Source organism: Rhizobium favelukesii, from assembly GCF_000577275.2.
Taxonomy (GTDB): Bacteria; Pseudomonadota; Alphaproteobacteria; order Rhizobiales; family Rhizobiaceae; genus Rhizobium; species Rhizobium favelukesii.
Window position 1 is genome coordinate 113,176 of record NZ_HG916854.1, and the last position, 113,506, is coordinate 226,681.

Here is a 113,506-nt window from a genome sequence, read left to right on the forward strand (position 1 = left end):
CATTGGCGAATGGGTTCTTGAAACAGCTTGTCTGCAGGCGCTCGAGTGGCCCCAGCTCCGGGTCGCCGTCAACCTCTCGCCCGTCCAATTTCGAGGCCGTGAACTTGTCGAAACCGTCGACGGTGTTCTTGTGCGAACGGGTCTTGATCCAGCGCGGCTGGAACTGGAAATTACCGAGAGTGTCCTTATCAACGATGCCACAGCCGCGCTCGAGATATTGAACGGTCTGAAAAGCCTCGGTGTCAGGATTGCGATGGACGACTTCGGGACGGGATATTCCTCTTTGGGTTATCTCAACTCGTTCCCGTTCGACAAAATCAAAATCGACAGATCCTTCATCGGAGATATGAGCAGCAAGGACAAGTCTGGCGCGATTGTGAAATCGGTCATCAGTCTCGGCCAGAGCTTAAACATGGTAACGACCGCCGAGGGCGTGGAGACGATCGAGCAGGCTACCTTCCTCACCAACGAAGGCTGCGACCAGCTCCAGGGATTTTATTTCAGCAAACCCGTCACAGCATCGGAACTCACCGCGTTTATCGATCGCTGGGAAGGGTCGGACATAATGTCCATTGTAGCAGCCTAGCCCAAATCGAAATCAGACAGGAAAATTGAAATGACCGCGCAAACCGCGTCTGCCGTCCTGGATGGGTCGGATTTGTCCCCGCGCCAGCTCCAGGCACGGATACAAAGTTCAATTCCATCGCTGGAGAAGGCTCGCCACACAGGGACTCCGCTAGCGAGTTATCCTGACGTCAATACTATTATTGCCGAGTTGCAGCCCACGGAACCGGTTTTTTGCATCTCGCCCTCGAGGTTGCGGGAGTCTGCGCAGAGCTTTCAGTCGTTTCCCGGTCGGGCGCTCTATGCGGTTAAGTGCAATCCACATCCCTTCGTGCTCGAGACCCTCTATCGTTCCGGTATCACGGATTTTGACGTCGCGTCGCTGGATGAGATACGTCTGATCAACGGCATGTTTGGGAAGGCGGCCGGCCAGTTTTTCAACAACCCGGCGAAAACACGCCCCGCCATACGTGCTGCAAGCGAACATCATGGTATTCGCTTCTACACCGCCGACTGTATGGAAGAGATTGAAAAGATCGTCGAGGAAGCCGGCTCTAGGGACGACCTGGTTATTGCCGTCCGCCTTGCTACACGACCGGCCGATGCAAGGTATGTTCTGGCCACCAAGTTTGGTGCCCAGCCCAACGACGCGGCCGAAATGTTGAAGGCCATTCATGCGAGAGGCATCAGGGCCGGGATTTCGTTCCACGTCGGCTCGCAGTGTCTGGCACCCGGCGCATTTGCGGCAGCCGTGGAACTCACTGGAAAGGTCGCTAACAAGGCGGGCGTTCCCCTGAGTGTGCTGAACGTCGGTGGTGGTTTTCCAGCACCCTATCCCGGCGACAAGATCGAGGGGCGGGAGCACTATTTCGGCAATATTGTCCGAGCGGTGCGGATGATCGAGCTGCCCCGCAGCTGCATCGTCCTTTGCGAGCCAGGCCGGAGCCTCGTGGCAACGGCGGGGACGATGATCGTTCAAGTCGTAATGCGCCGAGGATCGAACATTTTCATTAACGATGGCGTTTTTGGCACGTTGCAGGAGCTTGGGCACCCCAAGGAGCATCGCCCGACGCGGCTTGTCAGGAGCCGCGTGCGTTCGGCGGCCCCTCATGTCGATTTCAAGATTTATGGGCCCACCTGCGATTCGAACGATGTTCTGGGAGCACCGTTCAATCTGCCTGAAGACGTTCGCGAGGGCGACTGGATCGAAATCGGGATGATGGGTGCGTACAGTCTGTCGATGCGCACACAGTTCAACGGTTTCTACACCGACAACGTCGTGGCACTGGGTGAATAAAGGCAAATCGCAATGTCTTTAGTCTGCTCGAGCCGTTTGGTCGCCTCGCTGGTCGGAGCTGTGGGGATCGTCCTCTGGGCCACCGAGACGACACTTGTCACCTTCACCACGGCCATCCCGCCTCTTCAGACAGTGGCGACTGCATTTCTCTTCGCCGCCGCCATGTCGCCTTTCGTGTGGCTTGTCACACGCAGCCACCCGCTCGTCGCTTTTCGTCAACCGCCCCGCGTCTGGCTGCTGACGGTGATTTCGCTCGTTGGCTACCATGCCTGTATTTACTATGCCACGCAAAAGGCTCCCGCGGCAGCCGCAGCCCTTCTTCAGGGAACGACACCGCTTATGATCGTGCTCGGCTCTGCTTTCCTCCCTGGAGAGAAGCTCCGATGGTGGCACGTTGTCGGCGCGATGATGGGGTTGGCGGGCGTCATCAGCCTCGTTGATGCTGGCAGCGAAGCGTCCTTTTCGGCGGGAGCGACATTCTATCTCTCGCTGATCGGCGTTGCGGCGGCTCTCTGGGGGATTTATTCCGTTCTGACCAGAGCACTGCCGGAGGTTCCTTCATCGGCCCTCGGAGTGTTCTACGCTGCCTCCGCCATCGTCTCATACATCGCGCACCTGTCCTTTGAGGAGTGGGTTAGGCCCACGACCGGGGAATGGCTGGCAATGGCTGCGCTTGGCTGCTTGCCTATGGGGCTCGCTATCTATTTCTGGGACCATGGGCTGAAGAAAGGGGACATTCAGGCGCTCGGGGCCTTCTCCTATGTTGAGCCGTTTGTCGGGGCTCTTCTCGTCGCTTCATTCACTGCGGCCGCATTCGACCCCTCCCTCTTGTGGGCCGGAGTGCTGATCGTCGGTGGCGCCGTCATCGCCAGCGCGAGCCTCTGGACGCGACAGGAGATCAACACGGCCGGACGCGACGGCGGGAGCAGGATCAAAGGCACAGCGATCCCAGAATCGCTCAACGAAGCCTCGACGCCACAAGAGCCAAGTGCCATGAAAAACCGTTTCCTACAGCGACTTGCCGAGATAGACGACAAGGATAGTGCGGAACCTCTTGCGAGGACGCTGTCAGGTTAACTGACGCAGAGGTCTTTGGATATGATTGCGTCGGGCCATGACCTCCGTTAGCGACAAACGCCACCATCGAAAACCTGCTGTTCTTCCAACACAACACGCACATGTTCTACGGCGATGCAAAGAAGTCGATTTTCGATCTTCTGCTGCAATTGGGATAGGTAACCAGAGCTGAGGACGTTGGTCCGACGGCGCCCGCCCGCCGCCATCTTCGAAGAAGGCAAGTTTATATACGTCGGGGAAAATCCTTGACGTGTCTGACGCCGTTGACGCTGAAATTGAGCGGCAAGTCGCCTCGTGTGGTGGCGCCGGATCTTCCAATTCGCGCTGGCCGAACAGATCGCCTGGGCAAAGATGCTCAACGCCGGGCAGATCTGTACCAACGTCGGTTACCTGCTCCAGCCCGAGACCGCGGGGATGCCTTCGCCAAAGCCGCGCGCAATGATCGTCGAGTTGGCTTGACGAGCCTCGTCCTGCGCACCTATGCGAACGGTCCCTCTTGATTTGAGTTTTAGCTGAAGCGGCTGAAAGCTGACTGAAAGCTTGGCCTGCTACTGTCGTCGTCGCATCGTGGAGGAGACACGAGCCCGTGTGTTAATGGCGATGCTGACAACTACTAGGAGGATACAGTCTATGCGTTGTACGCGCGCACTTCTTCATTCTGCTGCCGTTTTCGCCTTCCTTGCCAGCGCCGCCATGGCAACCGCAACGTCAGCCAATGCTTCTGATAAGATCACGATCATGGTCGGCGGTTACGAAAAGCAGATCTATTTGCCGGCAAAGCTCGCCGAGACGCTTGGCTATTTCAAGGAGGAGGGCCTCGATGTCGAACTTCTGAACGAGGCGGCTGGCGTCGATGCAGAAAATCAGCTGCTTGCCGGCGCCGTGCAAGGGGTCGTCGGCTTTTATGATCACTGCGTTGATCTGCAGGCGAAAGGCAAATTCGTCGAATCGATCGTCCAGTTCAGCCAGGCGCCGGGTGAGGTTGTGCTTGTTTCGAGCAAGCATCCAGAAATCAATGCCCCCAGCGACTTTAAAGGCAAGACGATCGGAGTGACAGGGCTTGGCTCCTCGACCAATTTCCTGACGCTGTACATGGCATCGAAGGCTGGATTGCAATCCGGAGACGTCGTCACCGTCCCAGTGGGTGCTGGAGGAACGTTCATCGCCGCTATGCAGCAGGATCAGATCCAGGCAGGTATGACGACGGAGCCAACAATTTCGCGCATGGTCAAGACCGGCGAGGCATCGGTTCTCGTCGATATGCGCACCGTCGAGTCTACGCGCAAGGCGCTCGGCGGCACCTATCCGGCTGCCTCTGTCTACATGGAGAGCGCCTGGGTCGACGCACATAAGGAGGAGGCTCAGAAGCTTGCCAATGCGTTCGTAAAGACCCTGAAATTCATCAATACGCATTCTGCCGCCGAGATCGCCGAAAAAATGCCTAAGGATTTCTATGTCGGTGACAAGGACGGCTATATCAACGCACTCGAGGCGGGCAAGGGCATGTTCACGCCGGACGGTGTCATGCCCGAAGACGGCCCGAAGACCATTCTAGCCGTACTCTCGGAATTCTCCAAAAACGTCAAGGGCAAGCAAATCGATCTTTCGAAGACCTACACGACCGAATTCGTAAAGAACGTCAAATAAGCGCCCCTTCGCAGCACGTCCGGTCAAGCCGGAACCAGTTCCCTTGAACAAAAAGCACCTGTACGCGCGCCTACAGGCATGCGCGAGGATATCTCATGACAGAACTTATAACCCATGATCCAGCGATCGAATTGATCAATGTGAGTCGCCGCTTCGTTTCTCCGACCGGCAAGTCTCTGACTGCGCTTCGCGATTTCAACATGACCGTCGAACGCGGTGAGTTCGTTGCCGTGGTCGGCCCCACGGGGTGCGGCAAGTCGACGACGCTCAATCTCGTCACCGGCCTGGCGCGGCCGAGTGCTGGCGAAGTCCGCCTTATGGGCGGGCCTGTGTCTGGCATCGATCCGCGCGTTGGCTTCGCCTTTCAGACGGATGCCCTCTTCCCCTGGAGGAACGTGATCGACAATGTAATGGCTGGTCCCCTGTTTCGCGGCAAGCCACGCGACGTTGCGGAAACGTCGGCCAAGGGCTGGCTGGCACGCGTCGGACTTTCAAAATTCATGAACCACTATCCGCATCAGCTGTCCGGCGGCATGCGCAAGCGCGCTGCGCTCGCGCAGACCTTCGTCAATGAGCCGGAAATCCTACTCATGGATGAGCCCTTTTCCGCGCTCGACGTGCAGACACGCACCGTCATGCACGAGGAACTGCTGAGACTATGGGCGGAGCGCAAGGCATCTGTGGTTTTCGTCACGCACGACCTCGAGGAAGCCGTCGCACTTGCCGACAAGGTCTATGTCCTGACCGCCGGACCCGCAACTGTTAAGTCGGTCTACAAGATCGACCTGCCACGGCCGCGCGTTGTGTCGGAAATCCGTTACGAACAGCAATTCATCGACTACTGCAAGACCATCTGGGATGATCTGCGACAGGAGGTGGAAACCAGTTATCGCCGTGCGAGCGAAGCGGCATAGGGAGGCCTTAGCAATGGCAAACGTACCCATGGAGACGGCGCGTGTAGTTTTTCGCCCGGGCACCTCTGATGCCGAAATCGAAGCTGTCGCATTGAAGTCCATCAAGCGCCGCAAGCAAACGGTTTTGTTCTGGCAGATCGCCATTCTCGTCGCGACACTCGGGCTTTGGGAGTTGTCGTCCGCAATGGTCTGGATCGACCCGTTCTTCTATGCAAGCCCAAGCGCCATCGCCGCACGGCTCTACGACTGGGCCCTCAACGGCACAACGGAAGGTTCGCTTTGGTATAACCTGTGGGTTACCATGCAAGAAGCGTTGATCGGCTTTTTCGCCGGCTCGATCGCGGGTGTATTCGTTGGCGTCGGTCTTGGCCGCAACCGCTTCCTCTCGGATATCTTCTCCGTTTATATCAAAGCGATCAACTCGATCCCGCGCGTTGTGCTTGCACCAATCTTCATCATGATCATGGGTCTTGGGTTGCCATCGAAGGTAGCGCTCGCCTTCATCATGGTGTTCTTCGTGGTTTTCGCAAACGCTTTTCAGGGTGTGCGGGAAGCAGACCGCAACATGATCGCCAATGCGCGCATTCTCGGCGCCTCCAATTGGCAGGTAACCCGTAGTGTTATCGTTCCATCGGCGATGAGCTGGATCTTCGCGAGCCTGCATGTTTCGTTCGGCTTTGCTATCATCGGCGCGATCGTTGGCGAGTTTGTCGGCGCCCGCTTTGGCATTGGCCAGCTGATTTCGATCGCCAAGGGGACTTTCGATGCAGCGGGCATGTTCGCGGCGATTATCCTCGTCATGATCTTTACACTGGTTGCAGAGGCAATCATGACCGTGATCGAGAACCGCCTAGCCAAGTGGCGGCCACAACAGATGGACGTTCAGTAATCCTCTCAAGCCTTGCTGGAACGCTGAAAGGGCCGGGTGAGATGCTCGGCCCTTTTGGTTTTCACGGCCCAAGCGGCAATGTTACAAGGACAAGAAGTCCTCCGTCTTTTCCATCACCAAGTTCGATCGTGCCTCCGGCGCTATCGACCACTTCCCGCACGATTGCCAACCCGAGACCGCTACCCTCGGTCTGTGTGCCGATCACTCGATAGAAGCGTTCGAATACCTGCGTGCGCTCGCCTTCTGGAATTCCCGGGCCGGTGTCTTCGACCGTGAGGATTGCCATATCTCGCAGTGACTTGACCGTAGCGGTTACCGCGCCGCCAGCTGGCGTATAGCGCAGAGCGTTGTCGACCAGGTTGACTACCAACTCGCCGAGCATGGTCGCATCACCAGTCACATTCACTGGACCGTTATTGTCGAAACCGAGATCAATGCTGCGTTTCAATGCCTCTTCGGCGACATCTTCGAGTACGGAACGTGTGAGAGCCGCCAAGTCGATATTGTCCCTGCGTGGGCGGAAGTTGCCGGGCTCGGCCCGGGAAAGAGCAAGTAGCTGCCCAGCCAGCCTTGTAACTTGACGCGTGCTTTTCTGCAGAGCTTGAAGTGCTTCATCGCGCTGACGAATGTCAACTTCCCTGGCAGCCACCGCGGCCTGGGTCGCGATCAGCGCCAGTGGGGTTCGCAATTGGTGGGCGGCATTGGCAACAAAGCGCCGCTGAGCCGCCATCTGATTTTGCACGCTCTCCATATGCTCGTTCAAGGCGTGAACGAGCGGCTGCAGTTCTGTCTGTACCATTGATGGCGGGAATGGGTCGAGGCGGTCACGACCACGTTGGCGCACAGCGTCGCGCAGACGCAATATGGGGGAAAGTCCGCGTTGGAGACCGATGATAGTGACAAGGCCTGCCAGTAGAACAAGCGCAAGCTCGTTTGCGAAATCGGAAAGCCAGAGCTGGCGTCGAATTGCATATTGGCTGCCATGCGTGACACCGACCGTCACAGCAATCGTTCCATCTCCCGCAAGGCCCACGACTGGATGCTCAAGCATGAGCGCTCGAATACTTTGATCGTGAAATATCAAATCCTGGCCCTTCAGCGCGACCGGCGGCGACGGCAGATCGGGATATCCTGACAGTAGGTTACCCCAGGGCGTGGTCACGCGATAGAAGACCTGATCGCCAAAGCCGGTGTCAAACATCTCCAATGCGGCGGGGGGAATTTCGACCTGAACGGAGCCACTGTCGTCGACGTGCACGGCCTCGGCAATGACACGAGCCGATGCCAGCAAAGTGCGATCGGTGACGAGCTGGGCGGCGGCAGCGGCAGAGCGGAAGCTCAAATAGAGGTTGACGCAGATTGCTCCAGCTAGCGTCAAAACGACCAGTGAGACCAGTTGGACACGCAGACTGCGCTTTAGCCGAGCAATTCCGCCTGGCAGCCTTCGGATCAGCGATTTTGGTCCTTTAAACATGGCGCAGCAGATAGCCAAGGCCGCGCAGCGTTACGATCTGAATGGAGCTGCCTTCGAGCTTCTTTCGGAGTCGATGGACGTAGATTTCGATTGCGCTCGCATCCGCAACATCATCGAATCCAAAGACCCCTTCGGAAAGGGATGCTTTCGTCACAGTCGCTCCCGCTTTCATTATCAGGTGCTCGAGCACGGCGTGTTCGCGAGGCGTGAGCTGTAGTGGCTGCCCGCGCAGCGAAAACTGTCGTGTTTTGCCATCAAGGACTAGGTCTCCAACGACAATTTGCGGCGCTGCGACGTCATGACCGCGCCTGATCACCGCGCGGATTCTCGCTTCAAGTTCCGCAATTTCAAACGGCTTGGCGAGATAGTCGTCCGCACCGCTATCAAGACCGGCAACACGACCCTCCAAGCTGGCGTTTGCAGTGAGAATGATGACGGGCACCTTATTGCCGGCGCGGCGCAGCTGCTTCAAGACGGTCATGCCGTCTAACTTGGGTAGGGACAGATCGAGGATAACGGCCGAATAGGCTGCAAGATGTAGCATATGCTCAGCGTCAAGGCCGTCGGCCGCAATATCCACAGTGTACTGCGTTTGCCTTAGAGCCTTCGCGAGCCAGGCAGCAAGGTCGGCGTTGTCTTCCACAATAAGCAGGCGCATTTTCCGTGCTCACGTCAATAGGCGACCACCAACCTATCATTGGTCAATGCCGATCAGAACTCTGGAATGACAATCTTCCGTCCTGTTTTTTCCCACGTGGTGACGAGTTGTCACAGCGATAGCGGCAGCGTGGCACGCACAAATGGCCTGCGGATCGAACTTGAAAGACCGGAACACACGTTATGAACGAGCCGCATTTATGAAAGCATCAAGGATCGCGCGATGTCCGGCATCGCTCGGATGGACTAGATCGGCTGAGGCCAAGGCGCCGTCGCCGTGAGCTTTCATGCTTTCGTAAACAGGTGCATAGAAGAGTGAGAAGTGTCGTGCCAGCTTGCGCACGACCTCGACATAGCCTTCGAAACCCATCCGCGTCTGGCTTGTGAAGCCGGTGCTGCCGACGCAGAGCCCGGCTTCCGGGATGTAGGGTGGGCTGCCGATCGCCAGCCGTTCCGCGTGCCCCGCCTCGATCAGTTTTTTCAGCATCTTCGCGTAGTCGTGGGCGAAGCTTCGGACGTTCATCGTGTCCGGGGCGGCTGTATAGCGGGCGTCGTTATAGCCGTAGAGAATCAGGATCGCATCGCGGTGGGGCGCATCCAGAAGCGCATTTTCGAAACGGCCGATACCGTTGTCGGGCCGCGGTTTACCATCCGCAAGGCGTGATCCCTGCAATATCGTGCCGGGGATCGCGTGGTTACGGACTGGGAAGCCGTTGACCTCGGCTGCAAACAATGCCGGCCAGGTGAGATGCGGCTGGCTGGCATTGAAGCCCGCAGTAATGCTGTCTCCGAACACACGCACGCCAGAAATTCCGAGTGATTTCAAATGCACCCCGAACCGCATCAATTTTTCCTTCATTTCCCGCTTGACAGAAACCGGCTCAATCTTGTTTATACGTATTAACTGCTAATACGTATTAGCAGTCAAGGGGGGGTTGGAGGAGCTCGCGTGGCAGGCCCTAAGCGATTGACTCAGCACGATATTGCAAAGCTTGCCGGCGTTAGCCAGGCAACCGTATCACTTGTGTTGAACGGCACCCCGACAGCCCTGGCGCGCATTCCTCAAGAAACTCGCGAGCGCGTCCAGCACGTCATCCGCGCGACTGGTTACGTTGCGGATCCGATTGCCCGACGCATGGCCAAGGGCCTCAACCGTATCCTCGGCGTCTTCACCTATGAACCAGCTTTCCCGAGCGAGCAGGCGGACTTCTTCACACCTTTCCTGCTCGGCATCGAGGAGGAGGCGCAGGCCCAGAACTACGACCTGCTGCTTCTGACCGGCGCCGGCGTCGGCCGGGAGCGCAAGATTTTTGCCGACGGCAACCGGTTGAGGATCGCCGACGGCTGCCTCGTGCTCGGCCGCGAATTCGACCGCGCGGAACTCAAGCGGCTGGTTTCCGGCGATTATCCCTTCGTGGCGATCGGCCGACGTGAGGACGCTGGCGGACCCGTTCCCTACGTTGGCGGCGACTACACGACCGGCACCCGCGCGCTGGTCGAAAAGGCGAGGGCGCTTGGACACGAGAAGTTGGCTTATGTCGGCCCCAGCGGATCGGCCGAATCCGTCGTCGACCGCTGGCACGGCTTTGCCGAGGCGATCAGCGAGGGCGCCGAGCTGGTCTTGCATGTCGACGATGTCCGCAGGTCGGCCGGCGAAATTCTCGATGCCATTATTACGTGCGGTGCGACCGCCGTCTTCTTCGTGGAACTGGCGGACGCGGTGCGCGTCGAGGCGGTGGCTCGCGAGCGAGGCTTGTCCTTGCCGGGTGATTTTTCCGCTGTCGTGCTCGGCAGCCACGTGCGGGCCGAACGCAGCCATGTGCAGTTCACCTCCTTCAGTATTCCACGCGAGGAAATGGGCCGGAAGGCGACCACCATGCTGGTGCGTCGCATCGAGGGTGCGGTCCCGATCGAGCAAATTCTTCTGACCTGTGAACCGGTCGAGGGCGAAACCCTCGGGCCCGCAAAGAAACGGAATTGAGAACGTGAAAGAAATGCGAGCAGATATTCTGATAGTCGGCGGCGGTCTCGGTGGCGTGGCAGCCGCGCTTGGCGCCTGCCGGGCGGGACGCAGCGTCATCATGACCGAGGAATTCGACTGGATCGGTGGTCAATCGACCAGCCAGGCAGTGCCGTCCGACGAGCATACATGGGTCGAGCAGTTCGGGATTACCCGCTCCTATCGCAAGCTGCGCAACGGCATCCGCCAGTATTACCGTGACAACTATCCGTTGACCGAGGGTGCTCGTGCTTGGGGCGACCTCAATCCCGGCGCCGGCTGGGTGAGCCGGATCTGCGCCGAACCACGCGTCAGCCTCGCAGTCATGGAAGCCATGCTGATGTCCTATCGCGGTGCCGGTCGCCTCAAGGTGCTGCAGCCTTACCGGCCGGTCGCGGCGGATGTCGAGGGCGACACCGTCCGCTCCGTCACACTTCGCCATCGCGATACGGGCAACGAGATCGTCGTTTGCGCCGACTACGTTCTCGACGCGACCGAACTCGGCGACCTCCTGCCTATGACTGGTACGGAATATGTGAAAGGCTTCGAGGCACAGTCTGACACCGGCGAGCCGAGCGCGCCTTGCGAAGCGCAGCCGGACAATGTTCAGGCGGTGTCTGTATGCTTTGCCGTCGACCATGTGGACGGCGACTGGACAATCGACAAACCGGAAAACTACGACTACTGGCGCAAATACCAGCCGCATTTCTGGGGCGGGCCGCTGCTTGGCTTCACCGCGCCGCATCCGCGCACGCTGGAATTCACCACTCGCTCCTTCACCCCGAATGTCGATGACGATCCGCTAGCGGTCGACGCCGACCAGCGCAAGGGTGGGGGTGACGAGAATCTTTGGCTGTTCAGGCGCATTGCCGCACGCCGCAATTTTCGGCCTGGCTTCTATCAATCCGACATCTGCTTCGTGAACTGGCCGATGATCGACTACATGGACGGCACGATCATCGACGTGTCGGAGGAGGAAAAGGCCAAGCACCTGAAGTCCGCCGCCGATCTTTCCTACTCGGTCTTCTATTGGCTGCAGACGGAAGCGCCGCGCGTCGATGGCGGGCAGGGTTATCGCGGCCTTCGCCTGCGCGGCGATATCACCGGGACGGAACATGGGCTTGCCATGGCGCCCTATATCCGCGAGAGCCGTCGCATAAAGCCGGTCACCCGCGTCGTCGAGCAGGACATGTCCTATGCCGTGCGCGCCGAAAAGGGCGCGGTGAACTACCGTGACAGCATCGGCATCGGCATGTACCGCATCGACCTGCATCCCTCGACAGGGGGTGACAACTATATCGACGTGCGATCCTGCCCATTTGAGATTCCGCTTGGTGCATTGTTGCCCCAGCGGGTGAAGAACCTCATTCCAGCAGGCAAGAACATCGGCACCACCCACATCACCAATGGCTGCTACCGGCTGCATCCGGTCGAATGGAACGTCGGCGAAGTGGCAGGCATGCTCGCGGCCTATTGCTTGGAGAAACGGCTGAACCCTCATCAGGTCCAGGAAGACCATGGACATCTCCACGATTTCCAGCGCGAGCTCACCCGCGAAGGCATTGAAATCCGCTGGCCCGACATCGCGGCCTATTGAACAAACCCATCTTTGGAGGAGGAACGGGAATGGACTATTACAAGAGACTCAAATCGGCCGTGGCGGCGCTTGCCATCGCCGTGCCGCTTGCCGGGAGCGGCATCGCAAAGGCGCAGGAAGCGGTCAACCTGCGCATGACCATCTGGAGCGCCAACGAGGCGCATCTCAAACTCTTCAACGAAATCGCCGCGGGCTTCAAGAAAGACCATCCGAATGTCACGATGACCTACGAGTCGCTGCCGTTCGACACCTATACGACGGCGCTCACCACTCAGATTGCCGGCGGCAATGCGCCGGACATGGCCTGGATATTCGAAACCGCGGCCTATGACTTCGTCAATTCTGGCGCGCTTTATCCGCTGACCGACACGCTGAAGGCAGCCAAGGGTTATAACCTCGACGAACTAAGCGGCACGGCCGCCGAGCGGTGGTCGAAGGACGGCAAGCTTTATGCCTATCCTTTCTCGACCTCGCCATTCGCGATGTTCGTCAACAACGACGTCATTAAGGCGGCCGGCGCCAAGACGCCCGCCGAATTGATCGCCGCCGGGCAGTGGACCTGGGATAACGCGATCGCCACTGCCTCGGCCGTCGGCCAGACGGGCAAGGGCGGCCTGATCGTGCGCGACTTCAACTACCAGATCTGGCAGAATCTCGCCTCCGTCTGGAACGGATGGGGCGCCTCGCCCTGGAGCGCAGACGGCAAGACATGCACGATGACCGAAAAGCCGATGGTCGACGCGCTGACCACCATCCACGAGGCGATCTTCAAGAAGAAGGCGATGCCAGGGCCTGGTGAGAACGTCGATTTCTTTGCCGGCGATGCGGCCATGACCATCACCCAGATCAGCCGCGCCTCGCTGCTGCCGAAGGATAAGCCCTTCTCCTGGGATCTCGTGCCACTTCCGAAGGGACCGGCCGGTGATTACGCCCTGATCGGCCAGGCAGGTATCGGCGTGATGCAGGCCGGCAAGAACGCCAAGACGGCAGCCGAATACATCGCTTACATGACGAACCCGGAAAACTCGGCCAAGCTCAGCCAGTTCTTCCCGTCGGCCCGCAAGTCTCTGCTCAATGCCGAAGTGCTGAAGAAGAGCAATCCGTTGCTCAGCCAGGAACAGCTCGACAAGGTCGTCATCTCGGGCATCGCGACGGGCAAGGTCATCCCCGGCCATACAGGCTTCGCGCAGATCCAGCAGGCGGTTCGCGCCGGCCTCGATGCCGTCTGGCGTCCGGATGTGGATATTCCGGGCACGCTCCAGCAGATTTGCGGCCAGATCGGCCCGCTCTTGAAGCGCTGAGAGGATAAACTGATGGCTGTCGCGCAGGATAACGCAATTCCGGAGCGCCGCTCCTCGTCGCCGTTCTGGACGATCGCGCGGCGTGACAGCCTCGCCGGTTTCCTCTTCATCGCCCCGCAGCTGATCGGCGTCATCGTCTTCGTGCTGATCCCGCTGGGGCTTGTCTTCTGGTATTCGCTGCACGAGTGGAACGTGCTTGCCAATACCTTCACCTATACGGGTGCGCAGAACTACCAGATGCTGATCGAGGATACCAACCTCCTCGCAGTGCTGGGCGCGACCGGCATCTTTTCCGCCGGACTCGTCGTTTTCAACCTGTCGCTGGCGCTGCTGCTAGCGGTTCTTCTGAACCAGAAGCTCGCCGGCATTACCATCTTCCGCACTCTGTTCTTTTCGCCGGTCGTCGTGTCGCTGGTCGCCTGGACGATCGTATGGGGCTTCCTGCTGCAGAAGAATGGCGGCATCAACGGCATGTTGCAGGTCCTCGGCATCGAGGGACCGAACTGGCTGCGCGAGGAAACCACCGCAATGATCTCGGTCATCGTCGTACAAGTCTTCAAGAATGTCGGCCTCAACATGATCCTGTTCCTCGCGGCGCTGCAGGGCGTGCCGAACGAACTCTATGAGGCCGCCCGCATCGATGGTGCGCCGCGCTTCAAGCAGTTCCGTCGCATCACCCTACCGCTGATCAGCCCGACCATCCTGCTTACCTCGATCATCACCATCGTCGGGTCGCTGCAGGTCTTCGCGCAGATCGCGGTGCTGACCCAGGGTGGGCCGGGCATATCGACGACGGTGCTCGTCTACTACCTCTATCAACAGGCCTTCCAGTTCCATCTCTTCGGCTACGGCTCGACTCTGTCGATCGTGCTCTTCGTGATCGTCGCCGTCCTGACCTTCGCCCAATGGCAGATGCGCAAGAGGATTGTCTTCTATGAAAGCTGAACTCTCTCCGCGTCTGAAAACGCTTCTCTACGGGCTGATGTGCGTGCTGCTCATCCCCTTCGTCTTCCCGACCTGGTGGATGGTGACATCCTCCGTGAAGCCGATCAGCGACATCTTCGCCTTTCCGCCGCGGCTCATCCCGCAGAGTTACGACTGGACGACCTACAGCAAGGTGTTCGAACTGCAGCCCTTCGTGAAGCAATACTGGAATTCGGCCTATATCGCCGCGGTTGTGACGGTTGGTACCATGGTCGTCTCCTCGATGGCGGGCTACGCTTTTGCGCGGATCAAGTTTCCCTTCGCCAACGCGATTTTCATGATCGTGTTGCTCGGCCTTCTCATTCCGTCAGAAGTGACCATCGTGCCGCTCTTCCAGATGTTCCTGAAGGCGGGCATGGTGAACACCCACTGGCCGTTGATCCTTGTGCCGATCTTCGGAGCGCCGAGCGTTTTTGCCACCTTCGTGATGCGGCAGTTTTTCGTGACACTGCCGGCGGAGCTGGAGGAGGCGGCGCGCGTCGATGGCCTCGGCCGCTTCAAGATTTTTCAAAAGATCGCACTGCCGCTGGCCAGGCCAGCGCTTGCATCGGTCGCGATCTTCACCTTCCTGCATTCCTGGAACCTGTTCCTCGAACCGATCGTGTTTCTCTCAAGTGCCGACAAGTTCACCCTGCCGCAGGCTCTCACCCAATACACCGACGCCTATGGTGGTCCCATGTGGAACATCCAGCTCGCTGCCGCAACGCTGACGGCGCTCCCCGTTCTCATCGTCTTCATCATCGCGCAGAAGCAATTCGTCGAAGGGCTCGCGCATACCGGCCTCAAGGGCTGACGAACCGGAAACCTAATTGATGGCTGAAGTTACCCTTTCCCGCGTCCGCAAGAGCTACGGCGCCATCGACATCATCCACGGCGTCGACCTCGGAATCAACGACGGCGAGTTCGTCGTACTTGTCGGTCCGTCCGGCTGCGGCAAGTCCACGCTGCTCCGGATGATCGCCGGGCTTGAGACGATCACCGGCGGCGACATCCGAATTGGCGGACGCGTGGTCAACGACCTCGATCCCAAGGATCGCGATATCGCCATGGTTTTCCAGAATTATGCGCTCTACCCGCATATGACGGTCGCGACGAATATGGGGTTTTCGCTGGAGCATCGCGGCACCGGCAAGGTCGCGATCGCGGAGCGGGTGAAGTGGGCGGCGGATATCCTTGGACTGTCGCATCTGCTCGACCGTTATCCGCGCCAGCTTTCGGGCGGCCAACGGCAGCGCGTCGCCATGGGCCGGGCGATCGTCCGCGACCCGCAAGTGTTTCTGTTCGACGAGCCGCTCTCGAACCTCGATGCCAAGTTGCGCGTCGTGATGCGCGGTGAAATCAAGAGCCTGCACCAGAAGCTTAAGACCACGACCATCTACGTTACCCATGACCAGGTGGAGGCGATGACCATGGCCGACACGATCGTGGTGCTGAACGGCGGCTGCGTGGAGCAGATCGGAGCTCCGCTCGATCTCTACGACCGGCCCGCCAACCAGTTCGTGGCGGGTTTCATCGGGTCGCCGGCCATGAATTTTCTGACCGGTACGATCACCTCAAGCGGTTTTGCCGCACCAGGTATCCTGCTGCCACTGCCAGAGGCGGCGCATGAGTTCAGGGACCGCAAGGTGGTCTACGGCATTCGTCCCGAGCATTTCGCCCTCGACGACAACGGCGTGCCCGCGCAAGTCATCCTCGTCGAGCCAATGGGTTCGGAAACTCAGGTGACGATGAAGCTCGGCGATACGACGGTCAGCGGCGTTTTCCGCGAGCGCGTGTCGCTGTCGCCTGGCGCGACGATCCGCCTGCGACCGGAACTCGCCAACATCCATCTCTTCGCAGCCGATGGTGGCCAGCGGATGAATTGAGGCCCCGAAATGCCTGCGTATCCTGAAACGAAACTCACCAAAGCGCTGCGCGGTGGCGACTTTCCGGTCATCGTCTCGCTTGCGCGTCATGACCTCGATCTTGCCAGGGCCGCGTTGGGGGCAGGGGCCTTTGCGCTGAAAGTGCATCTCAACGCCTATCACCGCGCGACTGGCACCACCTTCGGCAGCTATGCGCAAGAGCGACCCTTTTTCGAGAAGCTCGCCACATTGGACGTGCCGCTACTTGTCATGGCCGGGCAGGAGAATGTGCCGAGCGCGCAAGAGATGGATGAACTCGCCGATCTAGGCTTCGAGGGCTTCAACGTCTATATCAGCGACATGCAGCCGCATCTCTTGCAATCGAAGCTCCGGCCCATGCCGGCGCTCGGCGAAAAGAACACCGACGAGGAACTTCGGAAGATCCGCGCGATTCCGGGCGCGATGATGGAAGCCTCCGTTGCCGCCTTCGCGGACTACGGCAAGCCGCTCAACGAGACCGATCTCGCCCGCTACAGCGAGATCACCACCAAGGCCGGCATTCCGGTCATTGCGCCGAGCCAGAAGAACTTCACGCCCGAGGACATGCCGAAGCTGAAGGCGGCAGGCATCGCCGCACCGCTGCTCGGCGTCATCGTCACCGGCACGACGCCGGAAAGCATGGAAGCCGCCGTTCGGCTGATCGTGGAGAGCGCAAGGCGTTCGGCCCGCTAACCCGGTCTTGCCGGCCAGCAGTGACTTGTGGCGCACCAGATTGACCTTAATGTCGATCAAGCTCGAGCGTGCTTACGATCGTCAGGCAGGAAAGCGAGGTCCGATGAACCTCGCCCCATGCCCGAGTCAGGGAAGGCGATTTCTTCCGAGGAGATGCCGTCGCAGAATGACGCTGTCCATCCAACCTTCGGGAGTAGCGGGCAAGGCATGGGTGCGGCTCGCTGGCGATCAAGGCTGATCCGCAGTTCATGTCCTCTCAAGAGCGGGGGGTTAACGTGACCTTGTGGCCAATTCGGCGGCTTCTACCGGTTCGGTCGATTGGAGGCGAGCCGTTTTGATCGGGAGCGTTCCACTCCCGGTGCTGATGAACAGTCGTCAGGCTTAGTCTAGAAGGGTCTACCAGCGGAGCAGCCGAGGACCGGTGAAGATGCCGAGCGCGCCGGTCAGCAGGATGCCAAGTGAGTACCAGATCAGCACGAAGGGCATGCCGTTCTCGGTGCAGAACCAGGAATAGACCCAGGCGCCGGCTGCCCCTGCGGCTATACCGGCAACGAGCCCGGTTAGCCGCAGATCGATGGGTGCGCCGCCGCGCAGTGCCCAGATCGTCCCTGCATAAACGGGCATCGCGAAGCCGAATATGAGAAGCGGGCAATGGAGTGCCGAAGAACCGAGGATCAGCGCGTGGTAAGTCTCGATGGGGGCCATCATGAGCTGGATGGCTGCGACCGCGGCCATGGCGGCGAAGATCGTGGTAAGCAAACCGAAAAAGCGACCTTCAGAACCGTCGGGGCGGTAAAGCTGATAGAGAGTGAGGAAGGACGCCACGGCAATCAATGCATTATAGATCGATTTGATCCAGAAGACTGGCAGCATCAGCACTTCGGGCATATCGACCCGCAGACCGAGGATGGTCAGCATCAGCAGCAGGGAGAGCCCGAGGGCCGGAGCTATGCCAACCGCGAAGCGGCGCCATGGCGCATTGCGCGGCACCGGCTTCAGGTCGCTGACCAGGCTTTCGATGATGTCGTCCATCTTTGTCACGATGCGCCTCGCAATCTCTCCCCGAGCGCCTTGAGTGCCCGATGGATGCTGACTTTTACCGCTGATTCAGACTGCCCGGTGCGGTTTGCCGTGTCGGCGACCGACTGGCCCTCCAGTTTCACCTGCCGGATCAGCTCCCGCTGTTTCGGTGACAACCCGTCGAGCAATCGCTCGACATCCATGCGGGCGGTCAGCGTATCCTCGCTGAAGTCACTTTCGATCTCCTCGCCAAGCTCGGTTTCGGTCAGCCGACGTCCACCGCGGCCGCGATGATGGTCTATCAGCTTGTAGCGGGCGATCGAGAAGAACCAGGCCGTGAAGGGTCTTTTTCGGTCGTAAGTGGACCGGCGAGAATGCAGTGCCAGCAATGTCTCCTGGACCAGGTCTTCCATATCCGCTTTCGTCGCCGCAGCCATCCTGCGGCTGTAGTAACCGACAAGCAGCACGCGCAAAGCGGTCAGCAAACGCCGATAGGCGGCCTCGTCCCCGTCAAGGGCCAGAAGCATCAATGCTTTCAGCGCTTCTTCCGAATAAGCAGTCGTCATGTTGTCAGCGTGTTCATTCGCAGAAGCAGCCAATCGGTTACAAGGCAGATCAAAAAATGTTTGGCATCACGGATCTATCACATGCGTGTGAGGCTGTAACGCATTTCGAGGATCTCTCGAATGGGTGGATGTGAGCCATTGGTACGCAGCCGGTGGACACGACAATCCCATTCTAGGAGAATTCCATGACCAAGCTTCTTTCCAGCCTTGCAGCCTACATGTTCGTCGTCGGGCTTTCGCTCGCCGGTGCCGCGTCGGCTGAGGACGCCATGAAGTCCGACGCGATGAAGACGGACAATATGCAGAGCAGTGCAATGTCGAAGGACGCCATGAAGTCGAGCACAAAGACGGACTGCATGCACAAGGCCGGTATGGAAAAGGACGCGATGAAAAAGGCCGACATGATGAAGGCCTGCGACGCGATGAAGTAAGCGTTTTCGTATCTCGCGGCCGCTGAAACTTTATCCGCGGCGGTCGCGTCTTCTGCTGCGAACTTTTATTCGTCCGGAGAAAAATCATGGCGACGATCGATTCCGGTAGGGAAGCTGGCCACACGCTCATCTACCGCCACAGCCTTGCTGTCCGCCTCTCGCATTGGGTAAACGTGCTTTGCCTGACCGTGCTGCTGTTCAGCGGTCTGCAGATATTCAATGCTCATCCGGCGCTCTATTGGGGCCAGTATGGAGCCGACAACGACCCTTCCTTCATTGCCATGGGGGCCGTCGAAGACGGCAACCAGGCCAAGGGGCTGACGCATGTCGGTTCTCTCACCTTCAACACGACCGGCTTCCTTGGTCTCTCGACTGTTGATGGCGAGGCGACAGCGAGGGGCTTTCCAAGCTGGCTCACCCTTCCAAGCTACCAAGACCTGTCGACCGGCCGGCGCTGGCATTTCTTTTTTGCCTGGCTGTTCGTCCTCAACGGCCTTGTCTATCTCGCCCATGGGCTGATCAGCCGGCATTTCCGCCGTGATCTCGTTCCAGCCGGCAATGAACTGACGCTCGCTCATTTGGGCGATGAGGTCGTCAACCATGCCCGGCTGCGCTTTCCGAAGGGAGCGCAGGCACGGCACTACAACACGCTGCAGAAGCTGACCTATCTCATAGTGATCTTCGTGTTGCTGCCGTTGATGATCGCCACGGGGCTCACTATGTCGCCGGGCTTCAATGCTGTGGCCCCTTGGCTGCTCGATGTCTTCGGCTGACGTCAATCGGCACGCACCATCCATTTCCTGACTGCCTTCTCGCTCGTCGCCTTCGTCGTCGTGCATGTCGCCATGGTGATCCTGTCGGGTGTCTTCAACAATCTCCGTTCGATGATCACTGGCTATTACGCCATTGAACGGGGAGGCAGACGATGAGCCGCCTTATTACCCGCCGCCGCTTCCTGATCGGTTCGACCCTGACCGCTTCTGCACTGGGCTTGAGCGGTTGCGACGCATTGGTTCAAAGCGACCGGACGAAGTCGGTCCTGAAGATCGCCGAGGGTCTCAGCATGAAGACACAGCGCTTCCTGCTCGGCGACAATGCGCTCGCCCGTGAATTCAGCGAGGCGGATCTCTCGCCTGTCTTTCGCTCGAACGGCACCAGCATGCCGGATAACCCGCGATATCTCGACTGGATGGGTCGCCAGTTCGTGAACTGGAGGCTGGAAGTCGGTGGACTGGTCGAAAAACCATCGCAGTTCTCGCTTGCGCAGCTGAAGGCGATGCCATCGCGCACACAGATCACCCGGCACGACTGCGTGGAAGGCTGGAGCGCGATCGGCAAATGGATGGGCCTCCCGCTTGGCGTCCTGCTGCAAACAGTCGGGCTGAAGCCTGAGGCGCGCTACATCGTATTCCACTGCGCGGATGAATACGAAAAGACGTTGGACGGCAACGGCTGGTACTATGAGAGTGTCGATCTGGTCGATGCCTTCCATCCGCAGACGATCCTCGCCTACTCGATGAACGGCCGCGATCTTGAAGTGGCGCATGGAGCCCCGTTGAGGCTAAGGGTCGAGCGGCAACTCGGTTACAAGCAGGCGAAATATCTGACCCGCATCGAGGCGGTCGCGGACCTCGGCCAACTTTACGGCGGCAATGGTGGTTTCTGGGAGGATCGCGGCTATGAATGGTATGCCGGGATATGAGTTCCGCGACGGGCTTTGAATCCGCATTTGCAAATGTGAGCGTAGGGAAAGCGCGTCCAGGATGATGCGGTTTCCTCACGCAGGCAAAGCAGGCGACGGCCCCACGAGCCGTCGCATTTTTATGTCGAAGGTCGCCCGCATTTATAAAAAGCGATCAAAGATCGCGCGATGTCCGGCATCGCTCGGATGGACTAACCTAGAACTCGTGGACGTCGATGAAATCACGAGCAGGTGATGAGGGCCGTGTCGTGTTGCGTTCTGAGCTTGTTGTCAAGTTTCTATGTCGCGTGCACCGGGCCGCCGCGGGAGGATATCTTGGCCTGCTGCAGGTGGTTGGCGACGCCATATTGAGCCGCCAGCCCAGCCGCGAGCGTCGCCGCGTCGAGTAGCAGCGGAACCGTATATGCCTCGCGAATGACCTGTAGAACTATGCAGATCAACGACCCCCATGCAAAGACTGCCAGTCCCTGCTTTCCAAGAAGCGTAACAGCGCCAAGGCGTGTGTCAGCGGCAATCCGCCAAAAGACCCCAAACTGTGAGATGACGTAGGTCAGGGCCAGCACGTGGAGAAGGCGGGGCAGAGGCAGGATACCCTTGTCAAAGCCAACGAGGATTGCAGGATGATCTCCCCAGTTCGTCAGATCGTAGCGTTGCCCCTGGATAACGAACAACGAGAAAGCAAGATAGGCCAGTGACGCGAACATGAGCGCCGAATTGTATCCGACGAACGTCTCTCGTCTCTTCGATGCCATACCGGCGCAAAGGCCGATGCAGAAGATCAACTGCCAGGAGAATGGATTGAGAAACCACATCCCTTCGGTCGGAAAGTTGGGAAGGTTGATGTTGTAGAGGCCCGCGACTACCCAGACGCCCACCGACACAGTCAATAGGGCGGATCGGCTGGACGAGGCGATTGCCAGAAAGACTGGTGTAGCGGCGAGCAGCAGAATGTATAGAGGCAGAATATTGAAGTAGCCGAGCTGGTGCGTCATCGCCACGACGCCAAGGGTCGTCATCCACGGAGCGCTCAGATAAGCTTCTAGGTTGACACGATCTGACAGCGCAGCGGTTCCCACGAAGTGGTGACCGCTCATGAGAATGATAACCGCCAAGCCCGTCGTCAGTAGGTGGACGCCATAGAGGTGCCGTGCGCGGCGAAGGACACGGGCAATTGCTTGCACGCGGTCCCGCGCGTAGGCACTCGAATAGGCCAGCCCGGCGGACATCCCTGACATTAACACGAAGGCTTCGGCTGCATCGGAAAAACCGAAATTCTTCGAGGTGATGCCTTCAAGGAAATTGCCCGGCACGTGATTGATGAAAATCATGACCAAGGCAACGCCACGAAAGAAATCAAGACGCGGATCACGGCCGGCCGATACAGTGGCAGGATAAGGCATTGCTAAATTGTCCCGAAGATTCATGGCGATTAGTGACGATGAACCAACGGTAGCTGCGGCTACCTGAAGGCCATATGAACGAGTGGTTCATAGTGGTTCGAGTACTGGGAGATGATCCGGGGCTCGCGCCTCACTCGTCGCGATTTGCTACACCGTGCGGCGAGCTGGTTCATTGGATATTCAGCATGCCTGCACGAGGGTTGGGCGCGGTCTTGTCGCTGGCTGTAAGCCGGTAGCCGAGTGAGTCTTCAAATCAACTATCGGTCGTGAACACATGAACGCACCTTTTGATGAAACCGCGTTGGGAAGGGAATTTGACCTTTTCGCTATTGAATTGAGCCGGTTGCCAAGATCGCCGGAGACCACGGCGTTGGAACTGCGCTTTGCTCTGTTGCGAGAAGCAGTTGCAATCCGTCTTGCCGGAGCGAGCCGATTCACTGTCGAGTTGCCGTCGTCGCTATTTGACGCCTAGACCGTTATCGGGTTGCTTTGCTTGACGGTGTGGGACCTTGTTTCCAATCCGTCATAGCTGTCCCACTTTGTGGGCGGCAATGTCCGGCGCCTACCCATACCTCGCAGAGGGAACGAAACTATGGAAGATCTGCACCCCAAGTCGGCCGGTCTGGCCACTGACTTAGAATTCTTCAAACTGTTGACCGGTAGCTTTCAGCGGCTCGTCGGCAAGCCGCTTGTTCCGTCGGAGCAAGGCCCGGACTGGCTCTATCGTGCAGCGCCTTTTGTCGTTCTGGCCCACAATACTGATCCTGATCCGCTCTTCGTTTATGCCAACATCGCCGCCCAGACGCGCTTCGGATATACGTGGGACGAGTTCACGAAGCTGCCGTCGCGATTGTCCGCTGAGGCGCCTGACCGACAGGAGCGGCAGCGGCTCCTCGATGCGGTGGCACGGCAGGGCTACATTGCCGACTACCGAGGGCTGCGCGTCACCAAATCTGGAAAGCACTTCTGGGTGGAGAATGGAATTGTTTGGCAGCTTGTCGATGAGCACGGCAGGACAAGCGGCCAGGCCGCAACTTTTTCCAGCTGGACCGACGTCTAAGTGACAGTATGGAGTTGCCCGTCTCCATTCTGACGCATCGCATGACTTAGGTCTTAAGGAGTGATCGCCGGCCTTGATCTGCGAGTTCGTCCGCCCGTTCGTTGCCATCAATTCCCGAATGACCCTTGCACCAAGCTACGGTGATGAGCGGATTTCGTGAGAGCTCACGATCAACGTTCTGCCAAAGCTCTGCATCGGCTATTTTTCGGTTTCTCGCCTTGGCATTCGCACGCACCTTCCGCCAGCCGTTGTTCTTCCAGATCGGCCTCCAGATATTGCAGCCCTTCACTGCGTAAATGGAGTCCAACCACACGGTAACCCTTTCATTGGTCCTCTCGCGATTAATCCAGCCTGCGGCGTTGAACAGGCTCAGCAACTCCATTGTGTTATTTGTGCTGTTTAACGAGCCGCCGAAGCTGAACGCGAGTTCCACGCCATTGCGGTAGACCACAAAGGCCCATCCGCCCTGACTGGAGCGGGGTTCCCAGCAACCATCCGCAAAAACATGAAGGCCGTGGCGGGGTACCCCTATCCATGTTTCAGAACTCCTTGCCGCTTCCATGCAATTGCCCGTCGTCCCAGCAGAAATCATAGGTGGAGCATTCCCTTCCCAGCCAGTTCCGCATTTCGCCGCCATTGGTGGAATCGCGCAGTATCGTTCATGAGCCGTTAATCGTGAGCGTGCGATTCGTTCGCTCGGGGTTTGCCCTCAATTAGACGGAGCAATAATGAAGAAGCTAGTCTTGTTCGCGGTCATCGTAGCAATTGTCGCCACCAGTGGCTTTGCCGTCGTCGACACGGCGTCCGCCCAGGAATGGCGAAGACCCTACTACGATAATCCGCCACCACCGCGGCGCCATCATCATCACGACAACGGCGCAGCGATTGCGGGCGGTCTGGCCGCTGGAGTGATCGGCGGATTGATTGGTGGCGCAATCGTCAACAACAGCGGTCCGCGCTACATCGATCCACCACCGCCACCGCCACGTTGCTGGTTTGAAGATCGCCGCGTGCCGAATGCCTATGACGGTGGCTGGCATATGGAGAGCCTTCGGGTCTGCAGGTAGTCGCCAGCAGCGACGACGGGTTGCCATTCCTCTCGAAACCTATCGCGGGACACACTGCGTAGGCGATGATTTGGGCGGGAACGCGGTGGGCTTGTACCGGTGCATCCATAGGGTTGCTCGAATGTTTGGCGGATGCCTCCAGAACACCATTCCGATCAGCATCAACCCTTCAGGCGACGCTCCCGTCGCGCGGAGCCCGCCCGTTTGCAAGTTGCTGAAAGGCGCGCTCCTCCGCTTCGCTCTTCCATTTTCTTACAACTTCCGCCGTGAAATTCTTCAGGATGACGAGGCGTGCTCCGATGGCAGCGCTAGCAGCGCCCTCTATCCCATTGTTCCAGCGCCAACAGGCAAAGAAGCTGCAACCGACGTCCATGGCGGCTCCCCCGGACCCTTCAAAGATTCAAGTTGGTCATGCAATTTTCACTTGTAGTTTGACGACGGCACCGAGCGTATAAAATGTATGAATTCTTTGGAAGCGTAGTCAAATCTGATATGAGACGGACATGGCTATCACCCGATGCCCCTCACGTCTGCCCACTTTTGCTTGATCGATCAGCTTGCCGGCCCAGGTCTCATTTGTCTGTTCTGCCCGGTCATCCACGCCTTTGTTTGCACGACCCTGGGATCCTGAAGACATCATAAATCGCCGGCAAGCCATATTCCTGAGGACATAATACGATGACTAGCTTCACGACACGACCGGAAATCCTCGGCACCTTCGGCGTCGTCACGTCGACCCACTGGATCGCGTCTTCGGTTGGCATGGCGATCCTGGAAAAGGGGGGCAACGCCTTCGATGCGGCTGTCGCCACTGGCTTCGTGCTGCAGATCGTCGAGCCGCATCTATGCGGCCCAGGCGGCGACATGCCCGCCATTTTCTATTCGAAGAAAAAGGACAAGGTCGAGGTCATCTGCGCCCAGGGACCGGCACCGGCCGGCGCGACGATCGAGCACTACACCTCCGAAGGCCTGAACCTGATCCCCGGCGACGGCTTGCTGGCGACGGTTATCCCCGGCGCCTTCGACGGCTGGATGCTGATGTTGCGCGATTACGGAACGATGAGCATCCGGGATATTCTCGAGCCAGCGATCTACTACGCCGAAGAGGGCCATCCCGTGCTTGCCGCGGTTTCTGCGACAATCACGAGACTGGGCGGCTTCTTCGAAAAGGAATGGCCGACTTCCCACGCAACCTGGCTGCCGGGTGGTAGCGCGCCGGAGCCGAACCGCAACTTCAAGAACCCTGTTCTGGCGGAAACTTGGAAGCGGGTGATTGCCGTGGCCGAAGCGAAGAGCGGTCGGGAAAATCAGATCGAGGCCGCCCGCGACGCCTTCTACCGGGGCTTCGTGGCCGAGGCGATCGAAAGGTTCGTCAGCACCACCGCCGTCATGGATGCGAGCGGAGCCAGGCACAAGGGCGTGCTGAACGCTAATGACATGGCAAGCTGGCGCGCCACGGTCGAGGCGCCGCAGACCTATGACTACCACGACTGGACGATTGCTAAAACGCCGGCCTGGGGCCAAGGACCTGTATTGCTGCAATCCCTGGCGCTGTTGAGAAGCCTTGATCTCGCTGCGATGGACCCGTCAGGGCCGGACTTCGTACACACCGTCATTGAAGCCATGAAGCTCGCCTTCGCCGATCGCGAAGTCTATTACGGAGATCCGAGTTTCGCGCAGATCCCCATCGAGTATCTGCTGTCGGAAAGCTATAATAGCGAACGCCGGAAACTGATCGGCGAGGGAGCTTCGCTCGAGCTGCGCCCCGGCCGCGTGCCAGGCTACAACCGCCAATTCGACGTGACCATGGCCATGCTTGCCGAAATGAGCGGCAAGGGCACGGTCTACGAGCCAACCATGTCGCATCTTCGCGAAAGACGTGGCGACACGGTGCATATCGATGTGATCGACCGCTGGGGCAACATGGTTTCAACCACGCCTTCTGGAGGCTGGCTGCAGTCTTCGCCGATCATCCCGGGCCTCGGCTTCGCACTGAACTCTCGCGCCCAGATGTTCTGGCTGAAGCCCGGACTGCCGACTTCTCTTGAGCCGGGCAAGCGACCCCGGACGACGCTCACTCCCTCGCTGGCGCTGTATCAGGGCCGGCCGACGATGGTCTTCGGCACGCCTGGCGGCGATCAGCAGGATCAGTGGCAGCTGCCTTTCTTCCTGCGCTACGTCCATCACGGAAAAAACCTACAGGCATGTATCGACATGCCGCTCTTCCACACTTCGCATTTCCCGGGTTCCTTCTACCCGCGCACCAGTTCTCCCGGCGAGATCATGGTCGAAAGCAGCGTCGGCACTTCGACGCTCGACGAGCTGCGCCGGCGTGGCCACAAGGTACAGGTTGCCGATCCTTGGACCGTGGGCCGTCTGACCGCAGCGCGCCGGGACATGGACGGTCTTCTAAGGGCCGCCGCGACCCCCCGCCTTATGCAGGCCTACGCGGTTGGCAGATAAACAATGGCTAACTAATTGGTCGCGGACTTGAGTGTTCATCGGTGAGGCAAGCAAAATCTCAATGAAAAGCGGTATTTTGACGATAGATGGCGGGACCACTACTCTCTGGGATGGCATCCAGCTTTCGGGCGGCCAACGCGCGTCTCTATGGGCAGGGCGATCATCCGCGACCTGCCAGTGTTTCTGTTCGGCGAGCCGCTCTCGAACCTCGATGCCAAGTTGTTCGTGGACGGGTCGATCGACAGGCTGAATCAGGTGCGCTTCGTGCGCTCCCAAAGGGCTTCAGCTACAGGCCAATCGTCACCTTGATTTGTTGCATCATGTTGACCGTCGCGTCGTTTCAACGTTTGTTTGTCGGCAGCGCCAGACTGGCCACGAAGTTGCCGATCACACACAGGATACACCGGCTAACGACTTCATGCCGTTGAGGGGGGTGCAGCTTGGTGTCGAGAGCGAAGGGTTCCTGCAACTTCAGCAAGTAGGAGCCTGCCGCCGCGCTCGCGATGAAACACGAGGTTCCAGCTATGGCTGGACACTGCACTCGGGATACCCACGAAACGGTGCTTCTGAAGTAGCTCGTCACCAAACGCCTGCTGTCCGGCGCTCGGAATGCCGGGGTGCAGCCAGTTGGGATTGGGCACAGTCGTGGGATCAACGACATGCATCGACGACGTGTCGGTTATGTCCGCTGCCGTCAGTACATGCGCAACTGTGTCGAGCGTACGAAAGCTCTTGTAGACGGCGACCTCTAGGATTGCCGTCGAGGGATCAACGGAACAATAGACAGCGCGCACGCCTTTGCTGTTCCAGCGTCCCCCGACCCGGTATGCGCCTTCGCCGTTATCCCATGTCGCGGCGCAACCTGCCTGATCAAACCGCACGCGGGCAGTCCGCTAAGCTCGACTTTGTACATTATGCAGCGAAGCAAAGTGCTTGTGTCATCCGCTTGAGGCGGCTTGGTTGAGTTTCAGGAATGTCCGGGTCTGGCGGGTGCTGTCGATAAATATCCTGATCCCACAGGATCATGCGAACCGCACCGATGGCATCGGAGAAGGTGAACTCTGTTTTCTTGTACCAGGCGGCGGCATAGGGAAGGACGCCATGACCGAGCAGATCGCATGCCCAGAGTGTGACGAGGCTGTAGAGCGCCAGCAGCGACGGGGTCGTGCGCATGATGGCTTTGTCGTTCCACTGCCGTTGGGTTTCCACGCCAAGATGCGCTCGCGTTTCGGCGAAGGTGACCTCGATCTGCCAGCGCCGAACGAAATAGGCAATGATCTGAGCGGGCTCAAGGTTGACGTTGGTGCTCATGAACGCCTGGGGTTCACGACGGCCTGATGGATCGCGAACGAGAACCCAGCGAATTGGTCTTGGGGGCGTTCCACGCCGATACCAGAGGCCGGTTCCTGATGTGACATCAAGGGTTTTGTCGGTTTGCTTGCCGTACCAGGACGATGCGACGATGCGCTGCCACTCGGTCTTTGCGTCTTTGAGGAGCGTTTTCAGTTTCGGCAATGGCCTGCCTTTTTGCGCCGGTCGCCCGAGCGTATGTTCGTGCCGTTGATCTGGTGGAGCAAAGAGACTGGCATCCAGACGCAACCGCGTGATGAGAGTGGCCGTGTCGGGAAGAGCCGCAGCCAGTGTATGAACGGCAAAGCTGCTATCGCCGACAAAGATGATTTCGCGGCCCGGCAGCCAGCGGCAAAGCTGCAAGACGCCTTGCCTTGCCCAATCAGTCAGCAGCTTGTGCTTTCGGCCCTTCTTCTGATCATGGCGCTCAGAGGGACACAGGATCGTCAGCACCGGCAGGGCTTTAATACATTTTGCCCATGGGACAGGTGAAAGAACCATGAAGCTCAACCATCTCAAGCCGCTGGCTTTGACAAAGTGGCCATGGCTGGAGCGCACCGGGTCACGATAAATTCCACGCGCGGCGATGCGTTGGCCCCAACGCCGTTCGATTGTATCATCCATGCCAATCACGACAGGGCCCTCGGGCACGAGCCGGGCAACAATGATGGACAGCAGACGGGCCGCCAACGTGCGAGGGTTCCAGCGGGCTCGGTTGAGGAGTTGATGATAGGCGGCAAAATTACTTACCTCCGCGCGTCCGGTGATGCGCAGGCAGGCCGTCACCGTTCGCTTGCCAGGCGAAAGGAGCGCACCCATCACCAGGACCAGCAGATGCTCCCAGCTTGGCGCGGTAAACCAGAAACGAAACGGCGACAGCCATTTGCGAAGGATGTGGGGGACCGCGTCTCCCGGCTCACGGCTACAATCATGTTGTTCGCTCATCCATTCGTTCGAATCCGATCAAACGAATGGCGCAAGGCCGGGACCCTGCGGCGAATTGATTCACCCAGGGCTGCTCAGATGCCCCCGAAATCACCACCGATTTTGTACAAAGTCGAGCTAAGAAGCAGTTCGTGGGCGTTGAGAGCGTTCGTTAAGCGACGAGAAAGCGTGCGGGCTCCACCGAGCAGTTCCACGACTTTCTGCAGTTCCCCGCCTTGTTTTTCGGAAGAGACCTTTATCGTTGCGACCGCCATGATAAGCTCCTATGTCATCTGTCGTAATACACGTGACAGTTGTCATGGGTTTTTTCAAGGGACGCAGAGACGGCCCTTCGATTTCCCAGTCTTCCCCGCCGATCAGAGCGAAATCGCGCCCTGCTCGACCTGCCTTAGCGCTTCCTCAATTTTGATCGGCTTCCGGACCATATAATCGCAACCTGATCGCAGCGCAGGGGACGCGACCAAATGAACAGAGTGTGGGTTTGAGCGTGCCGAGATCTTGACCATCGAGGTGCGTGGGACTCAAACCTCTAAACCGCGAGGCGCGTCGGCTCAGATCCAAGATTGCGGTAGACCGCGCCGGGATGCGGGACCGCGAGGCGCGGGCCTTTTCCACCAAGCTTTTCGCGCAGGGTGCCCTGGCGATATTCGGTCTTGTAGACGCCGCGCCTCTGCAATTCCGGCACGAGAAGGTCGACCGCGTCCTCAAAGCTTTCCGGCGTTATCGCATAGGCGAGATTGAAGCCGTCGACATCGGTATCGTCGACCCATTCCTGCATCAGATCGGCGACCGTAGAGGGCGAGCCGACAAAGACAGGGCCGAAGCCGCCGACGCCCACCCAGTCCGCCATCTCCCGAACCGTCCATTCCCTGTCGGGATCGATGGTCGTGAAGGTTTCGACGGCCGATTGCACGGCATTTGTATAGCGGTGGCGCAGCACCTCATCGGGGCCAAACTGGCCGAAGTCGATGCCTGTCCAGCCGGAGATCAGCGTCAACGCCCCCTCGAATGAAGCGTATTTGCGGTATTCGTTGAACTTTCGCTGTGCCTCGGCATCCGTTTCGCCGACCACGACGGTCTGCAGATTGAAGGCAAGGATCTCCCGGGGATTGCGGCCGACACGTTCGGCCGCTTGCCGCACATTGGCGACATAGCGTTTGAGTACGGCCTTGGACGGGGCTGCGACGAAAATGCATTCGGCATGGGCGCCGGCGAAATCCTTGCCGCGGCTGGAGGCGCCGGCCTGGTAGAGCACGGGCGTGCGCTGCGGCGACGGCTCGCTGAGATGAATGCCAGGAACGGTGAAATGCTTCCCGGCGTGACGGATAGGGTGGACCTTCTGCGGATGGGTGAAGATGCCCTTTTCCCGATCACGCACCACGGCACCGTCTTCCCAGCTTCCCTCCCACAGCTTGTAGCAGACCTCAAGATACTCTTCGGCAAGCTCGTAGCGGTCGTCGTGGTTCGTCTGGGCGGGCTGGCCGACGTTGAGCGCACCGCTGTTGAGATAGGACGTGACGATGTTCCAGCCGACCCGGCCTTTGGTGAGATGGTCGAGCGTTGAGATGCGCCGGGCGAACGTATAGGGATGCTCGAAGGAGAGCGACGCCGTGAGGCCAAAGCCTAGATGTTCGGTCTCATAAGACATTGTCGGGATAAGCTGCAGCGGATCGTTGACCGGCACCTGGGCAGAATGGCGCAGTGCCGCATCGACATTGCCGTTCAGCACGTCGTAGACGCCGAGCACATCGGCTATGAAGAGCCCGTCGAACTTGCCGCGCTCCAGCGTCTTTGCCAGATGCACCCAATAATCGAGATCTTTGTAGGTCCATGACTTGTCGCGTGGATGGCGCCAGAGTCCTGGAGACTGGTGTCCGACGCAGTTCATGTCAAAGGCGTTCAGCCTGATTTCTCGGCTCATGTCATTGTTCCTGCATGTTTTCGATTGGACCTCGCTCAGGCGTCGGCCGCTTTCCTGTTGATGAAGCTGAAGGCCAGCACCGCGAATATGAGGGTGCCGGTGGCAACCTGCTGCCAGTAAAAATTGAGGCCTGTCAGAAGCAGTCCGTTGGCAACGATGCTGAGGAGCAGGACGCCGAGGACGGTGCCGGCGACATTCGGGCGCCCGAGCGGCGAGAATGTCGTGCCGATGAAGGTGGCGCCGATCGCACTCAGCAGAAAGGCATTGCCGGAAGAGGGGATATAGACCGTGACGGTTGCCGTCAGGATGATGCCCGCGACCGCCGCGATGATCCCGGCGAGGATGAAGGTCGCGGCAACATGAGGGCCACGGCCGACCCCTGAATAGCGTACGACGCTTGGCTGAATGCCGATCGAAAGCACGACACGGCCGAACCGCGTCCGGGAAAGGAGCACCGAGACGCCGGCAATGATGAGAGCGGCGATCAAGAGTGGCACCGGCACGCCCGCGATAACCCCGTGCCCCAGAAAACGGAAGGCCTCCGGCACGCCCGCGGGCGGCAGGTAGACCGGATTGCCGCCGTTCGTCAGAAGCTGCTGGATGCTGCGCCCGATGAACAAGGTGCCGAGCGTTGCCAGAAACGGCGACACGCCGATCGCCGAGATCAGGATGGCATTGAAGGCACCGACGACGGCACCTGCCGCGAGCCCGCCCAGAAGTGCAACGGCGATCGGCTCGCCGGTAAGTACGAGGGAAACGAAGGCGAAGCTTGCGAAGTCCACCGCGGTGCCGACCGAAAGATCGATGCCGCCGGCCGAAACCGTCAGGGTCATGGCGATCGAGACGATCGCGAGCAAGGTGAAATTGTTGACCAGAATGCCCTGCAGGTTGCCCAAAGTGGGGAAGGTCGGTGCGGCTGCTGAGAAGATCGAGAAGACGACGACGAGGGCCAGTATGAGGCCGTATCTAGCCAAGCCTGCGGCGTATCGCCCGGCAAATGTCGAGGCGGACATGGTCAGATCTCCCGTTTACGCAACAGCGTCGTGGCCGAGACGACGATCAGGATCAGGAGACCCTGGACGCCGCTGACGAGCGTGCTCGGCAGGTTCAGAAGCTGGAAGCCATTGATGAGGAAGCCGACGAAGAGAGCGGAAACCAGTGTTCCGGTGATCGTCGGAACGAGGCGGCGCGAGAAGACCGAGCCAAGCAGCGCAATGACGACGACCGGCAGCAACATCTCGCCCGAACCGGTGGTGCTGCCACTGAGATAGGAGACGGAGAGAATGCCGGCGAAGCCGCCGCACAGACCGCTGACGACGAAGGCTCCCGCAAGCAACCGCTTGAGCGGCAGGCCTGCGGCACGGGCTGCATCCGGGAACTCGCCGGCGGCATAAAGTCTCAGTCCCAGCGGGGTGTATTGGACGATCGCCGCTGCAAGCGCGGTGAAGCCCATCAGGACATAGGCAAGGACTGGAATGCCGAAGCCGTCGGACGCCGACATCGCGGTCAGGAAATCCGTCGAGGCGGGGACGACGGTGTTCTGGGTCAGGACCAGCTCGAGGCCGGCGACAACGTTCATGACGGCAAGCGTTGCCAGGAGAGGCACGATGCCGGCAAAGACCACGGCTGCCGCATTGACCGCGCCGATTGCAAGTCCCGTGAAAAGCGCGCCGCCTGCTGCGGTGAGATCGCCGTATCCGAGCTGGATCAGCGTCGCATAGGTCGCAGCGCTGAGCCCCATATTGGCGGCAAGCGACAGATCGATGCCGCCGGTGACGACGTTCGATCCACCGGCGATGAGCACGATTGTGAGGCCGATCGCCAGGACGCCTGCGATGGCCGATTGGCCAAGGACATTGCCGATATTGCCAATCGTCAGGAAATAGGGGGCGGTAAGCGAGAACACGACGAGAATCGACGCAAAGGCGAGCAGCGAACCGACGCGGAGCGCCGAAGCTGCGACCCTGCCCTTACCAGCCCTTACCCGGGGCAAATGCCTGGTCGAAGCAGCGGGGAGGGAGGCAAACTGGACGTCAGCCGACATGGCGCAATCCTTCCGAAGCGCCGGTCGAGGCCGCCAGCACTTCATCCGTTGTGGTCTTCGAGGAGACGAGCTCGCGGATCACGTGGCCGCGGAAAAACACGAGAATGCGGTCGGTCATGCCTACAAGCTCGGGTAGATCCGACGAGAGCACGATGACGCCGGCACCACGAGCAGCTAGCTCGCCGATCAGCGAGTAGATCTCGACCTTGGAGCCGATGTCGACCCCAACGGTCGGTTCGTCGAGAAGGTAGATCTCCGATTGGCGGCTAAGCCACTTGGCTATCGCCACCTTCTGCTGATTGCCGCCGGACAGCGTGCGAACCAGCGTGTCGCGGCCCGCGGTCTTGATCTGCAGGCGCTTGATGAGGTCGTCGGTATCGGCGCGCTCACGTCTTCCCTCCAGGAATCCGAAGCGCGTATATCGGGCAAGGCTCGATAGGGTGATGTTTTCGCTTAGGCTGAGATCAAGGCCGACGCCATGGCCGCGCCGGTCCTCAGGCACCAGCCCAAGCTGCCGGTCGACCGCCTGCACGGGATTGCGCGGTTGCGCCGTCTTGCCCGCGATCTCGATCACACCGGATGCCGCCTGCTGAAGTCCGAAGAGCGTGCGCACAATGTCCTTGGCCCCCGAACCCAGCAGCCCGGTGATGCCGAGGACCTCTCCGCGGCGCAGCGAAAAGCTGATGTTGTTGAAGCGGTTCGGTGCCGAAAGGGCTTGGACTTTAAGAACTTCCTCGCCGAGCTCTACCTGGCGTTTCGGGAACATCTCGGTGATGTCGCGCTCGATCATCAGGCTGGCGATCGCCTTTGCAGACGTCTGGCTGATCTCCAGGCAGGCAACATCGACGCCGTTGCGCAACACCGTCACATGGTCGCACAGTTCCTCGATCTCGTTCAGATAATGGGAGATGTAGATGATGGTCACGCCCTCGCTGCAAAGGCGGCGGATCAGGCGGAAGAGAATTTCGGCCTCACGACGGACAAGTGCCGCAGTTGGCTCATCGAAGACCAGCACTTTGGGCTGATGAAGCAGTGCGCGGGTGATCTGGACGATCTGGCGCTCGGCGGTGGAAAGCTCGCCGATCAAGGCATCCTTGGGCAGCTCCACGCCAAAATAGTTGGCGAGAATTTCTTCCGCGCGCCGCTGCATGGCGCGGCGATTGAGAAACGGTGTACCGGCTACGCGGGCCTCCCGTCCGAGAAACAGGGCTTCTCCGATCGTGAAGGTGGGTACCAGCAGCCGATCCTGATGGATGAAATGAATGCCGAGTGCCTCGCACAGATGCGGCGTCAGCCGATCGTATGGCTTGCTTTCGATCTCGATCAGCCCCTCGTCCGGCGTGTGCAGGCCGGCAAGAATCTTGATGAGCGTCGACTTACCGGCTCCGTTCTGTCCGACAAGCCCGTGCACGGTGCCGCGGCGAACGGCAAGCGCGGCGCCGGCAAGCGCCTGCGCGCCTCCGAAGTGCTTCACGACATGGTCGAGGCGAATGATGTACTCGTCATTCTCGATTGTTTGCGCGATGGCGGATGCGGTCATGTTGCAGGCTGCTCACAAGAGAAATGGGAGCGATGCGGCGGGTGCCGCATCGCCAGGACCGGTGTCAGCCGATACCGAGCTTCTTGATGATCTCGCCAACATTGTCCTTGTTCGCGAGGAGTGCCGGTACATAGGTTTCGCGCGGCAGGCTCTGGCCGGCGAGAAGCCTGGCAACGTTGCGAACCGCGACCCGGCCGATCTCGGCCGGCTGCTGGGCTGCATCTGCGCCTGCAGGGGAGTTCGGATCGGCAACGAGCTGGAGAACTTCCGGGCTGCCATCGACGCCATAGGTGCGGATTTCGTTGCGGCCGGCTGCGGCGATCGCCTGGGTGGCGCCGAGCTGCGGGATATCCCAGGCCGACCAGACGGCCTTGATCGAGCCCTTGTCCGGATACTTGTTGAGGATCGCGGTGATCTGCGTGAACGCGTCCTGAACCGTATTGGGGATGACGTCGCGCAGCTCCGGCTGAAGGATTTTCGCCTTCGGGAAGTATTTGATGACGTTGACGAGCTGGTCATAGCGGATTGCGCAGGGTGTTACGCCATAAAAGCCGTTGAAGACGACGATGTTGCCTTCGCCTCCGATGTCGGAGACGAGCTGCAGGGCGAGGTCTTTGCCGATGTCCCAGTTGTCGGAGGTCGTATTGTTGATCGAGTTGGTCGAACCGACGTCGACGGTCAGGACGGGAATGCCTGCGTCGCGAGCTTTCTTAAGCCAGGGATCGATGACGCTGAGTGTGCCGAGGATCTGTACGAGGGCGTCCGGCTTCTGGGCGACGAGCGTCTGGAGCTGGGCGATCAGCTTGCCGTCATTGCGGCCGGCATCGACCGCAATCGGCTCGCCGCCCAGCCGCTTCACCTCTTCGATCTGGGCGTTATAAACCTGAAGGTCGAAATAGTGGTCGGTGCCCGTGGCGCTGATCGCGACGCGCTTGCCCTTCAGTGAAAGACCGTCGTCTGCGGCACTTGCCTGTCCGCCGGCGGAGACGCCTGTCCCTGCAAATGTCGCCCCGGCGACCGCCGCGAGCTTCAAGATCTCCCGGCGCCCGAAGCCCGGTCCACGTCCCTCATTCATGAATAACCCTCTCGTTTCGTGTAGTCCACAAATTATATAGATTTATGTTGCAAAGGAGGAACGTTATTCCAAAAGCGATGCCTGCCAGGAAAATTTCGCAAGCCCGGTGTCAAGTTCAGCGATCGACGTTGCGGCCGAGCCCGTAGGTGAGGGCAAGCGCTCCGACTAAAACGGCACCCTTGACGAAGTCCTGCGTGTAGTAGGGAGCATTCAGCATGGTGAGACCGTTGAGAAGGACGCCGATGAAGACGGCGCCGACGACGGTGCCGAGCACGTTCGGGCGGCGCAGATTGAGAACGGCAAAGCCGATCAGCGCGGCCGCAACCGAATCCATCAGCAAAGAGCCGCCCGACGAGACGTCGCCACGTCCAACCCGGGCTGCGATGACGATGCCACCGAGGGAGGCAAGCGCTCCGGATATGACGTAAGCAAGGGTCTTCAAGCGCGGCGTGGATGCTCCAGCAAGCCGCGTAGCGACCTCGTTACCACCCGTTGCAAACAGCAGCCGGCCGATACGCGTGCGCTCGGTCAGGACGAAAAGGACGATGGCAACGACGATCATCAGCATGACGGAAACCGGGAGCGTGCCGAAGAGGCTGTAGCGGCCGATGAGGAGGAAGGCCGCATCATAGGCGCCTGTCGCCTTGGAGCCATTCGGCAGGACGAAGCCCGCGGAAATCGAACGCCCTCCCGTTGGAATGAGCTGGAGTCCCGAAAGCAGGAACATAACGGCGAGTGTCGCCAGCAGATCAGGCACGCGCAGACGTACGATCAGGAAAGCATTGAGAAGCCCGATCGCGGCGCCGAAGGCCAGAACCAGCGGCACTGTCGCAAAGGAATCAAGATGCCAGACGATCATCGCATAGCTTGCGGCCATGACGCTGGAGGCGGCGACGGCGCCAATCGAGAGATCGAAACCGCCGACGGCGAGTGTCACCGTAACGCCCGCACCAAGAATGGCAACGACGGACACGGCCTGCAGGATGCTCATCAGATTGCCGAGAGTGATGAAGGCCGGCTCGGCAATGGCAAAGCCAACGAGCATCAGGCAGAGCAGGATGAAGACGGCCCCTGAACGAAGGATTGCGCTCGCGGTTCCTTTCTGGCGGTCAATGCTCGGGGTCTCCGGCGTTTCGGCCTGTTGCGCGAGAGCCCCATCCTCGATCGTGGTCATGCATATGTTCCCTGAATGGCGGAAGAGACCGCATCGGTCGCAACCGGTCGCAGCGTGTGGCGATCGATGGTGAGGATGCGGTCGGCGACCTCGTGGGCCTCCTCCGGATCGGACGTGGCGATCAATGTGGCGCGGTCGGTGCGGGCGCGGATCGCCTCGATGATGTCGCGGCGTGCACCGACATCGACGCCCTGGAACGGTTCGTCGAGGAGGAGCAGTCGGCTCGGTTCCGCTTCCCACCGCGCAATCACCGCCTTCTGCTGGTTGCCGCCCGAGAGCGTCCAGATGGAGGCAAGTGGCCCCGCGGTCTTGATCCCAAGGCGGGCGATCGCGTCGCTCGCCTCACGTCTTTCGCGGCCGCCGAAAAGGAAACCGTTGCGATACCATTTGGCAAGATGCGGCAGGCTTATGGTCGCAGCCAGCGAATTGCCCGGCCAGGCGGGCGGCATCAGTGAGGAGCGATGGCGATCCTCCGCTGCCATGGCGACGCCGGCGGCAATCGCGTCGGCAGGAGATTTCGGTCTGTGCGGTCGACCGCCGAGCAACATCTCGCCGCCGGCGAGGCGTGCGACGCCGAAGATCGCGGAAAGCAGCCTGCTCTTTCCGGCGCCGAGCACCCCGGTCACGGCGACGACTTCGCCTTCACGCAGTAGCAGATCGAAAGGGTCGCTCGCGGGCACCAGTTGTGCGTTTCGCATCTCGAAGACTGCTGGCCCCGTCGCCAGTCGTGCGTCCGGTCGTGCGGCATCCAGCCTGCGGCCGATCATCGTTTCGATCGCGCTCGGGAAATCGATTGGCCTTTTGAAGCTGCCGACGACGCGCCCGCCACGCATGACGACGGCGCGATCGGCGATGGCCTCGAGGTCCGCCGTCCGGTGCGATATGTAAAGGATAGCAAGCCCCTCGGCGCGCAGGCGCAGCAAAATATCGAAGAGCCGACGGGTTTCGTCGCCTGAAAGGCTCGCCGTCGGCTCGTCGAGGATTAAGAGATCGGCTCTGTTGGCCAGCGCGCGGGCGATCGCGACCAGTTGCCGGTCGGCGGCGGATAGATCGCCGAAATCTCGATCGAGCGCGAGCGAAAAACCAATGGCGTCGAGCATGGCCTTTGCCTCGCGGCGGATGCTCCTGCGCGAGACGAAGAAAGGCGTGCTGCGCTCGGCAAAGCGGTGGAGGAGCAGGGCGTCCGCCACCGTCAGACCGGCAGCACCGACGATATCGGTCGATTGATGCACTGTCGCGATGCCGGCCTTTGCCGCCTCGGAGGGTGTCCTTGGGGTGAAGGGGCGATCATCCAGCCTCATCGTGCCGCCATCGGCTTCCAGCACGCCCGAAAGGATCTTGACCAGCGTCGATTTGCCGGCGCCGTTTGCGCCCATGAGGGCAACGATTTCTCCGGGTTTAATCAACAGATGTGCGCCGGCAAGTGCGCGGGTCGAGCCGAAGCTGCGGGTGAGATTTTCAACATGAAGAAGCGGCATCTGGCGGCGTCCCGGGGTCTGCTTTCCGGGCGACATATTGGCTTGCATGGCTGCTCAACTTCCAGGCAAGCCATTGCCGCCGAGACGTTTCAAACAGAACAAAGAATCTCTCAAAGGCCGCAAAATCGGATCATTTAATCTACTAAAATTATAGAGTTTATATCTAATAATTTCATGTGTCGCGGGGATTTATCGTCCGTCAGACGACGCTTGCTATGACCAGAGGAACGCGACGATGAAATCTCTTGCACGGCTTGCTTTGAGCGCCGCCATCTCATTGATGTTTGCCCAGGCCTCCTTCGCCGACGGCCTTGCCGGTGCACCCGCTCCCTTCGACAAGGGGGGCGTCAAGATAGCGCTGATCAGCTATATTTCCGCCGGCGACTTCTTCCAGGCCTACCAGGCCGGCGCTGAAGCACAGGCCAAAGCGCTCGACATCGACCTGCGGGTCTTCCCCGGCCGTCAGGATGCGGCAGAGCAGCGCGAGCAGGTGCTGCAGGCGATCAATCTTGGCGTATCCGCTCTCGTGATCGACCACGGTCTGCCGGAATCGCTCGCCGATGTGGCGCAGCAGGCGCTGGACAAGGGCATCAAGGTTGTTGCGTTCGACGTGAACCTCAACAATCCGAGAATTCCCCAGGTGGAACAGAGCGACCACGAGCTCGCCCAGCTTGCGCTCGATCAAGCGGTGAAGGACAACGGTGCGAGCTTCAATGCCGCCTATGTCTATGTTGCAGGCTTTGCGCCTCTCGATCGGCGCAACGAGGTCTGGGACAAGTTCAAGTCACAGAATTCGGGCGTCGTGGAGAAGACGCGCTTCGGCGTCGTCAACGACACGACGGCAACCTCGACGGCCGATCAGGCGAAGGCGGCCCTGAGCGCCAATCCGGACGCCACCGTCGTCTTTGCGCCCTATGACGAGTTCGCCCGCGGCGTGAAGCTTGCCGCAAACGATCTCGGCATCGCCGGGAAGCTGAAGATCTATTCGGCCGACGTTTCGACAGCCGACATTCAGGAAATCACCGAGGAAGGAAGCCCGTGGGTGGCGACGGTTGCAACGAACCCGGCCGTTGTCGGCGCAGTGTCCGTGCGTGCGGCAGCGCTCCAGGTGGCTGGTGAGGAGGTGCCCCCACAGATCGTCGTCAAGCCGACGCTCCTGACCCAGGAAAGCCTGCGGGCGGCAGGCGTCAAGACGATCGAGGAATTGGCGCAGAAGATCCCGGCCTTCAGCACGAGCGACGCGGCGACCGCACACTGGATCCCGGACAAGCTTTTTTGATCCGCCTGCCTCGATCCCTCGCGGGGGCTTTGCGGCCTCCGCCGATCCCATTTCAATGAGTCGGAGTTCAGAACCATGAGCCAATCCAACGTCGTCTTCGCAACCAGCCGCAATATAACCCGAGAAGACCTCTTTGCCCGCGCCGTGGAAATCTCGGCGGCGATTTCCGGACGCGCCGCAGACCTTGACCGCGAAGGTCGTCCGCCGCTTGCCGAGATCATCAAGCTGAAAAATGCCGGTCTGTTGAATGCATTGCACCCGCCTGAGATCGGTGGCGGTGGTCTTGACTGGGTCGATGGCCTGAGGCTGGTGCGCATTCTCGCGCGGGGCGAGAGCTCCATAGGTCAGCTCCTCGGCTATCACTACGTCAACAGCCAGTATATCTACTGGGCGCTGGAGGAAGCGCGCGCCCGGGCTCTCGCGAACGAAACAGTTGCAAAAAATCTCTACTGGGGCGCTGCGGTCAATCCGCGTGATCCCGGCCTCGTGCTGACACGGCGAGGCAACGGCTATGTGCTCAACGGGCGCAAGTCCTTTTCCACCGCCGCGCATGTCTCCGATTACATCAATGCCAATGCGAGTCTCAACGACAAGGTCGTCGGCTTTGCCGTTCCGACAAGCCGTCCGGGCTATTTCGCCAATGACGACTGGGACAATTTCGGCCAGCGCCTGTCCGACAGCGGCAGCGTCGAGTTCCGCGACTTCGCAGTCTACGAAGAAGACTTTGTCGGTGCGCCTGCTGCGCCGGACGCCGCACCGGCGGTGCTTTCGACCTTTAACACGCCGCTTATCCAGCTGGTTTTCGTGAATTTCTACCTCGGCACGGCTGAGGGTGCGCTTGCGGCCGCGGTCGACTACGTCCGCACGACAACGCGGCCGTGGGTAACATCGGGCGTCCAGCGTGCAGCTGAGGATCCATATATCCTCCAGCGCGTCGGTGAGTTCACGGCCTCGTTGAAGGCATCCGCAGCCCTTGCCGACAGTGCGGCCGCAGTCGTTCAAGCTGGTCTCGCCAAGGGCCATCACGTGACGGCTCGCGAACGCGGCGAAGCGGCGGCGGAGGCCTATGCGGCCAAGATAAACGCCACGAATGTCTCGCTGGACATCACGTCGGGGATCTTCGAACTGACCGGTGCGCGCTCTACGGCCGAAAGATACCGCTTCGATCGGTTCTGGCGAAACGTTCGCACCCACACCCTCCATGATCCCGTCTTCTACAAGGCAAAGGAGGTCGGCGAATTCGTGCTGAACGACAAGATACCAGAGGTCAGCCTCTACAGCTGAAATCCTGTCGATCTGAATGAGCAAGAACCCCATTCCCGAAATCGGGAACGGGGTTCGTCATTTTGGGAGGATGTGATCACAGTGCGCCATTCTTCGGTGGAATGACGCCGTTTAGATGATAGTTGCCGACGACATGGTATTTCCAGCGCACTGGGTCGTGCAGCGTGTGTGTTCGGGCATTGCGCCAATGGCGATCGAGGTTCAGGCCGAGCTTTACCGAGGAGGTGCCGGCGAGCTCGAAGAGCGTATTGGTTGCCTCGATCGCAATCTCGGTCGTGAGCACTTTGGCGGCGGCAACGGCGAGCGTCGCCGCCACAACCTCCTCCTCGGTCGTTGCGATTTGCGCCCGATCAACCTTTCGGCCGGCATGTTTGACGGTTGCACTAGCTGCTTCCAGCCGGACGGCAATCTGGCCAATCCTCGCAATCGTTAGCGGATCGTCGCATGCGCGCTCGACGCCGCTGTCCATCCAGGGGCGCGACTTGGTGCGCACGAATTCCAGCATCTCGGCAAACGCTGCACGGGCAATGCCGAGATCGATCCCGGCGTGGATGATCTGGCCAACGGAGCCGATCGTCGAAGGGCGCTCAAAACCCTTATGATGGGATACAATAGAATCCGCACCGACGTAGACATTGTTTAAAATCGTTGTGCCGCTGCCGGTCGTGCGTTGACCGAAGCCATCCCAATCGTCGATGACCTCCACGCCGTCCGTTTCCTTTGGAACGATGGCCATGACCAGTCGGTCGGTTTCACTCAGCGCGAAGATCGCAATCCAATCGGCAAACAGCACCCCTGTCGAATAGTATTTTCTGCCATTGATGCGGTAGCCGAAGCCGTCGCGGGTGATACGGGTTTCATAGTGGCCGACGGTTTTCGTGCCTCGCTCGGAAAGTGCGTTGCCGAACCGGTCGCCTGCAAGCGCACGGGCAAAGAAATGGCGCTTCTGTTCCTCCGTCCCGTTGGTGCGAAGCGCTTCTAGAATATAGAAGTGGTTCTGCGGGATCTGGCCGATCGAGCCGTCGGCCTCGGAGAGAATGGCGGTGATCTCCGCGAGAACTGCGTTCGACACATCCAGGCCACCGTATTCTTCCGGCACCGTGATGGCCAGCAGCCCGGATTGCGACAGCGCGTTGAGCTCCGCGAAGGGCAGCAGCCTCTCGTGATCTCGCCTTGACGCTGTTGCACCAAATCGTTCGGCGAGCTCGCGCGCGACAACGATGGCTTGCTGCTCATTTTCGAGCCGCGTCGCAGCGGGACGATCCAAGGTGAGATGGTGCAATTGCGCGTTCATGGGCTGCCTCCGATTTATTCGGCGCCACGATGCAGCATTCGCTGGTGTGCTTCGAGGAAAGACTTTTCCTTTTTGGCAGACGCTTCAGGTCGGTGTTTCTTTGTCCATAGAATTGGTAGATAATTACTGCGATAGAATTGATCTTCTGCGTAAGTGCTGCGAGAAGGTCTTGAGTTGGTCTCCTGTACTTCCTCATCGAGCATCCATTGAAGCAACGAGGCGTTGCTTTCGCTTGCAGGGCGGTCAGCGACTGATCAACGAAAAAATCTCCGCTCGCGCCGCCTAACTGCCTAACTATCTAAATCTGGGCGGCTTCGGCGAAGCGTTGGCCTGTATCTCATGAAGCGGAGCGTGCTTGCCCAGCAGTCGCCGCAAGGTGCGCTCTTCCGCGGGTGATAAACCAAGTTTTTTACAGAGTTCCGCGACATCATGCTCATTCGGTCGAGGCATTCGAACCTTATTCATTGCGTGTGACATGACTGTTTTCCTCCTGCTGGGGAAACGCTAAACGCGCCGACGGTTTCATGGCGGCGCCTAGAATGTGCCACTGCAGCCGCAGACACGACCGCTTTTTTGAACGGCTATGGGGCGGACGCACGCGTCATCGACAAACGTTTCCCAGCACTATTCGTTGAGATTGATCAGCTTGCATAAAAGTGCCCGGCGCTGGGGGCAGCACCGGGCCTAAAAACACTGGCACTTTGGGCGATACCAGTCGGCAACGACTTTGGGCGTGCGTTGCTAAGAATAAAACGCTGCGCGGGATCGAAGGTTCCTAGTGCCAATAGCTGCGATTTTCGGCCGACGATCGTCCGAGGAGGTATCCGATCCCGAATGCCAGAGTTCCTATGGCGAGCACGAGTGTCGTCGCCGTATGCGGATGCCGTGCCGCGCCAACTGCAAGCGCGTTGGTTTCGCGTTTCACCGCGTCGGTCGCCGTCCTCGCGGCTTTACGTACGCCTTCTGGCTGGTCCGTAGGCGATCCGGTGAAGCCCGCGTTCAATTCCTCTGCCATTTTGTCTTCTCCTTCGTTGTGGGAGGAGAACGGACCGGAGAAGTAGGAGTTCCTCGAAAATCGGAAGGCCGAAGCGGTCTGCGCGAATGTCAGCGAATTTTCTATCCAATGCCAAAGTGCTTGAGAATCGGATGCACAGTGCACCAGATGGTGGAGAGTGAACTCGTTGCTTTCGCTGTGGTATCCCAAGGCGCCAAGTGCGGCCGCGATCATTCTTGGCCTTCTGGCGTCTGCGCCGTTCACGGCCTGCTCGCTCACAAACCGATCGCTTCGGTGAGTTGCGCGAGCGCCATGCTCACTTCATTTCCGCCTGCATGCTCCAGATGCGAAATGTTAACGTCGATCGATGCGACATTCCAGGATTAACGGAGCCAACCACGCTATCGTCGACTTGGTGTCATTCAAGATTGTGGGGGATGGTCCGCCGTACGGCGCAATATGCCTTGCGGGAAAACCAGCGGAAAACCCAATTCTGGGGTTTCCGCCGGCGACGCATGAAGCCGCTATTCAGCGCTCCCATATTATGCAACGGCTTAGTTATTGTTGTCAGCACAGGTGTCTTCTGTGTTCTCCGTGCCGCTGTTGCCGCCTTGGGTCTGCAGCGATCCCTTGCCGTTCACGCTCTTGCAGTTTTGCTTATTGAGCGTGCGCGCGGTGCTGTTGGTTACTGTTTTGTCGACCTTCTTCATTTTCATGGTGTCGCTTGCGGCGCCGTTAGTTGTATGATTCTTGTCCATCGTTGATCCGGCGGGAGCCGGGTTGGATTGAGCGAGGGCCGAGCCAGCTAGGGCGACGGAAAGCAGCGAAGCTGCCAGTAGCTTAAATCGCATGTTATCCTCCTTAGAGGTTGCATCATTGCAACGAGATGGAAACAGCGTCCGCGGGTCATTGTTCCGGATCAACGCTGAATGCAGCCCCATGGAGGTCTTCTAGGCCGCAGACACCCAAATGCTTGCGCGGGGCTCCGCCTCGACGCGCGCTACTGCCACTCTTCGAAACCATTTTGTTCAACAGCCGCTCATAGTCTTCGCGATACGCAACTCTTCCCAACCTCTCGGTGTGACGGCAGCGGTCGATCTCTCACCTCCGACCATGGCCACTCCACTACCATTGCTTGCGCTTGGGCCGGAATCCTCCAGCAGTAGCCGACCGACCGACACGTTCGAGTTCATTTTCTTGTAAGATTTGCTTGATCGCGACCATGATCTCAGTCGTACTGTCGTCCTAGATTGGGAACCTGCTCAAGGTCGACCTGACGCTGGCCCCGACCGCTCAGGAGCAAATGCGCGCTCCACCGAACATCATCAATCACACGAGACGTTGATGTTTTAATGGGAGGATCGAGGCAGAGGTAGCGAGGCAGCAGCGACGGGTCCTTTGACGTCGAACGAAGAGATTAGCGGCAGCAATACTCGCTTCAAGATTAGTTCAACTCCTCTGACATTGCGCATTCATGGCCAAGCCTCCTCGTTCTCAGCCTCTTCAGGCCGACTCCCAGCCACGCCTTCCATTTGATCCAATGCCTGATCGCGGCGAGCGCGCCTGGCATGATCAAAGAATATTTCAAAGTTGAGCGCGCTTTTCCCCGCGCGCAACGAATCGGGTGACCAACGGCAAAGAAAAAAGGTCGGCACCTCCCTCCGCGCCGACCTTTCTCAATCTGCCTCAACAACAACTGCCAGTACATCCGTGGTCGGTCGCTGGAGACATGATGAGTTGAATTTAGCTCAAGTTGGCGTTGCGTCAAGTACGGCTTACGAAGCAAGTCGCCGCCACTGAACGATGCGCTCGGCCTTTGCCTAACTCCGCCGTGAGCGAGTATCCTGTCTCTCCGTCACTGTGCGGCCGCTTGCACGATCCGCGCCTCTATCAACCAACCGCTCGATCGATCTCGACCCAGCTTGCGCTCTCTCATCGATAGTCTCGCATTCCGGATCCTCGGAACATGGACAGGAGGATAGACTCGAGCTTTGCGTCGCGGCCGATATCGCTCTCGCTTGCTCTTCGCCCTTTAGATTTTCGCGTAGCTCCTCGAAACACGGAATGCCGAAGGCTGGGTTGTCCGGTGGCGACGGATCGCAGGCGGATTGGTGGCCGCGCTCGAAACTCAGGCGAGTCGAGTGACGGCGGTCAAGCTCTGGATCAACTGCGCCTCTTGTTCGACGGACGGACCGCCCCTCCTTCGTTCTCCCATGTGGCGAGAGCATTCGGATCGGCGTTCCGCCTACGTCGTTTCGACGCAGGGTAGTTCTTGGACGGAATAGTGCCGGCTTGAATCCTACGGATGACAATGGCCTCGTCATGAGACGCATCGCCTTCTGCGGTTTCCATATCGGCGGTTGCATAGTTTGCGCGCTTGAGAACGCGTTGCAACGTCGAGGGCTCATTGTCCCGGCGTTGATTGTACACGGGAGACATCACGCCGCCCTCCTTTGGTTGGGGCGAAGGTCTTGCCCTCTGGCGGCAGGGCCCGGTTCATATGCTGCTGGTAACAAACACTCTGCGCTCAGAATAAGTCACAGGAGAGGCGCAGCCGTTTTATTGCGTTGACTTTCACGCCGATAGGGAGCGCTGTGTGTGCAAGGTCTTGCGACCAAACGTCGAGCCTCGCCAAGCAAAGACATCACGGCCGACACGAAGGAGGCCAACATGCCGTCCACTTACACAGCCCGATATCAGTGGGAGAAAATCGTTCGCGCCGTCCGTACCTACGACTACCAAGATATAGCGACCAACTTGGCGGTCCTAATAGCCATGTTTATTTTAGTCGCGATAGCGTCGTATCTGTTCTTGCGCGCTTAAGGGCAGCAGACGCCGAAGTCACCTTCCAAAGCCCTAAGGCAGTAGTTCCTAAGCCCCTGGACGGCGCTGGAAAGTGGCTGTTGTCGACAATAAGTACGCCGCTGACTTCGCAGCGGAATGCTCCGTCCGCTTCGCTACAACTACGCCAGTTCCGGAGTCTGTTGCCGATTCCATGCCACAAATCTCCCCTGTTCTTAACATCCTTCTCGCGGTTGCGTTTTGGACGCGCTGCGGATTCAAAAAGCTGAAATTAAAGGGGGCCCGGGCCTTTAAGTTAGGATAGTCGTGACAAGCATGCCTGTCTGGCGCGCAGATGCTATTCAAGCCAGTATTGTCATTGGACCGGAACTTTGTTCCCAAAAAACAAGAGCCCGGCGCTAGCGGAGCACCGAGCCCCTTGACTGGCGTTTTAGGGCGATGCCAGTCACCGCGCAACGTTGAATTGGGCTGCGTTGCATAGGTAGAACCTTTGTGCGCGGGAATGGTTCCCTAACGCTCGTCGGATTCGCGACGAGCTAGTCAGCCCGATAGGTCGTCTTGTTTGGCGGCTCTTCCTCAAAAAGAGCATCATGCACTGGACAGTTACTCCTGGTCGATGACGCCGACAATTGCATGAATTCCACCTTGCGCTTCCAGATCCTTTTGCCCGCTCTCGAGGCCAATTGATCATTCTGTCATACGCACGAGAGTCACCCTTCTCGGAAAGTTGCTTTCCAAACCGCGAATCTCCGCTGCCCTAGCCTTTCGAGGTGAGCATCCGCTCGCACGCATAAACTGTCCGCTACGCGATTATCGAAAAGCTGTATCGGCAAACCTCCAGCCCATTCAGAACTTGAAGGATGCTATTACACCCGCCATTACACCCATGTCGGCTGATCCTGCTGCCTCCCGCAAACGCGGTCTTCTCGCGGTCCCTGCTCAGGCTGCATCGGGACGGTGGAGCGTCTTGACCTCTAAGAAATCCTCAAGTCCAAACATCCCGCCTTCGCGCCCATTGCCCGATTGTTTATAGCCGCCGAAGGGACTCCCGTAGCGATAGGGCGCGCCATTAATATGGACCATTCCTGCCCGCAGCTTTGCCGCCACGCGCTCGGCGCGCGCGAGATCGCTGGTCTGAACGTACGCCGCGAGGCCGTAGCTGGTATCATTGGCGATCGCGATCGCTTCGTCTTCCGTCTCAAACGGCATGATGGTCAGCACCGGCCCGAACACCTCCTCGCGGGCAATTCGCATCGAGTTGTCGACATCGACGAAGATCGTCGGCTTGACGAAATACCCCACCTCGTAACCGTCAGGCCTGCCGGCACCACCTGTCAGGAGTCGAGCTCCTTCGGCAATACCCGCTTCGATCAGCGCCTGCACCCGCGCGAACTGTATGTCGCTGACCAAGGGGCCGATATGGGTTCCTTCCTGCGCCGGCTGGCCGACGCTGACCTCACGACCGACGCGCTCAGCGATTTCGAGCGTCCTCGCATAGACCGGCTTCTGCACCAGCAGACGGGTCGGCGCATCGCAGGATTGCCCAGAATTGTTGAAGCATTCAAGGATGCTGCCGGTGACGCGATCTTCAAGGTCGGCATCGTCGAAGACGATGTTAGGAGACTTGCCCCCGAGCTCCAGCGTCACACGCTTGACTGTATCGGCCGCATCCTTGCTAACGGCGATACCAGCACGCGTCGAACCGGTAAACGATACCATGTCAACGTCGGCGTGTTTCGATAGCGCTGCACCCGCGTTGAGACCGTCACCATTGACGAGGTTGAACGCGCCGGCCGGAAAACCGGCCTCGTGGATCATCTCGGCATAGAGCATCGCGTTGAGTGGCGTGAACTCGCTCGGTTTCAGCACGCATGTCGAGCCGGTAGCAAGGGCAGGCACCACTTTCAGCGCAATCTGGTTGATCGGCCAGTTCCAGGGCGTAATAAGGCCGCAGACGCCAATTGGCTCGCGTAAAAGAATGTCGCCATTTTGCAATTCCTCGCGCATGGAAAGGCGCTTCAAGGCATCGATAAAGCCTTGAAGATGACCAACACCCACATCCGCCTGCTGTTCCCGGCTCATGGTGATCGGCGCCCCGAGCTCGAGCGTGATCGTCTGGGCCATCTCCTCGTAGCGACGCTTGTAGATGTCGAGAAGCTTTTCCAGAAGTGCGAGGCGCTCGTCGACGCTCGAGCGGCCGTAGGTTGCAAATGCGGTCTTGGCGGCGGCCACGGCGCGATCGATATCGACGGCAGTGCCCATCGAGATGACCGCAACGGGCTTTTCCGAGGCGGGATTGAGAACCTCGAGATCATTTGCCGCAAGGGGAACAACCCATTCGCCGTTGATATAGAATTTACGCTTGTCGAGCATGTCCTGTCCTCCCGTCACATCTTTTTCTGTTTGTTTTTCAGCCAATCGGTGATCAGCGCGCGGTATCGCTCACCGCTGAAGCTCGGAAAATGCCCGCCGTGCACGACGCGGGCCGGAATTGTCAAAAGTCGCTCCATCGAGGCGACATAATCCGTCGCGTCGGAATGATAGGTGTCCTCGATCAACGGCCCGTCATAGAGGAAATCGCCGGAAAAAAGCGTCTCGGTCTTTGCTTCCCACAGGGCGATTCCGCCGGGAGAGTGACCGGGAGTGTGGATAACGTCGAACGTTCGATCACCGAGATCAATCACGTCGCCATCCTCCAAAATGCGCGTCGCCGCGGCCTTCTTCACGCCGTAGCATTTCGAGCAATAGGGTTGCGGCGGCAGCGCATCGAAAATTCCGTCGGTGACGTAAGGGTCGGCAAGCGTATTTGCCCTGGTGGGGTTCGCAATCAGGTCGGCCTCCGCGCTATGCACCGCGCGGCACTCGAATTCGTGGTGGCAACCGATATGGTCGAAATGCGTGTGACTGGCGACGGCGATCACCTCGCGCTCCGTCACCAGCGGCACCCATTCGCGCAGCGAGACGACCCCCATGCCGCTATCGACGAGCAAGTCTCGGTCGCGGCCGCGCACGTGCCAGATATTGCAGCGATAGAACTCCTGAATAAACGGCTCCGAGATCGCCGTAACGCCGTCGTCCAGGCGCCGGGTCTGATACCACTTGTCCGGGCTGATGCGTTCCATTGGATCAATTCCTGGCGTGGTCTGGCAAAGCTACGATATCGGCCGGATTGACGGCAAGCGCAACGCGCGTGCCTTCCACAAGCTCCGCCGATTGCGGCATGTGTGCGACAATCGAGAGACCCGGCGCGTCTGTTGCTTTGAGATGGCAGCGGTAATGCGTTCCAAAAAATGCGATGCCTGTCACGACGGCTTCGCCAAGAGCCGTCCCCAGTTCAGCCGCTTCGGTTGCGCGCCGGAAGTGCTCCGGTCGTATGCACAACGTTACAGTCCGGCCTTCGACTGGTGCCCCGCCTGTGAAATTGCTTCGCGCGATGACTATGCTGCCGATTGGCGTCTCGAGTTTGGCGCCGCCAACGTCGACACTCTTGACCTTCGCTGGAACAAAGTTCGCCTCGCCCATGAAACCGGCCGAAAAGCGCGAGCGGGGCCGCATGTAGATGTCGGACGGCGGTCCACAATCCTCGATTTTGCCCTGGTTCATCACCACGATCCTGTCTGCGATCGCCATGGCCTCTTCCTGGTCATGGGTGACGTGGACGAAAGTCGTTCCGACGCGTTTCTGGATCGATTTCAACTCGTCCTGCATCTGCCTGCGAAGCTTGAGGTCGAGGGCGCCGAGCGGCTCATCGAGCAGCAACACGTCGGGGTCGACGGCCAGAGCCCGGGCCAGAGCGACACGCTGGCGCTGACCGCCCGAAAGCTCATGCGGCTTCTTGTCGGCAGAAGCCTTGAGGCCGACAAGGTCGAGGAAGCCCTTGGCGCGCTCCTCGCGCTCGGCCTTGCCGACGCCGCGCATTCTGAGGCCAAAGCCGACATTGTCCTTGAGCTTCATATGCGGGAACAGCGCGTAGTCCTGAAACATCGTTGTCGTCGGACGTCTCGCCGGCGGGACGTTGGTCATGTCCCTGCCGCCGATCGCGATCCGCCCCTTCGTCGGCGACAGGAAGCCTCCAAGGATGGACAGAAGTGTGGTCTTGCCGCAGCCGGACGGCCCGAGAAGGACGATGAATTCGCCCGCAGCGATGTCGAGGGAAACGTCATCGAGCGCCGTGAAGCTGCCGAAGGTTTTCGTCGCGTTCTCGATTGAAACCGGAGCGGTCATGATTTTTTTGTCCTTCCGAACAGGAACACTTCCAGCATGATCAGCACGGTGACGGAAACGAGGAACACCAGTGAGCCGATGGCATTGGTCTTGGGGTTGAGGCCCGAACGAAGCAGGCTCCAGATTTCGACGGGCAGCGTCACGTCGAAGCGCGACAGCAGGAAGGCGATGATGAACTCATCCCAGCTGAAGGTCATCGACAGGAAGAAGGAGGCAAGCAGCGACGGCAGTAGCATCGGTGCCGTCACCAAGGCCATGACCTTGACATCACTCGCGCCGAGATCGCGCGCCGCGCGCTCGATGTTGATGTGATGATCCCCCATCGACGAATAGATGATCGCAAAGCAAAGCGGCAGATTGATCACCACGTGACCGATGCCGACCGTCCAGAGCGAAAGGCTGATGCCCAACACGTTGAGGACGGTCAAAAGCCCAAGCGCAATGATGAGGTAGCTGACTGTCATCGGCGCGATGAGCAATCCGCGTTGCCAGGCAGAGCCCGGCAGCTTGAAGCGCGCGAGCGCATAGGCGGACAGAAATCCGAGAAGGCAAGCGACGAAAGACGATATCGTCGCCACCAGGAAGGAGTGCAGCAACGCAGACATCAGCTTGCGATCGGCAAAGACCGCTTCATACCACTGCAGGGAAAATCCGTTGAACGGCGGCACCGGCAGGCGTCCATCCTGGAAAGAAAACAGCACAAGCACGATCACCGGCAGGAAAATGAAGCCGAAGATCAGAGCTGCGTAGACGCTCGAGACGATGCCGGTGATCGTGTTGCGTGTCATTACGTCCTCTCGATCTTTAGCCACCGCGCACAGGCGACATATGCCGCGGTAACGGCGAGCATCAGAATGATCGAGAGTGCGGCGGCCATCGGGAAATCGGCACGACGACCGAGCTGCAGCATGATGATTTGCGGCAGCACAAGCTCATTGTTGCCGCCAAGAATCTGCGGCGTGACGTAATCGCCAATGCAGAGCACGAAGGTCAGGAAAGCCCCGGTCATGATACCCGGCATGGTCAGCGGCAAGATGACGTGCCGGAACGTCTGATATGCATTTGCCCCGAGATCGGCGGCCGCGCGGCGATAATTTGGCGAAAGCTGCACCAGATTGGCATAGATCGTCAGAGTGAGAAGCATCACGAAGAAATGGACAAAACCGATCACCGTCGCCGTGCGGTTGCTGGCAAGTTCCAGTGGTTCACTGATGACGCCCAAGTTCATCAGTGTCTGATTGATGACGCCGTTGCGCGACAGCACGAGCAGCCAGGAATAAGAGCGCACGACGTAGGATGTCCAGAACGGCAGGACCGCAAGGATCAGCGCCGTTCGCTGGAATTTCTGCGGCACCCGCTCGGCGATGATCCAGGCCAGAGGATAGGCAAGCAGGATCGAGAGAACCGTCACGATGGCGGTGATTTCCAGGGAATTCGTCAGTCCCCGGAAAAGCGCGCCCTTCTCGAAAAAGGCGATGTAATTGCCAAAGTTCCAGACGCGGACGATCGAGCCTCCCTGCTGCGCCCGGAGGCTCATGGCGGCCATGAACAGAAACGGTGCCACGAAGAAGACGACCGTCCAGGCAAGCGCCGGGGCAACGAAACCCCAGGCCTTGCGGCGCTCTGTATCCTCAAGCGAAATAACAGCCATGGGCAAGCCTCCGACTTCCTCTCCCGTTGGCGGGGAGAGGGCAAGGTGATCGCACTCGCGAAAGGACAAAGCCGTCAGTTCTGCAGCATCTCGGTCCAGACGTCCTGCATCTTTGCGTCCAGTTCCGCGCTTGGTATCGGATAAAGCTGCGTGCGCTTCAGATAGTCGGCCTGCTCGTTCCAGCGCAAAGCGGTCTTCTGTTCGGCACTCAGATGTTCGTCGGCCTTTGCGTTTGCCGGCATCGCCCAGTAGCAGGAAGAGGTCGCAAGCCGCGCCTGCCCTTCCGGGCTAACGATGTATTGCACGAACTTTAGGGCGAGATCCTTTTTCGTGGAGTCCTTCATGACGCCGATCGACTGCGCCCAGCGTACCGCGCCCTGCTCGGGAATGACCCAATCGAGATTGGGCTTGTCTTTCACCAGTCCCGCCGTCAGCCATTCGCCGCCACCAAAGACAATGTCGACCTCGCCTGTCGCAAGTGCCGTTTGCGACGAGACGACATCGCTGACCTGCTTGGCGTTCGCCTTGAGTGCAAACAGCTTGTCCTTGATTGCCGGCAGGTCGGCATCCGTCAGGCTTGCCGTCGTCTTGCCAAGATCGATGCCGGTCAGTCCGATCATCGGTAGATAATAGTCGTAGACGGCGATCCGGCCCTTGTATTTCTCCGACCAGAGCTTGGACATGTCCTTCATGTCGGCCGGATCGACTTTCGTTTTGTCGTAGGAAACCGTGTTATAGCCGAATTTCTCGGTGACGGCGTAGGTCTTGCCGTCGCGGGTATTGTTGGCTTCCATCCGGACTTCGGAGAAGATATCCGCATTCGGAAGCGCATCGGCCGGGATCTCCGCAAGGATGTCCTTGTCGACGGCGCGTTGCACGTCGACCCCATCGATAACGAGCACATCCCAATCTCCTGGACGTGACTGGTCGATGATGGAAAGACCGGCACCGGTTCCTTCGTATTCCTTCAGATTGACCTTGACGTCGTTGGCCTTCTCGAAAGGCTCGATCAAGGCGGGATCCGTGTGGTCACACCAGACGAGCGCATTCAATTCCTCCTGCGCCAGGACTGGCGACGGGTTGATCGCAGTTGTTGATACGGCGAGCGCCAGGGTGGCGGCCGAGGCCAGAAATCGATGCGCAAAAGCGCTTTCAGTAATATCAAACATGACGTTGCCCTCTGTCGGTGACGCTCATTCCGGCGCCTTCACGAAAAAGATTGAATGAGTTCATTTTTTAAGTCAATATCATTTTTGAGGGGATTCATTATTTGAGAGAGTCGACCATGACGGGACTGCGCGCCAAGCAGAAAGCCGATCGCAATCGCCGCATACTGGAAGCGGCGACGAGCCTTTTTCGGGATGTCGGATATGACTGTGCCCGCATCGAAGACATAGCCGAGCGTGCAGAGGTATCGGTCGGCACCTTCTACAACTACTATGAAAACAAGGGAGACATCCTGGTCGCCACTGTTTCCATGGAAGTCGAGGAAGTGTTGGCGTCCGGCAAGGGCATCGTTGAAAATCCACCGGCCACGACGCTGGAAGCGCTTCAAGTCCTGATCGACCAATATTTCGATCATTCGCTCGTCTATCTCAGCAAGGAGATGTGGCGCACGGCCATGGCGATCTCCATCCAGCAGCCCGAGAGCCCGTTCAGCCGCCGATATACCGAACTCGATGGCCGCCTGTGCGAACAGGTTTCAATGCTGGTGCAGAAACTGCAGCTTCGCGGCGCTGTGATGCCGGGGATCGACGCGGTCGCGGTGGGTCAGATGGCCTTCAACAACCTCAACATGATGTTCCTTGAATTCGTCAAAGATGAAGCGATGACACTTGAGACACTCAAGGAACGCGTCGCACGGCAGAACAGGCCGCTTGCCGTTTTGATCAGCCCCAAAATTCAATAGCAGGAACGTCACAAATGGAACACCAGGAACACGCTGTGCTTGCGGCCGCAGATCGTCTCGTCGAGGCCTTCGGCAGACACGATCGTGACGGCTACTTCTCGGCCTTTGCGCCCCAGGCCACCTTCATATTTCATAATCTCGACCGTTGCCTTCGCACGCGCGCGGAGTATGAGTCCGAATGGACATTGTGGGAGACACGCGACGGATTTCGTGTCCGCGCCTGCCGTTCCAGCGACAGGGATGTTCAGATCGCCGGCTCCGTTGCCATATTCACCCACTCCGTCGAGACGGACCTTGCCTTCAACGGCGAGCCTTCGACGAGCACCGAGCGCGAAACGATCGTTTTCGAGAAGCAAGCAACGGGCGAGTGGCTGGCGATCCACGAGCATCTTTCGCCGCGGCCGTAAGGGCGGCAAATCGCCCGGGCTTGCGCGCTGGTCACTCATATTGCCGTGCAATGTTATAGGAAGGACAGGATGATGGTTGAATTGAAGAAGCACCTTGAGGATCTGCGCAAGAAATTTGCCGATAGCGCCGAATTTTTCGATCCCCGCTTCCGCCGCGTCGCAGAAAAGATTTTCAAGGGGGGCACACGCGCTGCTCCCTATTCCGGCATTTCGACCTTCGCAGGTCTGCCTTACAGGGAGGTCGATTTCGCCGCCCCCGATTTCGGCGACCTACAGGTCGCGGCTGTCGGCGTCCCCATGGATCTCGGCGTCAGCAATCGGCCGGGCTCGCGATTTGGACCAAGGGCCGTGCGCGGTATTGAACGCATTGGTCCATATAATCACGTGCTCGACTGCGCTCCTGCCTACGATCTGCGTGTAGCCGATATCGGTGACATCCCATTCGGGAGCCGCTACCGGCTGGAGCAATGCCATGAGAATATCGAGGCCGCGATCCGCAAGATCGTCGAAGCAGGCGTCATTCCGCTTTCCGTCGGGGGTGACCATTCCATAACCCATCCGATTCTCAAGGCAGTCGGCGCCAAGGAGCCCGTCGGCCTCATCCATATCGACGCCCATTGCGACACGAGTGGCCCGTTCGACCAGACGAAATTCCATCACGGTGGTCCCATGCGCAATGCCGTTCTGGATGGCGTTCTCGATCCGACCCGTACCATCCAGATCGGCATCAGGGGACCTGCTGAATATCTCTGGGAGTTCTCCTATGAATCCGGCATGACAGTGATCCATGCGGAGGACATCGACGGCATGGGCATCCCCGCGATTATTGAGAAAGCCCGGCAAATCGTCGGCGATGGTCCCACCTATCTGTCATTCGATGTCGACAGCCTCGACCCGGCCTTTGCGCCCGGTACTGGAACGCCTGAGATCGGCGGCCTGACCAGCCGTGAGGCGCTGGAACTGCTGCGGGGCCTGAAAGGTCTCAATTTCGTCGGGGGCGATGTCGTGGAGGTGGCCCCTCAGTATGACAGCACCACCAACACCGCACAGGCCGGTGCACAGGTGCTGTTCGAGATCCTGAGCCTCTTGGTGTTCAGCCCGGCGGTGAGGGGTCTAAAATAGGTGCTATTGGATCATGGGTGGCGGCGAGGCGTCATTAGCGCCTGCGCCGTCTCGGGTCTGGATCCGTGGCCGCGCTGCAAACTCCCGCTTGTAAAGGCCGCTACCGCCATCGCGGTATGGCGCAGGCTACTTCCGAGGGCAGGTTCACGGAAGGCATCCTTTCAACAAAGAAATCTCATTGCGATTTAAATCTATGTATTGCAGACGTTTTTGAGTCACTTTCCGGAGTTGTCCGATGCCCCTTGCCAGCCTCGCCATGTACGTCAGCCCGCCACCGATCATGGAGGCGACGCGGCAGTTCTGGGTGGCGTTGGGCAAGCGCATTCGCGCCCATGGGCTCGACGCGCCGGAGGCGCTCGACGACGAAGTCCGCTACGACGAGGCGTGGCTTCGCCCTGACCTGCTGTTCGGCCAGGCATGCGGATACCCCTATGTCCAGCATCTTCGCGGCAAGGTTCAGTTGGTGGCGTCGCCCGTCTATGGACTGCCGGGCTGCGATGGACCGCTCAAATGCAGCTTCATTATCGTCAATGCGAAGTCGCCGGCACAGTCGATTGAGGACATGAGGGGCACGCGCGCTGCGATCAATGAGCCCCGCAGCAATTCGGGCTACAACCTCTTTCGCGCTTTCGTGGCGCCTCATGCCATCGATGGCCGGTTTTTCTCCTCGGTCTTGGAGACCGGCGGTCATCGGGCAAGCATCGATGCTGTCTTGAGCGGGGAGGCGGATGTCGCGGCGATCGACTGCGTGACCTTCGGCAACACCCTGCGCTTCGATCCCGACTGTGTCGCGGGCGTGCGCATCCTCGCGCAAACGGCGAAGGGGCCGGGCCTGCCCTTCATCACCGCCGCCGCGACGTCCGCAAACGACCTGGGGATCCTTCGCCGGGTGTTGGCGCAGACCATCGCCGATCCCGCGCTTGCCGAGATATGTGGCATACTTTCGCTGCGCGGCATCAGTCTGCTCGGCGATGCGGACTACGAAGTGCTGGCGCAGCTTGATCGGGGTGCTACGCGTTATGGCTATCCCGTTATCGCCTGAGGCGTGACAACCGGTTCGGCTGCGAGCGGGAAGTGGCATGCGACGCTGCGTCCATCCGCCCCGGCGAGGAAGCGACCGGGACGATAGTCTTAATCAACCGTCTTCTTGATAGCCAGTAACAGGTCTGGGGCACGCTGCACCTCATCGATGAGGGCCTTGTCCAAGCCACGGATGAACCCGGCGGGATCGGATTTGGCAGTCGCGAGCACTGTCTGATCATCGAGTGTGATGTAGGTGCGGTTGGAAGTCCCCATTTTTCGGACGAGCGTCGTCTTGCCAAGCCGGCGTGGTCCCACCATCAACACCACCGGCGTGTCCGCAAGGGCTTCTTCTGCCCGATGCTCAACAAACCACTCAATGGTGGAATTTCACCGCGCGCCATTCAGGCGTAGGCGTCTATACCAAATTTCCTCGGGAATCACAGCAGCACGTTGGCGCCGGGACCGCTGATCGCGCCCCAACTCAGGGTTTCGTCCTGGGCGCATTGCTCAGTTGTTTCGCTGTAGAAGCGTGGAAGGTCCTGATGGAAGACGTCGCCTTTCAGCGGCGTGTTTTTCAGGGAACGCCGGTCATTGGGGCTGTCGAGCGACACACCGCTGCGAGTTTGCGCATGGCTGGCCGGGCAGTTCTGGTTCCCTGACAAAGAGAGTTAGCCCGTCCGAATTCACAGACCGGGCTAAAACCATTCGGTCATTCGGTCAGATGACGGAGACGTTTTCGGCCTTCGACTTCCCGGTCTTGCGATCCTGGCCCACTTCATAGCTGACCTTGTCGCCTTCGCGGAGCGAGGCGCCACGCTGCAAAGCAGAGAGATGAACGAAGACATCCGGTCCGCCATTGTCTGGCGTAATGAACCCGAATCCCTTGTCATTGTTGAAGAATTTAACCGTACCTTCCGGCATGAAAGTTCCTTTTCATTGTCTTGGCCGTTTGAATTGCGAGGCGAACCTACAGCGCCAATGCATTTCGATCAACCGCAATGATTGCATGGGTGGAAGGTTGCATTTGGTAGCGGACCTGCGATCTCGGAGGACCTTGTTGATGCAGGAGGTTTTCTATGAGGTGGCGTAGATGCTCCAATGCTACATCACCACGCTTTTCCACCCTACCTCCAGCGATCACTGGCAAATTAGACACAGTTGTGTAGCAAGAGCCGCCGTTCATACTTTGGAAAGTGAGACATGCCATTGCCCACTCCGATCGACCTTGACTGCCAGGCCTGCGGCGCTTGCTGCTCGTTTTCGCCCACTTGGCCAAGATTTTCCACTGAGACAGAAGCTGATCTCGACTCCCTACCGCCGCGGTTCGTCTCGGAGGATCAGGGGGGAATGCGGTGTTACGGCGCGCGCTGCTCTGCCTTGGCCGGTTGCGTCGGTTCGAGCACATCATGCTTGGTTTACGAGCTTCGGCCTGATGTTTGTCGCGCCTGTGTCCCGGGAGACGGCGCCTGTCTGGAGGCCCGCTCATCTTTTGGGCTCGTCTAGCCGATGGCGCTTCTGTTTGATCAGGCTCGGGCGGGTGCCGATGATAGCGGGCGTTCAGCCGTTTACGCCTATCGCGGGTAAATGATTATCGGCGAGTCGATGCTGCGGTTATTATCCTTTCAAGGCGTTCGACCGGGCCATGCTTATTTAAGAGCAATTATCTTGGCTTAGCTCCTTCCCTATTTAAATGAAGGCCCGCTTGCTTAAATAGCGACTGAACGCCAGGTAGAATAGGCAGCCAAAATTCAATGATAGGTGCCGCATCGCTTCGAGACTTCGCGCGTTACTGCGGTTAGCGATGGCCTGCGTCGCCAGACGTGCTTTCGCGCGGGACAAGGGCAAATCCCATGTTGATTTGCTCGTTGCTCTGCCTTGTAGATGCATCGAGCGCCAAGAGAACCTTTTCGGCCGCAAGCTTGCCGGTTTCATAGCGACGGGTGGCGATTGAGGAGAGGGAAGGAGCCGCACATGCCGAGAATTCGAGGTCGTGAAAGCCCATGATCGCGATGTCATCCGGCACGCGGATGCGACGTTTTCTGCACTCCTGCATAGCGCCGAGCGCCAAGTTGTCGTCAGTACAGAAGATCGCCTCGGGAAGATCGCCCCGGTCGTGCATCTCACCAAAGAGCTCGGATCCGAGCGCCACCGAACTGTGGCGAGGTCTATGGGCAATCATTCCCATGCTTCTCAATCCCACCTCCTGCATCGCCGTATGATAGCCGTCGAACCGCGACTGGGCACGGTGGTCGAGATTGCCGGTCAGGAAGGTAATCCGCTGAAACCCGCGGTCAATGAGATGGCGGGTTGCAGCATGGCCGGCGCGCTCCTGTGACATGCCAATGTTGAGGTTGATGGGATCGTCGGACAACTCGAACGTCTGGACAACCGGAAGGTTCGCCTTCATCAGAAGCTGACGCGACAGAGGGGTGTGGTGAATACCGGCAATGATGATGGCTTCCACCCGCTGGCCGAGCAATGCCTTGATCGCATTCTCCTCCTCGACTTCCGAATATCGGCTGTTCACGACTATGACCTGGAAGCCTGCGGCAATCAGAACGTCATGCAGGGCAAACAGATATTCGGCAAAGATGACGTTATAAAGCGTCGGCACAATCACGCCAATTGTATGGGTGCGGGAGGACGCCAACCTGCTTGCCGCAACATTCGGCACATAGCCCAGGTTTTCAATGGCGCTGTTGACGCGCAGCCGCAATGCTTCCGAGACAGATCCCGGCTTGCGCAATACCCGCGAAACTGTAATCGGGCTGACGCCAGCAAGGCTGGCAACGTCGTCGAGAGTTATTCGGCGCATCGAAGATTATCCAAACACGAGATCAAGCAAAACAGATAATCAATAGATATTCCACAATTGACAGCGCTATTAAATAAAATTGACAGCGCTATCATCTGTGTTAATTTTTTGTCCTGTTCCGCAAAGGATGGGATGGAGCCCTTTCGGACCAAGCATACCAATTAGAAAATTGGAGGGGCGGCTTGGTCTGCCCGAGGAGGAGAACATCCATGCTTAGAGACGTGACATCGAAATCTGCGCGCATTGCGGCAGTTTCCGCATCCGTGCTTGCGCTGCTTTGCAGTGCCGCATATGCCGAACCGAAAGTCGTATCCGGGCCAGCAGCAGATCCAGGCTGCATGACGCCGTGGGCTTCCGATACGCAGTTTCTACAATATCCGAAGAAGGAAGGCCCGTATCGCATCGCGCTGGCCAATGGCTATATCGCCAATACCTGGCGCATCCAGATGGTAAAGACCGCAAAGGCCTATGCGGCACAACCGGAAGTGAAGGCGAAGCTGAAGGAATTTAAGGTCGTCTCCACGGGCGAGGACGTGCCAGCGCAGATTTCGGCGATCAACAACTTCATCGATGCCGGCTATGATGCGATCGTCGTCAATGCCCAGAACCCCACGGCCTTCGGTCCTGTGATCAAACGCGCCAAGGAAGCCGGCGTCGTGCTCGTCGCGTTCGATAACACGCTGGACACGAAGGATGCGATCAACGTCAACGTCGACCAGAAGGGCCTCGGCGTCACCTGGGCCGAGTGGCTTGTCAAGCATCTGCCGAATGGTGGCAAAATTCTCGAAGTGAGAGGCGTTGCCGGCACATCTGTCGATACCGACCGTCACAATGGAATCACTGAAACGTTGGCTGCCTCGGGCAAGAAGTTCGACGTGACGGAAGTCGTCGGCAAATGGGACGATAGCGTTGCCCAGAAGGCGACGGCAGATGCCATCGCGACAAACGGCCCGTTTGACGGCATCACCGCACAAGGCGGCGACACGGGCGTCGTCCAGGCGATGATGGACGCAAAGCATCCCTTCGTGCCTTTCGGCGGCGAGACGGAAAATGGCTTCCGCAAGCTCTGCGCCGCTCACGCTGGAGACGGTCTGATGTGCTCGTCCGCAGGAACCGGTCCAGCACAGGTCGCGGTCGCCATCAAGACGGCGATCGCCGCGCTCGAGGGGCAGGTAATTCCGCAGGCCGTCAAGCTACCGACGGCATTGGTGTCGCACCCCGACTTCAAGAAAGACCAGGACTACTACCCTGATCAGTCCGACAATTTCTTCGTCGGCAACTCCTTCCCCACCTGCGGCATCAATTTCACGGCCCAGGAAATCATGGGGCAAACCAAGGAAAACCAATAGTAGCCAAGGCTGGTAGGATTGACTGCGGACGTGGGCGCCCGCAGTCAGAGGCTTAATGCACCCGATGGGAGGTTGGGCGCGTGCTTTTGTCAGAACCGCTGTTGCGGATGGAAGGTATATCGAAGCGCTATGGCGGCGTCATCGCACTCAAGGAAGCCGATATTGCCATTCGATCCGGCGCAATTCATGCCGTACTCGGCGAAAACGGCGCCGGCAAATCGACCCTGATCAAAATCATGGCCGGGGTCACCGCACCCGATGAAGGTCGAATGCTCCTCGGCGGCAAGGACGTGGCCTTCTCATCGCCAGCGGCGGCAAATGCAGCGGGGATAGTATCGGTCTTCCAGGAACTGTCGCTGATTCCCGACCTCTCCGTCGCCGACAATATCGTCATCAGCAATCCACCGCGCCGCTTCGGCATGATCGACAGGCGCGCCCAGAGGCAAATCGCCGAAGAAGCGCTCAATCGCGCGGGAGCCTCCGACATTCATCCATCATCGCTGGTCAAGGACCTCCCGCTCTCGCGTCGACAGATGGTCGAGATTGCAAAGGCGCTCGCCCGCAAGCCCCGGCTGATGATCCTGGACGAGGCGACATCTGCCCTGACAAGGTCTGATGTCGAGAAGGTCTTCAGTGTCCTGAAGAGGCTGCGCTCGGAGGGATTGGCGCTGGTCTACATCTCGCATCGCATGCATGAGATCGCCGAACTTGCCGACGATTGCACGGTATTCCGCAACGGCCGCAGCATAGAATCCTACCCAGCCGGTACAAAGACTGACCACCAGGTCGTTGAATTGATGATCGGGCGGGAATACAAAAGCGTGTTTCCTGCCAAGCCGGGCGTTGAAGCCAATAAAGCCCCGGTGCTGTCCTGCCATGACCTTTCCTGGGGCGGCCGTCTGGCTGACATCACCTTCGATGCCCGTCCCGGCGAAATCGTCGGCGTCGGCGGCTTGGACGGCCAGGGTCAGCGGGAACTCTTGCTCGCCCTCTTTGGCGTGCTTCGCGACATCAAGGGCGATGTGCAGATCAACGGCCGCGGCGTGCGTTTGAGCAGTCCCAAAGAGGCGAAATCCACCGCGAACTCCATTGCGCTTATTCCGGAGGATCGAAAGACAGAAGGGTTGATGCTGTCGATGACGGTTCGTGAGAACCTGTCGATCGCCGCACTCGGCAGCGTTTCGCGCAACGGCATCATCGATCGAGGGGCAGAGGCGGCCCGCATCGACGAACTCCTGAAGCTCCTCGCCATCAAGGCGGCAACCATCGACATGCCGGTCAGCAGCCTGTCGGGCGGAAACCAGCAGAAGGTGGTGATTGCAAAATGGCTGATGAACCGACCGAGGATCGTCCTGCTGAACGACCCGACACGCGGCATCGATGTCGGCACCAAGCAGGAAATCTATCAACTGCTGAGAAAGCTCGCCGACGGCGGCGCCGCGATCATCTTCTATTCGACGGACTACGACGAGCTGATCGGCTGCTGCGATCGCGTCCTTGTCATGTACGACGGTACCGTTGTTCGCACGCTTGAAGGTGACGACATTAACGAACGCGAGCTGATCGGGAGTGCATTGAACATCGCCGCCCGTCCTGCGGAACGGAGGGCAACACCGTGACAATAGGCACGTCCGGCAAATGGCGCTTCTGGTACGAACTCAACAAGGGAACGCTGCTTGCCGCCGCCCTCTTTGTCGTGATGTTCGTGATCTATGTCTCCAACCATCCGGCGGGCTTCACGCCGAATGTCGTGCAGACTGCGTCCAACAAGGCGATTTTGCTCGCCTTTGTCGCGATGGCGCAATGTCTTGTCGTCATCACCGCCGGCATCGACCTTTCGGCAGGCATGGTTCTGGTACTATGCAATTGCCTTGCATCGTGGGTGGTGGTCGGCACACCGCTGCAGACCGGCTTTGGGATCGTGGCCGTACTTGTCGCAGGGCTTGCATGCGGCACATTGAACGGCCTCATCATCATCTTCGGCAGGCTGCAGCCGATCGTGACGACTATCGCCACAAGTGCAATTTTCTTCGGGCTGGCGTTGCTCCTGCGGCCAACGCCGGGGGGCTCTGTCAACGAAGCCCTTGCAGACGTGTTTACCTCGAAGCTCTTCGGGATATTCCCCACCAGCCTGGTGGTGCTTGTAGCCACGATCCTCCTGGTCTGGGTCCCCTTCAGCAGATCGGTCTACGGCCGCGCGGCCTATGCGGCTGGTTCCGCGGAGAATGCGGCCTATATGTCCGGCATGCCGCTGAAGCGGGCGAAACTGGCCGCCTATGCACTTGCCGGGCTCTTGTCGGCCATGGGCGGGCTCTACCTGACGTTCTATTCCTATACTGGCGAAGCGGCCTTCGCTAGCGGCAACGCCTACACCCTTTACTCGATTGCTGCGGTCGTTCTCGGGGGCGTCTCGCTGGCGGGCGGGAAGGGTAGCGCTGTCGGAGCCGTGTTCGGAGCACTTGCCTTCCGCACCATCGGCGATCTCCTTTTCGTCTTCGATCTCGATCCTCTCTGGCAGCCGCTGTTCCAGGGCATCGTGCTAATGTTGGCGATCGGTGTCGGCTCGATCGGGCTGGCGCGGGTACGCAACCGACTGGAATGGTTCCAATGAGCGAGGATGCGTCCGGCATGCGGCAATCAATCGTTCCCCTCCGGCTGCGCGGGCGAGATCCCGCCGTGGCGATCGCCTTCGCCTGCATCCTCCTTCTGCTGCTTGGTGGATCGATCTATTCCTCCAACTTCCTGTCGCCCGATTACCTGTTGCAACAGTTGAAGGTCGCCTCGTTCCTCGGCGTCATTGCGACGGGCATGATGATGGTCATCTTGCTTGGACAGATCGATCTTTCGGTTCCATGGACAGTGACCGCCGGCGCGATGATGGCATGCGCCGCGACAGCCTATGGAACCAGCGGCTCGTTCCTTGCCATTCCCTTCGGAATTGCTTGCGGCGCAGCGATCGGTTTCGTCAACGGGCTTGCCGTGGCGTACCTGCGCATTCCCTCGATGATCATCACGCTTGCGACGAATGCCGTCGTGCAAGGGTTGATGGTCGTCTACACCGGCGGCTTCTCACCGCAGGATTCGGCTACCCCGGCGATGCGCTTCCTTGCGACCGGCCATACGATCCCGTCCGTCCCGAACGGCGTCCTTGTCTGGCTTGCCGTCGGCATCCTCGCCGTCTTCCTGCTGACCAGAACCACGTTCGGCCGCTCGCTTTACGCGATCGGAAACCGGGAACGGGCCGCCTATATGTCGGGCATCGACACCCGGCGCATTGCCTTGCTCGCCTTCGTGATTTCGGGGTCGCTCAGCGCGCTTGGCGGCGTGTTGCTTGCCGGTTACGCGTCCAAGGCATCGCAGTCGATGGGGGACGCCTATCTGCTGCCGTCGATCGCAGCCGTAGTCCTCGGCGGAACCCATGTTCTCGGCGGCAAGGGGTCCTACCTTGGAACGGTCGCGGGCGTCATCCTGATCACGCTGCTGCAGTCAATCCTCTCAGTAATGCAGATTGAAGAGGCCGGCCGACAGCTGATCTACGGAGTGGTCATCATCGGCATGCTACTGCTCTACGGCCGGCAGAAGCCGAACTGAAGGCTGCTCGTTCGGCTTTGTCTTCCAGCAGCGCGTGGACGATTTGGCTGGCGGGAAGCTGCCCTTCAATCGTCAATGGCACCGCCCAATCAAACCCATGACGTCCCAGGGAGTGGTGGAAGAAACGGTGAGGCCGTGCTCCCCGGCAAGAGCCGGAGGAAGGATCTCGGCGTGCGACTGCAGGCAAGCTGATTTGCGGCCTCGGATTGCGCGCAGGCCGCTTCGGCGGTGGTGCCGGAACCTAACACCCCCAGCGCAACGCGGCGGTTGCAACCGGCGAATCCCATAGGGCAAACTCCTCGTCGCTGAGGAAGGCGAGCGTGACGGAAAGGCCCTGCATGTCGAGCGACGTGGCGTAAGTGCCGACAAGCGAGCGCTCGATCCGCAGGCCGTGGTCGACCATGAAGCGGTGAGCAGCGTTGTAGGCGAGATAGAGTTCGGCCGGTGGCGTGCCGCCAAGCCCGTTGACGAAAAGCAATGCTTTATCGGCGGTTCGGGCGATATCGTTGAGGATCGTGTTGCTCAGATGCCTGACGATGTTGTCGGCGTTGGAGAAGGGCTCTCTCGAATGGCCCGGCTCCCCATGAATGCCGACGCCCACTTCCATTTCGCTCGGTCCGAGCGCGAAAGTTGTGCGCTGCGTGTGCGGGACCGTCACGCCGGTCAGGGCGACGCCCATCGATCGGATGCGTGGAGCGAGGCCGTCGCCGAGGCCTTTCAGTTCGGAGAGGGTCATGCCTCGTTCGGCCGCTGCGCCGAGAAGCCTCTCTATGATCAGTGTACCGGCGACGCCACGGCGGCCGCGCCCGTCGCCTGTCCTTGCCGTTTCGATGTCGTCGCTGATGATCACCGTTTCAATTTTGTGGCGGCTGGATGACATCTCTACCGCCATTTCGAAATTCATGACGTCGCCGTCATAGTTCTTCACTACCAGCAGGCATCCGGCCCCGGTGTCCGCTTCCTCGATGGCGCTCACGATCTGGCTCGGCGTGGGAGACGTGAAAATGTGCCCGACGCAAGCCGCATCGAGCATGCCGCGGCCGACGAAGCCGATGTGCATTGGCTCATGACCCGCGCCGCCGCCGGATATGATCGCCACCTTGCCCGGAACCATGTGGCGACGGCGGATAAACTTGCGGTCGACGCCGAACACAACGAACTCCTCATGGGCACGCACAAAGCCTTCGAGGCTTTCGGCGACCATGGTTTCTGCTGTGTTGATGAACTTCTTCATCAAGCCCCTCCCAAGGCGATAATCGTCTCAGTCTTGTCGCACCAAGCGCAACGCCATTCACTCCGGCGGTCCGGAAATTGCGGCAATCTTCTGCACCAGATCGGCGATTGCTTCCTCCAGCAGTCGGTTGCGTCGCTCGTCGCCGAAATCAGGGACCATGAGTGAAAGATGCCGCAGTTTTTCCGAGGCGCCAAGCTCCGGCAGTTTGCCGGGATGCGCATTCTGGTAGGCCTCCAGAAAACGCTCCTGTTCGGCGGTGCTGACATGACAGACCCGGAAGATCGTCGCGAGATGCCGCGCAGGAAGAGGCGTCGCGTAGGTCGGGCTTGTTATCTGCGTAACGAAGCTGCGGTGCTTACCCAATTCCGTGGCCAGTCGCTGACGGGTTCCAGAAGGTCGGTTGTCGATGATCTGCGCCAGAATTGACTTATAGGTGATAATGGCGTCTTCGGTGTCTTCGCGCGCCATCTTATTCTCCGGCTGCCTTTGTCCCACCGGCATTCAAACCGACGATTGCCGATCTTATCGCGGGAAGTTGAGCGGGCGCCATGGAAAAATGCCGGATGCCGGCGGCCAGCAGTTCGGCTGTCCAGCGCGGATCGCCGGCCATGTCGCCGCAGATGCTGAGCGGTTTGCTACCGGCAAGTTTTACGGCATAAGCGAGCAGGCGCAGTACAGCCGGAGCGGTCTTCTCTCGGTGTGCGGCGAAATCGGCATCTTCGCGGGTCGAGGCGGCGAGATACTGCGCGAGGTCGTTGGTGCCGAATGAAAAGAAGTCCGCGCCTTCGAACTGCTCGAGCATGAACGCGGCGGCCGGCACTTCCACCATCATGCCAATCGAAGGCAGGCGGTGCGGCACGCCCCGGCGCGCAAGCTCGGCGGCCTCTTCTCGAAAGATCTGCCGCATATCATCGACTTCCGACGGAAAGGTCACCATCGGCAGCATGACGCGCAGATGACCGAAGATGGCGGCCCGCAACAACGCACGCACTTGAACGCGCGTGATCTCTGGCCGGGCAAGAAGAAGACGGATGCCGCGCAATGCGGGCGAAGCTGCGAGGCCGGGGAGCGGCTTGTCGCCGCCGACATCCAGCATGCGGATCGTCACCGATCTGCCGTCGGCCCAGTCAAGGACGCGCCGGTAGATGGCGAGTTGCTTCTCCTCGTTTGCCGCATCAGCGAGTGACGCGACTGCGAATTCGGAGCGCATCAATCCGATGCCGGCCGCCGTCGTTGGGGCGATCCCGTCGATTTCCTCGAGGGCGTTGAGATTGATAGACAACAGAATCTGCGCGCCATCCGACGTCTGCAGCATCCCGTTGTCAGTCGGTACTGTGCTTGATACTGGAAGCTCGGGCCGGATTGGCGCTGCGCCCTCCTTGCCCTTCTGAAGGACGATCACGCCTGCATCTCCATCAACGCGTATATGTTGGCCGCCAGCGGTGACGAAACGTCCCGCGCCGATAACCATCGGGACCGACCGTGATCTGGCAAGAAGGGCGACGTGGCCCGCGGCACTGCCGGCGTAGAGCGCAATGCCGCCGCCTGCAGACCAGTCATGTGCGAGAAAGCGGCTGGGCTCCATGTCCTTGCCGACATAGATAGATCCGGCCGGAAAGTCCTTTACCGGCGTTCCCGTCAGCGCCGCCAGTACGCGATTTTTGATGTCCAGAATATCGACGGCGCGTGCCCGCAGCTGGTCTTCTTCAGCGCTTTCCAGTTCACGGATGTATCCGTCGAGTGTCCCGACCCACGCGAATACGACATTCTCGCCCGCATCGATACGCACACCTGCCATTTCGGCGATCGTCGGATCGCGAAGCACTTCGAGCTGAAAATCGATGATGTCGCCGCCTTCTGCGTCCGTGCCTGTGGCAAGGTTTTGAAGCTCCTCGGTAGCGGTTTCGATGGCCGCTGCCAGCTCCGCGTGCCCCGAAACGGCCGATTGTGACAGGGCAGCGGCAGCCGGCTGTTCCGCGATATAGGCCGGCCCGGATGCGACGCCCGGAGAGGCGCTCGTTGCTTGCAATCTAAGCGGTGCGGCCATGTTTCTTTTCTTCATCAAAGTTACGCTCGATGAGGTCCTTCAATGCCCGGATTGCCTCTTCTGCGAGGATTCCGTCGGCGCGGATCTTCAGCATGGATCCCTTGCGGATCCTGGCGCCCATGATCTTGATGATGCTCTTGCCGTTCAGCCAGACGTCGCTGCCATTGACGGCGACTTCGATCGAGCAGGGAAACGACTTTGCCAGCCGCGTGAACGTCACCGAGGGGCGGGCGTGCAAGCCTACCCCGTGCTTCACTTCGACCTCCGTCTGGCAACTGGCATGCACTTGTTCGGCCTCCCGATTTTCTTTGCGCAATCCGCCGCTCATCACGGTGACAGTTCCTCTGCTGTCGCTACAACCTTTGCCAGCGATGCCCCGCCGGAGGCCTCGGCAGCGGCGATGACGGCGCCTTCCACCACCGGAGCATTGCAGATCGAGATGAGCTTTGCGCGCGGCAAACCGAGCATTTCGATGGCCATCTCGCTGTTGGTTTCGGCCCCGCCAAGGTCGACGAAAACGGCGACACCCGCCTCTGACCAGGCCTCCTCTATGGCTGTCAGGATACCGCCGGCATCCGTGCCGAGCTCTCCGCGACTATTGCCGCCCGACCAGGCGAGCGGCACGCTGTCGCCCACCATCTGCCGCACCATGTCGGCCGTGCCTTGCGCGACCAGCGGCGAGTGGGAGACGATCACAATCCCGACGTTTGGGGTCTTCACACTCATGCCGGGCGGTGCTCCTCAAGGTAGCGGCAGATAGCAATTGTCAAGAGAGCGCAGCTCGAGGCGCCCGGATCAACGTGGCCGATCGAACGCTCTCCAAGGTAGGCTGCTCGGCCGCGCATGGCCTTCATGGCGGCGGTGAAGCCTGCGGAAAGCTCCGCCCGACGCACGATATCGGTCAATGGCGAGCGGTGCGCAAGCGCATCTTGCACAGGGTACAGCACGTCGAGCAGGGTCTTATCTCCGGCGTGCGAACGTCCGCGACGGGCAACAGCATCAATGGCCTGCTTCAACGCCGAGGAAAAATCCTGTCCCTGATCCGATTTGCGAAGCTCGCGTCCCATCTCCATTAGCAGCGTTCCGTAGAGTGGGCCGGCCGCACCGCCTATGCTCATCACCAGTGTCAGGCCAATCCTTTCCAGCGCGTCAGGCAAGGGGAGGCTTGAGACCGTTGCCTCTTCGGCGCTAACCGCTTCACAGCCTCGCTGCATGTTGGTTCCATGATCGCCGTCACCGATTGCGCGATCCAGTGCGCAGAGATGATCGCTGTTTGCCGCAATCGTCGCACGGCAAACTTCAATCAATCCCGCAAGAAGAACTGGTTCTGCCTGCACGTGTTACCCTCCCAGCAGCAGCGCCGGCTATGTCAGCGTCGCTGCAACTTCGAATGCGTTTGCCACAGCGACGGCGCCCGGATCCGGCACTCCCTCCAGATCCTTCTCGCCGACATAAGAGGCGCGGCCGGCTTTTGCCTTCCGCATTGCCTTGGTCGACTCGGCACCGGCTGCCGCAGCCTTTGCCGCGGCCGCGACATTACCGGATGCCAAAGCCGCAAGTGCCGGAGCCAGCGCATCGACCATCGTGCGGTCGCCGACGCCGGCCCCTCCATAGAACGTCATCCGCTCGAGCCCGGCAAGCAGGGCAGCAGCGAAATCAGCCTTTTCCGCCATGGCCTTGGATGCGGCCGTAAAGAAGATCGAGAGCAGCACGCCGCTCGAGCCGCCCATGCTCGTGCTCAGGACCTCGCCGACCGAGGCCATGGTGGCGGCAGGATCCTTCAACGGCAGCGTGTCGATGCGGGAAAGAATACTGCGCGCTCCTGTTGCCACGGTGGAACCCGTATCGCCATCGCCGACGCGGCTATCCAAGCGATTCAGCTCGATTTCGAGGGAAATCAGATGCGCGCAAAGCGCCGTCAATAAGCGACGATTGCGACTGTCGGCGCTGGGCGGCGTCGCTGCATCCCGCACGGATACTCGCGGTGCAGCAACAATGGCGATCGCGTGCCGTTCGGTGGCAGGTACCCAGGCATGCGGCTCGACGGCAGCCTTCAGCGCGGCTTCGCGAACCGCATCCAGCCGGATCAGTGAAAGTGAGAAGCCGTTCATGTTGAGTGCGGTCATCATCGGTCCCGGGCCGATGATCAGCCGAACACGGCCGGAGAGAGGTGAAGACAACACCGCGTTGGCGATAACGCCCATCTCGAGCGGCGGCACCGCGCCAAGGTTGTTGATCAGCAGCCCAAAGTCTCCTGCCTCGTCAATCTTGGCGGCCAACCGGTTGGTCATGGTGGCCACCAGATCGGCAACCGGCTGTAGGGAAATGCGCTCGACCCCTGGCTCGCCGTGGATGCCGAGACCGAGCTCTCCCTCGTCGGCGCCAAGCCGATCCTCATGCGCCTGACCGGGTACGCTGCAGGTCGAAAGCGACATGCCGAGCGAAACGATGTCGTGTGCTGCGGCCGCCGCCTGGGCTGCGACCGTCTTCAGCTCGGCCCCGGCTTCCGCGTGATAGCCGGCGATCTTGTGCACGAACAGCGTACCGGCAACGCCGCGCGGCTGGTTGATGCCAGGAATTGCGATGTCGTCGGCGACAATCACCATCTCGACGGCGAATCCCTCGGCGCGCGCCTTCTCGGCGGCAAGGCCGAAGTTCAGACGGTCGCCTGTATAGTTCTTGACGACCAGCAGGGCGCCCCTTGGGCCTGTTACGGCACGGATGGCTGTGAGCACGGCATCGACACTGGGCGAGGCAAAGATCTCGCCGGATACGGCCGCCGTGAGCATGCCCTTGCCGACGAAGCCGGCGTGTGAGGGCTCATGGCCGGCTCCGCCGCCGGAGATGATTGCAACCTTCGATTTATCCCAGTCCGCGCGCAGGATCACCTTGATCTCGGGGAAGGTATCCAGGCGGGCAAGACGACCGGCGCTGCTTGTCAGGAGCAGACCGTCGAGTGCTTCAGTAACGATGGTTTCCCGGCGATTGAAGAAATGCTTCATGGAATGAGACCCGTCTTTTGATGCCAGTGTATTCGTTTCGTTCAATATTTATCCGAGGCGCTGGCCGCTGGCGTCGAAATAGAGCGGATCGCGCAACGTCAGGCCGATTCGATCACCCGGCCGGATCGCGAGATATGGATCGGCAAGCGTGACGAGCTTGTGGTCACGCACCCGGATGTGCAGGTGGTTCTGGTCTCCCAGGTGTTCGATCCAGTCGATTTTGGCATTGGCGTTCTGATCGACGATGATATCGAGATGCTCTGTTCGCGCGCCGATCGTCTTGGTCCCGGGAGGCGGATTGGCGCCAGGAAGAAGATCGGGGGGCAGTAGGTTGATGTGCGGTTGGCCAAGACGGGCAGCGACATGAAGACTGGCAGGATTGCCGTAGATTTCGCGGGGCGTTCCCACCTGCAACAGCCTTCCTCCCGCAACAATGCCGATCCGATCCGCCATCGTCATGGCTTCGACCTGGTCGTGGGTTACATAGAGCAGCGTCGAGCCGAGCTCCTTCTGGATCCGCTTGAGTTCCAAGCGAAGTTCCGCCCGTAGCTTTGCATCGAGCGACGACAGTGGCTCGTCCATCAGATAGATGGCCGGGCGGCGCACCAGCGCCCGCCCAATCGCAACGCGCTGCATTTCGCCACCCGACAATCGTGTCGAACGGTTCTCGAGCTTATGGTCGATCCTGACCATGCGCGCAATTTCCCGCACGCGCCGGTCGATTTCTTCGCCGCTGAGCTTGCGCACTGGCGCTCGTAGCGGGAAGGCGAGGTTGTCGTAGACCGTCATATGCGGATAGAGCGAATATTGTTGGAAGACGAATGCGACGTCCCGGTCGGCCGGAGCTTCGCCTGCGACGTTGCGCCCGCCTATCTCGATGCGGCCGCTGTCGGGGCGTTCCAGGCCGGCAATCAGCCGCAGCGTCGTCGTCTTGCCGGCGCCCGTTGGCCCAAGCAGGACGACGAACTCACCGTCATGGATCGATAGGTCCAAATCAGCCAGAGCCTGTGTATCGCCAAAACGCTTGCTGAGGCCTTTGAGAGCGACGTCAGCCATGTCGTGCCTCCGAATAGAGTGCCGAAGCAATGGCGCGGCCCGACTTGCAATCGAACAGCGCGAGCTTGGCCGGGTTGAACGCAAGACCAACCGTCTCGCCGATACGAAAGTTGCGATTTGCCGGAACGCGAGCCTTGATGACGCCGCTCGACGTCTCGATTGCCACAACCTGATTGGTCCCGAGATATTCGCTGCCGTAGACCGCTCCGCGCAATGGAGAGGTATCGCTGAAGCGAATATGTTCAGGCCTGACACCAAGCGCTAGTTCGGCTTCGGCCACGTCCTGGTGCACCTCAGGAATGCTGACATCGACGCCATGAAGCGATATCGACCGTGCTCCCGTCTGAAGGCCTGAGGTGAAGCGCATGAAATTCATCGGCGGCGAGCCGATGAAATCCGCGACATACATGGTGGCTGGCTTGCTGTAGATTTCCTGCGGTGTGCCGAATTGCTCGATGACACCATGGTTCATGACCGCGATCTTGTCGGCCATAGCCATGGCCTCGTGCTGATCATGCGTGACGTAAACCGTCGTCGCATGGATGCGGTTGTGCAGTTCGCGCAGTTCGTGGACCATGACTTCGCGGAATTCCGCGTCGAGCGTGCCGAGGGGTTCGTCCATCAGGAAACACTTCGGACGGCGCACGATCGCCCGGCCAAGAGCCACGCGCTGGCGGTCGCCGCCGGCAAGTCCGGAAACGGATCGGTCAAGGATATGATTAATCTGCAGCAGCCGCGCAGTTTCCTCGACGCGCTGGCGGATTTCCATCTTCGGCATGCCTTGCGAGAGCAGGGGAAAGCCGATGTTCTTGCGCACGTTCATATGCGGATAGAGCGCAAACAGCTGGAACACGAAGGCTATGTCCCGGGCACTGGCGCGATTGAAGGTGACGTCTTCGCCATCAAGATGGATCTTGCCGCTGGTCGGCAGTTCAAGTCCGGCAATCATACGAAGTGTCGTCGTCTTGCCGCACCCAGACGGTCCGAGCAGTGCCAGGAACTCGCCGTCATGAATGCGCAAGGTCGAGTCCTGCACCGCGACGAAGCTGCCGAATTGCTTGCGGAGATTTTCGATTCTGATGTCCGCCATGGCTCACTCCGGGAACTTCGAGACGATGATGAACATGGCCGTGCCTGCAAGCAGCGTTACCAGCGAATAGGTATAGAGAACCAGCAGGAACGGCTGGAAGAGCGTGAGAAAGCCGATCGCAATCAGTGTGGTTGCGATATTTTCCATCGGACCGCGGCGCAGGAAGAAGGGGCGCTTAGGGCGGGAAGGGGGCGGTGTTTCGATCAGATGCGTCATTTGCGGACCGCTCCGAAGGTTATGCCACGCAAGAGCTGCTTGCGCAGGAGGATGGTGAAGACGAGGATCGGGATGAGGAAGATCGTCGTTCCCGCCGCGACTGCCGGCCAGTCCTGACCGCCCTCGCCGATGATGGTCGGAATGAAGGGTGGCGCGGTTTGAGCTTCGCCCGATGTCAGCAGGGCCGCGAAGGCGTATTCGTTCCAGGCGAAAATCAGGCAGAAGATCGCGGTGGCGGCGATGCCTGTGGTTGCCTGCGGCAGGACAACCTTCCAGAAAGCCTGCAGCCGGGTATAGCCGTCGATCATTGCGGCTTCCTCGTATTCGCGCGGGATCTCGTCGATGAAGCCCTTGAGCAGCCAGACTGCGAGCGAGACGTTGACCGCCGTGTAGAGCAGGATCATGCCGAGCGCCGTATCCGATAGGCCAAGCTCGCGGTACATGAGATAGATCGGGATGGCGACGGCAATGGGCGGCATCATGCGCGTCGACAGGATGAAGAACAGCAAGTCGTCGGCAAGCGGCACCCTGAAGCGGGAGAAGCCGTAGGCGGCGAGCGTTCCCAGAAAGACCGCCAGGAACGTCGAGCCAAAGGCGATCACCAGCGAGTTTGCGAAACGCGGCAGGAAGTTCGAGGGGCCGGCGATCACCATGTTTCGCTTGCGTGTCACCTCGTCGCAGGTGCCGGTCGGCATGGGCAGGGAGGCGATGTATTCCGGCGTCTGGCGCGTCCTCGTCGTCAGAAGGTTGCAATAGCCTTCCAGCGTCGGTGTAAAAACGATCTTGGGAGGGTAGCTGATGGAATCGGGCGGTGACTTGATGCTGGTCAGGAAAATCCAGACAAGCGGGATTAAGGTGATCAGGGCGTAGAGGATCACGATAGCGCCGGCGATGCGTTTGCTGGTCAAGCTCGGCTCTACGACCGAATGGGCTGAGGTGACGGAGCTCATCGTTGCTTCACCCTGTTGAGTGCCTTGACGTAGATGTTGGCGAGGCCGAACACGGCCACGAAGAGGACAATGGCGAAGGCAGAGGCCCGACCTGTTGCCCAGCTCTCGAAGGCCGTACGCTTCAGCGTGATGGAGGCGACTTCGGTGGTCGAGCCCGGGCCACCGCCGGTCAAGAGCGTGACCATGTCAAACATCTTGAAGTTCTCGATGCCGCGGAAAAGCACAGCGAGCATGATGAAGGGGAGGGCCATTGGCACGGTGATCGACCAGAACTGGCGCCATGCGGAGGCGCGATCGACCTCGGCGGCCTCGTAAATGTAGTCCGGAATGGAGCGCAGACCTGCAAGGCATATCAGCATCACGTAGGGGGTCCACATCCAGGTATCGACGATGATGATCGCCCAGGGTGCCAATGAGACACTGCCGAGCATCTGGATCTCGGCTGTCGGTATGCCGGTGACGAGAGAGACGGCGTAGGCGAAGAGGCCGATCTGTGGCTCGTAGAGGAAGCGCCAGAAGTTGCCGACGACGGCCGGCGACAGCATCATCGGGATCAGGATCAGCGTCGTCCAGAACGCGTGGCCGCGAAACTTGCGGTCGATGAGATAGGCGAGCGTAAAGCCAATCACCGTCTGCAACAGGATCGTCCAGGACACGAAGTGCGCCGTCGTCTGCATCGCCTGCCAGATGTCGGGGTCGGTCAGGACGCGCTCGTAATTGCTCAATCCGACGTTCAGGACCGGCGCGTTTGGACGGTTGGCGCGATAGTTCGTGAACGAGAGATAGATGGCCCAGATGAGCGGGAAGATGTTGATGGCGAGAAGAAGGATGATGGTGGGGGCGATGAACACCCAGGCAATCGCTCGATCGGACAGGCCGCGGACGCGGTGAGCGACCGATGTTGGCGTCGCCCTTGCAGTCGCTTCTGCTGCCTTCTCGACCATGGATGAAGAGGAAATGTTCAAGATGTCACCTGGTCTTTGCGTATGTGAGACATCAGGCGGCCCGGCAGTCTTGGCGATCCGGGCCGCCATTCTGGCAAGAATGTTGCGCGTCCAGGTGGACACTAGATCTTGCCGTCGTCCTTGAAGACTTCCGTCCAGTCCTTCACCAGGCCATCAAGCGCTTCCTGAGCGGTGCCGTTGCCGGCCACCACATAGTTATGAACGCGCTTTTGCATATCCTGGAGGAGGGTTGCATAGCTCGGTTCGGCCCAGAAGTCCTTGACGATCGCCATCGAGTCCAAAAACGCTTGGGCGTAGGGTTGGCTGGAGGCAAAGTCAGGCGCATTGACAACCGATTTCAGGCAGGAATAGCCACCGAGCTGCCACCATTTGGCCTGGACTTCCGGCTGGGCAAACCACTTGATGTACTGCAGAGCGGCATCCTTCTTGTCGGAATAGGAGACGACTGAGATGCCCTGTCCGCCAAGCTGAGCGAAATGCTTCTTTTCGGCAGGATTGGGGAAGAAACCTATCCGGTCGCCGCCGACCTTCTCGTCCTTGTAGAGGCCGGGCCACGTGAAGGCGAAGTTCATCTGCATCGCGACCTGGCCGGATTTGAAGGCATCGGCGGATTCGACCATGTAGACGTTCGAACTGCCAGGTGGGGTGCAGCAATCATAGAGAGCCTTGTAGAATTCCAGGCCCTTGACTGCATCCGGCGAGTTGACGAAGCCCTCCATTTCATAGGGCTTGTCCGGGTTGCCATACTGGAAGCCCCAGTCGTAGAGCACGTTCGTCACGCCCATGGTGATGCCTTCGGAGCCGCGCTCGGTATAGATCGAAGCGCCGTAGACGGTCTTGCCGTCGATCTCGCGCTTCTGGAAGAACTCGGCAATCTGCTTCAGCTCGTCGTAGGTCTTCGGGGCCGCGAGATCCCGGCCGTACTTTTCCTTGAATTCCTTTTTCAGTTCCGGCTTTTCGAACCAGTCCTTGCGGTAGGTCCAGCCGACCACGTCGCCCATGGCAGGCAGCGCCCAGTAGTTCGGCGTGTTCTTCGGCCATTCCGAATAGCCAACGACCGTCGCCGGCACGAAGTCATCCATCTTGATGCCTTCCTTGTCGAAGAAGTCGTTGAGCTTGACGTAGTGGCCGTTTTCCGCCGATCCGCCGATCCACTGGCTGTCGCCGATGATCAGGTCGCAGAGTTTTCCGTGGGAGTTCAGTTCATTGAGGAAGCGATCCGCGTAGCTCGTCCAGGGCACGAACTCGAACTTCATTTCCGTACCGGTCTTGGCGGTGAAATCCTTGGAAAGTTCGACAAGTGCGTTCGCCGGGTCCCAGGCCGCCCAGCAGAGTGTCAGTTGGTCAGCTTTTGCGAGATTGGGCAGCGCCGACGATATGATGAATGCCGATGCCAGCCCGAGAAGGGCTTTCGATTTCGTTTGCATACGTTCCTCCCAGAACCAAAGGCCGACGCCTGCCGACCGCGCAAGTTCACCCGTTTCAGAGAATGCCTACATGAACTCCTCAACCCCTCATGTTTAGCAATATGTTTAGTGATAGACGTTTTTATAAACATTGCAAGTGACAATCGTTGCTGCGCTGCACACGGGGTATATGGCGTGCGCTCTTCGTCTGCTGGTCACACCGATGCCATGGCTATTCCGCCAGGTAAACATCATGTGCGGCATACGTCTGATTGGCGATTCCAAATGCTAAGGGGGAGACCCGCAGGAGGATGAGAGCCTTCGCGCTTTCGCTGCGCACAGCAGTGTTTGCGGCCATCCCTGGTTTCTCGGTGGCGCAGTCGGTGTTGACGAAGGTCGAGCTCACAAGTAAAGGCATGGCGCCTGCCTTGGTCCCTGCGAACGACCAAACACGGCCCTGGACGAGTTGACGACCTGCACGGCCAGGAGGCCGCACATCGTCTGGATTGTCGTCGATGACCTTGGCTCCGGCGATCCCGGCGCGCTTGGTGTGGCGCTACGCGGCCACACCCTGTTCAGCTTAAGGGCACGTAATCGCGCCCGCTATCGATCCGCGCGGGCCGGCCGTCGAGGGAGAGCTCGGCGATGCACGGCATGGAGCGGGCGATGACCTTGCCGCGGCGGATGACGCCAAGCCGCGTCGGCTTCAGCCGCAGCGCCTCAAGCGGGTCGGCAGCCTGCAGGATGGCAAAGTCGGCATTGCACCCCTTCTCAAGACCGTAGCCTTCGAGGCCCATTGTCTTAGCCGAATTGACGGTGATGGCGTCGAAGATCTTCTTCTTGTCTTCGAGCCCGGCCATCTGCGCCACATGGATCGCCATGTGGCCGACTTCCAGCATGTCACCCGAGCCCATCGAATACCAGGGGTCCATGACGCAGTCGTGGCCGAAAGAGACGTTGAGGCCTGCATCCATCAGCTCGCGCACGCGGGTGAGGCCGCGCCGCTTGGGATAGCTGTCATGTCGGCCCTGCAGCATGATGTTGATCAGCGGGTTGGGGATGACGTTGATCTTCGCCTCGGCCATCAGCGGGATTAGCTTGGAGACGTAATAGTTGTCCATTGAATGCATCGAGGTGAGGTGGGAGCCGGCGACGCGGCCCTGCAGGCCAAAACGCACCGTCTGGGCGGCCAGCGTCTCAATGTGCCGCGACATGGGGTCGTCGGTCTCGTCGCAATGCATGTCGACCGGCAGGCCGCGATCGGCGGCGATCCTGCAGAGCGCTTCCACCGAGGCACGTCCGTCGTCCATCGTCCGTTCGAAATGCGGGATCCCGCCGACGATGTCGATTCCCATGTCGAGGGCGCGGTTGAGCGACCCAACGCCGTTTTCGGCGCGGTAATAGCCATCCTGCGGGAAGGCGACGAGCTGCAGATCGATATAGGGCTTCACCTTCTCGCGGACCTCGATCATCGCCTCGACTGTCACCAGGCGCGGATCAGATGTGTCGACATGACTGCGGATGAACAGCAGGCCTTGGCTGACGGCAAGGTCGCAATAGCGCAGGGCTCGCTCGACCAACGCCTCCTTCGTCAAAAGCGGCCGAAGCTCGCCCCAGAGCGAGATGCCCTCCAGGAGCGTACCGGAGACGTTCATTCGCGGCAGGCCGAGCGACAGTGTCGCGTCCATATGGAAATGAGGATCGACGAAGGGCGGCGTTACCAGCCGGCCGGTCGCATCTATTTCCGCTCTCGCAGGGCTGTCGATCTGGGGTTCGACGGCGGCAATCTTTGCTCCCTTTACGGCGATGTCGACGCCGGTGCGGCCATCGGGAAGGTTGGCCTTTCGGATGATCAGGTCGAACATGGGATCTCCTCGTTATCGTTCGCCGCGGCGATAGGATTGCATCAGCGCCTGTGGCACGCGGGCGCGCCGCGCCATGGCGGCGAGTGCGGCGATCGACAGCACATAGGGGGTCATCAAAAAAATCTGGTACGGTATGCCCTGCACCACGGTCTGCAAGCGTAGCTGGAAGGCGTCGAAGAAGGCGAAGAGCAAAGCCCCGAACAGGGCACGCCCCGGCCTCCACGATGAAAAGACGACAAGCGCGATGCAGATCCAGCCGCGGCCCTGTACCATGGTCGGGAAGAAGCTGTTGAAGGCTGAAAGCGTGAGGAAGGCACCGCCCATGCCCATCAGCGCGCTGCCGACGATCACCGCGCCATAGCGTATCCGCATCGGATCGACGCCCTGCGCTTCTGCCGCATGCGGGTTCTCGCCGGTCATGCGGATCGCAAGGCCAAGCGGCGTGTGGAAGACGACATAGGCAAGCAGCAGCGCCATGACGATGGCGAGATAGGTTGGCGCCGTCTGCGTGAAGAAGGCAGGGCCAACGAAGGGAAGAGTGGACAGAACGGGTATGCTGATCGGCTGAAAGGGCACAATCGTCGGCGGCGTGCCCGCGACCGGCACGATCAGGCGGAAGAGATAGTAGCTGAAGCTCGATGCAAACAGCGTCACGCCCAGACCCGAGACATGCTGGGAAAGGCCGAGCGTGACCGTCAGGGCGGAATGCAACAAGCCAAATATCATGCCTGCGATGGCCGCCACCAGAAGACCGGTCCAGAGATCGGCCCCGTGATAGACTGTTAGCCATCCGATCATTGCGCCAAAGGTCATGATGCCCTCGATGCCGAGGTTGAGCACCCCGGCGCGTTCGCAAAGCAGCGCGCCCAGGGTGCCGAATACCAAGGGCGTCGCGATGCGTAGGATCGCCGCCCAGAGGCCCGCCGATGTGAGGATGTCGACGATCTCGTTCATCGGCGGATCCTGTATTGGGTGAAAAACAGCGCTACCAGCATGGTGAGCAGCGACAGCGCCACCGTTACATCGGCGATATAGGTCGGGATGCCGAGGCTGCGGCTCATGCCGTCCGCGCCGACGAACATGGTGGCGGTGAAAAGTGCCGCGAGCACGACGCCGAGCGGGTTGAGATTGGCGAGCATGGCGACGACGATGCCGGAGTAACCGAACCCGGGGGACAGATCAGTGGTGACGTAGCCTTTGACGCCCATGACCTCGATCGCGCCGGCAAGGCCGGCAAGCCCGCCCGAAAGGCAGGCCACTTTGACCAGCGTGAGCGCCAGGGGCACGCCTGCGAACACGGCACCTTGGGGATTGAGCCCGGCAGCGCGCGACTGCATGCCGAAGACTGTCCTGGCCTGCAGGAAATGAACGATGACAGCAAGCGCGATCGCGATCACGAAGCCGATATGCAGTCGCGAGCGGGCGATCAGCTTGGGCAGCATGGCGTGGTCGACGACGGATTGCGACTGAGGCCAGCCGAAGGCCATCGGGTCCTTCAGCACGCCGTTAATCAGCATCGAGACGAAAAGCAGCGCGATGAAGTTCATGAGCAGGCTGGTCACCACTTCATCGACCGAGAAACGGAGCCTGAGCCAGAGCGGGATCAGGATCATTACCATGCCGGCGACCGCGCCAATCAGGACCGGAATGAGGATGGGGCCGGGAAGGCCCGCCAGCAGTTTCGAGCCGCACGCGGCGACCGCGACCGCGCCGATATAGAACTGGCCCTCCGCGCCGATATTCCAGAGTCTTGCCCGGAAGGCGACGGCGGCGGCGAGCCCGGTGAGAACAAGCGGTGTCGCCCGGGTCAAGGTCTCTGTCGCCGACAGACGCGAGCCGAATGCACCGGTGAGGATGCGCCGATAGGCTTCGAAGACCGGCCCGCCGGCAATGGAGATCAGGATGCCAGAAAGCGCGAGTGCCGCGGTGACGGCGATGATCGGCGTGCCGACAAGAAGGTAGAACGGCCGATGCTCGCGACGCTCAAATCGCATCTTCGGCCTCCCCTGTCGTATCGCTCCAGTCGCCCGCCATCATCAGGCCCAGCCGGCGCGCATCGACATGTTCTGCATCGATTGGCGGAGAAAGCCGACCGCCGACGATGGCCTGGATGCGGTCCGCCAGCGCGATCACCTCGTCGAGATCCTCGGAGATCAAAAGCACGGCCGTGCCCTGGCGGCGGGCTTCAAGGAGCCGGGTGTGCACCGCGGCGACCGCGCCCTCGTCGAGGCCGCGCGCCGGCTGCGCTGCGATCAATATGCGCGGGCGCTGGTGAAGATTGCGGCCAAGGATGAGCTTCTGCATGTTGCCGCCGGAAAGAAGCCGGGTGCGGTTTTGCGGATTGCCGCCGCGCACGTCGAATGCGTAGATAATCTCGCGGGCGAAGGCGATGCCTGCCTTGCGGTCCACCAGTCCACGGCTGGCAAAGGTGGAAAGGCGTTCGAGCACGGTATTTTCCCAGATCGCCATTTCGCCTATCGCGCCTTCCCTGTTTCGGTCCTCGGGAATGCGGCCGATATGCGCTGCCACGATATCGGCGACAACGAGATTGCCGACGGGTTGGCCAAACAGGATGAGATCGCCCGCCGTGCGCGAAAGCGTGCCCGACAGCAGCGCGGCCAAAGCCGCCTGGCCATTGCCCGAGACGCCGATGATGCCGAGCACCTCACCTTCCCGGAGACGGAAGCTTGTATTCTTCAGTCTGTCGACGCCGCCGATCCTAACCGTGATGGAAGCGGCTTCCAGTACGACGGCGCCTGGCGTCGAAGGCTCGCGCACCGGCCGGCTGACCCGGCGGCCGACCATCAGTTCGGCAAGTTCCGCCTTGCTGGTTTCTGACGCCCGGCGCTCGGCCACCATCTTGCCGCCGCGCAGCACGACGATACGGTCGGCTGCCGCCATGACCTCGTCGAGCTTGTGGGAAATGAAGATCAGCGACAGACCGTGCCGTGCCATTTCTTTCAGTGTCGAAAACAGCTGCTCCGCCTCGATATTGGTCAGGACCGCGGTCGGCTCGTCGAGGATCAGAATGCGGGCGTCGTTGAAGAGCGCTTTCAGGATTTCGACGCGCTGCTGCTCGCCGACCGAGAGATCCCCGAGGCGCGCGTCCGGAGAGACCTTGAGGCCGAAGCGGTCGGAAATTGCGAGCAGCTTCTTGCGCGCGGCGCCTGTTTCGGAGCGCCACGCCCAGAGCTTTTGCGTGCCGGTCATGATGTTTTCGAGCACCGTCAGATTCGGCGCCAGCGAGAAATGCTGGTGAACCATGCCGACGCCGGCGCGGATCGCGTCCCGGGGCTTGCCGGGGGGCAGTTCGCGGCCATGGATCAAAATGCGCCCGGCATCCGCGACGTAATGGCCGAAGAGAATGCTCATCAGCGTCGTCTTGCCGGCACCGTTCTCGCCCAGAAGCGCGACGATCTCGCCCTCGTTGAGAAAAAGCGAAATATCATCATTGGCGAGGTTGTCGCCGAAGCGCTTGGAGACGCCGGAAATTTCCAGCACCCGCGTCACGCTGCAAAACCCGCGATCGGGAAGCGATGCTGCCAGCATTCCTCAGCTTCTAGGCGCCTAGCAAGCGAGAGCAACAGCGATTCACGGCCGATCGGCGCCATGAGTTGGATCGGCAAGGGCAGGCCGGCGGCGTCTGTTCCGAATGGAAGTGTCAAGGCAGGAAACCCCGAGACATTGGCGAGTGACGCGAGCGGCGCGAAGGCCGTCATGCGTTCGAAATGCTGCTTTATGTCGCCATGATCGGACGGAAACGAGCCGATCGCAAGCGGCGCCGAGGACAGCATTGGCGATAGGATGCAATCGACCGTTTCGAACAGCATCCACATATGATGGCTGACGAGGACTGCCTCGTTCAGCGATGCCCAGAGCGTAGTCGCGGGCATGGCCCGGCCATAGGCGGCCACTGCCTGCGTCATGGGTTCGGCCATGCCGATGTCGAGATCAAGGTCTGCGACAAACCTGGCCAGGTTGACGGCGACGATCTCCGCGAAGGCACGCGCGCTCGGCTCCACCACGGTTTCAATATCGCTCCAGTCGAGCTGAACGATCGAGTGACCTTTTTTCTCAAGGGCGATAGCTGCGGCCTCGACGGTTTCGAGCCGGTCGGCCCCGGTCGGCCAGCGCGGGCCGGTATCCGCAAGGAGGCCGATCCTGAGTGGGCGGTGTCGGTCCGCATGCATGGCGATGTCGGGAAAGGGGCCGCGGGCATTGCCGCTGAATGCCTCCAGGGCGCGTGCCGTGTCGCGCACCGAGCGTGTGACGACGAGTTCGCTGGCGATGCCGCCCAGATGATTGCCGAAAGAGGGACCGGCCGGCATGGCACCGCGGCTGGGTTTTAGCCCGACAAGGCCGCAACAGGCGGCCGGAACCCGGATCGAGCCGCCAGCGTCCGTGGCGTGTGCAATCGCGACGATACCGGCCGCGACGGCTGCGGCCGCCCCACCCGACGAACCTCCGGCAGTGCGGGTCGGGTCATTCGGATTTCGGCAGACGGGGCCGATTGCCGGTTCGCTTGCCAGCGACAGGCCAAATTCGGGGCTGGTCGTCAGGCCGAACATGCAAAAGCCGGCCGCGCGGAACCGGGCCGCAAGCTCGGAGTCGGCGGCCCCGCCCCGCCGCTGGAAAAGGCGCGAGCCGCCTGTCACCGGCAGACCGGCGAAGGGGCCACCAAGATCCTTCGCCAGCGTCGGCACACCGCCAAACGGTCGAGCGGCGAAGCGCCGGGGCGCAGCCAAACGTTCGTCGTCGGCTGCACGCGCCGCGGCCATCCCCATCTCTTCGTCGAGATGGGCAATCGCGCCCAGGCCGGAATGCCGCACAGCGGCGGCGAGGGAGGACTGCATCGCTTCCGCTGCAGTCAACTGTCCGGAACGGATCATCTCCGCCACGTCGGTGGCGTCTGCTGGCGGCTTGCGGGGCATGATCGAGCCGAATTACTTCGGCTGTTCCATGTTCTGCGGCACCTCGAACTTGCCGGCCTTGATGTCGGCGCGCTTGGCCTCCATCGCCGCTTCCGCCTCTGCCGGCGCCACTCCCTTCACGAAGACGATGTCGCTGCCACCTTCCTTCATCAGGCCATAGGCTGTGTAGTTGCGGCCGACGGGCTTGCCGGCCACAACGTCGGCGATCGCCGCGTTAAGGATCGGCCGGAAGCCCCACAGCGCGTTGGCGAAGACGGTGTCGGGGTAGCGCGGCGTATAGTCGATCAGTGAACCGACGGCCTTGATCTTGCGCTCCTTGGCGGCGTCGGCAGTGCCGATGCGTTCGCCGAACAGGACGTCGGCGCCGGCGTCGATCTGGGCGAGGCCCGCTTCGCGCGCCTTCGGCGGGTCGAAGAAGGTGCCAATGAAAGCGACGAGGTGCTTGCAGTCGGGATTGACGGACTTGACGCCGTCCGCGAAGGCGTTGATCAACATGTTGACTTCGGGGATCGGCATGGCGCCGACGGAGCCCACGACGTTGGACTTGGTCATCTTGCCCGCCAGCATCCCGGCGAGATAGGCACCGTCATAGTTCCAGGTACCGAACACGCCAAAGTTACTGTCTTCCTCCTTGCCGCTGGATCCGAGCACGAAGGCGGTATCGGGGTAATCGGCCGCCACCTGTCGGGCTTCCTTTTCGACGGCATAGGCTTCGCCGATGATCAGTTTGTTGCCCTGCTCGGCATATTCGCGCATGGCGCGCGGATAGTCGGTGCCGGAGACGCCTTCTGAGAATACATATTCGATTACGCCCTCCTTGGCAGCGTCTTGCAAGGCCTTGTGAAGACAGGAATTCCAGGCATTCTCAACGGGCGATGCATGGATGCCGGCCACTTTCAAGGGTGCGGCTGCGCGCGCCAGCGGCGCCAGGCCGCTCACGCCAAGGGCAATGCCCGAAGCGATTATCGCGCGGCGCGACATAAGCAGATCTTTGGTCATCATTGTTCCCCTTTTTTTACCATTTGGTTCAAAACCATATGGAGGGGCTAAAAAAGTGTCAAGCGATCGCCGGGTTCAGAAAATGTGCATCGCTCCCTTGCCGGGCGGGTCGTGGCGTTAGCCCGAATTGCCTGTGCTTCCGGGCAGGGGCAGGCCGGCTTTCGGCATGACCGTCGACCGGATCCTCAAGGATTTCTTCGTCCCATTCGTTGCCTTGCGCAATCGAAGAAGAGGCTATGCCGTCTCGATCATCAAGGCGGGGCTAAAAGGATAGGCCGCGATCGCTATTTGCTGATAGCCACGTCGGCATACCAGTTGACCAAAACCCGTTAAAGTAGTACTGGGTCTATGTAACCATTTGAGTTCGGGCCTAAGCCAACCTCACTCCACTCACCGCAATCTAATGACTTTCACCTGAATAGACCGAGATTATTGTCCGAGTCCTCGCCGTTTCCGGCGATCTGTAGATGACCCTGGCATTTCGGATACAACGGAGGAGAGAAATTATGATGCAAAAACACGCCCTGTCGCTCGCGATCGGCGTTGGCCTCACGAGTGCCTGTCTTCTTTTCGCTAAACCTTTGGTAGCTGCCGATCAAGAGCCGTGGCCTGGCACCAAGGCTGGAGCGCCCACCCCGAAAGTCGAGGGGATGCCGCCCGAGCTGGCAAAACGCCTAGCGAACTTTGATGACCTCGATTTCCATGTCTACAGCGGCCAGCAGTGGGAGGACCTTCATAAGAGCCACGCCAAGGACATCATTGTGCACTATCCTGACGGTCATACCACTAAGGGCATTCCAGATCACATCAAGGAGCTGGAGTTCTTGTGGACCTTTGCTCCAGACAACCGCATTACCGAACATCCAGTAAGGTTTGGCACAGGCGACGCCGAGTGGACTGCTGTGATGGGATTTCTTGACGGCACCTTTACCAAGCCTATGGCTATGGCGGATGGAACGGTTATTCAACCGACTGGCAAAACCTACCATCTACCCATGGCTACTTTAGGACATTGGAACAAGGAAGGCACAATGGACGAAGAGTATCTGTTCTGGGATAATGCCGCTTTCATGACGCAAATCGGCGTTGGCAAGTAGGGGTCTGCTACCAGCATAGCGGTACCCTCGTGTTTGCGTACCCGGAGCGTTTACGCGAATTGTAATGCCGATAGAGCTAACGGGATGTCGGGGCCGCCCGTCGTAAAACCGAAAATGACCCGCTGCGGCCGCCGCCAACCTGGGCCTCACGACCGAGCCAGGCAGCCTGCTGCGACTGGTTTTTTCAAGCCGCGCATCGATCAACAGGATCTCTCGACGCACCAGGGGCATTTTGCAGGCGAGATCAGGAAACGCGTCGAACCAATGGGTCGGCGACGCTCCGATTGAAGCCGTTCTCGGGCATTGCAACGTCGACGACTCAAGGAATAGCGGTGGGCTGCGATTCGATTCCCCGAAGAGACGCAATCGCCTTTATCGAACCACAGTCAAACTTCGAAGAAACGCCTTAAATTTCAGATACATGTTCGACATTAATTCAGTGCCCCCGGCAAGGGGCACTGAACGGGCGTTTCGAAAATGCCCGCACACTCACGGCTAACTAGATCTGCGGCGGCCCGACCTTCACCGTCAGCTTGTCGAGCGTGCCGGTAAAGCGGAAAGGCACTTGGTAGTCCTTGTCGTCGATCGGCGATCGGGTGTCGACACCCACATCGAACGACTCGTCGATTGTCGCAATGAAGGGGATGGTATGCGGGATCGCCTGCTTGGCGACCTCGGCGCCATCGACGCTCAAGACACCAGTACCGCCCTTGGCGAAGCCGGGCCCTTGATAGGTGAAATCGAAGACTATGGTGTGTTTGCCGGACGTCAACGCATCCTTGCCTTCCCAGCGGAATCGCTCCAACCCCAGCAGGTTGTAGGTGAAGACCGGCTTGCCCTTCAGCAGATAAAGGCCATAACCGCCAAAGCGACCTCCGAGCGTATTGATCACGCCTTCGCCGCCGCCCTCCGGGACGTCGACCTCGGCGGTGATCGTGTAGGACCGGGTCAAGGGGCTGGGCGCAGCCGATGGCGGCAGGCCCGAGAGCTCGCCAGTGTAGGTGAACGTATCCCGGCCCGCTGTGGCGCTGGGCTGCTGGCCGAAGCGCGTGGCAACCCTGTTGTCCAGCGGGAACACCTGGTATTTTGCGGCTTCCACCAGGAACTGGTCCTGCAGCTCCTTGAGCTTTGCCGGCTCCTTGGTGGCGAGATCGTCGAACTGTGAGAAGTCCTTGGTAAGATCGTAGAGTTCCCAGTTATAGCCGTCGAGTACATTTGGAAGCTTGCCGAGGCCGAGCAGCCACGGCCCGGCGTCCGGCGTGGTAGAGGCGATCCAGCCGTCGTGGTAAATCGCGCGGTTCCCGAACATCTCGAAATACTGGGTCTGACGTGCAGAGGGTACATCCTTTCCCCCCTTCGACCACGTATAGGCCATGCTAATGCCCTCAATTGGCTTCTGGGCAATACCGTTTACCGTCTGCGGCGCCTTGATGCCGGTGGCCTCCAGAATCGTTGGCACGATGTCGATCACATGGTGGAACTGGCTGCGGATGCCGCCCTTGTCGGTGATGTGGCCCGGCCAGGACATCGCTATGCCCTGACGGGTGCCGCCGAAATGCGAGGCAATCTGCTTGGTCCACTTGAAGGGCGTGTCAAAGGCCCAGGACCAAGCAACCGACATATGCGGCGTAGTCACGTCGGATCCCCAGGCGTCATAGTACTTCAGCTGGTCGGCGACCGGCATGTTGATCCCCTGGATGGCAGCAAGGTCAAAGGCGGTGCCGATGGTCGAACCCTCGGCGCTAGTACCGTTGTCGCCCTCGATGTAGATGATCAGGGTGTTATTGAGTTTGCCCTGCTTTCGCACTTCATCGACCACCCGACCAATCTCGTTGTCGGCATAGGCGACATACGCGGCGTAGACCTCTGCTTGGCGGGCGAACATCTTCTTCTCGTCGGGGTTCAGCGTGTCCCACTTCGGCAGGTCATCCGGCCACGGCGTCAGTTGGGTGCTCTCCGGTATCACGCCGAGCCTCTTTTGATTGGCAAAGATCTGGTCGCGCATGGCATTCCAGCCCATGTCAAACTTTCCCTTGAACTTATCGATCCATTCCTTGGTCGGATGGTGCGGAGCGTGGGTCGCTCCCGGCGCGTAGTAAAGGAAAAACGGCTTCTCAGGCGTCGCTGCATTGGTCTGGCGCAGGTAGTTGATGGCCTCGTCGGCCATGGCGGTGGTCAGGTTGTAACCGGGCTGGTCTTCCCAGGGGAATATCTGTGTGTGATCGCGGAAGAGCCACGGGGTCCACTGGTTGGTTTCGCCGCCCATAAAGCCGTAGAAATAGTCGAAGCCCATGCCCGAGGGCCATTGATCGAATGGACCCGACATCGAATAGTTGTAGGTAGGGGTATTGTGGTCTTTGCCGAACCACGAGGTGGCATAGCCATGGTTCTTGAGGATGTTCCCAATCGTTGCGTTCTCGGGACCGATAATTGAATCATACCCCGGAAAACCGGTCGCCTGTTCGGCGATCACCCCGAAGCCCGACGAATGGTGGTTGCGCCCGGTGATGAGTGCGGCGCGCGTGGGTGAACACAGCGCGGTGGAGTGGAACTGCGTGAAGCGCAGCCCATTGGCTGCGATCTGATCAAGCGTCGGTGTCGGGATGACGCCGCCGAAGGTGCCCGCGACGCCGTAGCCCGCGTCGTCGGTTATGATCAGCAGCACGTTCGGCGCGCCCTTCGGCGGCACCACGGTGGGCGGCCACCAGGGGGTTGACGCCTTGGCATCCAAGTTGATGGTCCCCCCGAAAGCCGGCGGCGTAGCCGGCAGCGACTGGCCGTCGATCGTCGACGTGGCGCTGGGTGAACCAAGCGTACCGGTGACTTCTTGGGCGGTGGCAGGAAACACTGAAAAACAACTGGCGGCGAACACTGCTAGATAGACGCGCGTTTTCATCGTTGATTGCTCCCTGTTGAACCGTAGGCAAACGGGAAGAGCGAGCGAATGTCCCGCTCTATAGTGGCGCTCATATGGGCTGCAAAGTTCAGAACCAGCCGGCGTATCGGTCAACTAGCCGTAAGATTGCGGAAAGTATCAGAGTGCTACCACCCACGGAAGTATCTTACCGTATGATACGGGGCCTCTTAGGGGTCAACGAAGGCCATTGACGCCTTGCTCAATCCCGTCGCCTTCATGATCTGAGGGACCGTCATCGTCTCCCTCATGCCTTTGATCTCGGTCACCTTATCTGGTGTCGCCTTAGCGAGGCGTCCGAACCGTGTTCCGCCCGCCTTGGCCTTGGCGATACCGTCCATTTGCCGCTCCGACCTGGTAGCCGTCTCAAACTCAGGCGATTTCTCAAGGTTGATGCCGCAAGACCTTTGCGATCTCGCTCCAAAGACATCACCGATGGTGTCTCAGCGGCGCAACAGGGGAAGCAGCTGGTTACCCTGCCGCCTGATTTCCGCCAGGTAAGGCGTATCCGAGAGGACGAAATGCGTAACGCCCAGATCCTCGTACTTGCGTAGTGAACGCGCGACGTCTGCTGGCGAGCCCACAAGCCATGTGGTGCCGGCGCCTCCGCCCCCGTATTTGCCCGGGGCAGTATAGAGGTTGTCGTCAAGGACATCGCCGCGCTTATGAAGGTCGAGCAATCGCTGCTGTCCGACGGCCACCGACCGTCTGTGGTCATTCCAACCTGCACCTGCGTTCTTGGCCATCTCTGCTACCTTCGCTTCGGCGTCGGCCCAGGCCTGTTGCGTGGTGTCACGCACGAGTGTCGTGATGCGCAACCCGAACTCCAGAGGCGGCAAGTCGCGGTCGAGCTTCCTGCCGAGCCGCTTGAGGCGCTCGATCCGTTCGCTGACACCGGCAATCGGTTCGCCCCAGAAAAGCTGAACGTCGGCTTCAGTGGCCGACACCCGCTCCGCTGCCTCCGACGCCCCGCCGAAATAGAGTTTGGGGTGGCGGCGCTTGCCGCGGACCACTATGCGTGGCGCGACGTTGGATTGACTGACTCGAAAGTGCTCCCCCTCATAAGTGACGGTCTCTTCGGTCCAAAGCCTGCGCACGAGCCGCATGAACTCCTTCGTCCGGGCGTAGCGGTGGGCCTGATCGCCCTCGCTGTCTCCATAGGCAGAGAGATTGTCCTGACCGGACACGATGTTAACGCGAATGCGCCCGCCGGTCAGGTGGTCGAGTGTTGCCGCGGCCGACGCAAAGTGTGCTGGTCGCCAATAGCCGGGGCGGATCGCAACCAGCGGCTCGAAGGTCGTGGTCCGGGCGGCGAGTGACGTCGCGACCGTGAAGGTGTCGGGTCGGCCCCAGCCGGTCCCGATAAGTGCGCCCTTCCAGCCGTGTTCTTCCAGCGCCTTTGCCTGTTCGGTCAACGTATCCAAGCTGTTGTGATGTTCGACCGCCAAATCGCCGCGATGGCCCGGCTTAACGTCGTTGGGAATGTACCAGAGAAATTCGGAGTTGCCGCTCATGATGCGAATTGCCTGTGTGCTGATGGACTGGACGAACAGAGCGAAGGCCCGGGGCCGGTCACTCCAAAACAAAATGACAAGAACCGATGTGCTCTCGTGTTCAGTCTTGTCCTCCCCGTTGAAGCGGTTTCGGCACAACCAAGAAATCGTGTCGTGCTACTCAATGAACGTGCTTCCGATGTCTAGAATGATTTTGGTAGGCGCTCATTGATGGATTGCTTCTCTGCCGGTTCATTTGGTCAGATGGATCCAAGGGGATTTCGAACTTCGATGCCACCGCTTGCCATCATGTCCATTCTTTCGTCGCGTGAAACCTAATCACTATTAAGTGTATAGAGAAGATAGATTATTCTATTTTTTTATTGAGGATGGCCATTTCTCGTTCGCGCACGATCTTCAGCCGAAGCGGCTGCCGGAGATCGAACCGGACGACAAGATCTCAATCACGGAACTCCGAGATGGGCCACGGCGTTCTGGTAGCTGCTCAAGACGGAGAACGGTGTGCGATGGTCTATGATGTGGTGATCGTGGGCGCTGGATTTTCCGCAATTGCCAGCGTCTGCAATCTCATCGAACTGTTGCCTGCCTCCTTTTCGGTCGCGGTCGTCGGCGACGATCCGGGATTCGGGCGCGGTACTGCCTACCGCACGGAGCTTTATCTTCACCGCCTCAACGTGCCGGCAGGGCGCATGAGCCTGTTTGCGGATCGACCAGACGCATTCGTCGATTGGCTTGCTGAGCACAAGCGGCCCGTGGGTGCTGGCGATTTTGCCTCTCGCCAGGATTACGGCCTTTACGTCCGCGACAGTCTGGCGGGGCTTCTTCGAAGGAAACCGCGCTGCCGGGTCGATTTCATCAAGGCAAAAGCGACGGGGTGCCTTGGGCGCTACAACGCGGCCCTCGGCTTTCTGTTCGACAACGGCAACGAGATCGCAGGTCGCAACATTGTGCTTTGCCTCGGCGTTGGGAGCGCCAAACTGCCGATTGACTTGTCCGGACTGCCAGCGCTCGGGGCCAGTCATGTCGTCGACAATCCCTGGCGGTTGTCCTGGCTCGGGCGCGTGGCGTCCGAAGACAGCGTCTGCATCCTCGGTTCGGGGCTGACGATGATCGATCAGGTTCTCGCCCTTCATGCTCACGGCTTCAAGGGTCATATCGATGTCATCTCCAGGCGCGGTCTTGCGCCACTCAGCCATGCGCGCGCACCGAAGCCGCCGGCGGAACTCGATGTTGCGACGCTGCCGACCAGATTGAGCGAACTCATGGGGACACTGCGCCGGGAAAGCAGGTGCGCCGATGATTGGCGCAGCATCATGGACAGCCTGCGTCCGCAGACTCAGACGCTGTGGCAGCGTTTGCCGTTGTCCGAACGAAGCCGGTTTTTGCGCCACGCTCTACCGTGGTGGAACATCCATCGACACCGGGTCGCGCCCGATGTCTTCGAACGATTTGAGGAGATAACAAGAAGCGGACAGATCGCGCTCCACGCGGGTTACCTGCTCAACGTCGAAGCTGGAGATCGGCTCACGCTTTGCTATCGGGCCAGGGGGCGGCGCGATGTCCTGTCCATTCAGACCGATTGGATCGTGAACTGCACCGGCATGGAGCGGGCAGGTATGGCGCATTCGCCGCTATTGCGTGCGATGCAGCACCAGGGTCTGATCGAAGCCGACCCACTTGGGCTCGGCATCATAGTCGATCCTCGGTCGCGCATCCCGAAAACCTCGGAAAATGGCGTGTCCATCTACGCCGTGGGCGCGCTGACTGCCGGCCAGTTCTGGGAAATCACCGCCGTGCCTGATCTGCGGGTGCAGGCCCGCAAGGTAGCAGAAGCGATCGCGAAGCGCCGTTGGGCTAAGAGTGGGCAGGACGATGGTTGAGCCGACTGCAGGCAGGGTCAAGATTGCGGCGTTGCGCGGCCAAGCGCGTTTCGGGCGGCGATCGTTCTGATCATGTGGTTCTGCGGCGCATGTGAGCGCCCCGTTATGGCGTCGCGGTGATGGCGCTCAAGCTGAAAATCACGGTTCAGGCCCGGGTTTTCGGAAAGGTCGAGGGCAAGGCTGGTAATGGCAACGGCATTGTCGATGACAACGTGGCGAACGCTCATGCCCTCCATTCCAACAGGTCTGCCGGCGTCGACGTCTTCGCCAAGCGAACGCAAAAGTCTGGCGTTGGTGGCAAGCCGAACCTCGATCTCTCCCAGTCCGTCCTGGATACGCGGCACGGTAGCGATCGGTGAGCCGAGGCTTGCAGGCCTATGATGGGCGGCAAAGGCGAGCACGCGGTCGCGCGCAGAAACTGCCACGCCATGGTAAACCGCGCCGATGAGCGAGAAGAAGAAGGCTGTTGCGTGCTCTTCGCGACGCAGCGGCTCCGATGCGGGCTGAGCTTCGATGACATCTTGAAGCGGCACGACGACACCGTCGAGTATGATATCGTCGCTGGCCGTCGCATGCATGCCTGCGGCGTTCCATGTCTTTTCTATGTGCAGGCCAGGACTGTCCGTGGGGACGAGGAAGGAAGCAAGCCGCGGCTCCTTCTCATCGGTCAGCGCCAGTAGCGATACCCACTTGAGAACCGGTATACCGGTGACGTAGGACTTACGACCGGTGATGCGCCAGGTGTCGCCATCAAGATGCGCGATCGTTTCGGGCAATGCCCCGTGAGCGGGAGAGCCGATGCGGGGCTCGGCCTGGGCGGCGTTGATCAGGGCAGGGCCAAGCCTGTTTGCCGACAACACCCGTTCGGCGAGATGTGTAGGCCATTTTTTATAGCGGCGCAGGCTATAGTGGCTGTTGTAGTGCATCGCCAGAACAAGCGCGGTCGAAGGTTCGCCGCGCGCGATCTCGCTTACCACTGCCTGTGCCTCGGCAAGCCCGCCGCCATGGCCCCCGTGTTCGCGTGCGGTCACAAGGCCAAGCAGTCCGGCCTCGAACAGACGCGTGAAGTTTTCGAAGGGAAACTCTCCCGTCGCGTCATGGTGGGCGGCGCGCTCGGCAAAATCCGCGGCGAGCCGCCGGGCCTTGTCCACCGGGTCGGTCGGTTGCTGAAGCATGGTCTCGATCGTCCTTTTGGTTCAGGCCACAGCATGCCGGTCGAAGCCGTCGATGTGGCGGCGATCGACCCAGTCGGCGATGCTGAAGTCGGCTTCAAGAAAGCCGAAATCGCGCAGGAAATCCTTGTAGTGGCTGATCGCGTCGACCAGCTCCGGCTGAAGCCCGAGGCCGAGATGCCTGTGGATGTCGGGGCCATTGGCGGCGAGCACCTGGTCTTCGCTGGCGCCAGATTCACGTGCAACGAAACGTCTCGTCTCCTCCGGATGGGCTTCAGCCCATGTGCTTGCCTTGAAAATCGCTTCCAGCAGGCGGGCGACGAGATCCGGCCGCTCGTCGGCCAGGCGTTCGTCCACCGTCAGCACGCGTGGCGAACCGGAATTGATGCGGATCTTCGCATCGGGGTGAAAGCCGAACTCGACGACCTCGACGGCACCGATGAGGTTTGCGACGTTGATGCCGGCCGTTCCCTTCACGTAGATGGCGTCCACGTCGCCGCGGATGAGTGCGGCAACGTCCTCGCCATATGCCTGCCGGCGTTTCAACCCGAAAAGCGACAGGCCCTCCTGTGTCGAAAGCACTGAATCGGCAAGGGTGATGTCGACGATCTCGACATCGCTCAGTGCCAGGTCTTCGAGCGAAAGCGCCGAAACGAGGCCCTTCAATGCGGTGGCGCGCATGAAATCGACAATGCCTTCCGGGCGGCGGGCAATGCCGAAGCGACGCCCCTTCAGATCCTTCGTTGTCTTTATGCCGGTTTCAGGCAGGGTGATGATCGCCTGAAATTCGTCGGTCCAGGTGATGCCGACGAGGCGTGTCTTGCGTCCCTCCGAGCGCGCCCGGATCGGCGGCACGTTGCCGCCATGGCGGAACGACCAGTCGAGCGTATGGTTGAAATGGCTCTGGCGGATGCTGCGGTCGGGCGAATCGATGATCGACTTCAGCGTCACGCCCTCCTTGCGGAAATTTTCTTCGAGGTAACCGAGCTGCGCGGCAAGGCCGACAGGCGTCGGCACGGGGCAGCGCGTGTACCAGATTTCGGAAATGGCATTGCTTGTCATCGCGCCTCTCCTCAGTGCCGAAGGCCAGCTTGTTTCATCAGGGGAAGGACGTGCGAACCGAAGAATTCGAGATCGTCGCGGAAGTCGAAGAAGCTGAGCTGCAGGCCGTCGACGCCAGCCTCCTTCAGCTTGACGAACTGGTCGACCACCTGTTCGGGCGAGCCGATGACGCGGATGTTGCCGCCGATGGCGCGGTAGGGATCCTGGGGATCGCGCCCCTTCCAGGCTTGCGCGTCCGAATTCAGCGACTGGAAGCCCTGTGGTGAACGATGATCGGCATGGGCAACAATTCGCTCGGCCAATTCCCAGGCCTCCTTCTCCGTCGGCCGACAGATCACCATTGGATTGAGAAGCGTGCGGACCGTGCGGCCGACGTCGATTGCGGCGTCCTTGACCCGCTTCGTATGCGCCGGCAGCGATTGCAGGGCACTGTCGATGTCGGCACCCGTCGGACTGGTGATGAAGACGATATCCGAGTAGCGGCCTGCAAAGGCAATCCCTGCATCGGAACCGGTGGCGTTGACGAGGATCGGACGGCCGAAATTCGGCTTTGGTGTCACAAAGCCGCCGCCGAGTTTCCAACTGCTTTCTCCTTCGAAGGAGAAATTTTCCGTATCGCTCCACAGGCGCTGTACAACTTCCAGGAATTCGGCTGCGAGCTCATACCGCCTATCGTGTTCGATGCGCGGCCAGCCGAACATTTCATGTTCGACGGCGCGATGACCGGTCACCACGTTGATGCCCCAGCGCCCGCCGGTGATGTGATCGAGCGTTGCCCCGAACTTTGCCAGATGCAAGGGATGCCACGGGCCATAGAGCACGTGCATGGTCGAAATCAGCATGATCTTCTTGGTGAGGCCCGCCAACGCCGCTATCGATACAAAGCTGTCCAGTGCCTGGCCGTCGAAGACGCCACCATACCCGCCCTTCGGCAGCCATTGAGACAGCGCAAAGACGAGATCGAATCCGAGTTCTTCGGCCTTCAGCGTCAGAGCCTTGTTGTAGTCGAAACGCCAGTCCGTCGATCTTTCCAGCGTCGATTGGGTCCAGCCGCCGGCCTGGATCGGCAGGAAGAGGCCGAGAAGAAGCGGTTGCTTGAGCGCCTGCGACAAGGGGCTTTCGGCAAAGTCGGTCGGGGCCGCAAATTTCGGCAGGCCAACGATCGATCCGGGACGATGTTGAATGGACATGCATAATGCTCCCGTTTGTTGGTCGTTGCATGATCAGGATGCGGCGACGTAGGCATAGGCAAGGCTGCCGGCCACGCCCTCGCCACCAACGGTGTGATCGGAGATGCGCCTGTTATAGATCGTCAGTTCCGGCTGGCTGACGATGTCGATCGCCGGCACGTCCTCGACGAGGATCTGCTGGATGTCGCGCCACTGCGCGATGCGCTTTTCCGGGTCGACTTCGACGGCAGCTGCTTCAAGCAGCTGATCGACCTTCGGATTGCTATAGGCCGCTCCGTTGGAGAATGGCACGCCGGGCTTGAAGTTCTTGCTCCAATAGAGGCGCTGTACGCCGACCGTCGGATCGAAGAGGTTGCTCATCCCTTCGAAGGCGAAGTCGAAGTCGCGATCCGTATAGATGCGCTTGGTGTAGGTTGCAAAATCCTGGCTGCGAACCGTCGCGTCGATGCCGACCTTGGCAAGCGCCTGGCGAATATATTCGGATCCCCGTGGATAGGTCTCGCCGCTCGGCACGTAGTCTAGATTGATGCGGGCGCGTATGCCGTCGGCGCCGCGCGGGTAGCCGGCCTCATCCAGGAGTTTCTCGGCCGCGGCCAGATCGATCGGATAGGTCTTGAGATCGGGCACATACCATTTTGCCAGATGGGGATTGATCGGGCCCGGGATGGCGGCGCCGTAGCCATAGTTGATGGTGTTCAGGATGACGTTGCGGTCGATGACATGGGCAAAGGCACGGCGCACCCGTACATCCTTGAAGAAGGGACGCTCGAGATTGAACTCGATGCGGCTGACGCCATTTGCATATTGGTAGCCGTTGGCCTCGAAGGCGAGCGTTTCGACGCCCTTCAGTCGCTCGAGATCGCTGAGCGGCACGGGCGTTGACGGCGCAAGGTCGATTTCGCCGGTCTCGATCGCGATCGAACGGGCGGCTGCATCCGGAATGAAGCGGACGATCAGCTGGTCGAGATAGGGGCGTGGCTGATCCCAATAGTCGGGGTTGCGTTCATAGACGATGTGGCTGCCGCGCACCCATTCCTTGAACTTGAAGGGGCCGGTGCCGATTGGCGCCAGATTGGCCGGGTTCTCCGCAACCTTGGTACCCTCATAGACGTGGCGCGGCACGATCGGCGTTTCCGATGCGGCAAGAGCAGTGATCAGATAGGGCGCCGGCTTTGACAGTTTCAGAACGACCGTCAGCGCGTCGGGCGTTTCGATGTCGACAAGATTGAGGAAGGTGTTGCGCCCACGCGGGTGCACCTCTTTCAGGGTCTTGATCGAGAAGGCGACATCGGCGGAGGTGAAGGGCTGCCCGTCATGCCATTTCACGCCCTCGCGCAGCTTGAATGTGTAGGTCACTCCATCGGGACTGACGGTCCATTGCTTGGCGAGCAAGGGACGCGGGTTCAGCTCGAAATCGTAGGTGAGAAGGCCTTCCGTCGTCTTCGGCGATACGTAGACCGCATTGAACGCCGTGTGGGCGATCGTTGTCAGGACAGGTGGCTCGGCCGAGAGCAGGAGCGTTGCTGTGCCTCCGCGCGTTGCTGCAGCAAAGGCTGGAAGCCGGGCTGCTGCCGTGACGGCAATTGCGACCGAGGCAAGGAGGAAGCTGCGGCGTGTGGGTGCCGGGAATAGTGACATTTCGTTCAACCCTCATGATCTCAAAGGCCGCTTGGGCCTGGTTCGGTGCCATTGCGCAGATCACTCCCGGCGTAGAGATTTTTGCCAGTCGATCACGATGATGTGGTATAAAATTCCGCAATTGAACAGTTGGCGGTATTGAATTCCTAAAAGTAGGTTGTAGAACGACTCCTTTGGAATTATCTACCTATATGATTTGACAAAACCCACAGAATTAGTCAACTAATTACACAGCAAAACGAGGCGAAATCTTTTCAGGTCGCGAGGCGGGACACATGTCGGCTTACAGGCGGATCGGACGAACCATCGGCAGGACGATTATTCAGGCCGTGCCCACAATGCTCGGGATCGTCATTTTGAATTTCTTCCTGCTCAAGCTGGCACCGGGCGATGCGGCCGATGTCATGGCGGCAGAATCGGGTTCGGCGACGGTGGAGACCATGGCCGCGTTGCGGGAGCGCTTCGGATTAGACAATCCTATCCTTGTCCAGCTGGCCAACTACCTGAACAACCTCGCGCACTTCAGCCTGGGCTTCTCCCCGCGCTACGGAATGCCTGTCGCCGATCTGATTGGTCAGCGGCTGCCCGGCACTCTTGTGCTGATGCTGGCGGCGCTGGCGATCGCAATTGCCGTCGGGCTACTGCTCGGTTCGCTGATGGCAACCTTCTCGGGGCGTTTGCCCGACCGCATCATCTCCGTCGTTTCGCTGCTGTTTTATTCGATCCCTGGCTTCTGGATCGGTCTGATGCTGATCCTTCTGTTTTCCGTCAAGCTCGGCTGGTTGCCGAGCGGCGGCGACAGCACGATCGGCTCGCGGCTGACGGGATTGCCGGAATTGATCGACAGGGCGCGCTACATGGTGTTGCCGGCCACCTCGCTGGCACTCTTCTACCTCGCGATCTACGCACGGTTGACACGCGCCTCAATGCTGGAGGTCAAGTCGCAGGATTTCGTGCGCACGGCACGCGCCAAAGGTGTCTCGCCCTTCGTGCTGACGACGCGCCACGTCCTGCGCAATGCCCTTATCCCCATTACGACGATGGCCGGTATGCACTTTGGCGGCATGCTCGGCGGCGCGGTCGTGGTCGAGACTGTCTACAGCTGGCCGGGACTAGGCCGGCTGGCATTCGAAGCCGTCATGGCGCGCGACTTCAGCGTGCTGCTCGGAATACTCCTGCTGTCTTCCTTCCTCGTGATCGTCGCCAATGCCGCCGTCGACCTCGTGCAGGCATGGATCGATCCCCGAATTGGAGCAAGTCGATGAACAGTCCAAAACTTGGAACTCTTGCCGGTCGAGCAATCGACTTTGCGCCGCAGGCAAAGCTTAAAGACAGCCAGCCGGCGCCGGCCCCGTCCAAGCCGCCGCGCTGGACACATATTCATGCCCCCGACGTGCGTGCGTCGATGTCTGGCACCGCCTGGCGCGGCATGCGGCGGGAGGTGAAGGTCTTCCTAGCCAATCCCAATGCGCTCTTTGGCACAGGCATCCTCCTCGTCGTTGCTCTTTCAGCTTTGTTTGCTCCACTCCTCTATCCGGGCGATCCGCTGGAGATGGTGGCGAGGCCGTTCCTCTGGCCGGGCCAGAATCCAGCGTATCCGCTTGGCACCGACTCCATGGGGCGTGATGTGCTGGCCGGCATCGTTCACGGGGCGCGGATCTCCCTGACCGTCGGGCTTGCAGCCACCGCACTTGGGCTGACGGCCGGGATTGCCATCGGTGCTGCCGCGGGATATTTCGGCGGCCTGGTCGACGATGTGCTCGTCAAGTTCATCGAGATATTCCAGACCATTCCGAGCTTTGTGCTGCTTGTCGTCCTCGTGGCCATTGCCCAGCCGACGACAGCAACCGTTACGGTTGCGATCGCAATTGTCAGCTGGCCGACCGTGGCGCGGCTGACGCGCGCCGAATTCAGGGCCATTCGCGAGAAGGACTACGTGCTTGCCGCCCGCAGCCTCGGGTTCGGCCATGCGCGCATCATCTTCCGCGAGATCCTGCCGAACGCCCTGCCGCCGCTGATCGTCACCTCCTCGGTGATGGTGGCAAGCGCCATTTTGATGGAATCAGCGCTGTCCTTCATGGGGCTCGGCGATCCCAACCGTGTCTCCTGGGGTTCGATGATCGGTGCGGGACGCGATGTCATCCGCACCGCCTGGTATCTGACGGCGCTGCCTGGTCTGGCGATTGTCTTTGCGGTGCTTGCTCTCAACCTGATCGGCGACGGTCTCAACGACGCGCTCAACCCGCGTTTTTCGGAGGAACGCTGATGACAAAGCTCCTGGAGGTTTCCAACTTCTCGGTGCGCTTCCCGTCGGCCGAGCCTGTCAAGAGCGTCAGCTTTTTTGCAAATCCGGGCGAGATGCTGGCGATCGTCGGCGAATCCGGCTCGGGCAAGTCGCTGACGGCGCTCGGACTGATGGGGTTGCTGCCGCGCCAGGCACGCGCCGGCGGACAGATCCTCTTCGGCGGGCGCGATCTTATAGGTCTTTCCGAACGCCAGTTGCGTCGCATTCGCGGCCGCGATATCGCGATGATTTTTCAGGAGCCGATGACATCGCTCAATCCGGTGCTGACGATCGGTGATCAGATCATCGAGGTGCTGCGCATTCACGAGAATCTGACCCGGCGCCAGGCTCGCGAGCGCGCCATCGCGCTACTGGATCTCGTCAGTATTCCGCAAGCCGCCCGTCGTATCGACGAATATCCTCACCAGCTTTCTGGCGGAATGCGCCAGCGCGTCATGATCGCGATTGCCGTTGCCTGCAATCCGAAACTGCTGATCGCGGATGAAGCCACGACCGCGCTGGACGTGACGATACAGGCGCAAGTGCTGCAACTGCTCGACAATCTTCGCGTCCAGCTGCAGATGGCCGTCATCCTCATCACCCACGATCTTGGCATCGTCGCACAATGGGCAGACCGCGTCGTCGTCATGTATGCCGGGCGCAAAATCGAGGAGGGGTTGCCCGATCAGGTGTTCGAGACGCCCTACCATCCCTATACGCAGGGTCTGCTGTCGGCCTCGCCGCGCTTGAAGGCCGACTATCACTACCGTGACGGCCCGCTCCTAGAAATCCCGGGCTCGATCGTGTCGGCGGCCGGCGAGAAGGGCTGTTCCTTCCGCCCGCGCTGTCACGCCGCACGGCCTGCCTGCGGGTCCAGTGTCCCTCAGCTCACCGCTCTTCCGGCCGGTCGGCAGGTTGCATGCCCCTATGTTCCAGCAATTGCGGAGGTCGCCCATGTCGCTCCTGTCGGTTGATCGGCTTTCGACCCATTATCCTGGAACGACCGGCATCGTGCGCGCTGTCGACGGCGTCTCGCTGGAGATCGCCGAAGGCGAGACGGTGGCGCTGGTCGGAGAGTCGGGCTGCGGCAAGTCCACGCTCGGCAAATCGCTGGTACGGCTCGTCGACCCATCCTCGGGCCGTGTGACCTTCAAGGGCAGGGACGTGACCGCCATGTCGGGCAGCGAGCTGCAATCGGTCCGCCGCAGCATCCAGATGATCTTCCAGGATCCATTCGCGTCTCTCAATCCAAGGCAGACGATCCGCGCCATCCTGACCGCGCCGCTTGCCGTTCATGGCGTTGGCGAGCGCAAGCGCCGCGAGGCGATTGCGGCTCAGATGGTTGCCCATGTAGGGCTTCCCGCCGACGCGCTCGATCGCTATCCGCACGAATTCTCCGGCGGTCAGCGCCAGCGTATCGGGATCGCCCGTGCCCTCATCCTGCAGCCGGAGCTGGTCATCTGCGACGAGCCGGTTTCAGCGCTCGATCTTTCCATCCAGGCACAGATCCTCAATCTGCTGGTCGAAATGAAGACCGAGCTGTCGCTTTCCTACCTCTTCATTTCGCATGATCTTTCCGTTGTGCGCTATTTCGCCGATCGCGTGCTCGTGATGTATCTGGGGCGCATTGTCGAAAGTGCCTCGACAAGCGAGCTCTGGACCAATGCGAAGCATCCCTACACGCAAGCGCTGCTCGCGGCTGTTCCCGATCCGTCGCGCCGCAAGCAGGCCGCCCCCATCACTGGCGATCTGCCGAGCCCGCACGATCCGCCTGCCGGTTGTCGTTTCCATACGCGCTGTCCGCTCGCAACCGATATCTGCCGGGCCGAAGACCCGACGTTTCGCCAGTTCGGCACCGGCCACGCCGCTGCCTGTCACCACGCTCAGTAACAAGGAGAAGAAAATGGTCGATTATCGCTATCTGGGGCGCAGCGCGCTGAAGGTATCACCGCTCAGCCTGGGAACCATGATGTTTGGTGGGCCGACGCCTGACGACGTCGCCTTCCGCATCATCGACAAGGCACGTGAGCAGGGGATTAACTTCATCGATACCGCCGATGTCTATCACGACGGCAAGTCGGAAGAGGTCGTCGGCAAAGGCATCAAGGCGCACCGAGATCACTGGGTGCTGGCAACCAAGTTCGTCAACTCCCACAAGAAGGGTCCGAACCTCGGCGGCCATTCGCGCAAGTGGGTGATCGAGACGGTCGAGAATTCGCTGCGCCGCCTCAACACCGACTATATCGACATCCTCTACTTCCACAGAGCTGTCTTTGACGCGCCTCTGGAAGAGCCGGTGCGCGCCATTGCAGACCTCATCCGCGCTGGCAAGCTGCGCTATTTCGGCGTCTCGAACTTCCGTGGCTGGCGGATCGCCGAGATTGCCCATCTTGCCGACGAGCTCGGCATCGATCGTCCGGTGGCAAGCCAGCCGCTCTACAACATCGTCAACCGCACCGCCGAAGCAGAGCAGCTGCCTGCAGCCCATCACTACGGCCTCGGCGTCGTTTCCTACTCGCCCCTTGCCCGCGGCGTCCTGACGGGCAAGTACGAACCCGGCAAGGAGCCAGCTGCCGACACCCGCGCCGGTCGCGGCGACAAACGCATCCTGGAAACGGAATGGCGTCCTGAATCGATTGCAATTGCCACCGAGATCGCCGCTCATGCTGCCCGCAAGGGGATTTCACCGACGGAATTCGCGCTTGCCTGGGTGCTCAACAACAAGCTGATCTCGGCGGCCATCACCGGACCACGCACGCAAGAGCACTGGGACAGCTACATCCGCGCGCTCGACGTCAAGCTCGATGCTGAGGATGAGGCACTGGTCGATCGGCTGGTCACGACAGGGCACCCCTCGACGCCCGGTTTCAACGATCCGAGCCATCCGGTCGAAGGCCGCGTGCCGCGCAGTACTGCTTCGGGCATCTACAATGGGGTGCCGCTGACGCGCGCCGTAGCCTGAACATGCCTCGAGGATCCGCCCGCTGGGCGGATCCTCCGTCCTTTTCTTCAGCGCCGAGAAGGTTCCTGAATGCCGAATATCGCTCCTTCAGCACTGTCTGCCACTGCCGCGCCCGGCCTTTCTGCGCAGGGGAACAATCTTTCCGAGCTTCTTGCGAAGATCCTAACGCTATCGGCCGAAATATCGAAAGAGGCGGCAAGGCGCGACCTGGAGAGGGAGCTTCCTTTCGAAGCTTTCCGCCTTTTCAAAGAGGCTGGGCTCGGCGCGTTACGCATTCCGGTGGCACTCGGTGGTCCGGGTGGATCGGTCGCGGACTACATCGACATGATCATGGCGATCGGTGCCGCAGATTCAAACGTTGCCCATGCGCTGCGCAGCCATTTCAATTTCACCGAAAGCCTCATTCTCAGCCCCAATACGGCCATCGACCGAACGCAGCTCGGCCGCGTTCTCTCTGGCAAGCTTTTCGGGGGTGCTCATACCGAGCAGGGGACCAAGCGCCCGGGCGAAGTGACGACACGGTTGACGAGAACCGGCGAGACCTACCGCCTCAACGGCCGGAAATGGTATGCGACGGGGACAGCCTTTTCCGATTTTGCCTCTTTCAGCGCCCGGAACGACGAGGACGAGTTCGTCAGCGTCCTGCTACCGGTGGATCGCAAAGGCATCACCATTCTCGATGACTGGGACGGCATGGGCCAGCGGCTGACAGCCAGTGGCGGCGTGATGCTCGAAGACGTCGAGGTATTACCGCACGAGATCTCCAAACGGGGTCTGAACACGCTGGTCGGGCGCCATACCTCGACGTTGCGTCAGCTCCACCTGGCCGCCTCAATGGCAGGTGCAGTGCGCGGCGCACTCGCAGAGGGGACCGATTATGTGCGCAGGCAGGCGCGGTCGGCTGCCCACAGTGCGGCCGAGACGGCCAATGCCGATCCCTTCGTGCAGAAGATATTGGGTGAGATTGCTGCAGGCTCCTTTGCTGTCGACACGTTGATCCGCGAGAGTGCGCGTGCGCTGGATCGCTCGGTGGTGGCCTTTGCAGGGGGTGACGCCGAGGCGATCGAAACAGCCTTGATCGAAAGCGCGCTGACGACGGCCCGCACGCAGATCATCGCCTCGCAGCTCGCGCTTGCGGCCGCCACCAACGTCTTTGAGCTTGGCGGCGGGTCGGCGACCTCCCGCCATCTCAATCTCGATCGACACTGGCGCAACATCCGCACGGTGCTGAACCATAACCCGCTGCTGCACAAGGCGAGGGTGGTCGGCGACTATTACATCAACGGAACCACGACGCATCTGGAAGAAGGCAAGGTCTTCTAAGATCGGCCGCCTAAAGAAGGAGTGTCTCATGAGCTCGGAATTCATCGGTCACGTATCGAACCGCGAGGGGTCGGATATCGTGCCACCCAAGGGACCGGTGGTGGACAAGGACTATATCCTCAACCATGCAACGGCCGCTGAAGAGGCGGGTATCGATCGGCTGCTGATCGGCGCTTTTTCGACCTGGCCGGACAACAACCAGATTGCCGCCTACCTGTTTGCCAAGACGAACCGGATCGGCGCATTGCTCGCCCATCGCACCGGTTTCATGTCGCCGACGCTTGCCGCGCGCCAGCTCGCGACACTCGATCAGTTTTCAGACGGGCGACTGTGGGTCCACATCATCACCGGCGGCTCTGACGCCGACCAGCAGCGCGACGGCGATTTCCTCGATCACGACAGACGCTACGACCGCACCGACGAATATCTGACGGTTCTCAAGAAGGTCTGGGAAAGCGAAGAGCCTTTCGACCATGAAGGCGAATTCTACAAGGTCAAGACTGCGGTTTCGCAGGTCCGACCGTCACGGCAATCACGGATTCCGATCTCTTTCGGCGGTTCGTCTGAGGCTGCCTTCAAGGTTGCCGGCAAGCACGCGGACATCTACGCGCTGTGGGGCGAGCCGCTCGATGGCGTGCGCGAAACGATCGGCAAGGTGCGAACGGCCGCTGAAGCTTTCGGGCGCGCCGATGACATCCGCTTTACCATCGCCTTCCGGATCGTTGTTGCGGAGACCGAAGACAAGGCATGGGAAAAAGCCAGTTCCATCCTGCAGAAGGTCAAGGCGATAGCCCGGCCCGGCGGTAACGGGGAGAGGTTGCCGTCGAACGCAGGATCAGTGCGTCTGAGGGAAGCGGCTGCGCGCGGCAAGGTCCTCGACAAGCGCCTGTGGACTGAGGTCGCAGCGCTCACCGGTGCCGGCGGCAACTCGACGGCACTCCTCGGTACGCCGGACCAGGTCGCCGAAGCGATCCTCGATTACTATGACGCCGGCGTCTCCAACTTCCTGATGCGAGGTTTTTATCCGACGGAAGACACGGTGACCTATGGGCGCGATGTCGTACCGCTCGTCAAGGCCGGCATTGCCGCACGCAAGTCACGCTCCATCGCTGCTGAGTGACCATGGGCAAGCTCAACATCGTCGATTTTCATACGCATTTGCTGCCGCAAGGCTGGGAGATCTACCGCGCGCCCGGCTGTCCGCTCGATCCCCTGTGGGCTCGCATCGGAACGAAAATCTCGGATATCGATGCACTGATTGCCGATAGCGACGCAGCAGGGATTGCGCGGCGCGTGATTGGTGTGGCGCTGTCCATGGTCGCCGCACCTGACGCCGATCTCGGGGACGTCAGCCGCAGGCTGAACGACGATCTCGCAACCACGGTTTTGCACCATCCCGACCGTCTGTTCGCATTGGCGACGGTGGACGCATTCGGTGGCGAGGCAGCGGCTGTCGAAGCGCGACGTGCCATCCTTGATCTTAATCTGTCCGGGTTATTTCTCGACAGCGCAAAGGGGGCCAAGCTGATTGACGCGCCGGAGGCCAGGCCTGTCCTGACAGTTGCTGCCGAACTCGGCATCCCCGTCTTCCTGCATCCAATCAACCCCGAGCCACTTTCGAGCCAGCTGGCCGGACTTGGCCGGCTTGGTACCCGCCTGAGCCGCGGCACCATCAACGCGGCCGCCGCGATTGCGCTTGTGACATCGGGCGTTTTCGAGGAGTTGCCCGAGCTTCGGGTCGTCATCACAGCGCTTGGCGTCGCGGCTTTGGCGCTGACTGGTCCGTTCGGCGAACTGCCGTCGATTTTCGCCAGTGCACCTGCCGGCAGGCGGCGTCATCTCTACATCGACATCATGCCGTGGGAAGCGCGTTTCATCCGCTTCCTCACCAGTCTCGTCGGTGCCGATCATGTTCTGGTCGGGAGCGACTGGCCGATCCTTGAACACGGTGCGGCGCGGGAAGAGCTTGCAAGGGCATTCGAGGCGGCCGGTCTGAGCGACCATGAAGCCGAGTTGGTTGCTGGGAGAAATGCCCTTGATCTGCTCGAAGGCCACCGCCGCAGCGGTGGCCGCTTGATCGCGTAGCAACGTTTCGCAGAGCTTGCGTTCGCATGCCGATTTTACACCCCGATCTACCAGGCCTGTCATTGCTGACGGGAGAGGAGGTTCATTGCGTATCGATCGTATTGCGCATCATTCGGTGACCATTGTTGGCGGCGGCTTTGCCGGGGCGGTGACAGCGTTGAAGCTTCTGGAGCGGACCGAAGTGCCGCTTGCGATCACTGTGATCGAGCGGCGTGCCGAGCTTGGCCGTGGGGTCGCCTACAGCACGCCCGACCCCGTCCACCTCGTGAATGGGCCGGCTGAAATCTTTTCGCTGTACCCCGAAGACCCCGGCCATCTGTCACGCTGGCTTGTCGAGAATGGCGCCGGCAACGGCTGGGTGCCGCCCGTCGATGTGGGCTCAAGTAGTCCGCCGCGCTATCTTTATGGAACCTATGTTCGCGATGAGCTTGCCCGTGCCGTTTCAAGTGCGCGGTTCGGGTCGACGTTGCGGCATGTCGGGTCGTCGGCATCCGCGCTGGTGTCCACACCGCACCGGATCCGCATAACGATAGCGGACGGGACGGTCGTGGAGGCCGACGAGGCTGTGTTGGCGCTTGGCGTGTTCCAGCCGCGACTGTCCGAAGCTGAGGCCACTCTTGCAAGTCACGCGCGCTTTGCAGCCAATCCCTGGGACGCGGATGCGCTTGACCGCGTGAGCGGCTGTGAGGAGATCCTCCTGATCGGTTCCAGCCTGTCGATGGTCGATGCGATTGCCAGCATGGAAGCGAGAGGCAATCGCGGTCGCTACCGGGTGATATCGCGCCGTGGTCAGTTCGTGGAAGGTCGCAGAACCGTCGCCGCCGCCCGCGATTTTCTCTCTGATGGGCCGTTGCCGGTGACGGCGCGCGATCTGCTGTCGCGCGTGAAGGCGGAGCGGCGTGCGATCTCGGCAGCCGGTACGGACTGGCAGGGCCTGCCTCTCGCGATCCGGCCCCATATCCTTACCTTGTGGCAGGGCGCGAGTGATCGTGAGCGGTTGCGTTTCATCAGGCATCTGCGACCCTATTGGGATGTCACGGCACATCGATCGGCGCCGGAGAGCCACAAGACCATCGAGACCGTGATCTCCGAAGGCCGGCTGGCTCACCGTCGCGCGCGTGTGCTTGGCTTTGGACTCGAAGGAGACCAGATCGTCGCCCGACTAGGGACCGGAACGGGTATCGAGACCGCACGGTTCGACGGTGTCATCGACTGCCGCGGTCATCAGTTGCACGATTGGCGACAGATTGCCGATCCTTTCGTCAAGAGCCTGCTTGCAAGTGGCGAAGTCCGGCCGCATAGCACCGGCTATGGCATCGACGCGACGCCCGAGGGAGATCTCATCAATGAAGAGGGTCGCGTTCATCGCAACCTCAGCGCCATAGGGCACCCGCTGCGCGGTGTCGCATGGGAGTCGAGTTCGATTACCGAGCAGCGCACACAGGCGGTCGCGCTCGCCGATCGCATCCTTGCCAAACTGACGCCGGCGCGCGTCGCCTGATATGCGAGCGAAAAAAAGGGGCGCATCGCCGATGCGCCCCTTTCGTGCAGGCCCGCACATCGCCCCGATCAGCCTTCGCCGTCTTTGATGTATACTTCCGCGAAATTGGATTGCACGCCCTCGGCCCCGATCGTGTGATTTTTCACGCGCTTGTTGAAAACGGTGACATTCTCAAGCGCGATCAGGTTTACCACCGGCACCTCGTCGGCAATGATTTTCTGGAAAGCATAGAACTGCTGCTTGCGCGTCTCCTCGTTGGTCTCGACGGAGGCCGCTTCGAGCAGCCTGTCCACTTCTGGATTCGCGTAGTGGCTGGCGTTCGAAAATGGCAGGCCGAGCTTGAAGTTCTTCGACCAGTAGATGCGCTGCACGCCGAGGGTCGGATCGAACTGGTTGCCGAGATATTCGGCCGTCACGTCGAACGCGCGGTCGGTATAGACCTTCTTGATATAGGTCGAAAAATCATAGGACTCGATCGTCGCCGCAATGCCGATGCGGGTCAGGTTCTGCTTCAGATACTCGGCGACCCGCTTGAAGCCCTCATTGTAGGAATTGTGCGTGAGCCGAAGGCTGAAACGGATGCCATCGGCGCCGCGCTTGTAGCCTGTTTCGTCAAGCAGCTGTTCGGCCGCCTTCAGATCATAGGCGTAAGGCTTGATCGAGGCATCGAGGTAGCGCGGCAGGAAGGTGCTGATTGGGCTCGGCGAGACGTGACCGTAGCCGTACCACACGGTGTTGAGGACGACATTGAGGTCGATCGCATGGGCAATCGCTCGGCGGACGTGGACATTTTTGAGGTATTCGTTGTCGAGATTGAAGATCAGCTGGGTCTGGTCACCCTTGGTCTCATAGCCGCGTGAATCGACGCCAATATTAGGCAATGCCTTGACGCGCTCGAGATCGCTCAGTGGGATCGGATTGTCACCACCGATATCGAATTCACCGGTCTCGAAGCCCGCCGCACGTGCTGCGCCATCCGGTACGAAGCGCACGACAATCCTGTCGAGATAGGGCTTTCCGGCATCCCAATAGTCCGGATTGCGCTCCAGGATAATGTGGGAGCCACGCACCCATTCCTTGAAGACGAAGGGTCCGGTGCCGATCGGCGCGCCGCCATTCTGGTTGGTTGGTACGTCGGCAATCTTGACGCCGCCATAGACGTGCTTGGGTACGATCGGCGACTCCGCGGCATAGAGGGCGCTCAAAAGGTACGGCGCGGGTTTGGAAAGCCGGATTACCGCGGTCAACGGATCGGGCGTGTCGACCTTTGTTACGTTGGCGAAGGTGCCACGACCGCGTGGGTGTACTTGTTTCAGCAGCTCGATCGAATAGGCGACATCCTCGGATGTGAATGGTTTGCCATCGTGCCATTTCACGTTTGGGCGCAGCTTGAATGTGTAGCTCAATCCGTCTTCGCTGATGGACCACTCGGTTGCAAGCTGCGGCTTCGGCGCGAGACCGAAATCATAGGTCAGCAATCCCTCGGTGATCTTCGGACTGACCTTCTGCGTGCCGCCAGCAGTGTGAGCGAGCGCCAGGATCGTGGGGGGCTCCGGCTCGACAATGAAATTCAAAGTGCCGCCCGTTGTTGCCCCTGACGTCTCTGCGAAACTACTGAGCGGCACGAGTGCGGTCAGGCCCGTCAAGGCAAGAAGCTTGTTGAGTTGGCGTCTACGAATGTCCATCAATACCCCCTGAGTCTGTGACGCCTCGGTCGAAACGTCCGTCAGAGGCATCATCGGGCCGGCTGAGGGAAAATCGGAAGAATGTTTTTCTCCGTGATTAGAAAAGGAACGCTTCGCGCCTGTCCAAATTGGCGGAGAGCGGTTGCTATAATCTACTAAAAAGATAGACAATTTATGAAAATGAGTTTTTGCATCTCCAATTGATGTCCACGACGCAAGAAAATGTTCTGCCGGCAGAGCTGGAGGAAATGCCGGTGCTCGCCTCGAGCGGCCCGATTGTGGTGCAATCGGTGTCATGAGCACGCTTCCCAACTCCCGCCGGAAAGCAATCCAGCCCACACTTGCGCGGCTTCCGCCGTTGACGTCGCTACGCACCTTCGTGGCAACGGCAAGGCACTTGAATTTCGTTCGCGCTGCCGAAGAACTGCATGTCACGTCCGCCGCCGTCGGGCAGCAGATTCGCCTGTTGGAGGACTATCTCGGACAATCCCTGTTCAACCGTGTCCGCGGCCAGCTGCAACTGACGCCGGCCGGGCTGGCATTGGTGCCAGGATTGACGGATGCCTTTGATGCGGTGCTCGCCGCAATGGCCCAGTTCGCTACGAGCGATCACGAACAGCCGATCCGCGTCTCAGTGGCACCATCCTTTGCCAGCAAGTGGCTCATCCCGCGCCTCGATGCACTGCGGCGAGCGGCTCCCGGGCTGCAGGTCCTTGTCGACGCGTCGACTCAGCTGACTAATCTCGACGCGGGCGACGCTGATTGTGTTATTCGCTACGGAAGCGGTGCCTATGCTGGGCTCGTCGTCGACCATCTCTTTTCCGAGGCCGTCCTGCCAGTCTGCAGCCCGGAATTTGCCGATGCCCATTCGCTATGGGACGGGCCGCATGCAATTGACGGTGTGCCGCTGTTGCACGAGGAGGGGCCAGAGCATGATCAATCCTGCCCGGACTGGAGCGGATGGCTGCGTGCGGCCGGGCTCTCCTGCCATGCCTCGCAAGGTGGTTTCCGGCTGAGCCAATCCTCTCTGGTACTCGATGCGGCGCTGGCCGGGCAGGGACTGGGGCTCGGGAAGATCAGGCTTGCGGAAGCCGAGATCCGGTCCGGACGGCTGGTCAGCCCTTTCGGCGTGCCCCAGCCTGTCAGTTCCTCCTACTTCTTTGCGACCACTGCGCATACGGCGCGGCTGATGCGCGTCGATCTGTTTCGCGAGTGGCTGCTGGCCGAGGCGCGCACCTTGCAGACAATGGACAAGATCGTCGCACGCCGTATTCGCCCGGCAACGGACATGATTGCCGCCGAGTAAGCTGGCGCGGTGTCTTCATCGTTCTATTTCAGCTGGAAACCCAGTCTGCGCGCTGCAGCAGCAAGTACGTGCCGGCCCTTCAACGCTTCGAGCGTACCGATGCGGTGGCTGACCTGATCTGTCCAGTCGACTGATGGCATGGCTTGTTCGGCCTGGAAGCTTCTGAGCACCTTGTTATAGGCGGCAAGATCCTGGGTGCGTCTTTCCTTGGTATATTGCTCGCGGTACAGGACAGTCGATTGCGGTAGCCGCGGCTTGACTGCGGCGGGCTGGGCCGGATCGTGAAAGCCTACCGTCAAGCCGAAGACTGGGAAGACCCCGTGGGGTAATGCAAGCTCGCGCGCGACGCCTTCCGGGTCGTTGCGGATGGCACCGATGTAGCAGGTTCCAAGGCCCAATGATTCAAGCGCAACGACGGCGTTCTGGGCGGCAAGTGCGGCGTCGATCACGCCAAGCAGAAAGCTCTCGATGTAGTCGAGCCCATCGGCGGTCGATCCGCCGTCTTCAGCGATCTCGCGAGGCCGGGCAAGGTCGGCCAGCCAGACGAGGAGAAGCGGTGCCTGCGCAATCTGGCGCTGATTTCCGGCAATAGCGTTAAGCCGGCTTCGGCGTTCGGTATCTTCTACGGCCACCACGCTCCACGCCTGCAGATTGGACGAACTCGGCGCCGACTGGGCCGCGGCAACGGCAAGCTCCACTGCCATGTGCGGAACCGGTTTTGGCAGATAGCTGCGTACGCTGCAATGGGAGAGAATGGTCTCCAGGGTCTCGTTCCAATCGCCCCCAAGCTGCTGCGCGTTTCGGTAGCGCTCGGCGGCAAGTGCCGCCAGCCGATCAGCGTCGTCAGCCTTTGTCGCAAGGGTTGGCGTCATGGCAATGTCCTTTTGTCGTCTGTCATTCTGCTGCCGCAGCATAGGGATTGTCCGGACGGGCAAGACCGAGATGATCGCGCAGTGTCCGACCGCTATATTGGTGCCTGAAGAGCCCGCGTCGACGCAGGATCGGAACCACCTCGTCGACAAAGACATCAAGCCCATGGGGCAACACGTCCGGCATCAGATTGAAGCCGTCCGCCGCACCAGCGGTAAACCAGGTTTCGATGTCATCGGCGATATCCTTCGGCGTGCCGACAATCGTACGGTGCCCGGTGCCACCGTTGAGCGCACGGATCAAACCTTGAACCGTCAATCCCTCTCGCCGTGCGAGCGCCACGGTTGCGCGGAAGAATGTGTGACCGCCTTCGGCCGGCAGCGGTATGTCACCTGGCAACGGAGCGTCGAGTTCGAGCCTCCGGCGATCGACCTGCAGCACACCTGCCAGCCGCGCAAGACTGTATTCAAGAGGGATCAGGTCGCGCAACTCGTCCTGGCGGCGCTTGGCTTCTGCCTCAGTGCTTCCGATGATCGTGGCCAGGCCCGCCAGCACCAGGATACTGTTGTCTGGACGGCCATAGAGGGTAGCGCGCCGGCGAAGATCTCGCACATAATCCAGCGACTCCTCGAAGGATTGCGAAGCGGAGAAGACGGCTTCGGCATGCTCGGCGGCAAGCTCCCGCCCATCATCTGAGCCGCCTGCCTGGACGATAACCGGGTGACCTTGAGGCGGGCGGGGAATGTTGTGCGGTCCATGAACTGAGAAGTGCTTTCCGCTGTGGGCGATCGGATGGACCCGACCGGCATCGACGAAGCGGCCTGTCGTGGCGTCGCCGATGAAGGCCTCTTCCTCCCAACTGTCCCAGAGCGCCTTGACCACGGCTGCGAATTCACTGGCGCGCTCATAGCGGCTTGCGTGGGCCACAGGCTTTTCAAGGCCGAAGTTTCGGCTTTGCGCCAGGTCTGCGCTGGTGACCATGTTCCAGCCGGCGCGCCCGTTGCTGGCGTGATCGAGCGTCGCGAAACGCCGGGCGATGTTGTACGGCTCGTTATAGGTCGTCGAGGCGGTGGCGATCAGACCTATCCGCTCCGTGTTGGCCGCGACCATGGCCAGAACGATGGTCGGTTCAAGTGACGTCAACGGTCTGAAATCAACCCGGTCGGAGATCGCCGCCTGGTCGGCAAGGAAAACCGCGTCGAAGGTACCGCGTTCGGCAATCTGGGCGACCCTGACGTAGTGGTTGACGTCGAAGGACGCTCGCGGATCGCTGCCTTCCATTCGCCACGCCGCGGGCGAGAAGCCGGAATGGAGGATATTGATATTGAGATGGAGCTGTCGTCCGCTCATTGGAAGATACCAGGCTCTGGATAGTCGCCGGTCAAAAACCAGGCGCCGACATTGCGGGTCTTGTATTCAGCAGGATTGTGGAGAGTGTGGATACGCACGTTGCGCCAAAAACGGTCGAACCCAAGGGGTCGTACAGCCGACCGGGCACCCATCACCTCGAAGATCTCGCTGGTGACTTCGAGCGCTACCTTGCCCGCCAGCACGTTGGCACAAGCAACCGCGATCGCCGTTGCGCCGCGCTCTTGCGCTGTCAATGCGGCGCCCTTGGCGTAGGCGGAATCCATGGCCGATGCCGCCCTATCCGCCAATGCGGTTGCAGCCTGCACCTTTGTCCATAATTCGCCGTATTGCCGCTTGATCCAGGGATCGTCTGAATGGCGTTCGACACCGGAATAGATCCATGGGCGCGACGTCGTGACCGTGTATTCGCGCGCTGCGATCAGGGCACCCTGCGCGCTGCCGACGAAGACGTTGAGAAGAACGCTCTGCTGTTGCTGGGGTATGAGAAGCGCGCTCGGATCCTTCGGGCGTTCTAAGAGGATCTCGTCATCCCTGACTGTTACGTCCTTGTAGAAGACGCGGCCGCTACCCGTCTGACGCTGGCCGATGCCGTCCCAGTCGTCGGCAATGGTAATGCCGGCCCGGTTGGCAGGAATATAGGCGACGTTTCGCGCGTTCGTCTTCTCGTCTTCCCAGGCGACCATCAGATAGTCGGCGACATGGGAGCCGGAGGCGAATGGCCGATCGCCATTAAGCAGGACGCCACCTTCGACCTTTCTGCCAAAGAGGCTTTTGGAAAAGCTATTCGTGGTGTTGCCCCAGAACCAGCGACCCTCAGCCGACCGTCGCAGGATCGCGGCGGATCGTTCGTCGCTCCCGCTCGTCACGGCGTTCTGGATCGGACTGAAATGATATCCGAACAGATGAGCGAGCGAACCGTCGACCTTGGCGAATTCGCGCACGATGCGCAGCGCCGTCGAATAGGGTTGCCCCTCACCGCCAAACTCTGTGGGAATGAGCAGATTGACGAGATCGCTTTCCTTGAGACGCCGGATCTCATCGCTCGGGCGCCCGCCCTGTTGATCCCGCTCGGCGGCGTCGAGCGCAAAGATCTCTCTCAGTTCGATTGCCTTGGCAAGGTAGGGATTGGTCTGGTCCTGTTCGAAAAGAGCGGGTGGCAGAGCTGGTTCGAAGCTCGTGGGCTTTACGGTCATCGTCTTTCCTCCGTCAGTCGTGAAGTCGTGGAAAACCGTGCCGCTCGGCAAGCAGCTCGAGAATGCGACCGGTCTTGGTGACGAAACGCTTGCCTTTCCAATCGGCAGCATCGGGCGGCGCGTTGGCGGAGAGAACCAGCACCGGCAAAGACTGGTTCTCTTCGCCCAGCGCCTCGATCACGCGCGTTCGCGGACGAGGGAAGGGGACTCTCTCCACGTCGATCCGGGATGCAAGCTCGGGGAAGCTTGCAAGCAACCCTTCGATCGCATTGCAGTAAGGGCAGACGAACGTCTGGCCAGGTCGCTTCGGGGCCGAGAAGCCGGGTGCGATGAGAAACAGTTTGTCGCGGCTCATTGTTGTTCTCCTATTCAGCCGCGACTGCGCCGCCGTTGGCAGCAAGGCGGTTCTCGGGACGTTTGAGGCCCAGGTTTTCCCGCAGCGTGGCCCCCTCGTATTCGTGGCGGAAGAGACCGCGACGCCGTAGCTCCGGCACGACGAGTTCGATGAAATCGGCAAGTCCCCCCGGCATGATCGGCGCCATAATGTTAAACCCGTCGGCGCCGTAGTTCTCGAAGCGCTCTTCCAAGGCATCGGCGATCTCGTTTGGCGTGCCGACGACCTGCCAGTGACCACGCGCGCCGGCGATGCGCAGATAGAGCTGACGGATCGAAAGGTTCTCGCGGCGGGCGAGGTCCAGAACGAGCGCCTGCCGGCTCTTGCCGGCATTTGTCGAAGGCGGAT

General features: G+C 60.1%; 104 protein-coding genes and 5 pseudogenes (2 of these 109 running past the window's edge). 45 read left to right on the forward strand and 64 right to left on the reverse strand.

The window, feature by feature from the left end; translation table 11 throughout:
- The 7 genes from LPU83_RS60535 to LPU83_RS60570 form a co-directional block, all read left to right on the forward strand.
- Positions 1–586, forward strand: partial view of a bifunctional diguanylate cyclase/phosphodiesterase gene (locus LPU83_RS60535; RefSeq protein ID WP_024316363.1) — the final stretch only. 2,012 nt of this gene lie to the left of the window's left edge; the window shows 586 of its 2,598 coding nt (coding positions 2,013–2,598); its start codon lies beyond the left edge, outside the window; the stop codon is at positions 584–586.
- A gap of 30 nt (positions 587–616) precedes the next feature.
- Positions 617–1,861 carry a type III PLP-dependent enzyme domain-containing protein gene (locus LPU83_RS60540; RefSeq protein WP_024316362.1) on the forward strand — a complete coding sequence of 415 codons (1,245 nt, stop codon included), beginning with the start codon at positions 617–619 and terminating at the stop codon, positions 1,859–1,861.
- Between the two features lie 12 nt (positions 1,862–1,873).
- On the forward strand, positions 1,874–2,938 hold the full coding sequence (locus LPU83_RS60545; RefSeq protein ID WP_082321280.1) for a DMT family transporter: 1,065 nt from the start codon (positions 1,874–1,876) through the stop codon (positions 2,936–2,938).
- 294 nt (positions 2,939–3,232) lie between these two features.
- Positions 3,233–3,397 carry a hypothetical protein gene (locus LPU83_RS60555; protein ID WP_157997375.1) on the forward strand — a complete coding sequence of 55 codons (165 nt, stop codon included), beginning with the start codon at positions 3,233–3,235 and terminating at the stop codon, positions 3,395–3,397.
- A gap of 171 nt (positions 3,398–3,568) precedes the next feature.
- Entirely contained in the window at positions 3,569–4,585 is a 1,017-nt protein-coding gene (locus tag LPU83_RS60560) for an ABC transporter substrate-binding protein (protein ID WP_024316360.1), read from the forward strand.
- Between the two features lie 95 nt (positions 4,586–4,680).
- A complete protein-coding gene (locus tag LPU83_RS60565; protein ID WP_024316359.1) occupies positions 4,681–5,499 on the forward strand; it encodes an ABC transporter ATP-binding protein in 819 nt (272 codons plus the stop codon).
- A 13-nt stretch (positions 5,500–5,512) separates the two neighbouring features.
- The gene (locus LPU83_RS60570; protein WP_024316358.1) at positions 5,513–6,388 is read left to right on the forward strand and encodes an ABC transporter permease; all 876 of its coding nucleotides are present in this window, start codon (positions 5,513–5,515) and stop codon (positions 6,386–6,388) included.
- A gap of 61 nt (positions 6,389–6,449) precedes the next feature.
- Here the strand turns inward: LPU83_RS60570 and LPU83_RS60575 are convergent, their stop codons facing one another.
- From LPU83_RS60575 to LPU83_RS60585, 3 genes are all read right to left on the reverse strand, one after another.
- On the reverse strand, positions 6,450–7,862 hold the full coding sequence (locus LPU83_RS60575) for a sensor histidine kinase (protein WP_024316357.1): 1,413 nt from the start codon (positions 7,860–7,862) through the stop codon (positions 6,450–6,452).
- Positions 7,855–8,520 (reverse strand): response regulator, encoded by a 666-nt coding sequence (locus LPU83_RS60580; protein WP_040680785.1) that lies wholly within the window; start codon positions 8,518–8,520, stop codon positions 7,855–7,857. The genes LPU83_RS60575 and LPU83_RS60580 overlap by 8 nt, the downstream gene beginning before the upstream one ends.
- A gap of 180 nt (positions 8,521–8,700) precedes the next feature.
- Positions 8,701–9,363, reverse strand: a complete 663-nt coding sequence (locus tag LPU83_RS60585) for an SGNH/GDSL hydrolase family protein (protein WP_040680787.1) — start codon at positions 9,361–9,363, stop codon at positions 8,701–8,703.
- 105 nt (positions 9,364–9,468) lie between these two features.
- Between LPU83_RS60585 and LPU83_RS60590 the strand changes: the two genes are divergently transcribed.
- The 7 genes from LPU83_RS60590 to LPU83_RS60620 are packed head-to-tail and all read left to right on the forward strand — an operon-like array spanning position 9,469 to position 16,976.
- Complete coding sequence (locus tag LPU83_RS60590; RefSeq protein WP_024314982.1) at positions 9,469–10,500, forward strand: LacI family DNA-binding transcriptional regulator; 1,032 nt, start codon at positions 9,469–9,471, stop codon at positions 10,498–10,500.
- Between the two features lie 13 nt (positions 10,501–10,513).
- Complete coding sequence (locus LPU83_RS60595) at positions 10,514–12,115, forward strand: FAD-dependent oxidoreductase (RefSeq protein ID WP_040680792.1); 1,602 nt, start codon at positions 10,514–10,516, stop codon at positions 12,113–12,115.
- Positions 12,116–12,144: 29 nt separating this feature from the next.
- On the forward strand, positions 12,145–13,416 hold the full coding sequence (locus LPU83_RS60600; RefSeq protein ID WP_024314983.1) for an ABC transporter substrate-binding protein: 1,272 nt from the start codon (positions 12,145–12,147) through the stop codon (positions 13,414–13,416).
- Between the two features lie 12 nt (positions 13,417–13,428).
- The gene (locus tag LPU83_RS60605) at positions 13,429–14,361 is read left to right on the forward strand and encodes a carbohydrate ABC transporter permease (RefSeq protein ID WP_024314984.1); all 933 of its coding nucleotides are present in this window, start codon (positions 13,429–13,431) and stop codon (positions 14,359–14,361) included.
- Positions 14,351–15,193 (forward strand): carbohydrate ABC transporter permease, encoded by an 843-nt coding sequence (locus LPU83_RS60610; RefSeq protein WP_024314985.1) that lies wholly within the window; start codon positions 14,351–14,353, stop codon positions 15,191–15,193. The genes LPU83_RS60605 and LPU83_RS60610 overlap by 11 nt, the downstream gene beginning before the upstream one ends.
- A gap of 19 nt (positions 15,194–15,212) precedes the next feature.
- Positions 15,213–16,265: an ABC transporter ATP-binding protein gene (locus tag LPU83_RS60615; protein ID WP_024314986.1), complete on the forward strand. Its 1,053-nt coding sequence runs from the start codon at positions 15,213–15,215 to the stop codon at positions 16,263–16,265.
- A gap of 9 nt (positions 16,266–16,274) precedes the next feature.
- Entirely contained in the window at positions 16,275–16,976 is a 702-nt protein-coding gene (locus LPU83_RS60620) for a hypothetical protein (protein ID WP_024314987.1), read from the forward strand.
- Positions 16,977–17,372: 396 nt separating this feature from the next.
- Here LPU83_RS60620 and LPU83_RS60625 read toward each other — a convergent pair whose 3' ends face one another.
- Positions 17,373–18,017 (reverse strand): NrsF family protein, encoded by a 645-nt coding sequence (locus tag LPU83_RS60625; protein ID WP_024314988.1) that lies wholly within the window; start codon positions 18,015–18,017, stop codon positions 17,373–17,375.
- Positions 18,014–18,562 (reverse strand): sigma-70 family RNA polymerase sigma factor, encoded by a 549-nt coding sequence (locus tag LPU83_RS60630; RefSeq protein WP_024314989.1) that lies wholly within the window; start codon positions 18,560–18,562, stop codon positions 18,014–18,016. The genes LPU83_RS60625 and LPU83_RS60630 overlap by 4 nt, the downstream gene beginning before the upstream one ends.
- 185 nt (positions 18,563–18,747) lie before the next feature.
- Between LPU83_RS60630 and LPU83_RS60635 the strand changes: the two genes are divergently transcribed.
- The 3 genes and pseudogenes from LPU83_RS60635 to LPU83_RS60645 all read left to right on the forward strand — a co-directional run bounded on the left by LPU83_RS60635 (position 18,748) and on the right by LPU83_RS60645 (position 20,695).
- Positions 18,748–18,993, forward strand: coding sequence for a pentapeptide MXKDX repeat protein (locus tag LPU83_RS60635; RefSeq protein WP_024314990.1), 246 nt, complete (start codon positions 18,748–18,750; stop codon positions 18,991–18,993).
- An 86-nt stretch (positions 18,994–19,079) separates the two neighbouring features.
- Positions 19,080–19,922 (forward strand): annotated as a pseudogene (locus LPU83_RS60640) (cytochrome b/b6 domain-containing protein).
- Positions 19,919–20,695, forward strand: a complete 777-nt coding sequence (locus LPU83_RS60645) for a molybdopterin-dependent oxidoreductase (protein WP_024314992.1) — start codon at positions 19,919–19,921, stop codon at positions 20,693–20,695. The pseudogene LPU83_RS60640 and the gene LPU83_RS60645 overlap by 4 nt, the downstream one beginning before the upstream one ends.
- Before the next feature lie 278 nt (positions 20,696–20,973).
- On the opposite strand, the gene LPU83_RS60650 is transcribed toward LPU83_RS60645, so the two are convergent.
- Complete coding sequence (locus LPU83_RS60650; protein WP_029710024.1) at positions 20,974–22,095, reverse strand: OpgC family protein; 1,122 nt, start codon at positions 22,093–22,095, stop codon at positions 20,974–20,976.
- A gap of 274 nt (positions 22,096–22,369) precedes the next feature.
- Here LPU83_RS60650 and LPU83_RS60655 point away from each other — a divergent pair, with 274 nt between their 5' ends.
- Entirely contained in the window at positions 22,370–22,567 is a 198-nt protein-coding gene (locus LPU83_RS60655) for a hypothetical protein (RefSeq protein ID WP_082321281.1), read from the forward strand.
- 120 nt (positions 22,568–22,687) lie between these two features.
- Entirely contained in the window at positions 22,688–23,155 is a 468-nt protein-coding gene (locus tag LPU83_RS60660; protein WP_024314993.1) for an MEKHLA domain-containing protein, read from the forward strand.
- 46 nt (positions 23,156–23,201) lie between these two features.
- Here the strand turns inward: LPU83_RS60660 and LPU83_RS60665 are convergent, their stop codons facing one another.
- Positions 23,202–23,717: a ribonuclease H family protein gene (locus LPU83_RS60665; protein WP_029710025.1), complete on the reverse strand. Its 516-nt coding sequence runs from the start codon at positions 23,715–23,717 to the stop codon at positions 23,202–23,204.
- 166 nt (positions 23,718–23,883) lie between these two features.
- Here LPU83_RS60665 and LPU83_RS60670 point away from each other — a divergent pair, with 166 nt between their 5' ends.
- Positions 23,884–24,222, forward strand: a complete 339-nt coding sequence (locus LPU83_RS60670) for a hypothetical protein (RefSeq protein ID WP_024314995.1) — start codon at positions 23,884–23,886, stop codon at positions 24,220–24,222.
- A 169-nt stretch (positions 24,223–24,391) separates the two neighbouring features.
- On the opposite strand, the gene LPU83_RS60675 is transcribed toward LPU83_RS60670, so the two are convergent.
- Positions 24,392–24,595, reverse strand: a complete 204-nt coding sequence (locus LPU83_RS60675; protein WP_024314996.1) for a hypothetical protein — start codon at positions 24,593–24,595, stop codon at positions 24,392–24,394.
- 305 nt (positions 24,596–24,900) lie between these two features.
- On the opposite strand from LPU83_RS60675, the gene LPU83_RS60680 reads away from it, so the two are divergent.
- On the forward strand, positions 24,901–26,685 hold the full coding sequence (locus LPU83_RS60680) for a gamma-glutamyltransferase family protein (RefSeq protein WP_024314997.1): 1,785 nt from the start codon (positions 24,901–24,903) through the stop codon (positions 26,683–26,685).
- A 427-nt stretch (positions 26,686–27,112) separates the two neighbouring features.
- On the opposite strand, the pseudogene LPU83_RS60690 reads toward LPU83_RS60680, so the two are convergent.
- The 10 genes and pseudogenes from LPU83_RS60690 to LPU83_RS60735 all read right to left on the reverse strand — a co-directional run.
- Positions 27,113–27,566, reverse strand: a pseudogene (locus LPU83_RS60690) (RES family NAD+ phosphorylase); the annotation flags it as partial.
- A gap of 31 nt (positions 27,567–27,597) precedes the next feature.
- Positions 27,598–28,980: an IS701 family transposase gene (locus tag LPU83_RS60695; protein WP_037068948.1), complete on the reverse strand. Its 1,383-nt coding sequence runs from the start codon at positions 28,978–28,980 to the stop codon at positions 27,598–27,600.
- A 119-nt stretch (positions 28,981–29,099) separates the two neighbouring features.
- Positions 29,100–29,234, reverse strand: a pseudogene (locus tag LPU83_RS60700) (antitoxin); the annotation flags it as partial.
- Between the two features lie 275 nt (positions 29,235–29,509).
- Positions 29,510–30,901 (reverse strand): LLM class flavin-dependent oxidoreductase, encoded by a 1,392-nt coding sequence (locus tag LPU83_RS60705; protein ID WP_024314999.1) that lies wholly within the window; start codon positions 30,899–30,901, stop codon positions 29,510–29,512.
- Positions 30,902–30,936: 35 nt separating this feature from the next.
- On the reverse strand, positions 30,937–31,914 hold the full coding sequence (locus tag LPU83_RS60710) for an ABC transporter permease (RefSeq protein ID WP_024315000.1): 978 nt from the start codon (positions 31,912–31,914) through the stop codon (positions 30,937–30,939).
- A gap of 2 nt (positions 31,915–31,916) precedes the next feature.
- On the reverse strand, positions 31,917–32,945 hold the full coding sequence (locus tag LPU83_RS60715) for an ABC transporter permease (RefSeq protein WP_024315001.1): 1,029 nt from the start codon (positions 32,943–32,945) through the stop codon (positions 31,917–31,919).
- The gene (locus LPU83_RS60720) at positions 32,935–34,485 is read right to left on the reverse strand and encodes a sugar ABC transporter ATP-binding protein (protein ID WP_024315002.1); all 1,551 of its coding nucleotides are present in this window, start codon (positions 34,483–34,485) and stop codon (positions 32,935–32,937) included. The genes LPU83_RS60715 and LPU83_RS60720 overlap by 11 nt, the downstream gene beginning before the upstream one ends.
- A gap of 64 nt (positions 34,486–34,549) precedes the next feature.
- Entirely contained in the window at positions 34,550–35,560 is a 1,011-nt protein-coding gene (locus tag LPU83_RS60725) for a sugar ABC transporter substrate-binding protein (RefSeq protein ID WP_024315003.1), read from the reverse strand.
- Between the two features lie 115 nt (positions 35,561–35,675).
- A complete protein-coding gene (locus LPU83_RS60730) occupies positions 35,676–36,734 on the reverse strand; it encodes an ABC transporter permease (protein ID WP_024315004.1) in 1,059 nt (352 codons plus the stop codon).
- Positions 36,731–38,212: a sugar ABC transporter ATP-binding protein gene (locus tag LPU83_RS60735; protein WP_024315005.1), complete on the reverse strand. Its 1,482-nt coding sequence runs from the start codon at positions 38,210–38,212 to the stop codon at positions 36,731–36,733. Before LPU83_RS60735 ends, LPU83_RS60730 begins: the two co-directional genes overlap by 4 nt.
- 235 nt (positions 38,213–38,447) lie before the next feature.
- Here LPU83_RS60735 and LPU83_RS60740 point away from each other — a divergent pair, with 235 nt between their 5' ends.
- Together LPU83_RS60740 and LPU83_RS60745 are read left to right on the forward strand one after the other, a co-directional pair.
- On the forward strand, positions 38,448–39,491 hold the full coding sequence (locus tag LPU83_RS60740) for a substrate-binding domain-containing protein (protein ID WP_024315006.1): 1,044 nt from the start codon (positions 38,448–38,450) through the stop codon (positions 39,489–39,491).
- Positions 39,492–39,566: 75 nt separating this feature from the next.
- Complete coding sequence (locus tag LPU83_RS60745; RefSeq protein WP_024315007.1) at positions 39,567–40,775, forward strand: acyl-CoA dehydrogenase family protein; 1,209 nt, start codon at positions 39,567–39,569, stop codon at positions 40,773–40,775.
- Between the two features lie 76 nt (positions 40,776–40,851).
- Here LPU83_RS60745 and LPU83_RS60750 read toward each other — a convergent pair whose 3' ends face one another.
- The 10 genes from LPU83_RS60750 to LPU83_RS60790 all read right to left on the reverse strand — a co-directional run bounded on the left by LPU83_RS60750 (position 40,852) and on the right by LPU83_RS60790 (position 52,909).
- On the reverse strand, positions 40,852–42,069 hold the full coding sequence (locus LPU83_RS60750; RefSeq protein ID WP_024315008.1) for an SfnB family sulfur acquisition oxidoreductase: 1,218 nt from the start codon (positions 42,067–42,069) through the stop codon (positions 40,852–40,854).
- Between the two features lie 294 nt (positions 42,070–42,363).
- Positions 42,364–42,546 carry a hypothetical protein gene (locus tag LPU83_RS74405; RefSeq protein ID WP_082321282.1) on the reverse strand — a complete coding sequence of 61 codons (183 nt, stop codon included), beginning with the start codon at positions 42,544–42,546 and terminating at the stop codon, positions 42,364–42,366.
- 298 nt (positions 42,547–42,844) lie between these two features.
- Positions 42,845–43,084: a hypothetical protein gene (locus tag LPU83_RS60755; RefSeq protein WP_040680837.1), complete on the reverse strand. Its 240-nt coding sequence runs from the start codon at positions 43,082–43,084 to the stop codon at positions 42,845–42,847.
- Positions 43,085–43,617: 533 nt separating this feature from the next.
- Positions 43,618–43,914, reverse strand: coding sequence for a hypothetical protein (locus LPU83_RS60760; protein ID WP_024315010.1), 297 nt, complete (start codon positions 43,912–43,914; stop codon positions 43,618–43,620).
- 2,890 nt (positions 43,915–46,804) lie between these two features.
- Positions 46,805–48,238 (reverse strand): aldehyde dehydrogenase family protein, encoded by a 1,434-nt coding sequence (locus LPU83_RS60765; protein WP_024315013.1) that lies wholly within the window; start codon positions 48,236–48,238, stop codon positions 46,805–46,807.
- A 14-nt stretch (positions 48,239–48,252) separates the two neighbouring features.
- Complete coding sequence (locus tag LPU83_RS60770; protein ID WP_024315014.1) at positions 48,253–48,987, reverse strand: MBL fold metallo-hydrolase; 735 nt, start codon at positions 48,985–48,987, stop codon at positions 48,253–48,255.
- Positions 48,988–48,991: 4 nt separating this feature from the next.
- On the reverse strand, positions 48,992–50,089 hold the full coding sequence (locus LPU83_RS75910; RefSeq protein WP_024315015.1) for an ABC transporter ATP-binding protein: 1,098 nt from the start codon (positions 50,087–50,089) through the stop codon (positions 48,992–48,994).
- A complete protein-coding gene (locus LPU83_RS60780) occupies positions 50,086–50,877 on the reverse strand; it encodes an ABC transporter permease (protein ID WP_024315016.1) in 792 nt (263 codons plus the stop codon). Before LPU83_RS60780 ends, LPU83_RS75910 begins: the two co-directional genes overlap by 4 nt.
- Entirely contained in the window at positions 50,877–51,740 is an 864-nt protein-coding gene (locus tag LPU83_RS60785) for an ABC transporter permease (RefSeq protein WP_024315017.1), read from the reverse strand. Before LPU83_RS60785 ends, LPU83_RS60780 begins: the two co-directional genes overlap by 1 nt.
- A 74-nt stretch (positions 51,741–51,814) precedes the next feature.
- Positions 51,815–52,909, reverse strand: coding sequence for a polyamine ABC transporter substrate-binding protein (locus tag LPU83_RS60790; RefSeq protein ID WP_024315018.1), 1,095 nt, complete (start codon positions 52,907–52,909; stop codon positions 51,815–51,817).
- 116 nt (positions 52,910–53,025) lie between these two features.
- Here LPU83_RS60790 and LPU83_RS60795 point away from each other — a divergent pair, with 116 nt between their 5' ends.
- The 4 genes from LPU83_RS60795 to LPU83_RS60810 all read left to right on the forward strand — a co-directional run bounded on the left by LPU83_RS60795 (position 53,026) and on the right by LPU83_RS60810 (position 56,220).
- Positions 53,026–53,649, forward strand: coding sequence for a TetR/AcrR family transcriptional regulator (locus LPU83_RS60795; protein WP_024315019.1), 624 nt, complete (start codon positions 53,026–53,028; stop codon positions 53,647–53,649).
- Positions 53,650–53,663: 14 nt separating this feature from the next.
- The gene (locus LPU83_RS60800; RefSeq protein WP_024315020.1) at positions 53,664–54,056 is read left to right on the forward strand and encodes a YybH family protein; all 393 of its coding nucleotides are present in this window, start codon (positions 53,664–53,666) and stop codon (positions 54,054–54,056) included.
- 72 nt (positions 54,057–54,128) lie between these two features.
- On the forward strand, positions 54,129–55,178 hold the full coding sequence (gene speB, locus LPU83_RS60805) for an agmatinase (RefSeq protein ID WP_024315021.1): 1,050 nt from the start codon (positions 54,129–54,131) through the stop codon (positions 55,176–55,178).
- Positions 55,179–55,413: 235 nt separating this feature from the next.
- Positions 55,414–56,220 carry a phosphate/phosphite/phosphonate ABC transporter substrate-binding protein gene (locus LPU83_RS60810; protein WP_024315022.1) on the forward strand — a complete coding sequence of 269 codons (807 nt, stop codon included), beginning with the start codon at positions 55,414–55,416 and terminating at the stop codon, positions 56,218–56,220.
- 92 nt (positions 56,221–56,312) lie between these two features.
- Here the strand turns inward: LPU83_RS60810 and LPU83_RS60815 are convergent.
- From LPU83_RS60815 to LPU83_RS60825, 3 genes and pseudogenes are all read right to left on the reverse strand, one after another.
- A pseudogene (locus LPU83_RS60815) lies at positions 56,313–56,579 on the reverse strand (AAA family ATPase); the annotation flags it as partial.
- Positions 56,580–56,638: 59 nt separating this feature from the next.
- Positions 56,639–56,863 carry a hypothetical protein gene (locus LPU83_RS60820; RefSeq protein ID WP_141652555.1) on the reverse strand — a complete coding sequence of 75 codons (225 nt, stop codon included), beginning with the start codon at positions 56,861–56,863 and terminating at the stop codon, positions 56,639–56,641.
- A gap of 55 nt (positions 56,864–56,918) precedes the next feature.
- Positions 56,919–57,122: a cold-shock protein gene (locus tag LPU83_RS60825; RefSeq protein ID WP_024315024.1), complete on the reverse strand. Its 204-nt coding sequence runs from the start codon at positions 57,120–57,122 to the stop codon at positions 56,919–56,921.
- 279 nt (positions 57,123–57,401) lie between these two features.
- Between LPU83_RS60825 and LPU83_RS60830 the strand changes: the two genes are divergently transcribed.
- A complete protein-coding gene (locus tag LPU83_RS60830; RefSeq protein ID WP_374046190.1) occupies positions 57,402–57,704 on the forward strand; it encodes a YkgJ family cysteine cluster protein in 303 nt (100 codons plus the stop codon).
- Between the two features lie 292 nt (positions 57,705–57,996).
- On the opposite strand, the gene LPU83_RS60835 is transcribed toward LPU83_RS60830, so the two are convergent.
- The gene (locus LPU83_RS60835) at positions 57,997–59,016 is read right to left on the reverse strand and encodes a LacI family DNA-binding transcriptional regulator (RefSeq protein ID WP_024315025.1); all 1,020 of its coding nucleotides are present in this window, start codon (positions 59,014–59,016) and stop codon (positions 57,997–57,999) included.
- Positions 59,017–59,225: 209 nt separating this feature from the next.
- Between LPU83_RS60835 and LPU83_RS60840 the strand changes: the two genes are divergently transcribed.
- From LPU83_RS60840 to LPU83_RS60855, 4 genes are all read left to right on the forward strand, one after another.
- The gene (locus LPU83_RS60840) at positions 59,226–60,365 is read left to right on the forward strand and encodes a sugar ABC transporter substrate-binding protein (protein ID WP_024315026.1); all 1,140 of its coding nucleotides are present in this window, start codon (positions 59,226–59,228) and stop codon (positions 60,363–60,365) included.
- Positions 60,366–60,445: 80 nt separating this feature from the next.
- A complete protein-coding gene (locus LPU83_RS60845) occupies positions 60,446–61,984 on the forward strand; it encodes a sugar ABC transporter ATP-binding protein (RefSeq protein ID WP_024315027.1) in 1,539 nt (512 codons plus the stop codon).
- Positions 61,981–62,976, forward strand: coding sequence for an ABC transporter permease (locus LPU83_RS60850; protein WP_024315028.1), 996 nt, complete (start codon positions 61,981–61,983; stop codon positions 62,974–62,976). Before LPU83_RS60845 ends, LPU83_RS60850 begins: the two co-directional genes overlap by 4 nt.
- Positions 62,973–63,956 carry an ABC transporter permease gene (locus LPU83_RS60855; protein ID WP_024315029.1) on the forward strand — a complete coding sequence of 328 codons (984 nt, stop codon included), beginning with the start codon at positions 62,973–62,975 and terminating at the stop codon, positions 63,954–63,956. Before LPU83_RS60850 ends, LPU83_RS60855 begins: the two co-directional genes overlap by 4 nt.
- A gap of 241 nt (positions 63,957–64,197) precedes the next feature.
- Here LPU83_RS60855 and LPU83_RS60860 read toward each other — a convergent pair whose 3' ends face one another.
- From LPU83_RS60860 to LPU83_RS60950, 19 genes are all read right to left on the reverse strand, one after another.
- On the reverse strand, positions 64,198–65,190 hold the full coding sequence (locus tag LPU83_RS60860; RefSeq protein ID WP_024315030.1) for a dihydroxyacetone kinase subunit DhaK: 993 nt from the start codon (positions 65,188–65,190) through the stop codon (positions 64,198–64,200).
- 57 nt (positions 65,191–65,247) lie between these two features.
- Positions 65,248–65,658: a hypothetical protein gene (locus LPU83_RS60865; protein ID WP_024315031.1), complete on the reverse strand. Its 411-nt coding sequence runs from the start codon at positions 65,656–65,658 to the stop codon at positions 65,248–65,250.
- A 1-nt stretch (position 65,659) separates the two neighbouring features.
- Positions 65,660–67,237, reverse strand: a complete 1,578-nt coding sequence (locus tag LPU83_RS60870) for a putative PEP-binding protein (RefSeq protein ID WP_024315032.1) — start codon at positions 67,235–67,237, stop codon at positions 65,660–65,662.
- Positions 67,221–67,565 (reverse strand): HPr family phosphocarrier protein, encoded by a 345-nt coding sequence (locus tag LPU83_RS60875; protein WP_024315033.1) that lies wholly within the window; start codon positions 67,563–67,565, stop codon positions 67,221–67,223. The genes LPU83_RS60870 and LPU83_RS60875 overlap by 17 nt, the downstream gene beginning before the upstream one ends.
- The gene (gene dhaM, locus LPU83_RS60880; protein WP_024315034.1) at positions 67,565–67,963 is read right to left on the reverse strand and encodes a dihydroxyacetone kinase phosphoryl donor subunit DhaM; all 399 of its coding nucleotides are present in this window, start codon (positions 67,961–67,963) and stop codon (positions 67,565–67,567) included. Before dhaM ends, LPU83_RS60875 begins: the two co-directional genes overlap by 1 nt.
- Positions 67,960–68,574 carry a dihydroxyacetone kinase subunit DhaL gene (gene dhaL, locus LPU83_RS60885; protein ID WP_024315035.1) on the reverse strand — a complete coding sequence of 205 codons (615 nt, stop codon included), beginning with the start codon at positions 68,572–68,574 and terminating at the stop codon, positions 67,960–67,962. The genes dhaM and dhaL overlap by 4 nt, the downstream gene beginning before the upstream one ends.
- A gap of 27 nt (positions 68,575–68,601) precedes the next feature.
- Positions 68,602–70,239, reverse strand: coding sequence for a dihydroxyacetone kinase subunit DhaK (locus LPU83_RS60890; RefSeq protein WP_024315036.1), 1,638 nt, complete (start codon positions 70,237–70,239; stop codon positions 68,602–68,604).
- A gap of 48 nt (positions 70,240–70,287) precedes the next feature.
- Positions 70,288–71,295 carry an ABC transporter ATP-binding protein gene (locus LPU83_RS60895; RefSeq protein ID WP_024315037.1) on the reverse strand — a complete coding sequence of 336 codons (1,008 nt, stop codon included), beginning with the start codon at positions 71,293–71,295 and terminating at the stop codon, positions 70,288–70,290.
- On the reverse strand, positions 71,288–72,385 hold the full coding sequence (locus LPU83_RS60900) for an ABC transporter ATP-binding protein (RefSeq protein ID WP_024315038.1): 1,098 nt from the start codon (positions 72,383–72,385) through the stop codon (positions 71,288–71,290). The genes LPU83_RS60895 and LPU83_RS60900 overlap by 8 nt, the downstream gene beginning before the upstream one ends.
- 3 nt (positions 72,386–72,388) lie before the next feature.
- A complete protein-coding gene (locus tag LPU83_RS60905) occupies positions 72,389–72,601 on the reverse strand; it encodes a hypothetical protein (protein WP_024315039.1) in 213 nt (70 codons plus the stop codon).
- Entirely contained in the window at positions 72,598–73,551 is a 954-nt protein-coding gene (locus LPU83_RS60910; protein WP_024315040.1) for a carbohydrate ABC transporter permease, read from the reverse strand. Before LPU83_RS60910 ends, LPU83_RS60905 begins: the two co-directional genes overlap by 4 nt.
- Positions 73,548–74,516: a carbohydrate ABC transporter permease gene (locus LPU83_RS60915; RefSeq protein ID WP_024315041.1), complete on the reverse strand. Its 969-nt coding sequence runs from the start codon at positions 74,514–74,516 to the stop codon at positions 73,548–73,550. The genes LPU83_RS60910 and LPU83_RS60915 overlap by 4 nt, the downstream gene beginning before the upstream one ends.
- 101 nt (positions 74,517–74,617) lie before the next feature.
- A complete protein-coding gene (locus LPU83_RS60920) occupies positions 74,618–75,943 on the reverse strand; it encodes an ABC transporter substrate-binding protein (RefSeq protein ID WP_024315042.1) in 1,326 nt (441 codons plus the stop codon).
- A 554-nt stretch (positions 75,944–76,497) separates the two neighbouring features.
- Complete coding sequence (locus LPU83_RS60925) at positions 76,498–77,787, reverse strand: amidohydrolase family protein (RefSeq protein ID WP_024315044.1); 1,290 nt, start codon at positions 77,785–77,787, stop codon at positions 76,498–76,500.
- Positions 77,788–77,799: 12 nt separating this feature from the next.
- On the reverse strand, positions 77,800–78,741 hold the full coding sequence (locus LPU83_RS60930; protein WP_024315045.1) for an ABC transporter permease: 942 nt from the start codon (positions 78,739–78,741) through the stop codon (positions 77,800–77,802).
- Positions 78,738–79,781 carry an ABC transporter permease gene (locus LPU83_RS60935; protein ID WP_024315046.1) on the reverse strand — a complete coding sequence of 348 codons (1,044 nt, stop codon included), beginning with the start codon at positions 79,779–79,781 and terminating at the stop codon, positions 78,738–78,740. The genes LPU83_RS60930 and LPU83_RS60935 overlap by 4 nt, the downstream gene beginning before the upstream one ends.
- A complete protein-coding gene (locus tag LPU83_RS60940; protein WP_051166660.1) occupies positions 79,771–81,336 on the reverse strand; it encodes an ABC transporter ATP-binding protein in 1,566 nt (521 codons plus the stop codon). The genes LPU83_RS60935 and LPU83_RS60940 overlap by 11 nt, the downstream gene beginning before the upstream one ends.
- Positions 81,294–82,718: an amidase gene (locus tag LPU83_RS60945; RefSeq protein WP_024315048.1), complete on the reverse strand. Its 1,425-nt coding sequence runs from the start codon at positions 82,716–82,718 to the stop codon at positions 81,294–81,296. Before LPU83_RS60945 ends, LPU83_RS60940 begins: the two co-directional genes overlap by 43 nt.
- 12 nt (positions 82,719–82,730) lie before the next feature.
- A complete protein-coding gene (locus tag LPU83_RS60950) occupies positions 82,731–83,717 on the reverse strand; it encodes a BMP family protein (RefSeq protein WP_024315049.1) in 987 nt (328 codons plus the stop codon).
- Positions 83,718–83,886: 169 nt separating this feature from the next.
- On the opposite strand from LPU83_RS60950, the pseudogene LPU83_RS60955 reads away from it, so the two are divergent.
- Both LPU83_RS60955 and LPU83_RS60960 read left to right on the forward strand, forming a co-directional pair.
- Positions 83,887–83,985, forward strand: a pseudogene (locus LPU83_RS60955) (5-dehydro-4-deoxyglucarate dehydratase); the annotation flags it as partial.
- 238 nt (positions 83,986–84,223) lie between these two features.
- A complete protein-coding gene (locus LPU83_RS60960; RefSeq protein WP_208245228.1) occupies positions 84,224–84,814 on the forward strand; it encodes an ester cyclase in 591 nt (196 codons plus the stop codon).
- A gap of 499 nt (positions 84,815–85,313) precedes the next feature.
- Here the strand turns inward: LPU83_RS60960 and LPU83_RS60965 are convergent, their stop codons facing one another.
- The 3 genes from LPU83_RS60965 to LPU83_RS60975 form a co-directional block, all read right to left on the reverse strand.
- Entirely contained in the window at positions 85,314–87,710 is a 2,397-nt protein-coding gene (locus tag LPU83_RS60965; RefSeq protein WP_024315051.1) for an arylsulfatase, read from the reverse strand.
- A 188-nt stretch (positions 87,711–87,898) separates the two neighbouring features.
- Positions 87,899–88,069 carry a hypothetical protein gene (locus LPU83_RS60970; protein ID WP_225040531.1) on the reverse strand — a complete coding sequence of 57 codons (171 nt, stop codon included), beginning with the start codon at positions 88,067–88,069 and terminating at the stop codon, positions 87,899–87,901.
- A 102-nt stretch (positions 88,070–88,171) separates the two neighbouring features.
- Positions 88,172–89,242, reverse strand: coding sequence for an LLM class flavin-dependent oxidoreductase (locus tag LPU83_RS60975; RefSeq protein WP_024315052.1), 1,071 nt, complete (start codon positions 89,240–89,242; stop codon positions 88,172–88,174).
- A 506-nt stretch (positions 89,243–89,748) separates the two neighbouring features.
- On the opposite strand from LPU83_RS60975, the gene LPU83_RS60980 reads away from it, so the two are divergent.
- On the forward strand, positions 89,749–91,122 hold the full coding sequence (locus tag LPU83_RS60980; RefSeq protein ID WP_024315053.1) for an FAD/NAD(P)-binding protein: 1,374 nt from the start codon (positions 89,749–89,751) through the stop codon (positions 91,120–91,122).
- Between the two features lie 17 nt (positions 91,123–91,139).
- Here the strand turns inward: LPU83_RS60980 and LPU83_RS60985 are convergent, their stop codons facing one another.
- From LPU83_RS60985 to LPU83_RS61000, 4 genes are read right to left on the reverse strand one after another with little or no spacing between them, the layout of a single operon-like run.
- Positions 91,140–92,297 (reverse strand): acyl-CoA dehydrogenase family protein, encoded by a 1,158-nt coding sequence (locus LPU83_RS60985; protein WP_024315054.1) that lies wholly within the window; start codon positions 92,295–92,297, stop codon positions 91,140–91,142.
- 21 nt (positions 92,298–92,318) lie between these two features.
- A complete protein-coding gene (locus LPU83_RS60990) occupies positions 92,319–93,356 on the reverse strand; it encodes an ABC transporter substrate-binding protein (RefSeq protein ID WP_024315055.1) in 1,038 nt (345 codons plus the stop codon).
- A gap of 11 nt (positions 93,357–93,367) precedes the next feature.
- Positions 93,368–94,546 carry an LLM class flavin-dependent oxidoreductase gene (locus tag LPU83_RS60995; RefSeq protein WP_024315056.1) on the reverse strand — a complete coding sequence of 393 codons (1,179 nt, stop codon included), beginning with the start codon at positions 94,544–94,546 and terminating at the stop codon, positions 93,368–93,370.
- Between the two features lie 33 nt (positions 94,547–94,579).
- Positions 94,580–96,184, reverse strand: coding sequence for an ABC transporter substrate-binding protein (locus LPU83_RS61000; protein WP_024315057.1), 1,605 nt, complete (start codon positions 96,182–96,184; stop codon positions 94,580–94,582).
- Between the two features lie 275 nt (positions 96,185–96,459).
- On the opposite strand from LPU83_RS61000, the gene LPU83_RS61005 reads away from it, so the two are divergent.
- The 9 genes from LPU83_RS61005 (at position 96,460) to LPU83_RS61045 (ending at position 106,339) form a co-directional block, all read left to right on the forward strand.
- Positions 96,460–97,449 (forward strand): ABC transporter permease, encoded by a 990-nt coding sequence (locus LPU83_RS61005; protein ID WP_040680797.1) that lies wholly within the window; start codon positions 96,460–96,462, stop codon positions 97,447–97,449.
- A complete protein-coding gene (locus LPU83_RS61010; protein ID WP_024315059.1) occupies positions 97,446–98,450 on the forward strand; it encodes an ABC transporter permease in 1,005 nt (334 codons plus the stop codon). Before LPU83_RS61005 ends, LPU83_RS61010 begins: the two co-directional genes overlap by 4 nt.
- Complete coding sequence (locus LPU83_RS61015) at positions 98,450–99,442, forward strand: ABC transporter ATP-binding protein (protein ID WP_024315060.1); 993 nt, start codon at positions 98,450–98,452, stop codon at positions 99,440–99,442. Before LPU83_RS61010 ends, LPU83_RS61015 begins: the two co-directional genes overlap by 1 nt.
- Positions 99,423–100,358, forward strand: a complete 936-nt coding sequence (locus tag LPU83_RS61020; RefSeq protein WP_024315061.1) for an ABC transporter ATP-binding protein — start codon at positions 99,423–99,425, stop codon at positions 100,356–100,358. The genes LPU83_RS61015 and LPU83_RS61020 overlap by 20 nt, the downstream gene beginning before the upstream one ends.
- 13 nt (positions 100,359–100,371) lie before the next feature.
- Positions 100,372–101,430, forward strand: coding sequence for an aldo/keto reductase (locus LPU83_RS61025; RefSeq protein ID WP_024315062.1), 1,059 nt, complete (start codon positions 100,372–100,374; stop codon positions 101,428–101,430).
- Between the two features lie 69 nt (positions 101,431–101,499).
- Positions 101,500–102,753, forward strand: coding sequence for an acyl-CoA dehydrogenase family protein (locus tag LPU83_RS61030; protein WP_024315063.1), 1,254 nt, complete (start codon positions 101,500–101,502; stop codon positions 102,751–102,753).
- A 28-nt stretch (positions 102,754–102,781) separates the two neighbouring features.
- Positions 102,782–103,873, forward strand: a complete 1,092-nt coding sequence (locus LPU83_RS61035) for an LLM class flavin-dependent oxidoreductase (protein WP_024315064.1) — start codon at positions 102,782–102,784, stop codon at positions 103,871–103,873.
- A 2-nt stretch (positions 103,874–103,875) separates the two neighbouring features.
- Positions 103,876–104,838, forward strand: coding sequence for an amidohydrolase family protein (locus tag LPU83_RS61040; protein ID WP_024315065.1), 963 nt, complete (start codon positions 103,876–103,878; stop codon positions 104,836–104,838).
- An 85-nt stretch (positions 104,839–104,923) separates the two neighbouring features.
- On the forward strand, positions 104,924–106,339 hold the full coding sequence (locus LPU83_RS61045) for an FAD/NAD(P)-binding protein (RefSeq protein WP_024315066.1): 1,416 nt from the start codon (positions 104,924–104,926) through the stop codon (positions 106,337–106,339).
- 68 nt (positions 106,340–106,407) lie between these two features.
- On the opposite strand, the gene LPU83_RS61050 is transcribed toward LPU83_RS61045, so the two are convergent.
- A complete protein-coding gene (locus tag LPU83_RS61050) occupies positions 106,408–108,024 on the reverse strand; it encodes an ABC transporter substrate-binding protein (RefSeq protein WP_024315067.1) in 1,617 nt (538 codons plus the stop codon).
- A 295-nt stretch (positions 108,025–108,319) separates the two neighbouring features.
- Between LPU83_RS61050 and LPU83_RS61055 the strand changes: the two genes are divergently transcribed.
- Positions 108,320–109,330: a LysR substrate-binding domain-containing protein gene (locus LPU83_RS61055; RefSeq protein ID WP_024315068.1), complete on the forward strand. Its 1,011-nt coding sequence runs from the start codon at positions 108,320–108,322 to the stop codon at positions 109,328–109,330.
- Positions 109,331–109,353: 23 nt separating this feature from the next.
- Here LPU83_RS61055 and LPU83_RS61060 read toward each other — a convergent pair whose 3' ends face one another.
- The 5 genes in view from LPU83_RS61060 to LPU83_RS61080 are tightly spaced (at most 22 nt apart) and all read right to left on the reverse strand, a layout consistent with a single transcriptional unit that may run on beyond the window.
- Positions 109,354–110,202, reverse strand: a complete 849-nt coding sequence (locus LPU83_RS61060) for an NADPH-dependent oxidoreductase (protein WP_024315069.1) — start codon at positions 110,200–110,202, stop codon at positions 109,354–109,356.
- A gap of 22 nt (positions 110,203–110,224) precedes the next feature.
- Positions 110,225–111,550, reverse strand: coding sequence for an LLM class flavin-dependent oxidoreductase (locus LPU83_RS61065; RefSeq protein WP_040680798.1), 1,326 nt, complete (start codon positions 111,548–111,550; stop codon positions 110,225–110,227).
- Positions 111,547–112,764 carry an acyl-CoA dehydrogenase family protein gene (locus tag LPU83_RS61070; protein ID WP_024315071.1) on the reverse strand — a complete coding sequence of 406 codons (1,218 nt, stop codon included), beginning with the start codon at positions 112,762–112,764 and terminating at the stop codon, positions 111,547–111,549. Before LPU83_RS61070 ends, LPU83_RS61065 begins: the two co-directional genes overlap by 4 nt.
- A 13-nt stretch (positions 112,765–112,777) precedes the next feature.
- Complete coding sequence (locus tag LPU83_RS61075; RefSeq protein ID WP_024315072.1) at positions 112,778–113,119, reverse strand: DUF3088 domain-containing protein; 342 nt, start codon at positions 113,117–113,119, stop codon at positions 112,778–112,780.
- A gap of 10 nt (positions 113,120–113,129) precedes the next feature.
- Positions 113,130–113,506, reverse strand: partial view of an LLM class flavin-dependent oxidoreductase gene (locus LPU83_RS61080; protein WP_024315073.1) — the 3' portion only. Its footprint extends 982 nt past the window's final position; only the last 377 of its 1,359 coding nucleotides appear in the window; the start codon falls outside the window, past its right edge; the stop codon is at positions 113,130–113,132.

Coding starts and splice junctions, on each gene's coding strand:
- LPU83_RS60540 (WP_024316362.1), top strand. CDS start 617: ATGACCGCGCAAACCGCGTCTGCCGTCCTGGATGGGTCGGATTTGTCC.
- LPU83_RS60545 (WP_082321280.1), top strand. CDS start 1,874: ATGTCTTTAGTCTGCTCGAGCCGTTTGGTCGCCTCGCTGGTCGGAGCT.
- LPU83_RS60560 (WP_024316360.1), top strand. CDS start 3,569: ATGCGTTGTACGCGCGCACTTCTTCATTCTGCTGCCGTTTTCGCCTTC.
- LPU83_RS60565 (WP_024316359.1), top strand. CDS start 4,681: ATGACAGAACTTATAACCCATGATCCAGCGATCGAATTGATCAATGTG.
- LPU83_RS60570 (WP_024316358.1), top strand. CDS start 5,513: ATGGCAAACGTACCCATGGAGACGGCGCGTGTAGTTTTTCGCCCGGGC.
- LPU83_RS60575 (WP_024316357.1), bottom strand. CDS start 7,862: ATGTTTAAAGGACCAAAATCGCTGATCCGAAGGCTGCCAGGCGGAATT.
- LPU83_RS60580 (WP_040680785.1), bottom strand. CDS start 8,520: ATGCGCCTGCTTATTGTGGAAGACAACGCCGACCTTGCTGCCTGGCTC.
- LPU83_RS60585 (WP_040680787.1), bottom strand. CDS start 9,363: ATGCGGTTCGGGGTGCATTTGAAATCACTCGGAATTTCTGGCGTGCGT.
- LPU83_RS60595 (WP_040680792.1), top strand. CDS start 10,514: ATGCGAGCAGATATTCTGATAGTCGGCGGCGGTCTCGGTGGCGTGGCA.
- LPU83_RS60600 (WP_024314983.1), top strand. CDS start 12,145: ATGGACTATTACAAGAGACTCAAATCGGCCGTGGCGGCGCTTGCCATC.
- LPU83_RS60605 (WP_024314984.1), top strand. CDS start 13,429: ATGGCTGTCGCGCAGGATAACGCAATTCCGGAGCGCCGCTCCTCGTCG.
- LPU83_RS60610 (WP_024314985.1), top strand. CDS start 14,351: ATGAAAGCTGAACTCTCTCCGCGTCTGAAAACGCTTCTCTACGGGCTG.
- LPU83_RS60615 (WP_024314986.1), top strand. CDS start 15,213: ATGGCTGAAGTTACCCTTTCCCGCGTCCGCAAGAGCTACGGCGCCATC.
- LPU83_RS60620 (WP_024314987.1), top strand. CDS start 16,275: ATGCCTGCGTATCCTGAAACGAAACTCACCAAAGCGCTGCGCGGTGGC.
- LPU83_RS60630 (WP_024314989.1), bottom strand. CDS start 18,562: ATGACGACTGCTTATTCGGAAGAAGCGCTGAAAGCATTGATGCTTCTG.
- LPU83_RS60635 (WP_024314990.1), top strand. CDS start 18,748: ATGACCAAGCTTCTTTCCAGCCTTGCAGCCTACATGTTCGTCGTCGGG.
- LPU83_RS60645 (WP_024314992.1), top strand. CDS start 19,919: ATGAGCCGCCTTATTACCCGCCGCCGCTTCCTGATCGGTTCGACCCTG.
- LPU83_RS60650 (WP_029710024.1), bottom strand. CDS start 22,095: ATGCCTTATCCTGCCACTGTATCGGCCGGCCGTGATCCGCGTCTTGAT.
- LPU83_RS60655 (WP_082321281.1), top strand. CDS start 22,370: ATGAACGCACCTTTTGATGAAACCGCGTTGGGAAGGGAATTTGACCTT.
- LPU83_RS60660 (WP_024314993.1), top strand. CDS start 22,688: ATGGAAGATCTGCACCCCAAGTCGGCCGGTCTGGCCACTGACTTAGAA.
- LPU83_RS60665 (WP_029710025.1), bottom strand. CDS start 23,717: ATGGAAGCGGCAAGGAGTTCTGAAACATGGATAGGGGTACCCCGCCAC.
- LPU83_RS60670 (WP_024314995.1), top strand. CDS start 23,884: ATGAAGAAGCTAGTCTTGTTCGCGGTCATCGTAGCAATTGTCGCCACC.
- LPU83_RS60675 (WP_024314996.1), bottom strand. CDS start 24,595: ATGGACGTCGGTTGCAGCTTCTTTGCCTGTTGGCGCTGGAACAATGGG.
- LPU83_RS60680 (WP_024314997.1), top strand. CDS start 24,901: ATGACTAGCTTCACGACACGACCGGAAATCCTCGGCACCTTCGGCGTC.
- LPU83_RS60695 (WP_037068948.1), bottom strand. CDS start 28,980: ATGAGCGAACAACATGATTGTAGCCGTGAGCCGGGAGACGCGGTCCCC.
- LPU83_RS60705 (WP_024314999.1), bottom strand. CDS start 30,901: ATGAGCCGAGAAATCAGGCTGAACGCCTTTGACATGAACTGCGTCGGA.
- LPU83_RS60710 (WP_024315000.1), bottom strand. CDS start 31,914: ATGTCCGCCTCGACATTTGCCGGGCGATACGCCGCAGGCTTGGCTAGA.
- LPU83_RS60715 (WP_024315001.1), bottom strand. CDS start 32,945: ATGTCGGCTGACGTCCAGTTTGCCTCCCTCCCCGCTGCTTCGACCAGG.
- LPU83_RS60720 (WP_024315002.1), bottom strand. CDS start 34,485: ATGACCGCATCCGCCATCGCGCAAACAATCGAGAATGACGAGTACATC.
- LPU83_RS60725 (WP_024315003.1), bottom strand. CDS start 35,560: ATGAATGAGGGACGTGGACCGGGCTTCGGGCGCCGGGAGATCTTGAAG.
- LPU83_RS60730 (WP_024315004.1), bottom strand. CDS start 36,734: ATGACCACGATCGAGGATGGGGCTCTCGCGCAACAGGCCGAAACGCCG.
- LPU83_RS60735 (WP_024315005.1), bottom strand. CDS start 38,212: ATGCCGCTTCTTCATGTTGAAAATCTCACCCGCAGCTTCGGCTCGACC.
- LPU83_RS60740 (WP_024315006.1), top strand. CDS start 38,448: ATGAAATCTCTTGCACGGCTTGCTTTGAGCGCCGCCATCTCATTGATG.
- LPU83_RS60745 (WP_024315007.1), top strand. CDS start 39,567: ATGAGCCAATCCAACGTCGTCTTCGCAACCAGCCGCAATATAACCCGA.
- LPU83_RS60750 (WP_024315008.1), bottom strand. CDS start 42,069: ATGAACGCGCAATTGCACCATCTCACCTTGGATCGTCCCGCTGCGACG.
- LPU83_RS74405 (WP_082321282.1), bottom strand. CDS start 42,546: ATGTCACACGCAATGAATAAGGTTCGAATGCCTCGACCGAATGAGCAT.
- LPU83_RS60755 (WP_040680837.1), bottom strand. CDS start 43,084: ATGGCAGAGGAATTGAACGCGGGCTTCACCGGATCGCCTACGGACCAG.
- LPU83_RS60760 (WP_024315010.1), bottom strand. CDS start 43,914: ATGCGATTTAAGCTACTGGCAGCTTCGCTGCTTTCCGTCGCCCTAGCT.
- LPU83_RS60765 (WP_024315013.1), bottom strand. CDS start 48,238: ATGCTCGACAAGCGTAAATTCTATATCAACGGCGAATGGGTTGTTCCC.
- LPU83_RS60770 (WP_024315014.1), bottom strand. CDS start 48,987: ATGGAACGCATCAGCCCGGACAAGTGGTATCAGACCCGGCGCCTGGAC.
- LPU83_RS75910 (WP_024315015.1), bottom strand. CDS start 50,089: ATGACCGCTCCGGTTTCAATCGAGAACGCGACGAAAACCTTCGGCAGC.
- LPU83_RS60780 (WP_024315016.1), bottom strand. CDS start 50,877: ATGACACGCAACACGATCACCGGCATCGTCTCGAGCGTCTACGCAGCT.
- LPU83_RS60785 (WP_024315017.1), bottom strand. CDS start 51,740: ATGGCTGTTATTTCGCTTGAGGATACAGAGCGCCGCAAGGCCTGGGGT.
- LPU83_RS60790 (WP_024315018.1), bottom strand. CDS start 52,909: ATGTTTGATATTACTGAAAGCGCTTTTGCGCATCGATTTCTGGCCTCG.
- LPU83_RS60795 (WP_024315019.1), top strand. CDS start 53,026: ATGACGGGACTGCGCGCCAAGCAGAAAGCCGATCGCAATCGCCGCATA.
- LPU83_RS60800 (WP_024315020.1), top strand. CDS start 53,664: ATGGAACACCAGGAACACGCTGTGCTTGCGGCCGCAGATCGTCTCGTC.
- speB (WP_024315021.1), top strand. CDS start 54,129: ATGGTTGAATTGAAGAAGCACCTTGAGGATCTGCGCAAGAAATTTGCC.
- LPU83_RS60810 (WP_024315022.1), top strand. CDS start 55,414: ATGCCCCTTGCCAGCCTCGCCATGTACGTCAGCCCGCCACCGATCATG.
- LPU83_RS60825 (WP_024315024.1), bottom strand. CDS start 57,122: ATGCCGGAAGGTACGGTTAAATTCTTCAACAATGACAAGGGATTCGGG.
- LPU83_RS60830 (WP_374046190.1), top strand. CDS start 57,402: ATGCCATTGCCCACTCCGATCGACCTTGACTGCCAGGCCTGCGGCGCT.
- LPU83_RS60835 (WP_024315025.1), bottom strand. CDS start 59,016: ATGCGCCGAATAACTCTCGACGACGTTGCCAGCCTTGCTGGCGTCAGC.
- LPU83_RS60840 (WP_024315026.1), top strand. CDS start 59,226: ATGCTTAGAGACGTGACATCGAAATCTGCGCGCATTGCGGCAGTTTCC.
- LPU83_RS60855 (WP_024315029.1), top strand. CDS start 62,973: ATGAGCGAGGATGCGTCCGGCATGCGGCAATCAATCGTTCCCCTCCGG.
- LPU83_RS60860 (WP_024315030.1), bottom strand. CDS start 65,190: ATGAAGAAGTTCATCAACACAGCAGAAACCATGGTCGCCGAAAGCCTC.
- LPU83_RS60865 (WP_024315031.1), bottom strand. CDS start 65,658: ATGGCGCGCGAAGACACCGAAGACGCCATTATCACCTATAAGTCAATT.
- LPU83_RS60870 (WP_024315032.1), bottom strand. CDS start 67,237: ATGGCCGCACCGCTTAGATTGCAAGCAACGAGCGCCTCTCCGGGCGTC.
- LPU83_RS60875 (WP_024315033.1), bottom strand. CDS start 67,565: ATGAGCGGCGGATTGCGCAAAGAAAATCGGGAGGCCGAACAAGTGCAT.
- dhaM (WP_024315034.1), bottom strand. CDS start 67,963: ATGAGTGTGAAGACCCCAAACGTCGGGATTGTGATCGTCTCCCACTCG.
- LPU83_RS60890 (WP_024315036.1), bottom strand. CDS start 70,239: ATGAAGCATTTCTTCAATCGCCGGGAAACCATCGTTACTGAAGCACTC.
- LPU83_RS60895 (WP_024315037.1), bottom strand. CDS start 71,295: ATGGCTGACGTCGCTCTCAAAGGCCTCAGCAAGCGTTTTGGCGATACA.
- LPU83_RS60900 (WP_024315038.1), bottom strand. CDS start 72,385: ATGGCGGACATCAGAATCGAAAATCTCCGCAAGCAATTCGGCAGCTTC.
- LPU83_RS60905 (WP_024315039.1), bottom strand. CDS start 72,601: ATGACGCATCTGATCGAAACACCGCCCCCTTCCCGCCCTAAGCGCCCC.
- LPU83_RS60910 (WP_024315040.1), bottom strand. CDS start 73,551: ATGAGCTCCGTCACCTCAGCCCATTCGGTCGTAGAGCCGAGCTTGACC.
- LPU83_RS60920 (WP_024315042.1), bottom strand. CDS start 75,943: ATGCAAACGAAATCGAAAGCCCTTCTCGGGCTGGCATCGGCATTCATC.
- LPU83_RS60925 (WP_024315044.1), bottom strand. CDS start 77,787: ATGTTCGACCTGATCATCCGAAAGGCCAACCTTCCCGATGGCCGCACC.
- LPU83_RS60930 (WP_024315045.1), bottom strand. CDS start 78,741: ATGAACGAGATCGTCGACATCCTCACATCGGCGGGCCTCTGGGCGGCG.
- LPU83_RS60935 (WP_024315046.1), bottom strand. CDS start 79,781: ATGCGATTTGAGCGTCGCGAGCATCGGCCGTTCTACCTTCTTGTCGGC.
- LPU83_RS60940 (WP_051166660.1), bottom strand. CDS start 81,336: ATGCTGGCAGCATCGCTTCCCGATCGCGGGTTTTGCAGCGTGACGCGG.
- LPU83_RS60945 (WP_024315048.1), bottom strand. CDS start 82,718: ATGCCCCGCAAGCCGCCAGCAGACGCCACCGACGTGGCGGAGATGATC.
- LPU83_RS60950 (WP_024315049.1), bottom strand. CDS start 83,717: ATGACCAAAGATCTGCTTATGTCGCGCCGCGCGATAATCGCTTCGGGC.
- LPU83_RS60960 (WP_208245228.1), top strand. CDS start 84,224: ATGATGCAAAAACACGCCCTGTCGCTCGCGATCGGCGTTGGCCTCACG.
- LPU83_RS60965 (WP_024315051.1), bottom strand. CDS start 87,710: ATGAAAACGCGCGTCTATCTAGCAGTGTTCGCCGCCAGTTGTTTTTCA.
- LPU83_RS60970 (WP_225040531.1), bottom strand. CDS start 88,069: ATGGACGGTATCGCCAAGGCCAAGGCGGGCGGAACACGGTTCGGACGC.
- LPU83_RS60975 (WP_024315052.1), bottom strand. CDS start 89,242: ATGAGCGGCAACTCCGAATTTCTCTGGTACATTCCCAACGACGTTAAG.
- LPU83_RS60980 (WP_024315053.1), top strand. CDS start 89,749: ATGGTCTATGATGTGGTGATCGTGGGCGCTGGATTTTCCGCAATTGCC.
- LPU83_RS60985 (WP_024315054.1), bottom strand. CDS start 92,297: ATGCTTCAGCAACCGACCGACCCGGTGGACAAGGCCCGGCGGCTCGCC.
- LPU83_RS60990 (WP_024315055.1), bottom strand. CDS start 93,356: ATGACAAGCAATGCCATTTCCGAAATCTGGTACACGCGCTGCCCCGTG.
- LPU83_RS60995 (WP_024315056.1), bottom strand. CDS start 94,546: ATGTCCATTCAACATCGTCCCGGATCGATCGTTGGCCTGCCGAAATTT.
- LPU83_RS61000 (WP_024315057.1), bottom strand. CDS start 96,184: ATGTCACTATTCCCGGCACCCACACGCCGCAGCTTCCTCCTTGCCTCG.
- LPU83_RS61005 (WP_040680797.1), top strand. CDS start 96,460: ATGTCGGCTTACAGGCGGATCGGACGAACCATCGGCAGGACGATTATT.
- LPU83_RS61010 (WP_024315059.1), top strand. CDS start 97,446: ATGAACAGTCCAAAACTTGGAACTCTTGCCGGTCGAGCAATCGACTTT.
- LPU83_RS61015 (WP_024315060.1), top strand. CDS start 98,450: ATGACAAAGCTCCTGGAGGTTTCCAACTTCTCGGTGCGCTTCCCGTCG.
- LPU83_RS61020 (WP_024315061.1), top strand. CDS start 99,423: ATGTCGCTCCTGTCGGTTGATCGGCTTTCGACCCATTATCCTGGAACG.
- LPU83_RS61025 (WP_024315062.1), top strand. CDS start 100,372: ATGGTCGATTATCGCTATCTGGGGCGCAGCGCGCTGAAGGTATCACCG.
- LPU83_RS61030 (WP_024315063.1), top strand. CDS start 101,500: ATGCCGAATATCGCTCCTTCAGCACTGTCTGCCACTGCCGCGCCCGGC.
- LPU83_RS61035 (WP_024315064.1), top strand. CDS start 102,782: ATGAGCTCGGAATTCATCGGTCACGTATCGAACCGCGAGGGGTCGGAT.
- LPU83_RS61040 (WP_024315065.1), top strand. CDS start 103,876: ATGGGCAAGCTCAACATCGTCGATTTTCATACGCATTTGCTGCCGCAA.
- LPU83_RS61050 (WP_024315067.1), bottom strand. CDS start 108,024: ATGGACATTCGTAGACGCCAACTCAACAAGCTTCTTGCCTTGACGGGC.
- LPU83_RS61055 (WP_024315068.1), top strand. CDS start 108,320: ATGAGCACGCTTCCCAACTCCCGCCGGAAAGCAATCCAGCCCACACTT.
- LPU83_RS61060 (WP_024315069.1), bottom strand. CDS start 110,202: ATGACGCCAACCCTTGCGACAAAGGCTGACGACGCTGATCGGCTGGCG.
- LPU83_RS61065 (WP_040680798.1), bottom strand. CDS start 111,550: ATGAGCGGACGACAGCTCCATCTCAATATCAATATCCTCCATTCCGGC.
- LPU83_RS61070 (WP_024315071.1), bottom strand. CDS start 112,764: ATGACCGTAAAGCCCACGAGCTTCGAACCAGCTCTGCCACCCGCTCTT.
- LPU83_RS61075 (WP_024315072.1), bottom strand. CDS start 113,119: ATGAGCCGCGACAAACTGTTTCTCATCGCACCCGGCTTCTCGGCCCCG.